This is a genomic window from Streptomyces harbinensis (assembly GCF_900116145.1).
Lineage (GTDB): Bacteria > Actinomycetota > Actinomycetes > Streptomycetales > Streptomycetaceae > Streptomyces > Streptomyces carpaticus.
The window spans coordinates 640,930-755,648 of record NZ_FPAB01000002.1; the positions used below are offsets into that span (position 1 = coordinate 640,930).

Annotated in this window: 101 protein-coding genes, 1 tRNA gene and 3 pseudogenes (2 of these 105 only partly in view); 63 read left to right on the top strand and 42 right to left on the bottom strand. The window is 74.0% G+C overall.

Annotated features, from left to right (window positions below; all coding sequences use genetic code 11):
* The 3 genes from BM385_RS07160 to BM385_RS07170 form a co-directional block, all read right to left on the bottom strand.
* Positions 1-373, bottom strand: the 5' end (the start) of a protein-coding gene (locus tag BM385_RS07160) for a sensor histidine kinase (protein ID WP_093842497.1). Its footprint begins 860 nt before the window's first position; 373 of the gene's 1,233 nt are visible here — the first part of the coding sequence; it begins with the start codon at positions 371-373; its stop codon lies off the left edge, out of view.
* Positions 370-1,089: a DedA family protein gene (locus BM385_RS07165; RefSeq protein WP_093842498.1), complete on the bottom strand. Its 720-nt coding sequence runs from the start codon at positions 1,087-1,089 to the stop codon at positions 370-372. Before BM385_RS07165 ends, BM385_RS07160 begins: the two co-directional genes overlap by 4 nt.
* A gap of 147 nt (positions 1,090-1,236) precedes the next feature.
* Complete coding sequence (locus tag BM385_RS07170; protein ID WP_019435411.1) at positions 1,237-1,902, bottom strand: LuxR C-terminal-related transcriptional regulator; 666 nt, start codon at positions 1,900-1,902, stop codon at positions 1,237-1,239.
* A 624-nt stretch (positions 1,903-2,526) separates the two neighbouring features.
* On the opposite strand from BM385_RS07170, the gene BM385_RS07175 reads away from it, so the two are divergent.
* Positions 2,527-3,207: a response regulator gene (locus BM385_RS07175; RefSeq protein ID WP_019435410.1), complete on the top strand. Its 681-nt coding sequence runs from the start codon at positions 2,527-2,529 to the stop codon at positions 3,205-3,207.
* A gap of 10 nt (positions 3,208-3,217) precedes the next feature.
* On the opposite strand, the gene BM385_RS07180 is transcribed toward BM385_RS07175, so the two are convergent.
* Both BM385_RS07180 and BM385_RS07185 read right to left on the bottom strand, forming a co-directional pair.
* Positions 3,218-3,622, bottom strand: a complete 405-nt coding sequence (locus BM385_RS07180) for a response regulator (protein WP_078576352.1) — start codon at positions 3,620-3,622, stop codon at positions 3,218-3,220.
* Positions 3,623-3,627: 5 nt separating this feature from the next.
* Positions 3,628-4,824: a sensor histidine kinase gene (locus tag BM385_RS07185; RefSeq protein ID WP_019435408.1), complete on the bottom strand. Its 1,197-nt coding sequence runs from the start codon at positions 4,822-4,824 to the stop codon at positions 3,628-3,630.
* Between the two features lie 264 nt (positions 4,825-5,088).
* Between BM385_RS07185 and argG the strand changes: the two genes are divergently transcribed.
* Positions 5,089-6,537 carry an argininosuccinate synthase gene (argG, locus tag BM385_RS07190; protein ID WP_093842499.1) on the top strand — a complete coding sequence of 483 codons (1,449 nt, stop codon included), beginning with the start codon at positions 5,089-5,091 and terminating at the stop codon, positions 6,535-6,537.
* A gap of 67 nt (positions 6,538-6,604) precedes the next feature.
* Here argG and pepE read toward each other — a convergent pair whose 3' ends face one another.
* Positions 6,605-7,336, bottom strand: a complete 732-nt coding sequence (gene pepE, locus BM385_RS07195; RefSeq protein ID WP_019435406.1) for a dipeptidase PepE — start codon at positions 7,334-7,336, stop codon at positions 6,605-6,607.
* Positions 7,337-7,382: 46 nt separating this feature from the next.
* Complete coding sequence (locus tag BM385_RS07200; protein ID WP_254791455.1) at positions 7,383-8,270, bottom strand: IclR family transcriptional regulator; 888 nt, start codon at positions 8,268-8,270, stop codon at positions 7,383-7,385.
* Positions 8,271-8,532: 262 nt separating this feature from the next.
* Here BM385_RS07200 and BM385_RS07205 point away from each other — a divergent pair, with 262 nt between their 5' ends.
* The 6 genes from BM385_RS07205 (at position 8,533) to BM385_RS07230 (ending at position 14,480) form a co-directional block, all read left to right on the top strand.
* A complete protein-coding gene (locus BM385_RS07205) occupies positions 8,533-9,504 on the top strand; it encodes a DUF1177 domain-containing protein (RefSeq protein WP_093842501.1) in 972 nt (323 codons plus the stop codon).
* Between the two features lie 125 nt (positions 9,505-9,629).
* Positions 9,630-11,216 (top strand): OPT family oligopeptide transporter, encoded by a 1,587-nt coding sequence (locus BM385_RS07210; RefSeq protein ID WP_037756466.1) that lies wholly within the window; start codon positions 9,630-9,632, stop codon positions 11,214-11,216.
* Between the two features lie 8 nt (positions 11,217-11,224).
* Positions 11,225-11,935, top strand: coding sequence for an AroM family protein (locus BM385_RS07215; protein WP_019435402.1), 711 nt, complete (start codon positions 11,225-11,227; stop codon positions 11,933-11,935).
* Positions 11,936-11,956: 21 nt separating this feature from the next.
* Positions 11,957-12,589, top strand: coding sequence for an aspartate/glutamate racemase family protein (locus BM385_RS07220; protein ID WP_093842502.1), 633 nt, complete (start codon positions 11,957-11,959; stop codon positions 12,587-12,589).
* A gap of 151 nt (positions 12,590-12,740) precedes the next feature.
* Positions 12,741-13,550: an SAM-dependent methyltransferase gene (locus tag BM385_RS07225; protein ID WP_019435400.1), complete on the top strand. Its 810-nt coding sequence runs from the start codon at positions 12,741-12,743 to the stop codon at positions 13,548-13,550.
* Between the two features lie 45 nt (positions 13,551-13,595).
* Positions 13,596-14,480: an ABC transporter substrate-binding protein gene (locus BM385_RS07230; RefSeq protein WP_093842503.1), complete on the top strand. Its 885-nt coding sequence runs from the start codon at positions 13,596-13,598 to the stop codon at positions 14,478-14,480.
* Positions 14,481-14,518: 38 nt separating this feature from the next.
* On the opposite strand, the gene BM385_RS07235 is transcribed toward BM385_RS07230, so the two are convergent.
* From BM385_RS07235 to BM385_RS07275, 9 genes and pseudogenes are all read right to left on the bottom strand, one after another.
* Entirely contained in the window at positions 14,519-15,322 is an 804-nt protein-coding gene (locus tag BM385_RS07235) for a GNAT family N-acetyltransferase (RefSeq protein WP_019435398.1), read from the bottom strand.
* A gap of 95 nt (positions 15,323-15,417) precedes the next feature.
* Positions 15,418-15,898: pseudogene (locus BM385_RS07240) on the bottom strand (nitroreductase family deazaflavin-dependent oxidoreductase).
* Between the two features lie 65 nt (positions 15,899-15,963).
* The gene (mnhG, locus tag BM385_RS07245) at positions 15,964-16,326 is read right to left on the bottom strand and encodes a monovalent cation/H(+) antiporter subunit G (protein ID WP_019435396.1); all 363 of its coding nucleotides are present in this window, start codon (positions 16,324-16,326) and stop codon (positions 15,964-15,966) included.
* Positions 16,323-16,589, bottom strand: coding sequence for an MrpF/PhaF family protein (locus BM385_RS07250; protein ID WP_019435395.1), 267 nt, complete (start codon positions 16,587-16,589; stop codon positions 16,323-16,325). The genes mnhG and BM385_RS07250 overlap by 4 nt, the downstream gene beginning before the upstream one ends.
* Positions 16,586-17,185 (bottom strand): Na+/H+ antiporter subunit E, encoded by a 600-nt coding sequence (locus BM385_RS07255; RefSeq protein ID WP_093842504.1) that lies wholly within the window; start codon positions 17,183-17,185, stop codon positions 16,586-16,588. Before BM385_RS07255 ends, BM385_RS07250 begins: the two co-directional genes overlap by 4 nt.
* Positions 17,182-18,684 (bottom strand): Na+/H+ antiporter subunit D, encoded by a 1,503-nt coding sequence (locus BM385_RS07260; protein WP_093842505.1) that lies wholly within the window; start codon positions 18,682-18,684, stop codon positions 17,182-17,184. Before BM385_RS07260 ends, BM385_RS07255 begins: the two co-directional genes overlap by 4 nt.
* Positions 18,681-19,106, bottom strand: a complete 426-nt coding sequence (locus BM385_RS07265) for a Na(+)/H(+) antiporter subunit C (RefSeq protein ID WP_093842506.1) — start codon at positions 19,104-19,106, stop codon at positions 18,681-18,683. Before BM385_RS07265 ends, BM385_RS07260 begins: the two co-directional genes overlap by 4 nt.
* On the bottom strand, positions 19,103-21,982 hold the full coding sequence (locus BM385_RS07270) for a Na+/H+ antiporter subunit A (protein WP_175542933.1): 2,880 nt from the start codon (positions 21,980-21,982) through the stop codon (positions 19,103-19,105). The genes BM385_RS07265 and BM385_RS07270 overlap by 4 nt, the downstream gene beginning before the upstream one ends.
* 220 nt (positions 21,983-22,202) lie before the next feature.
* The gene (locus BM385_RS07275) at positions 22,203-23,723 is read right to left on the bottom strand and encodes an SDR family oxidoreductase (protein WP_093842508.1); all 1,521 of its coding nucleotides are present in this window, start codon (positions 23,721-23,723) and stop codon (positions 22,203-22,205) included.
* Between the two features lie 164 nt (positions 23,724-23,887).
* On the opposite strand from BM385_RS07275, the gene BM385_RS07280 reads away from it, so the two are divergent.
* Positions 23,888-24,451: a dihydrofolate reductase family protein gene (locus BM385_RS07280; protein WP_093842509.1), complete on the top strand. Its 564-nt coding sequence runs from the start codon at positions 23,888-23,890 to the stop codon at positions 24,449-24,451.
* Positions 24,452-24,470: 19 nt separating this feature from the next.
* Here BM385_RS07280 and BM385_RS07285 read toward each other — a convergent pair whose 3' ends face one another.
* Positions 24,471-25,343 (bottom strand): alpha/beta fold hydrolase, encoded by an 873-nt coding sequence (locus BM385_RS07285; RefSeq protein WP_175542934.1) that lies wholly within the window; start codon positions 25,341-25,343, stop codon positions 24,471-24,473.
* A gap of 257 nt (positions 25,344-25,600) precedes the next feature.
* On the opposite strand from BM385_RS07285, the gene BM385_RS27050 reads away from it, so the two are divergent.
* The 11 genes from BM385_RS27050 to BM385_RS07330 all read left to right on the top strand — a co-directional run bounded on the left by BM385_RS27050 (position 25,601) and on the right by BM385_RS07330 (position 34,338).
* The gene (locus BM385_RS27050; RefSeq protein ID WP_019435950.1) at positions 25,601-25,804 is read left to right on the top strand and encodes a hypothetical protein; all 204 of its coding nucleotides are present in this window, start codon (positions 25,601-25,603) and stop codon (positions 25,802-25,804) included.
* Complete coding sequence (locus BM385_RS27055) at positions 25,801-25,977, top strand: hypothetical protein (RefSeq protein ID WP_019435951.1); 177 nt, start codon at positions 25,801-25,803, stop codon at positions 25,975-25,977. The genes BM385_RS27050 and BM385_RS27055 overlap by 4 nt, the downstream gene beginning before the upstream one ends.
* A gap of 77 nt (positions 25,978-26,054) precedes the next feature.
* Positions 26,055-26,273 (top strand): hypothetical protein, encoded by a 219-nt coding sequence (locus tag BM385_RS07290; protein WP_019435952.1) that lies wholly within the window; start codon positions 26,055-26,057, stop codon positions 26,271-26,273.
* 105 nt (positions 26,274-26,378) lie between these two features.
* Positions 26,379-28,289 (top strand): alpha/beta fold hydrolase, encoded by a 1,911-nt coding sequence (locus BM385_RS07295; RefSeq protein WP_093842511.1) that lies wholly within the window; start codon positions 26,379-26,381, stop codon positions 28,287-28,289.
* Positions 28,286-28,885, top strand: coding sequence for a hypothetical protein (locus tag BM385_RS07300; RefSeq protein ID WP_093842512.1), 600 nt, complete (start codon positions 28,286-28,288; stop codon positions 28,883-28,885). Before BM385_RS07295 ends, BM385_RS07300 begins: the two co-directional genes overlap by 4 nt.
* Positions 28,882-29,736, top strand: a complete 855-nt coding sequence (locus BM385_RS07305) for a class I SAM-dependent methyltransferase (protein WP_093842513.1) — start codon at positions 28,882-28,884, stop codon at positions 29,734-29,736. Before BM385_RS07300 ends, BM385_RS07305 begins: the two co-directional genes overlap by 4 nt.
* Complete coding sequence (locus BM385_RS07310) at positions 29,714-31,540, top strand: ABC transporter ATP-binding protein (protein ID WP_093842514.1); 1,827 nt, start codon at positions 29,714-29,716, stop codon at positions 31,538-31,540. The genes BM385_RS07305 and BM385_RS07310 overlap by 23 nt, the downstream gene beginning before the upstream one ends.
* Before the next feature lie 139 nt (positions 31,541-31,679).
* Positions 31,680-32,093, top strand: a complete 414-nt coding sequence (locus BM385_RS07315) for a hypothetical protein (protein ID WP_093842515.1) — start codon at positions 31,680-31,682, stop codon at positions 32,091-32,093.
* A gap of 20 nt (positions 32,094-32,113) precedes the next feature.
* The gene (locus BM385_RS07320) at positions 32,114-33,574 is read left to right on the top strand and encodes a phytoene desaturase family protein (RefSeq protein ID WP_026047811.1); all 1,461 of its coding nucleotides are present in this window, start codon (positions 32,114-32,116) and stop codon (positions 33,572-33,574) included.
* Complete coding sequence (locus BM385_RS07325) at positions 33,571-33,843, top strand: hypothetical protein (protein WP_019435958.1); 273 nt, start codon at positions 33,571-33,573, stop codon at positions 33,841-33,843. The genes BM385_RS07320 and BM385_RS07325 overlap by 4 nt, the downstream gene beginning before the upstream one ends.
* Before the next feature lie 42 nt (positions 33,844-33,885).
* Positions 33,886-34,338, top strand: coding sequence for a GNAT family N-acetyltransferase (locus BM385_RS07330; RefSeq protein ID WP_093842516.1), 453 nt, complete (start codon positions 33,886-33,888; stop codon positions 34,336-34,338).
* A gap of 29 nt (positions 34,339-34,367) precedes the next feature.
* Here BM385_RS07330 and BM385_RS07335 read toward each other — a convergent pair whose 3' ends face one another.
* Positions 34,368-35,351: a hypothetical protein gene (locus BM385_RS07335; protein WP_019435959.1), complete on the bottom strand. Its 984-nt coding sequence runs from the start codon at positions 35,349-35,351 to the stop codon at positions 34,368-34,370.
* Positions 35,352-35,561: 210 nt separating this feature from the next.
* Positions 35,562-37,688 (bottom strand): MMPL family transporter, encoded by a 2,127-nt coding sequence (locus BM385_RS07340; RefSeq protein ID WP_093842517.1) that lies wholly within the window; start codon positions 37,686-37,688, stop codon positions 35,562-35,564.
* A gap of 108 nt (positions 37,689-37,796) precedes the next feature.
* On the opposite strand from BM385_RS07340, the gene BM385_RS07345 reads away from it, so the two are divergent.
* Complete coding sequence (locus BM385_RS07345; protein ID WP_019435961.1) at positions 37,797-38,312, top strand: MarR family winged helix-turn-helix transcriptional regulator; 516 nt, start codon at positions 37,797-37,799, stop codon at positions 38,310-38,312.
* Positions 38,313-38,346: 34 nt separating this feature from the next.
* Here BM385_RS07345 and BM385_RS07350 read toward each other — a convergent pair whose 3' ends face one another.
* The 5 genes and pseudogenes from BM385_RS07350 to BM385_RS07365 all read right to left on the bottom strand — a co-directional run bounded on the left by BM385_RS07350 (position 38,347) and on the right by BM385_RS07365 (position 42,461).
* On the bottom strand, positions 38,347-39,099 hold the full coding sequence (locus BM385_RS07350; protein WP_019435962.1) for an exo-rhamnogalacturonan lyase family protein: 753 nt from the start codon (positions 39,097-39,099) through the stop codon (positions 38,347-38,349).
* A 52-nt stretch (positions 39,100-39,151) separates the two neighbouring features.
* A pseudogene (locus BM385_RS27680) lies at positions 39,152-39,445 on the bottom strand (exo-rhamnogalacturonan lyase family protein); the annotation flags it as partial.
* 283 nt (positions 39,446-39,728) lie between these two features.
* Complete coding sequence (locus BM385_RS07355; protein WP_026047813.1) at positions 39,729-40,511, bottom strand: SDR family NAD(P)-dependent oxidoreductase; 783 nt, start codon at positions 40,509-40,511, stop codon at positions 39,729-39,731.
* A gap of 8 nt (positions 40,512-40,519) precedes the next feature.
* Positions 40,520-41,239, bottom strand: coding sequence for a TetR/AcrR family transcriptional regulator (locus BM385_RS07360; protein WP_093842518.1), 720 nt, complete (start codon positions 41,237-41,239; stop codon positions 40,520-40,522).
* A 73-nt stretch (positions 41,240-41,312) separates the two neighbouring features.
* Positions 41,313-42,461: an FtsX-like permease family protein gene (locus BM385_RS07365; protein ID WP_175542936.1), complete on the bottom strand. Its 1,149-nt coding sequence runs from the start codon at positions 42,459-42,461 to the stop codon at positions 41,313-41,315.
* Between the two features lie 91 nt (positions 42,462-42,552).
* Between BM385_RS07365 and BM385_RS07370 the strand changes: the two genes are divergently transcribed.
* Positions 42,553-42,783, top strand: coding sequence for a hypothetical protein (locus BM385_RS07370; protein WP_093842520.1), 231 nt, complete (start codon positions 42,553-42,555; stop codon positions 42,781-42,783).
* A 52-nt stretch (positions 42,784-42,835) separates the two neighbouring features.
* Here the strand turns inward: BM385_RS07370 and BM385_RS07375 are convergent, their stop codons facing one another.
* Positions 42,836-43,543 carry a TetR/AcrR family transcriptional regulator gene (locus tag BM385_RS07375; RefSeq protein WP_093842521.1) on the bottom strand — a complete coding sequence of 236 codons (708 nt, stop codon included), beginning with the start codon at positions 43,541-43,543 and terminating at the stop codon, positions 42,836-42,838.
* Between the two features lie 132 nt (positions 43,544-43,675).
* Positions 43,676-44,554 carry a helix-turn-helix domain-containing protein gene (locus tag BM385_RS07380; RefSeq protein WP_019435969.1) on the bottom strand — a complete coding sequence of 293 codons (879 nt, stop codon included), beginning with the start codon at positions 44,552-44,554 and terminating at the stop codon, positions 43,676-43,678.
* Positions 44,555-44,751: 197 nt separating this feature from the next.
* Between BM385_RS07380 and BM385_RS07385 the strand changes: the two genes are divergently transcribed.
* Positions 44,752-45,612 carry an SDR family oxidoreductase gene (locus BM385_RS07385; protein WP_093842522.1) on the top strand — a complete coding sequence of 287 codons (861 nt, stop codon included), beginning with the start codon at positions 44,752-44,754 and terminating at the stop codon, positions 45,610-45,612.
* A 132-nt stretch (positions 45,613-45,744) separates the two neighbouring features.
* Here BM385_RS07385 and BM385_RS07390 read toward each other — a convergent pair whose 3' ends face one another.
* Positions 45,745-46,443 carry a GNAT family N-acetyltransferase gene (locus BM385_RS07390; RefSeq protein WP_254791457.1) on the bottom strand — a complete coding sequence of 233 codons (699 nt, stop codon included), beginning with the start codon at positions 46,441-46,443 and terminating at the stop codon, positions 45,745-45,747.
* A 374-nt stretch (positions 46,444-46,817) separates the two neighbouring features.
* On the opposite strand from BM385_RS07390, the gene BM385_RS07395 reads away from it, so the two are divergent.
* From BM385_RS07395 to BM385_RS07410, 4 genes are all read left to right on the top strand, one after another.
* Positions 46,818-48,071, top strand: coding sequence for a chloride channel protein (locus BM385_RS07395; RefSeq protein WP_254791458.1), 1,254 nt, complete (start codon positions 46,818-46,820; stop codon positions 48,069-48,071).
* Between the two features lie 216 nt (positions 48,072-48,287).
* Complete coding sequence (locus BM385_RS07400; protein ID WP_019435973.1) at positions 48,288-49,922, top strand: ABC-F family ATP-binding cassette domain-containing protein; 1,635 nt, start codon at positions 48,288-48,290, stop codon at positions 49,920-49,922.
* 77 nt (positions 49,923-49,999) lie between these two features.
* Positions 50,000-51,652, top strand: coding sequence for an ABC-F family ATP-binding cassette domain-containing protein (locus BM385_RS07405; RefSeq protein ID WP_093842524.1), 1,653 nt, complete (start codon positions 50,000-50,002; stop codon positions 51,650-51,652).
* Positions 51,653-51,815: 163 nt separating this feature from the next.
* A complete protein-coding gene (locus BM385_RS07410) occupies positions 51,816-52,490 on the top strand; it encodes a DedA family protein (protein ID WP_093842525.1) in 675 nt (224 codons plus the stop codon).
* 31 nt (positions 52,491-52,521) lie between these two features.
* Here BM385_RS07410 and BM385_RS07415 read toward each other — a convergent pair whose 3' ends face one another.
* Positions 52,522-54,756, bottom strand: coding sequence for a zinc-dependent metalloprotease (locus BM385_RS07415; RefSeq protein WP_093842526.1), 2,235 nt, complete (start codon positions 54,754-54,756; stop codon positions 52,522-52,524).
* The gene (locus tag BM385_RS07420) at positions 54,753-55,529 is read right to left on the bottom strand and encodes a GntR family transcriptional regulator (protein ID WP_019435977.1); all 777 of its coding nucleotides are present in this window, start codon (positions 55,527-55,529) and stop codon (positions 54,753-54,755) included. The genes BM385_RS07415 and BM385_RS07420 overlap by 4 nt, the downstream gene beginning before the upstream one ends.
* Before the next feature lie 530 nt (positions 55,530-56,059).
* Here BM385_RS07420 and BM385_RS07425 point away from each other — a divergent pair.
* The 6 genes from BM385_RS07425 to BM385_RS07450 are packed head-to-tail and all read left to right on the top strand — an operon-like array spanning position 56,060 to position 62,933.
* A complete protein-coding gene (locus BM385_RS07425) occupies positions 56,060-57,142 on the top strand; it encodes an ABC transporter substrate-binding protein (RefSeq protein WP_093842527.1) in 1,083 nt (360 codons plus the stop codon).
* On the top strand, positions 57,135-58,274 hold the full coding sequence (locus BM385_RS07430) for an ABC transporter ATP-binding protein (protein ID WP_093842528.1): 1,140 nt from the start codon (positions 57,135-57,137) through the stop codon (positions 58,272-58,274). The genes BM385_RS07425 and BM385_RS07430 overlap by 8 nt, the downstream gene beginning before the upstream one ends.
* Positions 58,271-59,197 (top strand): ABC transporter permease, encoded by a 927-nt coding sequence (locus BM385_RS07435; protein WP_019435980.1) that lies wholly within the window; start codon positions 58,271-58,273, stop codon positions 59,195-59,197. Before BM385_RS07430 ends, BM385_RS07435 begins: the two co-directional genes overlap by 4 nt.
* Positions 59,194-59,991, top strand: a complete 798-nt coding sequence (locus BM385_RS07440; protein WP_026047815.1) for an ABC transporter permease — start codon at positions 59,194-59,196, stop codon at positions 59,989-59,991. Before BM385_RS07435 ends, BM385_RS07440 begins: the two co-directional genes overlap by 4 nt.
* 39 nt (positions 59,992-60,030) lie before the next feature.
* Positions 60,031-61,071, top strand: coding sequence for a dipeptidase (locus BM385_RS07445; RefSeq protein ID WP_019435982.1), 1,041 nt, complete (start codon positions 60,031-60,033; stop codon positions 61,069-61,071).
* Entirely contained in the window at positions 61,068-62,933 is a 1,866-nt protein-coding gene (locus BM385_RS07450; RefSeq protein WP_093842529.1) for an FAD/NAD(P)-binding protein, read from the top strand. Before BM385_RS07445 ends, BM385_RS07450 begins: the two co-directional genes overlap by 4 nt.
* A 6-nt stretch (positions 62,934-62,939) precedes the next feature.
* Here the strand turns inward: BM385_RS07450 and BM385_RS07455 are convergent, their stop codons facing one another.
* Positions 62,940-63,686: a FadR/GntR family transcriptional regulator gene (locus tag BM385_RS07455; protein ID WP_093842530.1), complete on the bottom strand. Its 747-nt coding sequence runs from the start codon at positions 63,684-63,686 to the stop codon at positions 62,940-62,942.
* Between the two features lie 140 nt (positions 63,687-63,826).
* Between BM385_RS07455 and BM385_RS07460 the strand changes: the two genes are divergently transcribed.
* The 3 genes from BM385_RS07460 to BM385_RS07470 all read left to right on the top strand — a co-directional run bounded on the left by BM385_RS07460 (position 63,827) and on the right by BM385_RS07470 (position 69,031).
* Positions 63,827-66,223, top strand: coding sequence for a beta-galactosidase (locus tag BM385_RS07460; RefSeq protein WP_093842531.1), 2,397 nt, complete (start codon positions 63,827-63,829; stop codon positions 66,221-66,223).
* 51 nt (positions 66,224-66,274) lie between these two features.
* Positions 66,275-67,540 carry a cellulase-like family protein gene (locus BM385_RS07465; RefSeq protein WP_093842532.1) on the top strand — a complete coding sequence of 422 codons (1,266 nt, stop codon included), beginning with the start codon at positions 66,275-66,277 and terminating at the stop codon, positions 67,538-67,540.
* Between the two features lie 270 nt (positions 67,541-67,810).
* Positions 67,811-69,031 (top strand): MFS transporter, encoded by a 1,221-nt coding sequence (locus tag BM385_RS07470; RefSeq protein ID WP_093842533.1) that lies wholly within the window; start codon positions 67,811-67,813, stop codon positions 69,029-69,031.
* Between the two features lie 13 nt (positions 69,032-69,044).
* Here the strand turns inward: BM385_RS07470 and BM385_RS07475 are convergent, their stop codons facing one another.
* Positions 69,045-69,812 (bottom strand): uracil-DNA glycosylase, encoded by a 768-nt coding sequence (locus BM385_RS07475; RefSeq protein WP_093842534.1) that lies wholly within the window; start codon positions 69,810-69,812, stop codon positions 69,045-69,047.
* Between the two features lie 134 nt (positions 69,813-69,946).
* Between BM385_RS07475 and BM385_RS07480 the strand changes: the two genes are divergently transcribed.
* On the top strand, positions 69,947-70,309 hold the full coding sequence (locus tag BM385_RS07480; RefSeq protein ID WP_093842535.1) for a DUF488 domain-containing protein: 363 nt from the start codon (positions 69,947-69,949) through the stop codon (positions 70,307-70,309).
* Between the two features lie 10 nt (positions 70,310-70,319).
* On the opposite strand, the gene BM385_RS07485 is transcribed toward BM385_RS07480, so the two are convergent.
* Positions 70,320-70,985, bottom strand: a complete 666-nt coding sequence (locus tag BM385_RS07485) for a TetR/AcrR family transcriptional regulator (protein WP_019435990.1) — start codon at positions 70,983-70,985, stop codon at positions 70,320-70,322.
* Between the two features lie 154 nt (positions 70,986-71,139).
* On the opposite strand from BM385_RS07485, the gene abc-f reads away from it, so the two are divergent.
* The 3 genes and pseudogenes from abc-f to BM385_RS28455 form a co-directional block, all read left to right on the top strand.
* Entirely contained in the window at positions 71,140-72,765 is a 1,626-nt protein-coding gene (abc-f, locus tag BM385_RS07490; RefSeq protein WP_093842536.1) for a ribosomal protection-like ABC-F family protein, read from the top strand.
* Positions 72,766-72,819: 54 nt separating this feature from the next.
* Positions 72,820-73,485, top strand: coding sequence for a CatB-related O-acetyltransferase (locus BM385_RS07495; protein ID WP_093842537.1), 666 nt, complete (start codon positions 72,820-72,822; stop codon positions 73,483-73,485).
* 62 nt (positions 73,486-73,547) lie between these two features.
* Positions 73,548-73,809, top strand: a pseudogene (locus BM385_RS28455) (erythromycin esterase family protein); the annotation flags it as partial.
* 149 nt (positions 73,810-73,958) lie between these two features.
* Here BM385_RS28455 and BM385_RS07505 read toward each other — a convergent pair.
* The gene (locus BM385_RS07505; RefSeq protein WP_093842538.1) at positions 73,959-74,942 is read right to left on the bottom strand and encodes an IS481 family transposase; all 984 of its coding nucleotides are present in this window, start codon (positions 74,940-74,942) and stop codon (positions 73,959-73,961) included.
* 171 nt (positions 74,943-75,113) lie between these two features.
* Between BM385_RS07505 and BM385_RS07510 the strand changes: the two genes are divergently transcribed.
* Positions 75,114-76,094, top strand: a complete 981-nt coding sequence (locus BM385_RS07510) for an erythromycin esterase family protein (protein WP_254791460.1) — start codon at positions 75,114-75,116, stop codon at positions 76,092-76,094.
* Between the two features lie 111 nt (positions 76,095-76,205).
* Here BM385_RS07510 and BM385_RS07515 read toward each other — a convergent pair whose 3' ends face one another.
* The 4 genes from BM385_RS07515 to BM385_RS07530 all read right to left on the bottom strand — a co-directional run bounded on the left by BM385_RS07515 (position 76,206) and on the right by BM385_RS07530 (position 82,801).
* The gene (locus BM385_RS07515; RefSeq protein WP_093842539.1) at positions 76,206-79,370 is read right to left on the bottom strand and encodes a ThuA domain-containing protein; all 3,165 of its coding nucleotides are present in this window, start codon (positions 79,368-79,370) and stop codon (positions 76,206-76,208) included.
* A 316-nt stretch (positions 79,371-79,686) separates the two neighbouring features.
* Positions 79,687-81,210, bottom strand: a complete 1,524-nt coding sequence (locus BM385_RS07520; protein WP_019435995.1) for a tripartite tricarboxylate transporter permease — start codon at positions 81,208-81,210, stop codon at positions 79,687-79,689.
* Complete coding sequence (locus tag BM385_RS07525) at positions 81,210-81,818, bottom strand: tripartite tricarboxylate transporter TctB family protein (RefSeq protein ID WP_093842540.1); 609 nt, start codon at positions 81,816-81,818, stop codon at positions 81,210-81,212. The genes BM385_RS07520 and BM385_RS07525 overlap by 1 nt, the downstream gene beginning before the upstream one ends.
* Entirely contained in the window at positions 81,815-82,801 is a 987-nt protein-coding gene (locus tag BM385_RS07530; protein ID WP_093842541.1) for a Bug family tripartite tricarboxylate transporter substrate binding protein, read from the bottom strand. Before BM385_RS07530 ends, BM385_RS07525 begins: the two co-directional genes overlap by 4 nt.
* 126 nt (positions 82,802-82,927) lie before the next feature.
* Between BM385_RS07530 and BM385_RS07535 the strand changes: the two genes are divergently transcribed.
* The 4 genes from BM385_RS07535 to BM385_RS07550 all read left to right on the top strand — a co-directional run bounded on the left by BM385_RS07535 (position 82,928) and on the right by BM385_RS07550 (position 86,628).
* The gene (locus BM385_RS07535; RefSeq protein ID WP_019435998.1) at positions 82,928-83,719 is read left to right on the top strand and encodes an IclR family transcriptional regulator; all 792 of its coding nucleotides are present in this window, start codon (positions 82,928-82,930) and stop codon (positions 83,717-83,719) included.
* A gap of 45 nt (positions 83,720-83,764) precedes the next feature.
* Positions 83,765-84,346 (top strand): RraA family protein, encoded by a 582-nt coding sequence (locus BM385_RS07540; protein ID WP_019435999.1) that lies wholly within the window; start codon positions 83,765-83,767, stop codon positions 84,344-84,346.
* Positions 84,339-85,256 (top strand): NAD(P)-dependent oxidoreductase, encoded by a 918-nt coding sequence (locus BM385_RS07545; RefSeq protein WP_254791462.1) that lies wholly within the window; start codon positions 84,339-84,341, stop codon positions 85,254-85,256. Before BM385_RS07540 ends, BM385_RS07545 begins: the two co-directional genes overlap by 8 nt.
* Before the next feature lie 355 nt (positions 85,257-85,611).
* Complete coding sequence (locus tag BM385_RS07550) at positions 85,612-86,628, top strand: Gfo/Idh/MocA family protein (RefSeq protein ID WP_093842543.1); 1,017 nt, start codon at positions 85,612-85,614, stop codon at positions 86,626-86,628.
* A 30-nt stretch (positions 86,629-86,658) separates the two neighbouring features.
* Here BM385_RS07550 and BM385_RS07555 read toward each other — a convergent pair whose 3' ends face one another.
* The gene (locus BM385_RS07555; protein ID WP_019436002.1) at positions 86,659-88,074 is read right to left on the bottom strand and encodes a CLIPPER-2 domain-containing protein; all 1,416 of its coding nucleotides are present in this window, start codon (positions 88,072-88,074) and stop codon (positions 86,659-86,661) included.
* Positions 88,075-88,543: 469 nt separating this feature from the next.
* Here BM385_RS07555 and BM385_RS07560 point away from each other — a divergent pair, with 469 nt between their 5' ends.
* The 10 genes from BM385_RS07560 to BM385_RS07605 all read left to right on the top strand — a co-directional run bounded on the left by BM385_RS07560 (position 88,544) and on the right by BM385_RS07605 (position 103,306).
* Positions 88,544-89,383 carry a helix-turn-helix domain-containing protein gene (locus tag BM385_RS07560; protein WP_093842544.1) on the top strand — a complete coding sequence of 280 codons (840 nt, stop codon included), beginning with the start codon at positions 88,544-88,546 and terminating at the stop codon, positions 89,381-89,383.
* A gap of 174 nt (positions 89,384-89,557) precedes the next feature.
* Complete coding sequence (locus BM385_RS07565) at positions 89,558-90,421, top strand: ABC transporter ATP-binding protein (RefSeq protein WP_093842545.1); 864 nt, start codon at positions 89,558-89,560, stop codon at positions 90,419-90,421.
* A 108-nt stretch (positions 90,422-90,529) separates the two neighbouring features.
* Positions 90,530-91,594, top strand: a complete 1,065-nt coding sequence (locus BM385_RS07570) for an iron-siderophore ABC transporter substrate-binding protein (RefSeq protein WP_019436005.1) — start codon at positions 90,530-90,532, stop codon at positions 91,592-91,594.
* Positions 91,591-93,693, top strand: a complete 2,103-nt coding sequence (locus tag BM385_RS07575; protein WP_019436006.1) for an iron ABC transporter permease — start codon at positions 91,591-91,593, stop codon at positions 93,691-93,693. The genes BM385_RS07570 and BM385_RS07575 overlap by 4 nt, the downstream gene beginning before the upstream one ends.
* Before the next feature lie 53 nt (positions 93,694-93,746).
* Positions 93,747-94,883 carry a peptidase C39 family protein gene (locus tag BM385_RS07580; RefSeq protein WP_093842546.1) on the top strand — a complete coding sequence of 379 codons (1,137 nt, stop codon included), beginning with the start codon at positions 93,747-93,749 and terminating at the stop codon, positions 94,881-94,883.
* A gap of 522 nt (positions 94,884-95,405) precedes the next feature.
* Positions 95,406-99,476 (top strand): amino acid adenylation domain-containing protein, encoded by a 4,071-nt coding sequence (locus tag BM385_RS07585; protein ID WP_093842547.1) that lies wholly within the window; start codon positions 95,406-95,408, stop codon positions 99,474-99,476.
* Between the two features lie 41 nt (positions 99,477-99,517).
* Positions 99,518-100,423, top strand: a complete 906-nt coding sequence (locus BM385_RS07590) for a DMT family transporter (protein WP_093842548.1) — start codon at positions 99,518-99,520, stop codon at positions 100,421-100,423.
* Positions 100,423-101,067, top strand: coding sequence for a serine O-acetyltransferase EpsC (gene epsC / locus BM385_RS07595; protein ID WP_093842549.1), 645 nt, complete (start codon positions 100,423-100,425; stop codon positions 101,065-101,067). Before BM385_RS07590 ends, epsC begins: the two co-directional genes overlap by 1 nt.
* A 38-nt stretch (positions 101,068-101,105) precedes the next feature.
* On the top strand, positions 101,106-102,068 hold the full coding sequence (gene cysK / locus BM385_RS07600; RefSeq protein ID WP_093842550.1) for a cysteine synthase A: 963 nt from the start codon (positions 101,106-101,108) through the stop codon (positions 102,066-102,068).
* Complete coding sequence (locus tag BM385_RS07605; RefSeq protein WP_093842551.1) at positions 102,065-103,306, top strand: questin oxidase family protein; 1,242 nt, start codon at positions 102,065-102,067, stop codon at positions 103,304-103,306. Before cysK ends, BM385_RS07605 begins: the two co-directional genes overlap by 4 nt.
* 115 nt (positions 103,307-103,421) lie before the next feature.
* Here BM385_RS07605 and BM385_RS07610 read toward each other — a convergent pair whose 3' ends face one another.
* A complete protein-coding gene (locus BM385_RS07610; RefSeq protein WP_093842552.1) occupies positions 103,422-104,219 on the bottom strand; it encodes an AraC family transcriptional regulator in 798 nt (265 codons plus the stop codon).
* A 71-nt stretch (positions 104,220-104,290) separates the two neighbouring features.
* On the opposite strand from BM385_RS07610, the gene BM385_RS07615 reads away from it, so the two are divergent.
* From BM385_RS07615 to BM385_RS07630, 4 genes are read left to right on the top strand one after another with little or no spacing between them, the layout of a single operon-like run.
* Positions 104,291-105,115 carry a phytanoyl-CoA dioxygenase family protein gene (locus BM385_RS07615; RefSeq protein WP_093842553.1) on the top strand — a complete coding sequence of 275 codons (825 nt, stop codon included), beginning with the start codon at positions 104,291-104,293 and terminating at the stop codon, positions 105,113-105,115.
* Positions 105,112-105,447: a hypothetical protein gene (locus BM385_RS07620; RefSeq protein WP_019435937.1), complete on the top strand. Its 336-nt coding sequence runs from the start codon at positions 105,112-105,114 to the stop codon at positions 105,445-105,447. The genes BM385_RS07615 and BM385_RS07620 overlap by 4 nt, the downstream gene beginning before the upstream one ends.
* Before the next feature lie 18 nt (positions 105,448-105,465).
* Positions 105,466-106,182 carry a ThuA domain-containing protein gene (locus BM385_RS07625; RefSeq protein WP_093842554.1) on the top strand — a complete coding sequence of 239 codons (717 nt, stop codon included), beginning with the start codon at positions 105,466-105,468 and terminating at the stop codon, positions 106,180-106,182.
* Positions 106,152-107,267: a Gfo/Idh/MocA family protein gene (locus BM385_RS07630; protein ID WP_093842555.1), complete on the top strand. Its 1,116-nt coding sequence runs from the start codon at positions 106,152-106,154 to the stop codon at positions 107,265-107,267. The genes BM385_RS07625 and BM385_RS07630 overlap by 31 nt, the downstream gene beginning before the upstream one ends.
* Positions 107,268-107,457: 190 nt before the next feature.
* On the opposite strand, the gene BM385_RS07635 is transcribed toward BM385_RS07630, so the two are convergent.
* The 3 genes from BM385_RS07635 to BM385_RS07645 form a co-directional block, all read right to left on the bottom strand.
* Positions 107,458-108,882 carry a glycoside hydrolase family 10 protein gene (locus BM385_RS07635; protein WP_093842556.1) on the bottom strand — a complete coding sequence of 475 codons (1,425 nt, stop codon included), beginning with the start codon at positions 108,880-108,882 and terminating at the stop codon, positions 107,458-107,460.
* 110 nt (positions 108,883-108,992) lie between these two features.
* Positions 108,993-110,309, bottom strand: coding sequence for an alpha/beta hydrolase (locus BM385_RS07640; RefSeq protein WP_139275148.1), 1,317 nt, complete (start codon positions 110,307-110,309; stop codon positions 108,993-108,995).
* 950 nt (positions 110,310-111,259) lie between these two features.
* Positions 111,260-111,333: transfer RNA gene (locus tag BM385_RS07645), tRNA-Pro, on the bottom strand.
* A 185-nt stretch (positions 111,334-111,518) separates the two neighbouring features.
* On the opposite strand from BM385_RS07645, the gene BM385_RS07650 reads away from it, so the two are divergent.
* The 4 genes from BM385_RS07650 to BM385_RS07665 form a co-directional block, all read left to right on the top strand.
* A complete protein-coding gene (locus tag BM385_RS07650; protein ID WP_019435932.1) occupies positions 111,519-111,785 on the top strand; it encodes a hypothetical protein in 267 nt (88 codons plus the stop codon).
* A gap of 111 nt (positions 111,786-111,896) precedes the next feature.
* On the top strand, positions 111,897-112,736 hold the full coding sequence (locus tag BM385_RS07655; protein WP_093842557.1) for an aldo/keto reductase: 840 nt from the start codon (positions 111,897-111,899) through the stop codon (positions 112,734-112,736).
* A 105-nt stretch (positions 112,737-112,841) separates the two neighbouring features.
* Positions 112,842-113,858, top strand: coding sequence for a LacI family DNA-binding transcriptional regulator (locus BM385_RS07660; RefSeq protein WP_093842558.1), 1,017 nt, complete (start codon positions 112,842-112,844; stop codon positions 113,856-113,858).
* A 76-nt stretch (positions 113,859-113,934) separates the two neighbouring features.
* Positions 113,935-114,719, top strand: the 5' portion of a protein-coding gene (locus BM385_RS07665) for an alpha-N-arabinofuranosidase (RefSeq protein ID WP_019435929.1). Its footprint extends 760 nt past the window's final position; 785 of the gene's 1,545 nt are visible here — the first part of the coding sequence; the start codon lies at positions 113,935-113,937; the stop codon falls past the right edge of the window.

Genomic DNA, 114,719 nt, shown 5'->3' on the forward strand with positions numbered 1-114,719 from the left:
CGGCCGGCAGACCCACCGTCAGCCGAGTCATCAGCCAGGACGCCGCGCGCCGCTCGGTGTCGGCCAGCACCTCGTGGTACGCCTCGGCGCCCGAGCCCCGGGCGTCCGCGCCCTCGCGGGGCCGCAGTTCGGGACCGGCCGGGTCGGGCACGTCCGCGATCCCGCAGGATTTCAGCCGGGCCCGCTCGGCCCGCCCGGCGCGCAGCAGCACGTCCTGGCGCAGCCGGAAGCCGGCCCGGCGCCACCGCCGGTGCCCGGTCAGCGGCAGCGCGAGCAGCACCATCAGCGCCACCGGGCCCGCCACCACGTTCAGCAGGGCGTGCACCGTACGGGCCAGCGCCGTCGTCGCCGCGGCCCGCCACCGGGCGTTCATCGCGCCCCCCGGGCGAGCGCCGGGCGGCCCCGGAGGGCGACCGGTACCGGAACGGGCACCGGACGCGGCGCGCCGCCGGGCCGGGTGACCGGTGCGGCGGCCGGGACCGCCGGCGGGCCGGGGGAGCGGCGGCGCCGGGCGGCCAGCCACCACAGCGCGCCGGCCGCGCCCGCGACCGCGCCCAGCGCCCACACCGGGACCGGCCCGGAGACGGCGCTGTGCCCGCCGTACCCCAGGGCCACGTACAGCCCCGTCCAGCTCACCTCCGCCACCACGGCGGCCGTCGCGTACCGGGCCACCGGATAACCGCTCAGCCCGGCCGCCGCCGCCCCCGTCGCCCGGCCGCACGGCACGAACCGCAGCGGCACCAGGAACGCGCCGCCGCCGCTGCGCAGCCGGGCCGAGGCGGCGCCGGTCAGCTCCGCCAGCCGCGCCGTGCACGGCCGGCCCGGCAGCGGCCACCTCCGGGTACGGGCGCGGGTCCTGCCGCGCAGCCGTCTGGCCGTGCCGTACAGCCCGAGATCGCCGGTGAGCGTGCCGGCCAGTACCGCCGAGGCCACCAGCAGCAGCGACAGATCGCCGCGCGCGGCCAGCGCCCCCGCGAGCACCACCAGCGTCCCGTTGGGCGCCAGCGGGGCGGCGGTGGCCAGAAACAGCACCGCGTACGCCCACGGCTCGGCGTGGCCGGCCGCTGCCGCCAGGCTGTCCGCGTCCACGTCAGGTGCTCCTTCCCCGGTGCCCGCGGGCGGCGGGCCGATACCGGCTGCCAGTGTGCCAGCGGGCGCATGCCCCGGCCATGGGGACCGGCGGTCAGTTGGCTGCGGCCTCGCGCACCCCCGCGGTGCGGAGGACCGCACACTTCGTCAGTGCGGGGTCAGCCCCTTGCGGTGCGCGAGGATGCCCGCCTGGAGCCGGTCGCGCAGCCCGAGCTTGGAGAGCACATTCGAGACATGGGACTTGACGGTGGCGATGGTCAGACTCAGATCCTGGGCGATCTCGTTGTTCGACATGCCCAGCGCTATCCCCTTGAGCACCTCCACCTCGCGGTCGCTCAGCTCCGAGAAGGCGCTGCCGTGCGGGCCGCCCGCCGGCGGCAGGATCTTGAAGCGGTCCAGCATGAGGGAGACCATCACCGGACACAGGTACGCGTTCCCGCGCGCCACCGCCCGTACCGCCTCGATCAGTTCGTGGCGGGTGGTGGACTTCAGCAGATAGCCGCGGGCGCCGAGCTTCAGGGCGCGGAAGAGACTCTCCTCGGAGTCCCGGCTGGTGATCACCACGATCTTCGCGCGTAAACCCTGCGCCCGGGAGAGGATCTCCAGGGCGTTCTCCTGTCCCACCGTCAGGTCCGTGAGGATGACATCGGGGTCCGTTCTCTCCGCGGTCATCACCGCGTCGCGGGGGGAGTCCGTGACGGTCAGCAACTCCATCCCCTCCTCGTGGGTGAGGACGGCGCTGAAGCTGTCGCGCGCCAGACCTTCGTCGTCGACGAGGGCGATCCGAATGGTGCTGTGGTGTTCGTTACGCATGTGTTCTCCGTGGGAGAGTGGCACGAACGGCTGTGACGCGGCGCGGCATCCGGACGTCGCGGAAGCGGTGTGCGGCAGGGGTCCGCACGGGTGGCACGCAACGCGGATGCGACATCAACTCCTGGTCGGGGCCCCGTGATCGCATGACGCGACACCTGTGCGCCGCAGAGCTGTGAGGCCAGTTCGGATGGGACGGTGTGTGGTCGGGACACCGCTCGGTAGCAGTGATACCGGCAGAACTCAAAGCGCGGCCCCATGACAGCACGGCCGCCCGAACCCCGGCATCGCCGCTAAGGATGCATCCCCGCCCGCCCCGTGCACTCTTGAGAATGACGCCGCTCCGTCCACCGGCGGCGCTCCCTCCGCCGTCGGACGGAGCCGGCCGCGCCGGGCGGCCGACCCCGGCCCCGTCCGGTGGCCGCGGTGCCACTGGTCGGCCCACTGGCGCTCGCGGGTGCGCCCTTGATGCGCCACCGGCGGTGGATGAGGATGAACCGCACCGCACGGATACCGCCCCCGGGAGCAGCGCCGCCCGCCCCAACCCTCCCTGACCAGGGGGGATGGCGGCGTACCGGCTCCCGCACGGCACGGGCGGACGGGGAAAGCGACCTGGGGGAAGGTGACATGGAGCCGGAGAGCCATGTGTCCGTGGTGATCGCCGATGACGAACCGGTGGTCCGCGAAGGACTGCGGCTGATCCTGGAGACCCAGCGGGACCTGCGGGTCGTCGGCAGCGCGGGGGACGGCCGGCAGGCGGTGCGGCGCTGTGCCGAACTGCGGCCGGACGTCCTGCTGCTGGACGTGCGGATGCCGCACGGCGACGGCATGTGGGTGCTCGCCGAACTCGCCCGCCGCAAGCTGCTCGGCCACGGCGGCTGCCGGGTGCTGATGCTCACCACCTTCAGTCTGGACGAGTACGTGGACCAGGCGCTGGCGGGCGGCGCCAGCGGCTTCCTGCTCAAGAGCAGTTCGTACGAGGAGGTACTGGCCGGCGTGCGCGCCACCGCGCAGGGCGACGGATTTCTGAGCCCCACCGTCACCCGGCGCATCATCGACGGCTACGTCAGGGGCCGCTCCGACCGCACGGTGGACGCCACCGACGCCGCGCGCATCGCCGCGCTGACCGCCCGCGAGCGCGATGTGCTGCGACTGCTCGGCGAGGGGCTGAGCAACCTGGAGATCGCCCAGCGGCTCTCGGTCTCCGAGCACACCGTCAAGTCCCACGTCAGCCGGCTGCTCAGCAAGACCGACTGCCGCGACCGGGGGCAGGCCGCCGCCCTGGTACGGCGGGCCGGTCTGTGCTGAACCGGTGCGCTCACCCCCGGTGGCGCGCGCCGTGGGCCGCCCGCACCTGGGCCACCAGTTCCTCCCACGGCAGGCTCTTGAGCAGCACGCCCCGGGCGCCGTGGGCCACCGCGTCCGCCTGGTAGCGCGCGTGATCGAACGTGGTGAGCATGAGCACCTGGACGGCCCCGGGTCCCGGGCCCACCAGCCCGCGCCCGGCCAGCGCGGCCAGCACCCACAGCCCGTCCCGGCCCGGCATCCGCACATCCAGCAGCGCCACGTCCGGCCGCAGTTCGGTGCAGGTCCGCAGCGCCGTCTCGCCGTCCGCCGCCGTGGCCACCACCTCCAGGTCCGGCTGGGCCTCCAGGATCAGCGCCAGGCTCTCGCGCACCGTCCGCTCGTCGTCCGCGATCACCACCGTGATCGGCCCCGGCACCGCCGTCACCAGGTCCGCCCGGCGTCCTGCGCCGGGGGCACCGACGCGGTGACCAGGAACCCGCCGTCCTCGGTGCCGCCCGCGGTGAACTCGCCGCCCAGCGCCGTCACCCGCTCCCGCATCCCCTCCAGGCCGGTGCCGGCCCCGGGGACGGGCACCACGTCGTACGGGGACGGTGCGGAGCGCACCGCCACCCGCACCGCCGACCCGGCCACCGTGGCGCCGATGGTCACCGCGGCGCCCGGGGCGTGCCGGCGGGCGTTGGCCAGGGTCTCCTGCACGATGCGGTAGCACATCAGCTGGACCGGTTTGGGCAAGGTGGCGGGGTCCCCGTGGATGTCCAGCCGCACCGGGTTGCCGGCCTGCCGGGCCGAGCGCACCAGCTCGGGGAGTTCGGCGAAGGAGGGGGCGGGTGACAGTGGGGCCCGCTCCGGCGGTGTGCCGTTGCGCAGCACGCCCAGCAGCTCCCGCATCTCCACCGTCGCCTGCCGCCCGGCGGCGGCCAGCGCGTCCACCTGGCGGCTCGCCCACGGCGGCAGGTCGGCCGAGCGGGCGCGCATCGTCTCGGCGTGCACCACCAGCAGGGTCAGCGAGTGGGCCACCACGTCGTGCATGTCCCGGGCGATCCGCACCCGCTCGGCCGCCGCCGCCCGCTCCGCGAGCAGTGTGTGCTCGCGCTGGGCGTCGGCGGCGCGCGCCCGGACCGCCTCCAGGGTCAGCCGGTGGCTCTGCACCACGATGCCCAGCGCGCAGGCCACCGGCAGCGGGGCCACCGTCGCGAACACGTCCGAGCCGCCGCGCCAGTCGGTGGTCGCGGTGGCGTGGTTGACCATCACCCCCAGGCAGACCAGCACCGTGCCGCCGCACACCCCGGCCAGCGCGCGCGGCAGGGTGCAGTAGGCCCCGACCGCGTACAGCGAGAACGCCAGCGGCAGCACGGCGAGATTCCCCAGCTGGACCTCCTGGGCGGCGCACCAGATCTCCACCACGGCGAGTGTCGTCAGCATGACCGCGAACCCGGTGAGCGGTAACCGCCGCCGGACCAGCAGCCCCCCGGCGGCGACCACCGAGTGGACGGCCAGCGCCGTCCACGCCTGCCGGGAGGTGTCCGTCGTCACCTGGTCAAGCAGCGCCGGTGCGACGGCGGCGAGCGCGATCAGCGGATCGATGAAGTGCGGACGGGGCAGCGGGAACGAGGTCATCGCCCAGACAGTAAGGGCCGCACCGGAACGTGACATCGCTCGTACGAATGAGTCTGCGGCCGGAAAAAGCGCTACGGGCTACCTCTCGCGGACCAGCGCGGCCTCCCGCCCCGGACCGAGCCCCTTCCGACCCCCGTGCGATCCCTTCCGAACCCCCTTCCGAACTCCCCTGCCGGGCCGGCACCGGCCCGTGCCGGACCCCTGCGGAGCGCGGTCCGCCCCCCCGATTTTGCATGATCATGCGTCATTGTGCATACTCTTCCCATGTCCAAGGTCCTCACCTCCCTCCCGGCCGGCGAGCGCGTCGGCATCGCCTTCTCCGGCGGGCTCGACACCTCGGTCGCGGTCGCCTGGATGCGCGACAAGGGCGCCGTCCCGTGCACCTACACCGCCGACATCGGCCAGTACGACGAGCCCGACATCGCCTCGGTGCCCGGCCGCGCCAAGACCTACGGCGCCGAGGTCGCGCGCCTGGTCGACTGCCGCGCCGCGCTGGTCGAGGAAGGGCTCGCCGCGCTGGCCTGCGGCGCGTTCCACATCCGCTCGGGCGGGCGGGCCTACTACAACACCACCCCGCTGGGCCGCGCCGTCACCGGCACCCTGCTGGTGCGGGCCATGCTGGAGGACGACGTCCAGATCTGGGGCGACGGCTCGACCTTCAAGGGCAACGACATCGAGCGCTTCTACCGCTACGGGCTGCTCGCCAACCCGCAGCTGCGCATCTACAAGCCCTGGCTGGACGCCGACTTCGTGACCGAGCTGGGCGGTCGCAAGGAGATGTCCGAGTGGCTCCAGGCGCACGGGCTGCCCTACCGCGACAGCACCGAGAAGGCGTACTCCACCGACGCCAACATCTGGGGCGCCACCCACGAGGCCAAGACCCTGGAGCACCTGGACACCGGTGTGGAGACCGTCGACCCGATCATGGGCGTCCGGTTCTGGGACCCGTCGGTGGAGATCCCCACCGAGGACGTGACGATCGGCTTCGCGCAGGGCCGGCCGGTGACCATCAACGGCAAGGACTTCGCCACCCCCGTCGACCTGGTCATGGAGGCCAACGCCATCGGCGGCCGGCACGGCCTGGGCATGTCCGACCAGATCGAGAACCGGATCATCGAGGCCAAGAGCCGCGGGATCTACGAGGCGCCCGGCATGGCCCTGCTGCACGCGGCCTACGAGCGCCTGGTCAACGCGATCCACAACGAGGACACCCTCGCCCAGTACCACACCGAGGGCCGCCGGCTCGGCCGGCTGATGTATGAGGGCCGCTGGCTGGACCCGCAGGCCCTGATGGTGCGCGAGTCGCTCCAGCGGTGGGTCGGCGCGGCCGTCACCGGCGAGGTGACGCTGCGGCTGCGGCGCGGCGAGGACTACTCCATCCTCGACACCACGGGCCCGGCCTTCAGTTACCACCCGGACAAGCTGTCCATGGAGCGCACCGAGGACGCGGCGTTCGGCCCCGTGGACCGCATCGGCCAGCTCACCATGCGCAACCTGGACATCGCCGACTCCCGGGCCAAGCTGGAGCAGTACGCCGGGATCGGGCTGATCGGCACCGCGGGGCCCGCCACCGGCGCCGCCCAGGCCGCCGCCACCGGGCTGATCGGCGCCATGCCGGAGGGCGGCGCCGAGGCCATCGCCGCCCGGGGCGAGGCCGCGGGCGAGGACGACGCCCTGCTGGACCGCGCCGCGATGGAGTCCGGCACCGACTGACGGACAGCGGCCACGGGGCCGGCCCGGGCGCCACGACGGCGCCCGGCCCGGCCCCGTACGCCGTGGCTCAGCCCTGCGGGCTGTCGAACGCCGGCTCGCCGGCCAGCAGCTCACTCAGCTCGGCACCGGGCCCGTACTCCACCGGCTCCTGCCCGCGCCGGAAGAGCACCGCCCCCGCCGGCACCCCGCCCAGCGTCAGCCGCCCGTCCCCGGCGCGCAGCCAGGTGCCCTCCCGCAGACCCAGCACCGGTACGTCGTTCTCCTCGTGGAACTCCTTGATCCGCTGCGCCCGGGTCTCCCCCATGTGGGTGCTGCCGGGCACCGGGTCCAGGTAGTGCGGATTGATCTGGAACGGCACCAGGCCCAGCGCGCCGAACGACGGCGGCTGGACGATGGGCATGTCATTGGTGGTGCGCAGGGTGGGGCAGGCCATGTTGGTGCCTGCGCTCGACCCCAGGTACAGCGCGCCGGCCGCCACCCTGGCGCGGATGGCGTCGATCAGTCCGTGCCGGTGCAGCGCGGTCAGCAGCCGGAAGCTGTTGCCGCCGCCGACGAACACCGCGTCGGCCGCGTCCAGCAGCGACGCGGGCCGCCCGGCGGTGTGCGCGCCCGTCACCTCCACCCCCAGTGGGGCGAACGCCTCGGCGACCCGCGCGGTGTACCCGTCGTGGTCGGCCTGGGCCCAGGGCACGAACAGCAGCCGGCGGGCGCCGCCGAGCGCGTCGGCGATCTCCGCGCGGGCGTGGTCCAGATAGCCGTGCCCGGGGGCGGTCGAGTTGGAGAGCAGCAGCAGGCGCACGGGGCGCCTCCCTTCGTCGGGGGTGAGGGGTGGATACGGGGGAAGGTCAGCGGGGGTCGGCGGGGGCGCGGCGCGGGCGCAGCGGGGTGAGGAGCCGGCCCAGGTCGGCGGCGGCCCGGGTGAGCGGGCCGACGACGCCGGCCGGGTGCTCGCCGAAGAAGCCGCTCGGTCCGGCGACGGACAGGGTGCCCACCGGGCGCCGCCCCACCAGGACCGGCACCGCCACGGCGGCGGTCTCGTCGTCGTACTCGCCCTCCGAGTGGGCGTAGCCGTGCTGCCGGGCCTGCGCGAACCGCTCCTCCAGGAGCACCGGATCGGTGACGGTGCGCTCGCTGAACCGGGCCATCGGCCGCCCGTACAGCAGCGCCGCCCGGTCCCGGGCCGGCAGCATGGCGAAGTACGCTCGTGAGGTGGCCCCGGCATGGGCGGGGTACAGCTCGCCGGTGAGATCGTGGGCGCGCAGCGGCCCCGAGGCGCCGTCCACCGCCGCGACGCACCGCATGTGCACCCCGTCCGGTACCGCGAACAGCACTCCGAAGCCGACGGTGTCGGCCAGGGAGCGCAGCACGGGCCGCACCAGGTGGGCCATGCCGCCGTCCCGTTCCCAGACCCGCGCCAGATCCCACACGGCCGGGCCGAGCCGGTAGCGGCGGGTGCGCGGGTCGGAGACCACGAAGCCCCGGTGGGCGAGGGCGGCCAGCAGCCGCTGGGCCACCGACTTGTCGAGGCCGAAGGCCGCCGCAACGTCGCTCACCCCCCACTCGGGGTGGTCGCGGTCGAAGGAGAGCAGCAGGCTCAGCACCCGGTCGGCGGTCTGGAGCGGAGGTCTGTCCTCCGTGCCCCGGGTGCGGGGCAGGCCGGTCGGCTGCGCCTGATCGGCCGGGGAGGCCGCGTTCTCCGCCACGTGATCTCCCGGAGAGTGGGATTCCGTCATGCCAGGAGTGTAAACCGTCCCGCATATAGAGAAACTATTGCGCCAAGATGAACGGTGCGCGGATTCTGGACGCGCACCGGCCGCGCGGAGCGCCGACCGGTACGGCGGTCGCCGGCATCCCGGCCGGCCGCCCGCGCAGCCGCCCGCCCACGCCATCCCCTGGGCCGACGACGGCGATCCACGGCCCCACGGCCCTCCACGGCACCCGCGCCGACGCGGTTCCTCCCCCGGTGGAGCGCTCCCCACAGCGAAAGGATCCCCCGTGCTCAAGCACGTCCTCGACATCATCGAACTGCTCGACCGCCCGCAGACCGGCGGCGAGCTGCTGGCGGACCACCTGCGCACGGTGCACGCCACCGCGGCGGCCGAGGCCGGCGACAGCGGCGCACCGGCCGGCGTCCGCGTCGAGGTGACCACGCTCACCGGCGACAAGGGCAGCACCGACTTCGTCTCCGTCACCGTGCCCGGCCGCGGCGGCCGGCTGGCCGGCGGCGACGCCCCCACCCTCGGCGTCCTCGGCCGGCTCGGCGGCGTCGGCGCCCGCCCCGAACGCATCGGCCTGGTCTCCGACGCGGACGGCGCCGTGGCCGCCCTCGCCGCCGCCGCCAAGCTGCTGGACATGCACGCCCGGGGCGACGTCCTGGACGGCGACGTCCTGATCTCCACCCACGTCTGCGGCTGGGCCCCCACCCAGCCGCACGACCCGGTGCCGTTCATGGATTCCCCCGTAGACACCCTGACCTGCAACCACCAGGAGGTCTCGCCCGCGATGGAGGCGATCATCTCCATCGACACCACCAAGGGGAACCGGCTGCTCAACCACCGCGGCATCGCCCTGTCGCCCACCATCCACCAGGGCTGGATCCTGCGGGTGAGCGAGGACCTGCTGTCCGTGCTGGAGAGCGTCACCGGCGAACCCGCCCGGGTCCTGCCCGTCACCACGCAGGACATCACGCCGTACGGCAACGACGTGCACCACATCAACTCCATCCTCCAGCCCGCCGTCGCCACCACCGCCCCCGTGGTCGGCCTGGCCGTGACCGCCGCCACCGCCGTCGCCGGCTGCGCCACCGGCGCCAGCCACGAGACCGACATCGCCGCCGCCGCCCGCTTCGCCGTGGAGACCGCCAAGGAGTTCGGCCGCGGCACCGCCCGCTTCCACGACCCGGAGGAATTCGCCCGCCTCGTGGACCTGTACGGCCCGATGACCCACCTCCAGTCGCTCCCGTCCTGAGAGAGACCGCACCACCAGGAGTCCCCGTGGAACCCAGACTCTCCACCCCGCCGGCCGGCCCGGCGGAGACCGGGCAGCGGCACCCGCGCGCCTTCGAGCCCATCACGCTCGTCATCACGATCCTGATGTCCGTGCTGGGCGCCCTGATCGGCGTCGTGCTGATCACCTCGCTCGGCGTCTCACCGAACACCTCGGTGATCGGCGCCCTGGTCGCCATGCTGGTCGGCCGCATCCCGCTGGGCATCCTGGTGCGGATGCGCTCCCCGCACCGGCAGAACCTGGTGCAGTCGGCCATCTCCGGCGCCACCTTCGCCGCCGCCAACTCGCTGCTCACCCCGATCGCGGTGCCCTTCGCCCTGGGCCGCACCGACCTGGTGTGGCCGATGCTGGGCGGGGCCGCCATCGGCCTGGCCGTCGACAGCTGGGTCCTCTACCGGGTCTTCGACTCCAAGCTGCTGGCCGCCACCAACGCCTGGCCGGCCGGCATCGCCTCCGCCGAGACGATCAAGGCCGGCGACACCGGCGGACGCAAGGCCGCCGTCCTCGGCGTCAGCGCGGTGGCCGGACTGCTCGGCGCGCTGGCCAAGCTGCCCACCGCCGCCGCGGGCGTCGGCTTCCTCGGCAACGTCTGGGCGCTGGCCATGTTCGGCATCGGCCTGCTCATCGCCCAGTACGCGCCCGGGATCTTCGACATCAACCTGTCCCAGGAGTTCATCCCGCACGGCCTGATGGTCGGCGCCGGCCTCGTCGCCCTGGTCCAGGCGGTCCTGCTGATGCGCAACCGCAAGAGCCGCAAGGACCGGACCGCGGAAGCCGCGGCCCCCGCCCCGGCCGTCGCCCCCGCCCCGCAGGTGCGCACCAAGGACGCCGCCCAGCTGCGGCGCGGCCTGATCCAGGGCATGGTGCTCTTCATCGGCGGAGCCGTCTTCGTGGCGATCACCGGCGGCATCGCGAGCGGCATGTCGCTGCCCGCGCTCATCGGCTGGGTCCTGCTGGCCGCCACCGCCGCCCTCGTCCACCAGCTGATCGTCGGCCTCGCCGCCATGCACTCCGGCTGGTTCCCGGCCTTCGCGGTCACCCTCATCGTGCTGATCGTCGGCCTGGTGCTGCACATCGACACCGTGCCGCTCGCCCTGCTCGTCGGCTACACCGCCTCCACCGGCCCCGCCTTCGCGGACATCGGCTACGACTTCAAGGCGGGCTGGCTGCTGCGCAAGGACGCCACCCCCTGGCTGCCGTACGAGATGGACGGCCGCCGCCAGCAGTACCTGGCCCAGCTCGTCGGCTTCGCGGTCGCCCTGGTCGTCGTCGCGATCGCCTGGAAGGGCTTCTTCGAGGAGGGCCGCGTCCCGCCGGTCTCCGAGGTGTACGTGGCCACCATCCTGGCCGGCCTCGACCCCGGCGTCATGGGCACCCTGCTGCTGTGGGCCATCCCCGGCGCCCTCATCCAGGCCATCGGCGGCTCCTCCCGGCAGATGGGTGTGCTGCTCGCCACCGGTCTGCTGGTCGCCACCCCCGCCGCCGGCTGGCTCGTCCTGGGCGCCCTGGTCGTCCGCACCGGCTACACGGTGTGGCGCCGCCGCGGCATCACCGACCCGGCCGCCCGCCGGGCCAGCGACGAACAGTCCGAGGCCGATCTCTCCCTGGTCGGCGCCGGACTCATCGCCGGCAGCTCCGTGCACGACGTGAGCCAGCTCACCAAGACCCTGTGAGGCCCGCCATGAGCGCACCGCTGGGCCTGGTCACCATCGGCCAGGCACCCAGGACCGATCTGCACGAGGACGCCGCGCCGCTGCTGGCCGGCACCCCCTTCACCGAGCACGGCGCCCTCGACGAGGACCGCTTCGAGGGCCCGGGGGAGGCGGCGGCCCGCGCCGCCGTCGCCCCCGCCCCCGGCGAGGCCCCGCTGGTCTCCCGGCTGCGGGACGGCCGCTCCGTCACCCTGGGCCACCACGCGCTGCTGCCCCGCATGGAGCGCGCGGTGGCCCGCGCCGAGGCCGACGGCGCGGCGGCCACCCTCGTGCTGTGCACCGGGAACTTCCCGCAGCTGGCGGCCACCCGCCCGCTGCTGTTCGCCGAGCCCCTGGTCCAGCGCGCCGTCGCCGCCCTCACCGGCGACCGGCCGGTGGGCCTGCTCTGCCCGCACCCCGACCAGGAGAGGGACGTGGCGCGGCGCTGGTCCGCGCTCCTGGACGGGCCGGTCCGGGTCACCGGCGCCGACCCGTACGCCCCCGGCGACGCCCCCCTCGACCAGGTGGCGCGCGCCGCCGCCGGACTCGCCCGGCAGGGCAGCGCCTGGATCGTGCTCGACTGCATCGGCTACACCGAGCGCATGCGGCGTGCCGCCGCCGAGGCATCGGGCCGCCCGGTGCTGCTCGCCCGCTCCCTCGCCATCCGGCTGGCCGCCGAGGCCGTCGCCGCGAGCGCCTGACCCCCGGACAGGAGACCGACCATGACCACCGGCATCATCCGCGTCCTCACCAGCGACGACCCCGGCCAGGTGGACGGGCACGGCCGGCTGCTGGCCGAGCGGCTGGGCCTGCGCACCGTCTCGCGCTGCATCCCCGGCCAGCCCCGGGGCATCCACGACGACGCGAGCGAGCGGAGCGCCGGGCCGAAGATCGTGGAGCTGGCCCGCGCACTGGAACGGGACGGCGCGGACACCCTGATCATCAGCTGCGCCGCCGACCCCGCCCTGGCCGCCACCCGCGCGGCCGTCGCGGTGCCGGTCATCGGCGCCGGCACGGCGGCGGCGGGAGTGGCCCTGGGCCTGGGCACCCGCATCGGCGTGATCGGCATCCGCGACGAGGTGCCGCCGGCCGTCGCCGCGCTCCTCGGCCCGCACTACGCCGGCCACCGGCGCCCCGAAGGGGTGCACAGCACCGTGGACCTCGCCGCCCCGCACGGCCCCGCCGCCGTCCTCGCCGCGGCCGGCGAGCTGGTGGCGGCCGGGGCGGACGCCCTGGTGCTGGCCTGCACCGGGCTGACCACCCTCGGCATCGCGCCCCGGCTGGAGCGCGAACTGGGCGTACCCGCGGTGGACGCCGTCCTGGCCGCCGGACTGCTCGCCCTGCGCCCGCGCTGACCCCGCGGGCCGGGCCGGACGCCGGCCCGGCCCCGCCGCCGCGCAACGCCCCCCGCACCCGGTGGGGCGCGCGGGACAGGGCGTGGACGGGTGACAGATGGCGAGGGGAGGCAGACGATGAGGGAACGGTTCACTTCCCCAGGAGGCAGCCATGAGCCCGGCCGACGACGCCCAGCACTCCGTTCCGCTCAAAATCGACACGACCGTGCCGCACTCGGCGCGCTTCTGGAACTACTGGCTCGGGGGTGAGGACTGGTACCCCGTGGACAAGGAACTCGGCGACGCGCTGCGCGAGCAGTACCCGAGCATCGCCGGCATCGCGGTGGCCTCCCGCGAGTTCCTCGGCCGCGCGGTGCGCCACCTCGCCCGCGACGTCGGCATCCGGCAGTTCCTCGACATCGGCAGCGGACTGCCCACCGCCGAGAACACCCACCAGGTCGCCCAGCGGTACGCCCCCGACTCCCGCATCGTCTACGCCGACACCGACCCCACCGTCCTCATGCACTCCCAGGCACTGCTCACCTCCACCCCGGAGGGCAGGACCGCCTACCTCGACGCCGATGTCCGCGACGTCGACGTCATGCTGGAGCGCGCCGGCACCGAACTCGACCTGGACCGGCCCGTCGCGCTGATGCTGCTCTCCATGCTCGGCCACATCGAACCCGGCCCCGCCGCCGAACTGGTGCAGGAGTACACCCGGCGGCTGCCCTCCGGCAGCTACCTGGTCACCTGCGACAGCATCGACGACCCCGAGGTCATCGCGCTCTGCGAGGACTACGCCGCCGCCGGGGCCGCCCCGTACTACCCGCGCTCCCGGGACCAGCTGGCGGCCACCGCCAAGGGCCTGGAACTGCTGCCGCCCGGCCTCGGCCCGATCGCGCGGTGGCGCCCCGACCACCCGGAGGTCGAACCCCCGCAGGACCAGCTGTTCCAGTGGGGCCTGGTGGCCAGGAAACCCTGAGCCCCGCCGGGCCCGGAACGCCGTCTCCGCGCTTACGGTGGGGGAGTGCGCATCGTTTCCCTCCTTCCCTCCGCGACGGAGATCCTGTTCGCGATCGGCGCCGGTGACGCCGTGGTGGGCGTGACCTTCGAGTGCGACCACCCGCCCCGGGCCCGCACCCGGCGCATCGTGTCCACCAGCGCCCTCCCCGAAGGGCTGCCGCCCGCCGCCATCGACCGGGTGGTGAGCGAACGGATGGCCGCCGGAGAGGACCTGTACCACCTCGACCGCGGCGCACTGGCCGGCCTGGACGCCGACCTGGTGGTCACTCAGGACCTGTGCGCGGTCTGCGCGGTGGACGTCTCCACCGTCCACGACGCGCTCGACCACCTCGCCTGCTCCGCCGATGTGCTCACGATCGATCCGCACACCCTGGACGAGGTGATCACCTCCGTCGTCACGATCGGCGACGCCACCGGAACCGGCGACCGCGCCCGGCGGCTGGCCGGCGCGCTGCGCGACCGGCTGGCCGCCGTACGGGCGAAGGTGGCCGCCGAGGAACCGGCGGCGGCCCTGGTGCTGGAGTGGACCGACCCGCCGTTCGCCCCCGGCCACTGGGTGCCGGACATGATCGGGGCCGCCGGCGGGCGCTGTGTGCTCGGCCGGGCGGGGGAGCGGTCGTACCGCACCGACTGGGCGGCGGTCACCGGCGCCGGGGCCGGGATCGTGGTGTGCGCCCCGTGCGGCTTCGGCCTGGAGGAATCCACCCGGCTGGCCGCCCCGGTGGCCCGCCGGCTGCCTCCGGGGACGCAGCTGTGGGCGGTGGACGCCAACGCCTCCTTCGCCCGGCCGGGCCCCCGGCTGGTCGACGGCGTCGAGGCCCTGGCCGGGATCTTCCACCCGGCCGTCGCGGGCCCGCCCGACCCGGCGCTGGCCCGGCGGCTGGCCTGACCCCTGCCCCGGTACGCCCCCGGTTCGCCCCGCCCGGCTCAGTCCCGCAGGCCGTAGAACCGGATCGGCGAGTTCGGCCGGAACCCGATCCGCGGATACACCGGCGCCCCGGCGGCCGTCGCGTGCAGCGTGGCGCGGGTCAGCCCGGTGGCGCGGGCGCCCTCGTACAGCGCCTTGCGGGTCACCGCCTCCCCGTACCCCCGGCGCTGGTGGCGCGGGTCGGTGGCCACCAGCGCCACGAAGAGCCGGCCGTCCGCCGGGAACGTCCCGGCGCAGGCCACCGGTTCCGTACCACGCAGCGCCAGATACGCGTACGCCTCCCGCTTCCACAGTCGCGAACCCGCCAGCCCGTCGCGGCCGTCCTCCAGCGGGAACCCGTACCCGCGCGCGTTGAGATCGGCGTACGCCCGCAGCTGCTCCTCCGTGGTCACCCGGGCGAACGTCAGCTCGGGGTGGGACGGTTCGGGGAGCGGCAGCAGATCGCCCGCCATACCGGTGCCGGGGAACGCGTACCGCAGCCCGGCCCGCTCGGCCGCCGCGTCCAGCGCGGCGCGTGCCCGCGCGTCGAGCAGGTCCTCGAACAGCCACAGGAACCCCGGGCGTTGTTTGCCCCGCATCACGCCGGCAGCCTCCGCCAGCCGCCGCTCCAGCTCCCCGGCGTTCAGCCCCGCCCCGGTGAGGGTGACACAGTTCCAGAACGGGAACCGGCTGTCGGCCCACCGCACCGCCAGCCCGGGCAGCTCCCGCACATCCGCCCCGGGGTCCCGGTCCAGCACCATCGCCCGCCACACCAGGGCGAGTTGTTCCACCGATTCGACCGACTCCGACAGATCAGTCACCATCACTCCGCGCGGATCGACAAGCACACAGAACGCAACCCACCGATCCTGCCACGCTGCGGCCCCGCCCCGCCGGAGATCGCCGAACCGGCCCCTCCTCAGTGCTCGTGCGCCGCCGGCTCCAGCACGAAGACCGGGATCTCCCGGTCGGTGCGCCGCTGGTAGGCGGCGTAGTCCGGATACGCGGCCACCGCCCGCTCCCACCATGCGGCCTTCTCCTCCCCGGTCACCTCACGGGCCACCATGTCCTGCCGCACCGGGCCGTCCTGGAGCTCCACCCGCGGATCGGCGACCACGTTGTGGTACCAGACCGGGTGCCGGGGCGCCCCGCCCAGCGAGGCCACCACCGCGTACCGGCCCTCGTGCTCCACCCGCATCAGCGGGGGTCTTGCGGATCCGGCCGCTCCGCGCGCCCAGCGTCGTCAGGATCACCACCGGCAGATCCCGCCGCTCGGGGTCGTCCCGCCCGATCAGCTCGGCCAGCGTCGTCCCCTCCCGGCCGCCCGACCCCTCGTACAGCGCCACCTGGTCGCGCACCTCACGGCGGCTGCTCGGTTCGTACTCGCCCCGCAGCGGCATACCCGCTCCTTCCTTCACCTCTCGCGTCCTGCCCGTGCCGCACAACGTACAAGGCCCCGCACCGCTCAGCGAGGTGGCGGCTCCGCCGCGTCCTGCCGGCTCAGCCGATCGCCCAGCTGATCCACCGTCAGCCGCTCCCGCGCCACCGCGTCCGTGCGGTAGGCGATCCGCGCCACCACATGGCCCATCACCGGCGCGGTGACCAGCATGAACACCCCGATCAGCAGCAGCGGCGGAGCACTGGGCCCGCCCTCGTGCACCGCCGCGCCCACCAGCACCAGCAGCAGGCCCAGCGTCTGCGCCTTGGACGCCGCGTGCAGCCGCGAGACGGTGTCCGCGAACCGCAGCATCCCCACCCCCGCCAGCAGCGAGAACAGCGCACCGCCCAGCATCAGGACCACCCCCACGACCTCCCGGACCCCGCTCACCGCATGTCCTCCCGCCGCTCGACCAGCCGGGCCGCCGCGATCGTCCCGATGAAACCGAGCAGGGCCAGCACCACCAGCACATGGCCGCTGATGCCGTCCGAGCGGATCACCGTGCCCACCACCGTCCCGGAGATGATCAGCGTCACCAGGGTGTCCAGCGCCACGATCCGGTCCAGCGCCGCCGGACCGCGCACCAGACGCACCGTCACCAGCAGCGCGGCGCCGCACAGCAGAGCGAGCGCGATGGAGACCATCACCGTCATGCCGGACCCTCCTTCTTCGCCGTCCTGGACATCGCCAGCAGCCGGCGCTCGATACGGGCCACCGCCGCCCGGCGCCCCTCCGCGTCCGCCGCACCCCGCAGGGGCAGCGCGTGCACGTACAGCAGCCGGCGCTCCCGGTCGATCTCCAGCACCAGGGAGCCCGGCGCCACCAGCGTCAGCAGCGCGACCGTCGCGATCTGCGCGTCGCTGCGGGCCCGCAGCTCCACCTCCACGATCCCGGACCGCGTCCGGGGACCGCTGCGCACCGCCTCCCGGGCCACCACCACCGAGGAGACCACCAGGTCCACCAGCAGATAGCCGATCAGGGCCGGCAACTGCACCACCCCCCGCAGCCGGGGCAGCCGGTGCCGCCGCTCCGCACCGCGCGGCGGCAGCCCGAACGCGGCCTGGGTGCCCGCCGCCACCACCGCCCCCGCGATCAGCGTCGGCACCGTGAACGTCCCCCACAGCACCGCCCACAGCAGCGTCAGCCACAGCACCGGCGGCAGATACCGCCACGGCCGCCGCCGCACACTGCCCCGGCTCGCGGGCGTGTCCGGCCTCGGCTCGTGCACATCACCGGGGTCCGCTCTCATCCGTCACCACCTCCCAGTACCGCCTCGCGGTAGCCGTCCGGATCCACCAGATCCCGGGCCGCCGCCTCGCTGATCTCGCCCAGCAGCCCGGCACCCACCGCGATCGCCACCCCGAGACCCACGATGCCCACCGTCGCCGCCAGCATCAGCACATTGCCCGCCTCCCGGCGCGGCGCCGGCCGGTCGGGGCCCGCCGAGAACACCGCCCGCCACACCCGGGTCATCGCGTACAGCGTCAGCAGACTGGTCAGCAGCGCCGCCGCGATCAGCACCGTCACCGGCCAGCCGCTGCGCTCCCCGCCCGCCTGGAGCAGCACGAACTTCGCCACGAACCCGGAGGTCGGCGGGATGCCCGCCAGCGCCAGCGCGGGCAGCATGAACAGCCCCGCCACCACCGGGGGCGGCGGCGCGCGGTGGGTGAGCGAGGCCAGCGACGCCGTCCCCGACAGCCGCACCACGATCCCCGACACCAGGAACAGACCGGCCTGCACCACGATGTGATGCGCCGTGTACAGCACCGTGCCGGTGAGCCCGGCCTCGTCGAAGAGCGCCAGCCCGAACAGCATGAACCCGATGTGACTGACCAGCACGAACGACAGCAGACGGTTCAGATCGTCCTGCGCGATCGCGCCCAGCACCCCGACGAGCAGGGTCAGCACCGCGACGATCGTCAGCAGCAGCCACACATCGTCCCGGGGGAAGATCAGCGTCTGGGTGCGCACCATCGCGTACACCCCGACCTTCGTCAGCAGCGCCGCGAAGATCGCGGTGATCGGCGTCGGCGCGGTCGGATAGCTGTCCGGCAGCCAGAAGTGCAGTGGCACCATGGCCGCCTTGATGCCGAACACCACCAGCAGCAGCACACTCAGCGTGGCCGCCACTCCGTCCGGCGCCTGCGTCATCCGCAGACCGAGATCGGCCATGTTGACCGTCCCGGTGGCCGCGTAGCACAGCGCGATCGCCGTCAGGAACAGCAGCGAGGAGGTGAGGCTGGTGATGGTGTACGTCATCCCCGCCCGGATCCGCCCCGAGCCGACCCCCAGGCTGAGCAGCACGTACGAGGCGGTCAGCATCATCTCGAACGCCACGAACAGGTTGAACAGGTCGCCCGCCAGGAACGCCATCCCCACCCCGGCCGTCAGCAGCAGATAGGCCGGGTGGAACGCCACCGGCGAGGACTCCCCGAAGTCGGCGTTGCCCTGGCCGATCGCGAAGACCAGCACCGCGAGCGCCACCGCCAGCGACACCGTCAGCAGCAGCGCGGACAGCCGGTCCGCGACCAGCGCGATGCCCAGCGGCGCCGGCCAGCCGCCCATCGACGCGGCCTGCGGCCCGTCCCGCTGCGCCAGCACCAACAGCACCACCGCGTCGGTGAGCGTCAGCGTCAGCACACTCACCCCCAGCACCTGCTGGGTGATCCGGCTCCCGGACAGGGCGAAGGACAGCGCCGCCACCAGCACGGGCAGCAGCACCGGCGCCACCAGCAGCCAGGCCGTCATCGGCGCTCCCCCCGGTCGGCGGGCAGATCGGACTCGGCTGCGGCCCGCTCCTCGGCCCGGTCGTGCACCGTGCCGATCCTGCGGTCCTCCACGTCGTCACGCACCTCGTCGTGCCCGTCCAGCTGCCACGCCCGGTGCACCATGGCCAGCAGCAGCGTGGTGATGCCGAACGTGATCACGATGGCGGTCAGCGCCATCGCCTGCGGCAGCGGATCCGCCAGCCGCCCGTCCGGCCCCTCGCTCCCCGTCACCGGCGGCGAGGCCGGCGCGCCGCCGGACAGGATCAGCAGCAGGTTCGCCGCGTGCCCCAGCACGATGACACCCAGCAGAATCCGCATCAGCGAGCGGTCGAGCAGCAGGAAGAACCCCGTCGCGAAGAGCCCACCCACCACGGTGGCCATCGCCAGATCGAGCGTCGTCATGTCACGGCCTTTCTCCTGGCGGGACCCCCGTAGGGCGCCAGGGTGTCGCCGGCGTCACGCACCCGGTCCAGCGCGTAGAGCAGCTTCAGGCACACGCCCAGGACCAGCAGATACACACCGAGATCGAAGAACACATTGGTCGCCAGATGCAGCGAGCCCAGCACCGGCACGTCCCAGTACCACTGGGCGCTGGACAGCGGCGTGCCGCCGGCCGCCAGCGGCACCAGCGCGGTCACCGCCGCCAGCACCAGACCGGCGCCGGCCACCGAGCGCGGGGTGAGCGGCAGCGGGAACGCCGCCTCCGCCGACCGGCCCGCCAGATACCGCAGGACGAACGCCTGACCGGCCACCAGCCCGCCCGCGAAGCCGCCGCCCGGCCGGCTGTGCCCGGCGAACAGCAGATACACCGACAGCACCAGCACGGCCGGGAACAGCATCCGCACCACCAGCTCAAGCAGCAGCGAACGCTCCCGGCGCGGTACGTCCAGCGCCTCCGGCAGCCACATCTCGCGCGGCACGTCCCAGCGCGCCTCACCGAACCGCTCGGCCGCCCGGCTGCGCCCGCCCGGCCGGCGCCGCCGGCCCGCCGGCCGCCCGCGCCCGTCCCCGCGCCGCCCCAGCAGCGCCGCCGCGCCGATCACCGTCACCAGCAGCACGCTGATCTCGCCCAGGGTGTCCAGCGCGCGGAAGTCCACCAGCAGGGCGTTCACCGCGTTGTACGCGCCGGTCTCCGGGGCGCGCTCGATGATCTCGCGCGGCAGCTGAAGCGACTGCCGCACCGCCGTCGCGGTCACCGCCAGCGCGGCCACGCACACCCCGGCGACCGTCGCCAGCGCCACCCGGAACCACAGGGAGCGCGGCTCGGTCCGCAGCGGCGAGAAGTCGGCCGGCAGCCGGCGCAGCACCAATACCACCGCCACCACCGTCAGCGTCTCCACCAGGAACTGGGTGAGCGCCAGATCCGGCGCGCCCTGCACCAGGAAGAGCCCCGCCACCCCGTAGCCGATCGCCCCCACCAGCAGCACCGCCGTCAGCCGGTGGCCGGTGACCACCAGTGCCACCGCGGCGGCCAGGATCACCACGGCGAGCGGCACCTGAACGGCCGAGTGCCAGGCCGTCACATCCGGCAGCGGCGGGCGGTACCACAGCAGCATCGTGCCCGGCACCGCGATCACCGTCAGCAGCAGCACCGCCAGATACACCGGCAGCGAACCCACCTGGGTGTGCCGGGTGAACCACACCGCCAGCCGGCCCAGGCCGTTCACCGTGCCCTCGTAGCCGCGCTGGGTGTCCGGCAGCGACGGCATCCGCCGCTGGGCCCGCTCCACCCACACCCGGCCCGCGTGTAGCAGCAGCCCGGCCACGATCATCGCCGCCGACAGGGTGAGCGGGCCGGTGACCCCGTGCCACAGCGACACCTCGTAGGGGCCCGCCGGGTCCGGCACCAAGTGCTCGGAGCGCGCGTAGGGCACCGTCAGATCGCCGGTGACCCGGTAGAACACCCCCAGCAGCAGCGACGCGGCCGTCAGCACGCACACCGGCCACACCAGCACTGCCGGCACCCGCTCCACCGGCGTGCGCTCCACCCCGGGCTTGACGGCGAAGGCGCCCCACAGGAAGCGGGCACAGTAGGCCACGGTCAGCGCCGAGCCGAGCGCCAGACCCGCCACCGCCCACCAGCGGCCCGCGAAGTCCGCGTGCCACATCGCCTCGTACGCCGCCTCCTTGCCGAGGTAGCCCACCAGCGGCGGCAGCCCCGCCATCGACGCCACCGACAGCACCGCCGCTCCGCACACCACCGGCATCGACCGGCCGACCCCCGACAGCCGGTGCAACTCCCGGGTGCCGGTGGAGCGCTCCAGCACCCCCACGGTGAGGAACAGCGCCGACTTGAAACAGGCGTGCGCCAGCAGCATCTCCTCACCGGCCAGCATCGCCGTCTGGCCGCCCGCGCCCAGCAGCGCGGTGAGCATGCCCAGTTCACTGACCGTCCCGTAGGCCAGCAGCAGCTTCAGATCGGTCTGCCGCATCGCCCGCCAGGCTCCCAGCACCATGGTGAGCAGACCGATCGCCAGCACCGCCGGCTGCCAGGGCTGGACCTCGGCCAGCGCGGGCGTCAGCCGCGCCACCAGGTACACACCGGCCTTGACCATCGCCGCCGCGTGCAGATAGGCGCTGATCGGGGTCGGCGCCACCATGGCCGCCGGCAGCCACGCCGACAGCGGGGCCTGTGCCGACTTCGCGAACGCCCCGCACAGCACCAGCACCACGGCCACCGCCAGCGCCCCGGAGGTGGCCGGCGGGTCGGCCACGATCTGCGAGATCCGGTACGTGCCCGCCTCCCGGCCCAGCAGGATGAAGCCGAACAGCATCGCGAGTCCGCCGCCGGCCGTGGTGAGCAGCGCCTGCTCCGCCGCCTTCCGGTTGGCCACGCCCTGGCCCCGCCCGGCGATGAGCAGGAAGGAGATCACCGAGGTCAGTTCCCAGAAGATGTACAGGGCGATCAGATGGTCGGCGGTCACCAGGCCGAACATCGCCCCGGCGAACCCGACCAGCAGCCCGGCCTCCCGGCCGCCGTCGGCGAAGTACCCCGACCCGTACAGCAGGACCAGCGCCCCGACCCCGCTGATCACGAAGACCATCAGCAGCGACAGGCTGTCCAGGCGGAGCACCAGCTCCAGCTGGAGCACGGAGGCCCACGACAGGGTCTCCTGCGGCACGTGCCCGTCCAGGACCCGGCCGGTCCACAGCCCCGCCCAGACCACCGCCGCCAGCGGCACGAGCACCGCGAGCAGCCAGGCCGCCCGCCGGTAACGGCCCGCCAGCAACGGGAGCAGGAGGGCCACCAGGAGGTGGACACCCAGCAGCGTCAGCACGGTGCTCCTTCCCACGTTCGCGGCCGGGCCCGGCGGGCCCGCGGGCGCCGGTCGCCGCGCACGGCGGCTGACGGCCCGTCATGATCATGGGGTCCCGGGGCCCGCATCCCCCGAAGCACTCGATCGGTCGCGTGTCGCGCCCCGGGGTGATCCTTTCTCCCGGCCGCCCCTACCCGGCCGGGCCGGGGGTATGGCCCCCGATCCGCACTCCGGGCGCAGGTCACCCCCGGCGCGGGGCGCCCTGGCCCTGTCCGGCGGCCCGGGCGATGTTGCGAGCCATGCCGCCGAAGACCACGGAGTGGAACGGGGAGACCGACCACCAGTAGGCGTGGCCGGCCAGCCCGCGCGGGTGGAACAGCGCCCGCTGCCGGTAGCGGGTACGGCCCTCGGCGTCGGTCTCCGCGTACATCTCCAGCCAGGCCAGCCCGGGCAGCCGCATCTCGGCCCGCAGCCGCAGCAACCGCCCCGGCTCGATCTCCTCGACCCGCCAGAAGTCCAGCGAGTCGCCCGCCCGCAGCCGCTGCGCGTCGCGCCGGCCGCGCCGCAGCCCGACCCCGCCGACCAGCCGGTCCAGCCAGCCGCGGGCGGCCCAGGCCAGCGGGAAGGAGTACCAGCCGTTGTCGCCGCCGATCCCCTCGATCACCCGCCACAGCGCCTCGCGGGAGGCGGTCACCGGCATGGACCGCTCGTCGTGGTAGAGGCTGCCGCCCGACCAGTCGGGGTCGGTGGGCAGCGGATCGCTGGGCGCGCCCGGTACGGCGGCGTTCGACCAGCGGGTGGTGACCTTCGCCTCACCGATCCGGCGCAGCGCCAGGGCCAGGGTGTCGTCGAAGGGCAGCGGCCGGCCGGGCGGGTCCGGGACGTACCGGGTGATGTCGTGCTCGTGGCAGACGACCTCGTACCGCAGCGACTCGGTCAGCGGCTTGGCGATGGCGGCGGGCACCGGGGTGACCAGCCCCACCCAGTGGCTGGACAGGGTGGGGGTGAGCACGGGGACCGGCACGATGACGCGCCGCCGCAGTCCGCTGACGGCGGCGTACCGGCGCATCATGTCCCGGTACGTCAGGACGTCCGGGCCGCCGATGTCGAACGCCCGGTTCACCTCGGCCGGCATGCCGGCCGAGCCGACCAGATAGCGCAGCACGTCGCGGACGCCGATGGGCTGGGTCCTGGTGTGCACCCAGCGGGGGGTGATCATCGCCGGCAGCCGCTCGGTGAGGTAGCGCAGCATCTCGAAGGACGCCGAGCCGGAGCCGATGACCACCGCGGCGCGCAGCACGGTGGCGGGCACCGGCCCGGCCAGGAAGATGCGGCCGACCTCGGCCCGCGAGCGCAGATGCGGGGAGAGTTCGCGCTCGGGTACGTCGCGGGGGGTGAGGCCGCCGAGGTACACGATGCGCCGCACCCCTGCGGCACGAGCACCCTCCGCGAAGGTCTCGGCCGCCCGGCGGTCGGTCTCCTCGAAGCCGGAGCCGGTGCCCAGCGCGTGCACCAGGTAGTAGGCGACGTCGATGCCGCGCAGGGCCTCGGCGACCGAGGCGGCGTCCGTCACATCGCCCCGGACCGTCTCGACCTCGCCGGCCCAGGGGTGGTCGCGGAGCTTGGCCGGGGTGCGGGCCAGGCAGCGGACCCGGTGGCCGGCCGCGAGCAGTTCCGGCACCAGCCGGCCGCCGATGTACCCGGAGGCGCCCGTGACCAGGCAGCGCAGCCCGTCCGCCGGCCGCTGTTCTTCCGCACTCATGACGATCCCTTCGCCTGCCAGGTCCGTTGTCCAATCATGGCCGCCCGCGGGGCGGATCGGGCGGGCCGACGCGGCCGGGACCGATGAGTTCCACGGATCCGCCGAGTCATGGTTCCGGAAGGCCGGACGTGAGAGCCGGAACCGTTCGAGGAGAGGACACCTCCATGACGGACATCGCGCCCCGGCGTGCCGAGGGCAAGGTGCTGTGGCACTTCACCATGTCGCTGGACGGCTTCGTGGCCGGACCCGGGCACACGATGGACTGGATGACGGACTTCGCCTTCCGGCCCGGTCAGCTGGAGGAGTACGCGGCCTCCACCGGCGCGATGCTGGGCGGCCGGGACGGCTGGGACGCGTTCCCCGACGTCAGCGGCATCTACGGCGGTGACTGGCAGGGGCCGGTGTTCGTGCTGACGCACCATCCGCAGGACGCCGCGCCGGTGGCCGGGGTGACGTTCCTGGACTGCGACGTCGCCGAGGCGGCGCGGATCGCCCTGGAGGCGGCGGACGGAAAGAACGTGGAGGTGCTGTCCGCCTCGATCGGGCGCCAGTTGCTGGAGCGGGGGCTGATCGACGAGATCGATCTGCACCTCGCTCCGGTGCTGCTCGGGGACGGCATCCGGCTGTTCGACAACCCCGGCGGTGCCCCCGTACGGCTGGATCTGGTGCACGGCGGCGACCGGACGGCGGTGGTGGACGTCCGGTACCGGCCGGCGGCGGGCGGCTGAGCGCAGGTCGGCGGCCGGGTCAGGGCGTGGCGGCGCGGTCGCGCACGGCGTCGGCGAAGTCCGCGACCCGGGCCGTCACCGCGGGGGCGGTGATGACGCGGTGGTGCCCGAGCCCCCGGGTGAGGAACAGCTCCGCCCGCTCCCCGTGGGCGCGTGCCGTCTCCCGGGCCTGCTCCGCCCCGGCCCGGGGGTCGTCCTCGTCGTGGACGAGCAGGATCTGCCCTACCGCGATCCGCTCCGGGGCGTGCGTGGCGCTGAAACGCCGCCAGATGTCCGGCTCGCCGGGGAAGAGCCGGTGCTCCACCCGGGTCCGCAGTTCCGGCTCGGCCCAGCCGGACAGCCGCAGTTCGCGGCAGAATCCGGTCACCAGATGATCGAACCGGCTCACCCCGGCTATCCCTGCCAGTGCCTCGGTCCTCGCCCCCTCCCGTGCGGCGAGGAACGAGGCGAGCGATCCGAAGGAGTAGCCGGCGAGCAGCAGGAACGGCCCGTGGCGCCGCTGGAGTTCGAGGATGATGTCGCGGCACTCCAGCACGGTGGTCGTGGTGCCGCCGGACGCGCCGTGCCCGGGCAGGTCGAAGGTGAGGACGGTGTGGCCGCGGGCGTGCAGCGCGGTGGCCAGGTGGGCGAGCCGGGAGGCGCGCGAACTCCAGCCGTGCACGAGCAGTACGGGCCGCCCTCCGGTGCCCCAGCGGTAGGTGACGACGTTCTTGCCGCCGATGGTGAGGGCGCCCCGCTCGGCGGCGGCGATCGGGGAGCGGTCGGTCTCCCCGATCCGGGCGCGCCGCACGGGCCGCCGGAAGACCGCGAAGGCGGCCCGGCCGGCGAGGGACGGGGCGATCCCGGCGGTGGTGTTGAGGGCCGTGCCCAGTGCTGCGACGGTCGGATGCATGGATGCCCTCTCCGGTGAGTCCCTGGTGCCCGGGGAGAGATAGTAGCACGACCGTTCGCTCAGTTTTCTGCCCCGGCCGGACCCCGCCGAGCCACCGCAGAGCCGCCCGGGCGCCGCCGGAGCGCCGCCCCGCCGTGCACGATGCTGCCGAACGGGTGCAGCCTCGTGCCACCGCCGCGCCTTCCCCGCCCCCGGCCGGTTCGGGAGGGTTCTGTCCGGCGGCGGAGCGACCGCCGCCCGGATGACAGGAGAGATCCATGGCGCGATCCACCCCGTTCGCCCAGCGGGCCGTGTCCGGCCCGCTGCTGGAGGATTCCCCCGGGGACATCGGCACCGCCGCATCGCCCGTCCTGGCCACGCCCGCCGCGGCCGCCGCCTTCGCCGCCGGGGCGACCATCGTCGTGGGGGCCTATGTCGTCGGCCGCATGGTCGGCGGCGAGACCGAACCGGTGATCCAGTGACCACCGCGGACCGGCTCCCCGCCGCCCTGCGCCACCTGCCCGAACTGACCGAGGACGCCCCGGGCCTGGCCAGCGGCACCTCCGAGGCCGTGCTCTGCCTCGTCCACTCGGCGGTCCAGGTCTCCGTCTGCGTCACCTCCGCCGGCGACCAGGACTCCAAGCTGCCGCTCTGAGCACGGACCGGCCGCCCCTCACCCCCCCCGGCGCCCGCCGGGGACCGCACGACCGGATACGGAAAGGACGTCACACCATGTCCAGAACCACCGCCTATCTGAACGGGTGCGCCGCGCTGGCGGACCTCTCGGTGCTCGACAGCGCCGGCCGCCGCTCCCCGGCCCAGCCGGTGCTCGCCACCCCCGTGACCATTGTCGCCTTCGCGGGCGGCGTGGGCGCGGGCGCCGCCATCGTCGCCGCCTTCGAAGCCGGCCGCCAGGCCGCCGGCGGCTCGATGGAACCCATCATCACCTGACCCCAGCCGTGCCACCGGTACCGGCCGGGACACCGGCCCCGTGCGAGCGCCCCGGCCGGTACCGGCCCCACCCCGCTTCCTCGGACCCGCCAAGGGAAGGCGACGATGAGACGATTCCCCACCCCGCCGAAAAAGCTGCTCGCCGCACTGCTGGGCCCGGTGCCCGTCGGCCGGCGGCAGGCGATCGGCCTCTCCGAACGGCTGTCGGCCGCCACCTCGCTGGTGTCCGGCCTGGAGTTCCTGAGCGACCGCAGCCAGATCCGCCCCGGCGGCCTGAACGACTGGTCCATCAACCGCGAGCTGTACGCCGACTGCTCCCGCCCGGTCCGCAAAGCCCTCGACATCCTGGCGCACGAGCGCACCACCACCGCCCTGTACGCCGCCCGCGTCGCGGCGAGCGCCGCGCTGCTGCTGCCCGGCGAAGGCCGCTGGCGCGGAGCCGCCAACCTCTTCCTCGGCCTCTCCGGCGCCGCGCTCTACCCCCACCACCGGCTCGGCTCCGACGGCTCCGACCAGGCGTCCGGCATGGTCCAGACGGCCACCGGACTGGCCCGGCTCTCCACCTCGCCGCAGACCCAGGACGCCCTGCTGTGGTACGTGGCGCTCCAGTCGAACCTGTCCTACCTGGTCTCCGGCTGGGTCAAGCTGCTCGGCCGCGACTGGCGCACCGGCGCCGCCCTCGGCGGGGTGCTGCGCACCCGCACCTACGGCGAACGCCATCTGTGGCAGCTCACCCGGCGCCACCCCCGGGCCGCCCGGGCGCTCGCCCACGGCGTGCTCGCGCTCGAATGCCTTTTCCCCGTCCTCTATCTGCGCGGCGGCAAGCTGGCCAGGCCGGTGCTCGCCACCACCGTCTCCTTCCACCTCGCCAACGGCTTCGTCATGGGCCTGGGACGCTTCGTCACCTCCTTCGCCGCCATGCACCCGATGGTCGCCTACACCAGCACCCCCGCCCACCACCCCGCCGTCGCCGGCCGCGACGACCGGGCGCCGCGCGCCGCGGCACTGGTACTGGCCGGCGGCGTCGCGCTCGCCGGAGCCCTGGCCACCGCCCGCCGGCTGCGGGTGACCGACGGCTGGCCCGGCACCGAGTGGGTGACCACCCGGCACGGCAACCGGCTCGCGTACGACACCACCCTCTCCGCGGACGGCAGCGGCCCGGTGGTGGTCTTCGTACACGGCCTGACCGCCCTGCCCGAACACTTCGGCTGGCTCACCCAGACCCTGCGGATCCGCTCGGCGCACGAACTGCTCACCTACAGCCGGGCCGGCTACGGCCCCAGCCGGTACGCGGGCACCCGCCCGTACACCCTCCAGGAGTCGGTGGACGACCTGGTCGACCTCGTCGCCCAGACCGTCCCCGCGCACCGGCAGGTCGTCCTCGCCGGGCACTCGCTCGGCGGCGAACTCGCCCGCCGCGCCGCCGTCCGGCTCGGCGACCGGGTGCACGCCGTCGTCTACCTGGACAGCTCGCACCCCGCCGAACTGCACCGCTCCGAACAACAGGACGAGTCCGCCCGGCGGCTCACCGGAGCCATCCGCACTTTCACCAACAGCCTGCGCATGGGCATGGGCGTCCTGCTCAACCGGCCCTCGTGGGTGGACAACCTGCCCCGGCCCTTCCGCGCCCGCGCCCTCCAGCAGTACGCGGACGCCCGGATGTGGCAGGCCGGGCAGCGCGAATGGCGGGCCACCGAGCAGGACTTCCGCGGGCACAGCGGCGAACTGCCGCCCGTCGCCGCCCACGCGCTGGTGCTCTCCGCCCAGCACACCGTGGACCGCGACCCGGAACAACTGCTGCTGCACCGCGAACTCGCCGCCGCCCACCGCGGCGCCGGCCGCCTCGTGCAGGAGTCCGTCATCGAGGGCGCCGACCACGACAGCCTGCTCACCCGGGCCGAGTACGCGCTCCAGGCGGGCGAACGGATCCTCGCCTTCCTCGACTCCACCGCGCACCGCCCCGGCACCGCCGGTACCGCCTCCCCGGACCGCACCCCCGCCCGGGAGGTGTCGTGACCACCGCCCCCGCCGTACTGACCGCGCTGCGCGCCACGTTCACCGGCCCCGGCGCCCCGGCCCGCATCACCGCCGGCCTGCTGCTGCTCGGCACCCTCGCCGCCCAGCACCCCAACCTCTCCTTCCACCGGGTGCCCCGCAAGGACCGGCTGAACGCCGCCTTCCCCAACTGGCGCTTCTTCGCCCCGCACCCGGCCCAGCACGACTTCGAGATCTGCTACCGCACCCTGAACGAGGCCGGCGAGACCTCACCCTGGCACCCCGTCGAGGTCATCCAGGGCCGCCGGCCCGGCCAGATCGTGTGGTTCCCCGGACGCCGCCCCGAGAAGGCCGTCTTCGACGTGGGCAGCGAAATCCTCCAGTCGCTCGACAAGGGCTTCGGCGTCGTCACCCGGCAGCCGGCCTACCGGCTGCTGAGCGCCCATCTGGCCCGCCACATCGCGGAGCGGGGCGCCGGGGACGTCAAGGGCTTCCAGTTCACGATGGTCCGGGTGGCCGGCTACGACGAATCCGAGGAGCCGGAGATCGTCTTCGTCTCCCCCTACAACCCGCTGCCCCGGCCCGCCGGGGCCGGCCGCGCCCGGGAGGGCTCATGAGCACCGCCACCGGCACGGCCGGGACCACCGGGACCACCGGCACCGCGCACACCCCGGGCCCGCCGGTCGAGGACAGCGGCTACGGCCGGGTCTTCGCCTCCTTCTACGACCGGATCTTCCCCAAGGACGGGTACGCCGACCGGGCCGCCCGGCAACTCGCCGACTGGCACCCCGGCGGCGGCGCCCTGGAGTTCGGGGCCGGCACCGGCCGCATCGCCGTCCCGCTGGCCCGGCTGGCCGGACCGGTCACCGGCGTCGACTCCTCGCCCGAGATGCTGGCCCTGCTCCGCGAGGCCGTCGCGGAAGCCGGCGTCCCGGTCACCCCCGTGCACGCCGACATCAGGACCTACCGCGACGACCGGCACTACGGGCTCGTCTACTGCGTGTGCGCGACCCTGTCCATCCTGCTGCGCCCCGAGGAACAGCGGGCGGCCGTCGCCCGCGCCGCCGCCCGGCTGGCACCCGGCGGCAGCCTGGTGATCGAGACCCACAACCCCGCCTTCGTCCACGGACTGCACGAAGGACGCCGGCGCACCGCCTACTTCACCCCCTACCCCTGGCCGGGCACCGGGCTCCAGACGTACTCCACCCTCCACCCCGAGACCAACCTGTGGGAGGCGTCGCACATCTGGCACGAGAACGGCGGCAGCCACGTCGGCCGCGAACTGAGCCGGCTGACCGCGGCGGCAGAGGTGGACGCCTACGCCGCCGACGCCGGTCTCGTGCTCGCCGACCGGCTCGCCGACTGGACCGGCGGCCCCTACCGCGAGGACGGCCCCATGCACATCAGCCGCTACGTCCACGCCCAGCCGGAAGGAGCCGCGCACCATGACGACGCCGCCCACCGCTGACCGGCCCGGCACCATCTGGGGCCTCGCCCGTCGGCACCGGCTGCTGCTGGCCGGCGGACTGCTGCTCGGCATCGTCGGCGTGGGCTCCACCCTGGTCCAGCCGGTGATCGTCTCCGACCTCATCGAAGCGGCCGGCGCCGGCGACCCGGTGGCCGGCATCATCGTCCTGCTGGGCGCGCTGCTGCTCGCCGACGCCGTACTCTCCGCCACCCAGGGCTATCTGATCGGCAAGGCCGGCGAGAACATCGTCCGCGACTCCCGGGTCCTCCTCACCGGCCGCGTCCTGCGCGCGGACCTGGCCGCCTTCCAGGCCCGGCGGCAGGGCGACGTGCACACCCGGCTGGTCTCCGACACCTCGCTGGTGAAGATCGCGCTCTCCCAGAGCCTGGCCCAGATCGCCGTCAACGGACTCGTCGTCATCGGCTGCGTGGTGATGATGGCCTGGATCGACGTGTGGCTGCTGCTCCTGGCGCTCGGCTGCATCGGCGTCGCCAGCACCCTCTCCCTGTGGCTGGCCCGCAGGCTGCGCGTGGTCGCCCTCCGGAACCGCGAGGAGACCGGCGAGTTCGGCGCCGACCTGCACCGGGTGCTGTCCGCGCTGACCACCGTCAAGGCGGCCCGCGCCGAGGAGCGCGAGCAGGCCGGCATCGGGCGGCTGGCCGAGCGCGTCCGCCGCTCCGGGGTACGGGTGAGCGCCTACGCCTCGGTGCTCACCCCCGCCATGAACGTCGGGCTCCAGGCGTCCCTGGCCGCCGTGGTCGGCGCCGGCATGGCGCGGGTGGCCACCGGCTCGCTGGGGCTCGCCGACTTCACCGCCTTCGTGATGTACCTCTTCTACCTGGTGTCGCCGCTGGTGCTGGTCTTCATGAGCATCGCCGCCTACCAGCAGGGCCGGGCCGCCATCCAGCGCGTGGACGAACTCGTCGGCATCCCGCAGGAGGACGACCCGCCCGCCGTCGCCATCTCCGCGTCCGGGCCCGCCGCTGCGCCGGAGCCGGTCCCGGCGCCCGGCCCCGCCGGGGTGGGCCCGGCGGTCGAGTTCCGGCAGGTGGCCTTCGGCTACGGCGAGGAGGGCCGCGACGTCCTCGCGGAGGTCTCCTTCACCGTCCCCGCCCGTGGACTGACCGCCCTGGTCGGCCCGTCCGGCGCCGGCAAGACCACCGTGTTCCAGCTGATCGAACGGTTCTACCGCCCCCGCCGCGGCAGCGTCCTGCTCGACGGCCGGGACATCGCCGCCCTCCCGCTCGCCCGGGTGCGCGGCCGGGTCGGCTACGTCCAGCAGGACAGCCCCGTCATGCGCGGCACCCTGCGCGAGAACATCGCGTACGCCGCGCCGGACGCCACCGAGGCCGAGATCCGCGACGCCGTGGAACTGGCCGGGCTCGCCCCGGTGGTCGCCCAGCTGCCGGACGGCCTGGACACCGTACTCGGCGACCAGGGCACCGGGCTGTCCGGCGGCCAGCGCCAGCGGCTGTGCATCGCCCGGGTACTGCTCCAGAAACCGGCCGTGATGCTGCTGGACGAGGCCACCTCGCACCTCGACTCCGACACCGAGGCCGCGCTGCGCGAGGTCCTGGACCGGGTCTCCCGCCGGTGCGCGGTCATCGCCATCGCCCACCGGATCTCCACCGTGGTGGACGCCGACCACATCGTCGTCCTCGACGCGGGCCGGGTGCGCGACCGGGGCACCCACGCCGAACTGTACGAACGCGACGAGCTGTACCGCCGGCTGGCCGCCACCCAGCTCAGTGGCCGGCCCGCGGCGGTGGCCGGACGGCAGGATGCTGCGGCGGGGCTGCAGTGAACTGCCAGCACACCCGCTGTCACCCGGCCGCCGCAGCTGGCAGATTCGGCATGTCGCACCCACGGGGACCCCACCGATCACACGGATCACCCATTCCGACACGGCAGCGGAGGCTGGCCGTGGCTGAGGAGGCCGGCAGATGACGACCCATCCGCTCGACACACACCGGGCACCGCACCCGGCGACGCCCACCCGACCCGGACGGGCCCGGCGCGCCGCCGTCCGGCTGGCCGCCCTCGCCGCCGCCGTCACCCTGCTCGGCGGCACCGCGGGCCAGGCGACGGCGCTCACCGCCGGTGCCTCCCAGGACGCCGTATCCGCCCACCAGGGCGGCGGCGGCAGCAGCGGCGGAGGCGGCGCCTCCGGCGGCTGGGCACCGGCCTCGGCCGGCCTGGTGGGCGGCAAGCCGATCGACGCCCCGCAGGACCCGGCGCCCGGCGGGGGCGGCGACGCGGACCGCCTCCGCCCCGAGCCCGGCCCCACCGCGCCCGGACCGGGCGAGGAGTGCAGCCGCGAGGACTGGACCCGGCCCTGCGCCAACGGCTGGCAGTGAGCCGGGGACGGCGGCGCACGGTGGGCGACGGAAACCGCGAGGCGGCGGTGGTCGGCAGCGGCCCCAACGGGCTGGCCGCCGCCGTCACCCTGGCCAGGGCCGGGCTGCGGGTCACGGTGTACGAGGCCGCCGACACCCTCGGCGGTGGACTGCGCCAGGCCCGGCTGTTCGACTCCGCCATCGGCCACGACGTGTGCGCCGCCGTCCACCCGATGGCGGGCGCCGCCCGGTTCTTCCGCGAGTTCGACCTCGCGGCGCGCGGCGTGGAACTGCTGCGCCCCGAACTGAGCTACGCCCACCCGCTGGACGGCGGCCGGGCCGCGCTCGCCTGGCACGACCTGGACGCCACCTGCGCCGGCCTCGGCCCCGACGGCCCGCGCTGGCGGCGGCTGATGGCACCCCTGCTGGCCCGCAGCCGCGACGTCACCGACCTGCTGCTGTCCGGCATGCGCGGCACCACCGGGCTGCCGGCCGGCCCGCTGCTGGCCGCGCGGGCGCTGCGGCTGGGCACCCCGGGCGCCCACCGGGCGTTTCGCGGCGAGGAGGCGGCGGCGCTGTTCGCCGGGGCCGCCGCGCACGCCATGGGACCGCTGCCGTCCCTGCCGGGCGCCGCCGTGGGGCTGCTGCTGGCCCACCTGGCGCACGGCCAGGCCGGCTGGCCGGTGCCGCGCGGCGGCAGCCACCGGATCGCCCGGGCGCTCGCGGACGACCTGGAGGCGCACGGCGGCCGGATCCTCACCGGCCACCGGGTCACCGACCTGGGCCAACTGGCCCCGGCCCGCACCATCCTGCTCGACATCTCGCCGCGCGCCCTGCTGGAACTGGCCCGTCCCGCGCTGCCGCCCGGCTACGCCCGCGCGCTGTCCCGCTACCGCTACGGCCCGGCCGCCGGCAAGGCCGACTTCCTGGTCTCCGACCCCATCCCGTGGCGCGCCCGCCCGGTCGGCCGCGCCGGGACCGTGCACCTGGGCGGCACCGCCCCGGAGATCTTCGCCCAGGAGAGCGCGAACGCCGCCGGCCGGTCAGGCGAGCGGCCCTTCGTGCTGGTCGTCGACCCCGCCGTGACCGACCCCGGACGCGCCCTGCCGGGCAAGCGGCCCATCTGGGCCTACGCCCATCTGCCGCCCGGCGACCGGCGCGACCCGCTGCCGCTGATCCGGGACGCCATCGAGCGGTACGCGCCCGGCTTCCGCGACACGGTGCTGGCCGGACGCGGCATCCCCGGCACCGCCTACGAGGCGTACAACCCGAACTACGTCGGCGGCGACATCGGCACCGGCGCCATCACCCTGCGCCAGTCGCTGGCCCGCCCGGTGCCGCGCTGGGACCCCTACCGCACCCCGCTGCCCGGCGTCTACCTGTGCTCGGCGGCCACCCCGCCCGGACCCAGCGTGCACGGCATGAGCGGCTGGCTGGCGGCCCGCTCCGCGCTGCGCCGCGAGCACCGGCTGCCGCCACCGGCACTGGGGCCCCTCCGGTGACCGAGCGCCGTCCGGCGGTCGCGCTGGTGCTCACCGCCGCCGGCGAGGACGGTGAGATCGCCCTGGTGCGGCTGCTGAGCCTGCTGCCCGCCCGCTGGACTTACCGCCACGAGGCGACCGCCGCGCGCATCGCGCTGTGGGTCGGCCCGGCCCCGCCCGGGCCGCCCGGCACGGACGAGGCCCGGGCACGGTCCGCGGTACACGAGGCGCTGCGCGACCCGGCCCTCGGCCGCTGGCGCCTCGAACCCCGGGGACCGGACGGCGGCTGAAGGGCCCGGCCGGGGCCGGGCGCACGCTCCTACACTGGACGGATGCCGTCCATCACGATCAGGCGCGCCGTCGCCCGGGATGCGGAGCGCCTCACCGCACTGATCCAGGAGTCCAGCGCCTACCGGGGCGCGTACGCCTCGATCATCTCCGGTTACCGGGTCGGCCCCGAGTACATCGAACGGCACGAGGTGTTCATGGCCGTCGACGCGTCCGGGCACCTGCTGGGCTTCTACGCGCTGGTGGTGGATCCGCCGGAACTGGACCTGGCGTTCGTGGCGGACGAGGCGCAGGGCAGGGGAGTGGGCCGGCTCCTCATCACCCACATGACCGGCCGGGCAGCGGAAGCCGGTCTCACCGAGGTCCGGGTGGTCTCCCACCCGCCGTCCGAGGGGTTCTACCGGAGCCTGGGCGCCCAGCGGGTCGGCACGGTCGCCCCGTCACCGCCGAAGATCACCTGGGAACGCCCGGAGCTGCGGTTCACCATCGGCCGCTGAGGGCCGCCCCGGGGCCGGCATCCCCGCGCTCAGATCCAGCCCCGGTCGCGGGCGAGCAGCGCGGCCTGGGCGCGGTTCTCGGCGTCCAGCAGCTGGAGCAGATCGGCGATGTGCCGGCGGTAGGTCCGCAGGGACACCCCGACCTCCCGGGCGCCGGTCTCGTCCTTGCTGACCGCGCACATCCGGCGCAGCACCCGCAGCTGGATGTCGGAGAGCCCGGGGGCCTGCCGGTCCGGCGCGTCCACCAGGGAACGGAAGTCGCGCGCGCTCTCCCACAGCCGCTCGAAGAGCGTGATGATGTTGCCGACGAGCGCCGTCTCCCGGGCGCACAGCGCCCCGCGCGAGGTGTCGGCCGGGTCGATGGGGACCAGGGCGGTGTGCCGGTCGTAGATCAGCATCAGCTCGGAGAACTCGTCCGCGACCCGGATCTGGGCGCCGTGCGCGGTGAGTTCGCGCAGATAGCCGAGGGTGAGGGTGTCCCGGAGGGCGACGGCCCGCACCAGGTTGCGGATGCGCACCCCGCGGCGCAGGCAGCGCAGGTCCAGCGGCCGGGCGTGCTCGATGTTCTCCTTGGTCAGCGCCTCGTACGGCTCGGCGGACAGCACCTCGAAGTGGGCGAAGAAGGACAGGTCGTCGATGCGGCTGCGCACCAGCCGCAGGTCTTCGAGCCGTTCGATGCCGGGCGCGGGCGCGCCCTGCTCGGCGGGTCCCGGCCGTTCGCGGTGCAGCGAGTCGACGATGGCGCGGGTGTGGGTGAGGTGCCGCATCTCCCGGTGCAGCGTCTCCAGCCGGTCCTCGGCGAGCCGGGGGACGGCGGTGTCCGGCTCGGCTGCCCAGGTGTGTTCGTCGTCCCCCTGGAGCAGCCGCAGTTCGCGCAGCCGCTCCACCGCGCGCCCGGCCTCGGCGGCGTCCGAGCGCAGGACGACGTGGATGTCGCGGGGTGAGGTGCGGGGGTTGCGCAGGAAGTGCCGGTAGACGCTCTCCTCGGCGGCCGAGAGTCCGAGCACCGACATCGCGTGTGCGCCCACGGTGTGCCCTCCCCACGGATGTTGTGCGCATGGTGCGTCAGGTGGTGATGAACACGCCACAGCCTAAGGGGACTTCCGTGCTTTGCGTAGAGCCCGGGTGTTACCAGTGCGGGGTCTTCCTGTGAAGTCCCGGTGGTGGGCCGGTCCCCGCCAGGCGGTAATCCGCCCGCCGGGGACCGGCCGCCGGCCGCGCCGTCAGCCGGCTCGGCCCGCCGGTTCCTTCCGCGGCGCGGCTGCGGCGCCCCGGTGTCCGATGGCGCTGGGCCACCAGGCGCGCGGGCCGATGTCCATGACCAGCGCCGGGACGAGCAGCGAGCGCACCACCAGGGTGTCGAGCAGCACGCCGAAGGCGACGATGAACGCGATCTGCGCCAGGAAGGACAGCGGGATCACGGCCAGGGCGCTGAAGGTGGCCGCCAGCACCACCCCGGCCGAGGTGATGACCCCGCCGGTCGACACGAGCCCGCGCAGCATGCCCGTCCGGACCCCGCCCGTCAGGGTCTCCTCGCGCACCCGGGACATCAGGAAGATGTTGTAGTCGACACCGAGCGCGACGAGGAAGACGAACCCGTACAGCGGTACCGAGGCGTCGGTGCCGGAGAAGCCCAGGATGTTCTGGAAGAGCAGCGCCGAGATGCCCAGGGTGGCCAGGTAGTTCAGCGCGACGGTGCCCACCAGCAGCAGCGGCATCAGCAGCGAGCGGAGCAGGACGGTGAGGATGGCCACGATGATGACCAGGACGATCGGCACGATGATCAGCCGGTCCCGGCTCGCGGTCTCCTGGGTGTCGTACTGCTGGGCGGTGTAGCCGCCGACCAGCGCGTCGGCGCCGTCGATCGCGTGCACGGCCGTCCGCAGCCGCTCGACCGTGCGCTGGGCGGCCTCGCTGTCGGCCGAGTCGGCCAGCGTCGCGTCGATACGGACCGTGCCGTCGACGACCAGCGGCGGGCCGTCGCCGGGGCGTCCCGAGGCGGTGACCGGTGCCGCGGCGGCGACGCCGTCGGTCGCCCCGGCCGCCGCCGTCACCTCGGCGGCGTGCCCGGCGTCGGCCAGGATCACGGCCGGGTTGCCGGAGCCGCCGGGGAAGTGCTCGCCGAGCACCTGCTGGGCGGCGACGGACGGCGCGTCGCCGACGAAGATCTCGTCCAGTGGCGTGCCCCGGGAGTCGAGGGTGGGGGAGAGGGCGGCGAAGCCGGCCAGCACCAGGGCGGTGGTGACCCAGACCCGGCGGGGCCTGCGGTCCACCAGGGAGGCCACCCGCTGCCAGATGCCGCGGCCCTCGGTGCCGCTCGGCACCGGCTTGGGCTTGGCGGGCCAGTAGGCGGCGCGGCCGAGGAGGGCCAGCACGGCGGGCAGGAAGGTGAGGGTGCTGAGCACCGCGCAGGCGATGCCGATGGCACCGACCGGGCCCAGCGCCCGGTTGTTGGTGAGGCCGCTGGCCAGCAGGGCCAGCAGCCCGAGCCCGACGGTGCCGGCGCTGGCGACGATCGCGCCGGCGGAGCGGCGTACCGCGGCCAGGGCGGCGGCGTACGGGTGTCCGGCGCCGGTCACCTCCTCGCGGTAGCGGGCGGCGAGCAGCAGCGCGTAGTCGGTGGCGGCGCCGATGACCAGGATGAACAGGATGCCCTGCACCTGTCCGTCCACCCGCAGCACGTCCCGGTCGGCCAGCGCGTACACCACGGCGCACGCCAGGCAGAGGGCGAGGACGGAGCCGGTGATGATGACCAGGGGCAGCAGCACGCTGCGGTAGACGAGCAGCAGGATGATGAGCACGGTGGTGAGCGCCACGCCCAGCAGCAGTCCGTCGATGCCGGCGAAGGCCTCCGACAGGTCCTCCTGGCTGGCCGCGGGTCCGGCGAGCGCGGCGGTGGTGCCCGGCACGCCGTCGGCCGCCTCCCGCAGGGCGGTCATGGCCTCGGTGCGGGTCTCGTCGTCGGCGCCGGCCGCCAGCGGGACGACGCTCTGCAGGGCCAGGCCGTCCGCGGAGACGATGACGGGGGAGGGCGGGCCCGCGACGCCGGGCTGCCCCTCCAGCGTGGCCATCGCCGCGGTGGCGGCTTGCTGGTGGGCGTCGGCGCGGTCCCCGGCGTCGTCGACGGTCCAGACGACGATGGCCGGGATCGTCTCCGCCCGGTCGAAGGCCCGGCCCGCCTCCAGGACCCGGGTGGACTCCGCGTCCTGCGGCAGGAAGGCGGCCTGGTCGTTGGTGGCGACCTCACCGAGCTTGCCGGCGAACGGGCCGAGCCCGCCCCCGACGCCCAGCCAGATGACGACGGCCAGGGCCGGGAAGAGCCACCTGACCCAGGGCTGCGTGCCCCTCATGTGAACCTCAGCATCATGGAAGGAATATCTCGCTCATAAAGTATCTCGATGATCGAGTCTCTCGATGAGCCAGGGTACCGGTCGGCCCGGGGGCCTATCCTGAGGGGCGTGCCAGTTGCCTCCACCCCCGATCCGCCGCCCCGCGACGGCGCCACCGACCTGCAGACCTTCGCCGTCCTGCTGCGCCGGATGAACGGCGAGTTCAACCGCATCGCCCAGGAGTTCGCCCAGGCCCAGGGGCTCCATCACACCGATGTGCAGGCGCTGATCGCGATCCTGGACGCCGGCCGGGACGGCGGTGACACGCCCATGACCCCCGGCGTCCTGCGCAGCCGGCTGCGGCTCACCTCCGCGGCGATGACCGCCTGCCTGGACCGGCTGGAGCGGGCCGGCCACGTGCGGCGCGAACGCTCCGCGAGCGACCGCCGCGTCGTCCACCTGCACTACGCCGAGCCGGCCAAGGAGATCGCCCGCGCCTACTTCCGGCCGCTGGCGAGCAGCACCGAGGCGGCCCGTTCCCGGTTCAGCGACGACGAACTCCGCGTCGTCCTGCGCTTCCTGGACGCCATGAACGACGAACTCCACCGCCTGCGCCACGGCAGCGACGAGGAGGGCGTCCGATGAAAGGCGCCGTCCCGTCCCCGCCGGACCCTTCCGGTCACCGGTGGGGACGGACCGCCGCTCGGAGGTGATCGCCCACCAGGGCCAGACACTGGATGACGGCCAGCCCGTACTGGGCACTGGCATTGGTGCTCAGCGGGGCCTCGTTCACCGGATTCAGCACGGCCGGCCCCTCGACGCGCACCGAGCGGAACGGGTGGTCCTCGGGATACCCCGCGTGCCCGGTGCGCAGTTCGCGCCAGGCCCGGGCCGCCAGCGCCGGATCCGCCAACTGCACCGCCGCGTACGCCGTGGCCCGGGAGTACGCCTGCCGCAGATTGAGACTGCCCCACGAGGAGCCGGTCTCCGCCCGCTGCTCGTCCGCCGTCGCGTTGTACAGCCGGCAGAACCGCACCCACTGCGCCCGGACCTGCTCGTCGTCGGTCAGCTGGAGGAGTTCGGTCATCAGCTCCATCAGCCCGAAGACGGAGCTGAGACTGCCGATGCTCACACTCGGCTCGGACGGGCCGGTGAACCGCCCGTCGAGCAGGTTGTAGGTCGTCGCCCCGCCCTGCGCCCAGCCGTTGGGCAGCGCCGCGATACTCGCCGCGCCGTTCAGCAGCTTGGTACGGGCGACCGGATCGCCGCCGCGCTCCCACTCGGTCAGCCAGGCCAGGCCCATCGCGCCCCAGTCGGTGCTCTTGCCCATCGGCAGCGCCTGCGGATCCGGATCGAACGGCTCCTCGGCGAGCTTGCGCCCCGGATCCAGCACCAGGAACGTCCGGTCGGCGTCGACCAGATCGTGCAGCACATCGCTCGCGGCGCAGCCCGGTCGGCGGACGCACCGCCTCGGACAGCACGCCCTCGCCCTGGCCGGCGAGCCGGATGTGCCGGTCGTGCGGCGCGCCGCGCATCGGCACGTCGAAGCGGACCCCGAGCCCGTTGACGAAGTCCTCCGACGCGTCCCCGTCGTAGACGAAGGTGTGCACCACCCGCAGCGCCTCCGACCCCGCGTACAGATAGAACCGCACCGTGAACGGCAGCCAGGCGCGCCGTTTCGCGGTGTGCCGGCCCTCCACCTTGACGACGGCCCGCACCGGGCCCTCCTGCTCCACGGCCACCCGGTCGACGGAGCTGGTGAAGACCTGGCCGCGCACGGTGGCGGGCAGGTCCGTGCCGGGGGGAGTCCTGGCGGGAGGCGATCAGCCGGCCTTTCTCGGCGATCACCGTGCCGCCGCCCCGGCCGCACATCACCTACGGGGAGCGGTGAGCAGAGCGCACCGTACGCCCATGAACGGTCGTTGACGATCGTTGACGTCCGACGGTGCTCCGTGCGCGAAGACGCGCGCACAACGGCCCCGCGGCGCCCGGTCGCGTACGGAACGCGCGACCGGGGGTCGCGGGGCGGACGCCGGGCCCGGGGCGGCCCGGCACCCGGGATCAGACGGCCGTGTAGCCGCCGTCCACCAGGTGGTAGCTGCCGTACACGAAGGACGCGCGCGGGGAGAGCAGGAACACGATCAGCTCCGCGACCTCCTCGCTCGTGCCCAGCCGCCCCACCGGGTGCAGCCCGACCAGGCCCTCGTACTGGGCGCGGTCCATCTCCGCGAGCAGCGGGGTCTCGATGAAGCCGGGACCGACCGCGTTGATCCGGATGTTCTTGGTGGCGTACTCGGCGGCGGCGGTCTTCGTCAGACCGACCACACCATGCTTGGCCGCCACATAGGCGGACGAGCCGGGGGAGGCGACGCTGCCCAGGATCGAGGCGACGTTCACGATCGCGCCGCCGCTGCCGGCCGTCTCGATGGCGGGCAGTTCGTAGCGCAGGCAGTGGAAGACACCGTCGAGATTGGTGCGGACGACCCGGTTGTAGGCGTCCAGGTCGTACTCCCCGGTGGGCGCGACCGGACCGCCGATGCCGGCGTTGTTGACGGCCAGGTGCAGCCCGCCGAACGTCTCGACGGCGAAGGCCACCGCGTCCCGCACCGAGGCGGGGTCGGTGACGTCCATGGCCACGGCGGCGGCGGAGAAGCCCTCGGCGCGCAGCGCGGCGGCGGCCTCCTCGGCGCCCTCGGCGCGGTAGTCGGCGACGACGACGTCGGCGCCCCCGGCCGCCAGCCGGCGGGCGGTGGCCAGGCCGATGCCGGAGGCGGCACCGGTGACCAGGACGGTCCGGCCGCTGAACTCGGTGGCGTAGTCGGGTACGGGAGAGGTGGTGCTCATGATGCGGTTCACTTTCTTCGTGCGGATTCGGCCTCATGACCCGCGGCGTGCGCCGCCTCGGCCATGAGGGCGTCGTAGGAGCGCTCCACCAGCGCTGTCAGATCGTCCAGGCCCTCCGGACCGTCCGGACCGTCCGGGCCCTCCGGACCGGCCACGGCGGCCGACCCGGCCCACATCCGCAGGGCGGCGGTCAGCACGGCGGCGGCCGAGTCGACGGCGACCGCGGGCCGGGGATCGCGGGTCGCGTCCACCCCGAGGCGGGCGGCCACGATGGCGACCGACTCCGCCTGCGCGTCCACCCGGATGCGCTGATAGGCGCCGAACAGCGCGGGGTCGCCGTCCAGGAGGGCCAGCAGGGCACGGATCCCGGGCCGGTGGTGGGAGGCGGGGGTGTCCCGGTCGGTGAGCCAGCACGCGACGGCACGCCGGTAGGCGACCAGCGGGGGCTCGGCGGCCGGCCGCTCGCGCAGCAGGGCGTTGATGCGGCTGCCGTCCTCGCGGACGAAGTCCAGCGCCGCCTCCTCCTTGCTGCCGAAGTAGCGGCTGAAGGTACGCCGGGCGACATCGGCCCGGTCGGCGATCGCGGCGACCGTCACCTCGTCCGGTCCGTCCCGGAGCACCAGTTCCAGCGCGGCGGCGGCGAGCGCCTCCCGGGTCCGGCGCGCCTTGCGGCGCCGGCCGTCCTCCCGGGGAGCGGGGATCGGGAGGGAAGAGGTGGTCACGGTCATGCCACCGACGGTACACCCACTTGTGTCCCACTGGGACAAGAGTCCCGGTGGGACATCACCGGGACGCTTCCTCTCAGTGCCGGGCGCCCGCCAGCACCACGTGCACCGGCCGGTGCGTGTCCACCCGTCCCGGAACGGCCGTCACGGCGGCCAGCCCCAGCAGCGTCCCCGCGACCAGCAGCGCGGAGTCCGCGGGACCCGGCCCCGCCGCCGCCATCGGACCCGCGTGCAGCAGGCCGTACAGACCCGCGCCCGCCGGGGCGCCGAGCGCCGCCGCCGGTAGAGCGGGCAGGAGTTGGGACAGCACGAGCGCCCGGTTCGCCTGCCCGGGCGTGGCACCCAGGGTACGGGTGACCGCCAGACTGTGCCGGGCGTCCAGGGCCGCGTTCCACGCGAGGGAGACCTCCCCGGCCACCGCGAGCGCGATCACCAGGGCGACGGAGCCCGCCACGATCCGCTGCACCAGCAGCGCGTCCGGATCCGGCAGCAGGGAGCCCCCCAGATCCCGCGGCCGCACCGGCTGCGCCCGGAAGGTCAGCGCGGCGGCCAGGGCCGCCGTGACGGTGAAGACGGTCACGGCGGTGAGCAGGGCCCGCCGGGGCCGCCGCGCGGCCAGCCGCAGCCCCAGCATGAGCGGGACCGGCAGCCTCCGGGCGACGCGGTCGACGGCGGAGCGCCCGCGCGGCGGCCTGGCCGCGTCCGCCAGGGCCCGCGCCGTACTGCGCTGCGCGGCCCGCCACGCGGGACCGGCCGCCGCGCCGGCCGCGATGGCCAGGGCCAGCACCGCCACCGCGACCACGGTGCCCACCGAGGGCGCCGCCAGACCGACATCGGGCAGCCCGCCGCCCGGATTGCTGAAGACGGCGGCGAACCGGCACCCCAGCAGCAGCCCGGCCGGACCGGCGACGAGCGCCACCGCCAGATACTCCGCCAGCAGCACCGCCGCGACCATCGCCGGAGAGGCACCCACGGCCTTCAGCAGCCCGACCCTGCGGCCCTGTTCGGCCAGCCGGCCCGCCACCAGACTGCTCGCCGCCGCCGAGGCGAGCACCACCAGCAGCCAGCCGGCCGCCGTCAGCGCGTCGTGCACACCCCGCAGATTGCCGGAGGCGTTCGCCGCGAAGAACTCCCACGACCGGACCGTGACCGGGACGGCCAGGACGGCCGGGGACCGGACGAACTCCTCGGCCCGCTCCGGCTCCGCCAGCCGCAGATGCGCCACATAGGACACCGCAGCGCGTCCGAGGCCAACCGCAGCAGATCGTCCCCGGTGCTTGCCGTGATGCTCTCCACGTCAGTGAACGGGGTATGAGGTGCCCATCTTGCTCGGCCTTGCCCTGATCGTGTGCGGGCTCTGGGTGGCTTTCGACATCAACGGCGCGGCTGGTCGCCTTGCGCAGAGCCTCAACGGCGCGAATCCCTGGTCGGAGAACGACCACGACCAGGAGATGTGGCTGGCCGAGGTCTACAACGTGCGCCGACTCGGCGCCTTCTCCAGTTTCGCCGGCCTGTTCTTTCTTGCCGCCTTCATCTTCCTGATCTGAGGCGGTCGGACCGCCCATCTCCTTCCGTCGGGTGGGCCGCCGGTTCCGGTGCTCAGCGGAGCTGGAAGGTGTCGGCCAGGAGCGCCGTCTGGATGTCGAGCAGGGTCGCGGGATCGTGTCCCATCCCGGTGAACTGGCCGGTGATCTCCAGGCTGACCGTGCCGTGCAGCTGCGGCCAGGTCATCACCGCGCCGGTCAGTGCGACGCCCGCGGCGGGATCGTCGGCGGGCCGTTCCGTCCACTGCTCGACCCAGGCCGCCACCTCGGGTTTCTCGCGCAGCCATCCCCGCAACTGCGCCAGGAGCGGGTCCACGGAGACCAGCGGCCGTCCGTGGGCGAAAACGGACAGGAAGGGCCCCAGGACGGAGCGCGCCTTCAGCACGGTCTCGGCCGGGGCGGTGAAGCCCGCCACCGGGGTGCCCTGGATGAGCAGATACAGGTGTGGCTCGGCCACGGCCCACGCGCGGTAGGCGCCGGTCAGGGTGCGGAGCGCGGACCGCCCGTCCGCCGCGGTGTCCACCGCGTGGACCGCCGTGGCCGCGCTGTCGTAGGCGTCGAGCACCAGCTCCGCCAGCAGGTCGTCGCGGCTGGCGAAGTAGCGGTAGAGCGCCGGGCCGGACATCCCGATCTCCTTCGCGATACGCAGCAGCGCCACGCCCTCGATCCCGCCGGTGGCGAGCTGCCGCAGCGCCGCTTCCTTGATCTCCGCGCGGGTCTGCTCCCGGTAGCGCGCACGCGGACTGTTCACCCGCTCCGCCATTCCTGCCTCCTGTCGCCGGTCGCGCCGGACCGGGCGGTCCGGCGCGTGTGCGTCACTGTATCGCTGACGTGACAGGGCGAAGCCCCCTCCCGGGTGTCTGCCGGGAGAGGCGGGACCGGTGTCGGGCCGGAATCAGTCGCGCGGCCGCCGCCGGGCCGGCGCCGCTTCCGCCAGGGTCCACGACGCCAGCAGATCCAGCGCCTGAGCGGACGCCGACCCGGGAGCGGCGGTGTAGAGGAACACGGTGGTCTCGCTGTCACCGGGGAGCGACAACGTCTCGTACTCCACGGTCAGCTCACCGACCAGCGGGTGCAGCAGCCGCTTGGAACCGTGCGTGCGCTGGTGCACGCGGTGCTGTCGCCACCAGCGGTCGAAATCCTCGCTCAGCTCCCTCAGCTCGGTGACGAGCGCTTCGGTGGCCCGCCGGTCCGAGGCGTGGACCGCGTCCAGCCGCAGGTTCTCCACCGCCGCGCGGGCCTGCACCGCCCAGTCGGCGAACAGCGCACGCGCCCCCGGGTCGAGGAACAGCCAGCGGGTGTAGTTGCGCTCGGCGACCGGCATCGCCTCGAAGTCCGCGAACAGGGTCCTGGCCATCCGGTTCGCGCCCAGGACGGCGGACCGGCGTCCCAGGACGAGGGCGGGGACGGCGGGGTCCAGGGAATCCAGCAGCTGGTGCAGCCCGGGGCGCAGCCGCTGGACGCCGGGGGCGCGGGCCGGCGGGCGCGCGGCGGTGACGCCGACCAGATCCCTTAGGTGGGCCAGTCCCGCCGCATCGAGTCCCAGGGCGTGCCCGATGGCTTCGACCACCGCGGGGGAGGGGTTGATGGGGCGGCCCTGTTCGAGGCGCGCGTAGTAGTCGGTGGACACCCCCGCCAGGCGGGCGACTTCCTCGCGCCGGAGTCCGGGTACGCGCCGGACGCGTCCGTCGGGCGGCAGCCCGGTCCGCTCGGGGTCGCCCTGGGCCCGGGAGCGCTTGAGGAAGTCCGCGAGTTCTCGATTGACGGAGGCCATGGATCCAGTGTGTCCCCGTGACGGACGGCGACGGCCTCCCGAGGTGGGTCTGCCGGTCCTCGTCAGCCGCGTCCCGGCACGCGCAGGGCCTCTCACGGCACCCGGGGCCGCCCGGCCGGCCCACCACGATGGAGTCACCGCCGGAACGGCAACCCGCTCCGGCCCCCTCACGACACCGACGGAAGAGGAGGGCACCCATGCCCGCCACCACCACCCCCGCCACCACCTGGTTCGTGACCGGCGCCTCGCGCGGGATCGGTCTTGAACTGGTCCGGCACCTGCTCACCCGGGGCGACAACGTGGCCGCCACCAGCCGCTCCGCCGAGCGCCTGAAGGCCGCGCTGGGCGGTACGGCCGACACCGGCCGGCTCCTCGCGCTGACCGTCGACCTGACGGACGAGGCACAGGTCAAGGCCGCCGTGCAGCGGACCGGCGACACCTTCGGCCGGCTGGACGTCGTCGTCAACAACGCGGGCTACGGCTACCTCGCGGCCGTTGAGGAGACCACCGCCCAGGACGTGCGGAACATGGTCGACCTCCAGATCGCCGGGGTGTGGAACGTGCTGCGCGCCGCGCTGCCGGTGCTGCGGGAGCAGCGCGCGGGCCGCGTCATCAACATCTCCTCGATCCTGGGTCTGACCGCGCTCCCCGGCTGGGCCCTGTACTGCGCGGGCAAGTTCGCGCTCGAAGGGCTGAGCGAGGCGCTCGCCGCCGAGGTCGCGGACTTCGGCATGGAGGTGACCGTCGTGGAACCGGGCTACTTCCGCACCTCCTTCCTCGCCCCGGACTCGCTGGCGCTGCCGGCCGAGACCTCGGAGCACTACCCGGCGGTGCGGGCGATGGTCGCGGACCACCTGGCCCTCCAGGGGAGCCAGCTCGGCGACCCGGCCGAGGCGGCTGCCGCCATCGTCGAGCGGGCCGGCCTCCAAGGCGGCCCGCTGCGCCAGGTGCTGGGTTCCGACGCGCAGGCTTTCGCCACCGCGAAGGTCGAGGCGCTGCGCGCCAACCTCGACGCCACCGCCGCCTCGGCCGCCCGCACCGACTTCCCCGCGGCCTGAGGCGTCGGCGATCGCGCACCCGGCGCCGTCCCGGCCGGGCCGGGTCCCGCGGCGGCCCGGCGCGCGCCGGCCCGGCCGGTCCGCGCCCCTCGCCCGTCCGGCCGCCCGGCACCCGCTCCCGTACGGCGCGACTCAGCCGGCTTCGCCGCGGAAGCGGATGCTCGCCATCGGGATATGGGTGCGCCAGCCCAGGTGTTCGTAGAGCGCGCGGCCCTCCACGGTGGCGACCAGGACGCCGGTGCGGGCGCCGTGGTCCAGCGCCGCGTTGTGCAGGGTGCGCATCACCACCGAGCCGAGCCCCCGGCGGCGGTGGCCGGGGAAGGTCTCGATCTGGTCGGCGACGGCCGTCGGGCCGGTGGGGGCGATCTGGCCCCGGGCGGCGAGCGCGCCCCGCGGGGTCAGGACGGCGGCGCGGATCACCCCGCCGCGGGTCCACGCCCGGAGCCGGTAGTCGTCCGGCACCGGGGCGGGGGAGTGCCGCGGCGCGGTGGTCATGAGGAACCCGGGCAGGTCGAAGGACCACCCCTCGACCAGCCAGGGCGCGACGACCTCCTGGGCGGCGTACGGGGCGTCGTGCGCGGTCGTCACGCCCGGTAGGAACACCTTGAGCCACCGGCCGGGCACCGCGAAGTCCCGGGCGAGCGCGCGGACGGCCGTCTCGTCCCCGTCGGCCACCACATGCCGCCCCGCCTCGGCGTGGGTGCCGACGTCGATGCTCCAGCCCCAGGGCCGGGGCACCGGGTCGGCGGCGCCACGGGAGACCACCCAGCCGTCGACCCAGGAACGCACCGTGCCGGCCGGCACGGTTTCGGTAATAGCTGCTGATGTCATGTGGCTATTACATCAGCGGGTGGCGGCGGGCGGTGACGCGGGTCGGAGGCGTCCGGCGACGGGGTGCGGCGGCACCGGCCGGCGGGCGGTTTGCGACAATCGGTCCCCGTGCCGGGACCCGGACGGCCCCGCACGGCAGCCGGCGGGCGCGGTCGTGGCGACCGCCCACCCGACGGGAGGAGGCCCCCGCACCGGCCGGGAAGGCCGTGGACATCGGGAGCGGGAACGTGCGGGGCGGGTGCATAGGCGGCGGCGGAGACGATCGCGGCCGGGACGGCCCGCCGGATGGCGGCGACCGCGGGCCGGGCGGGCGGCCCGGCCGCGAGGACGCCCGGCCGGCGGCGCCCCTGGAGCAGCCCAACCTCGTCGCACCCGTGGACGTCCCCGCGCTGTCCCCCCGGCTGTGGGTGCTGGTGGCGGCCACCGGTGTACTGGCCGGGCTCGCCGGCAGCGCCCTGATGCTGCTGCTGGAAGCGACCTCCGCGCTGGCGTACGGCCACCGGTCGGGCGATCTCCTGACGGCCGTCGAGGAGGCCGGACCCGGCCGCCGGGTCCTGGTCCTGGCCGCCGCCGGGGTGCTGGCCGGCGCCGGCTGGTGGCTGCTCGCCCGGTGGACCGGGCCCGGCGGGTCTGAGGTGAGCACCGCGCTGTGGCGGGACCGGGGGCGGCTGCCGATGCGGCGCAGCCTGGGCACCGCCTTCCTCTCCACGGTGATCGTCGGCATGGGCGCCTCACTGGGACGGGAGGCCGCGCCCCGGCTGGCCGGCGCGGCGCTCGCCTCCCGGCTGTCCGACCGGGCCGGCATCGACACCGCGCACCGCAGACTCCTCGCCGCCTGCGGCGCCGGCGCCGGCATGGCCTGCGTGTACAACGTGCCGCTCGGCGGGGCGCTGCTGACCCTGGAGGTGATGCTCGGCGTCCTGTCGCTGCGGCTCGCCCTGCCCGCCCTGGCCGCCTGCTGCATCGCCACCGGCGTGTCCTGGATCGTCCTGCCGACCGGCCCCACCTATCAGCTGCCCGAGGTGCCGCTGTCCGGTTCGCTGACCGTGTTCGCCCTGGTCATCGGCCCGCTCGCCGGGCTGGCCGCGGTCGGCTGGGTCCGGATGATCCGCGTCGCGCACCGGCACCGTCCCACCGGCCGCGGCCTGCTGATCGCGCCCGCGCTGGTGTTCACCGGGGTCGGGCTGCTGGCGATCCCCTTCCCGGAACTGCTCGGCAACGGCAAGGACATCGTCGACCTCGCCCTGGGCGCGCAGCTCGCCGTACCCGCCGTCCTCGTGCTGCTGCTCCTCAAGCCGCTCGTCACGGCCGGCAGCCTGGGCAGCGGAGCGAGCGGCGGGCTGTTCACCCCGACCATCGTCATCGGCGCCCTGCTGGGGGCGCTGGCCGGGCGGGGCTGGGCCCAGCTGTGGGACGCGCCGGCCGCCGGCTTCGCGGTCCTCGGCGCCGCCGCCGTCCTCGCCGCCGCCATGCAGGCGCCCCTCGCCGCCGTGGTCCTCATGCTGGAGCTGACCCGCACGACCGACGCCCTGACGGTGCCGCTGATCCTCGCCGTCACCGGGGCCATCCTGGTCTCCCGCGCCCTGGACACCCCCTCCCTCTACTCGGTGCGGCTGCCCGCCCAGTGAGCCCTCCCGGCGGAGGGTGTATCGTCGATCACACGGAGAACCGTATCCAGGGAGATACCGACGTGGTGGGTGAAGACGACATCTCGGGGTGATACCCGGGCTGCCAGGCCGCCGGCCGGTGCGTGTGCGCGCCGGGGTGGCCGCTTTGTCGTCCCCCGAACCGTCTTCCCGGGCATCGCCCCGCCGGGCGCCCGCGTTCTCCTCTGAGGTCTTTCCATGTCCGACGTTTCCGTCACGTGCACCGGTCTGTCCTTTTCCTGGCCCGACGACACCCCCGTCTTCAGCGACCTGACCTTCACCCTCGGCCCCGGCCGCACCGGACTGGTCGCGCCCAATGGGTCCGGCAAGAGCACTCTGCTCAAGCTCATCGCCGGTGAACTGCGCCCCACGGCCGGCACCGTCACCGTCTCCGGGCACCTCGGCCACCTCCCGCAGAACCTGCCGCTGGCGGCCGATCTGACCGTCGCCGAAGTGCTGGGCATCGCCGGGGTGATCCGCGCCCTGGACGCCGTCGAGGCGGGCGACGTGGCCGAGGAACACTTCGCCACCATCGGCGACGACTGGGACATCGAGGAACGCACCCGCGCCCAGCTGGACCGGCTCGGACTCGCCGGCCTCGCCCTGGACCGGGAACTGCGCACCCTCAGCGGCGGCCAGATCGTCCAGCTCGGGCTCGCCGCCCAGCTCCTCAAGCGCCCGGACGTGCTGCTGCTGGACGAGCCGACCAACAACCTCGACCGCGACGCCCGGCACCGGCTCTACGACGTCCTGGCGGACTGGTCCGGCTGCCTGCTGCTCGTCAGCCACGACCGCGCCCTCCTGGACCGCATGGAGCGGATCGCCGAACTCGACCGCGGCGCCCTGCGCTTCTACGGCGGCGACTTCACCGCCTACCAGGAAGCCGTCCGCGCCGAACAGGAGACCGCCGAGAAGAACGTCCGCAACGCCGAGAAGGAACTCAAGCGCGAGAAGCGGGAGATGCAGCAGGCCAGGGAGCGCGCCGAGCGCCGGGCCGGCAACGCCTCCCGCAACCTGAAGAACGCCGGACTGCCCCGCATCTTCGCCGGGAACATGGCACGCGGAGCCCAGGAGTCGGCCGGCCGCGCCGGCCAGATGCACGCCTCCCGGGTGGACGACGCGCGGGCCCGGCTGGACGAGGCCGGGCGCGCCGTCCGCGACGAGCAGCGGCTGACCCTCGACCTGCCCGACACCGGCGTACCGGCCGGCCGCACCCTCTTCCTCGGCCGGGGCCTGCGGGTACGCCACGGGGAGCGCGCCCTGTTCGGCCCGCACGGCGTGGACCTCACCGTCCGGGGCCCCGAACGCATCGCGCTGACCGGCCCCAACGGCGCCGGCAAGACCACGCTGCTGCGGCTGCTGGAGGGCGGTCTGGAGCCGGAGGCCGCCGAGCTGCGGCGGGCCGACGGCCGCGTCGCCTACCTGTCGCAGCGGCTGGACCTGCTGGATGCCGGGCGCACCGTCGTCGAGAACTTCACCGCCTTCGCGCCGCACCGCACCGAGGCGGAGCGGATGAACCTGCTCGCCCGCTTCCTCTTCCGGGGCGCCAAGGCCCACCTCCCGGTCGGGGTGCTCTCCGGCGGTGAACTGCTGCGCGCCACCCTGGCCTGCGTGCTGTGCGCCGAACCGGCGCCGCAGCTGCTGCTGCTGGACGAGCCGACGAACAACCTCGATCTGCTGAGCGCCGGCCAGCTGGAGAGCGCGCTGTCCGCCTACCGGGGCGCGTTCGTCGTGGTCAGCCACGACGAGCCGTTCCTGGCCCGGATCGGCATCGGACGGTGGCTGCGGCTGGCCGAGGGGACGCTGACGGAGTGGGACCCGCCCCAGGGGTGACCCGCCCGGCGCCCGCCCCGCGCGGGCGCCGCCGCCCCCGCGCCCCCGTCCCGCCCCGTACCCCCAGGTGGATCGCCATGTCCCGACCCGCGCTCCAGGCGCACGACCTCGTCCGTATCCACGCGGGCCGCCGGATCCTCGACGGCCTCTCCCTCACCGCCGCCCCCGGCCGCCCTCTCGGCCTGATCGGCGAGAACGGCGCCGGCAAGACCACGCTGCTGCGGCTGCTCGCCGGCGTGGACCGGCCCGACGTCGGCCGGGTCAGCCGCCCCGCCGGCCTCGGCTTCCTGCACCAGGAAGTGCCCTTCGACACCGGTACGACCGTCGCCCAGGTCCTGGACGACGCGCTGCGCGAGGCCCGCGCCGCCCTGGCCGAACTCGACCGGCTCACCGGCCTGCTCGGCCGCACCCCGGACGGCTCACCCGGCCACGCCGCCCTGCTCGACGCCTACGCCGCCGCCCTCGAACGCGCCGAGGAGGCGGAGGTGTGGGACGCCGACCGGCGCGCGGCCCGCACGCTGCACGGGCTCGGCCTGGGAGACCTCTCCCCGGAGCGCACGCTCGGCTCCCTCTCCGGCGGCCGGCGCGGCCGGCTCGCCCTGGCCGCGCTGCTGGTGCGCCGGCCGGCCGCCCTGCTGCTGGACGAGCCGACCAACCACCTCGACGACGAGGCGGCGGCCTTCGTCGAGGAACGGGTGCGCGAACTGCCCGGGGTCGTGGTGGTCGCCAGCCACGACCGGGCGTTCCTGGAGGCTGTGTGCACCGAGCTGATCGACCTCGACCCGGCCCCCGGCGGCCCGGTGCGCTACGGCGGCGGCTACCACGCGTACCTGTCCGTGCGGCAGGCCGAACGACGCCGCTGGGCACAGCGGTTCACCGAGGAACAGCAAGAACTGCGGGATCTGCGCCGCGCGGCGGAGGTGACCGGGCACCGGCTCGCCCCGGACCGGGCGCGGACGGACCACGAGAAGATGGGTTACGGCCACCGCGCCGGCCGGGTGCAGCGGCAGATCTCGCGCCGGGTGCGGGACGCGGCCCGGCGGCTGGCCGAGCTGGAACGGAACGCGATCGCCGCACCGCCGCGCCCGCTCACCTTCCGGCCCGCGCAGCTGGCCACCGGGAGCGGGACGGAGGAGGCGGGGGAGAGCGGGGAGCACGGCGCACGCCTGGTGGTCCTGCGCGACGCCCACGTCCCCGGCCGCCCGCCGCTGCCGCCGCTGGAGATCGGGGAAGGGGACCGGCTCCTGGTCACCGGCGGCAACGGGGCGGGCAAGTCCACCCTGCTGTCGGTCCTGGCCGGCCGGCTCCCCGCGCACGGCACCGTCCACCGGCGGCCCGGCCTCATCACCGCGATGCTCACCCAGGACACCGCGTTCGCGCACCCGGACCGTACCGCCCGCCAGGTCTACGCCCGCGCGCTGGGCGCGGAGCGCGCCGAGGAGGTGCCGCTGGCGGCACTCGGGCTGCTGAGCGAGGCCGACACCCGGCAGCCGGTCGGTCGGCTGTCGGCGGGCCAGCGGCGCCGGCTCGCCCTGGCCCTCCTGGTGGCGCGTCCGCCGCACCTGCTGCTGCTCGACGAGCCCACCAACCACCTCTCGCCCCGGCTGTGCGACGAACTGGAGGAGGCACTCGGCCCGGGACCCGGCGCGATCGTGGTGGCCAGTCACGACCGCTGGCTGCGCCGCCGCTGGGGCGGCCGGGAGCTGCGGCTGCGTACGGAGGGGAGCTGACGCCCGGGCGCGCCGGCTGCGGTGTGCCACCGGCGGGAAGTGCGGAGTCCCGTACGGCTCGGACGGCTGTCCCCGTAGCCGTCCGGGCTCGCGTTCTCCAGCATGGTGACGGACCGTGGAAGGTGTCCGCGGTGACCGGCCCCGGCGACTCGGAGACACGCACATGGACCTCTTGCCCCTGGCCCGGCCCACCGAACCCGCCGGCGGCATCGCGGGCTGGGCGGCCGGTCTGGTGGAGGCGCTGGGCGGGCCTGGGGCCGGGCTCGTCATCGCGCTGGAGAACCTCTTCCCGCCGCTGCCCAGCGAACTCATCCTGCCGCTGACCGGTTTCGCCGCGGGCCAGGGCGTCATCAGCCTGTTCTCCGCCCTGTTCTGGACCACGCTGGGCTCGGTGGCGGGCGCCGTCGTCCTGTACCGGATCGGCGTCCTGGTCGGCCGGGACCGGATGTACGCCCTGTGGGCCAGGCTGCCGCTGGTGCGCACCTCCGACCTGGAGCGGACCGAACGCTGGTTCGCCCGGCACGGCACGAAGGCCGTGTTCTTCGGTCGCATGGTGCCGGTCTTCCGCAGCCTGATCTCCGTGCCGGCCGGACTGGAGCGGATGCCGATGCCGGTCTTCCTGCTCCTGACCACGCTGGGCTCTCTCATCTGGAACAGCGTGCTGGTGCTGGCCGGTTACGCGCTCGGCGACCGGTGGCACCTGGTGGAGAGCTACGTCGGGCTCCTCTCCAAGGCGGTCCTGGTGCTGCTGGTCGTGGCACTCGCGCTCTGCGTCCGGTCCCGGCTGCGCGCTCGCGCCGCCGCGCCGTCCGCCGGGGACGAAGGTGCGAACCGGTGACCCCGGACGCCGCTCCGCCCCCGGCCGGTGCTCACAGCGGGGCGCCCGGCGGGATCCAGGGCGCGGGGACGGGTACGGCCTCCGGTCCCTCCGGCGCGCCGCCCGTGTGCGGGCGCAGAGCGGCGCGCACCGTGTCGTGGGTGTCCTCGTCCGTGAGCAGCGTGTGCAGGGCGCGCCGCAGAACGCCGGTCGCGGTCTCCCGGACGGCCCGGGCGACGCCGTCGCCGCCGCTGTCCGCCGCGAGCGCCGCCAGCAACACCTCGGCCACGTCGCCGGGGCCGGGGACCCGCGGGTCCTGCGCGTGCTGCCAGGCCAGCCGGTTCAGCAGGGAGGGCCTGAGCAGTTCGCCGGTGACCAGCGCGGTGGCCGCGGCCACCGCCGTGAGCGGGTCGAAGACCCGGCCGGCCCGGCCGCGCAGCGCGTCGGGGTGCCGCTCGTAGCGGATGGCCGGGGGCGTCAGCAGCCGCAGCACGGCCGGGGGCGGGACCAGCAGCGAGGGGTGCAGCAGTCCGGCCACCCGGCGCAGGGCGCGCCACTGGTCGGCGGCGGCGACCGGCGTGGTGCCGGGCAGGGTGTAGTCGTACCGGACGCCTCCCACCAGCCGGGCCACGGCGGTGAGCTGGTGACGGTGGTACAGGTGCAGCAGCAGTGCCCGGTCCTCCAGGGCGCCGTTGTGGTGGTCCGGCGGCAGGACGCCGCGGGAGAAGCCGGCGAGCGCGACGCGGCGCACCTCCAGCACCTCCTCCAGCGCGGCGAACGGGTCGGCGACCGGCACCGTCCAGGGCACCGCGTCGGCGTGGGCCGCACCGGGGCCGTTCGCGTCCTCGTCCGACAGATGGAGCAGACCGTCGGCCGCCGCCCGGGCGCGCAGCCGGGCCAGGGAGGCGGCGCTGTGGTCCCCGTAGGCGTGCGCCACCAGGAAGTGGTCCCACGGGCCGAGGCCCTCGCTGTAGGCGTGGGTGGTGTCCAGCCGGCCGTCGGCGGTGACGGTGAGCCGCGGGTGCGGATAGTCCATGACGGACGGGCGCGGGTGGTGGTGGCTGGCGAAGTTGTGCATGAAGCCGAGGGCGTGGCCGATCTCGTGGGCGGCCAGCTGCCGGATGCGGCGCCGGACGAGATCGTCGACGGCGGCCAGCCGCTGCGCCTCGTCGGGCCGGCCGTAGGGCGCCAGCAGCGCCTCGGCGAGCGCGGTGACCTGGGCGACGCGCTGGGAGCCGAGCCGGACCCGGCCGTGCAGGATCTCCCCGGAGCGCGGATCGGTGAGGCTCTGGCCGTGCGACCAGCCGCGGCCGTCGCGGTGCACCCACCAGACGGTGTGGTGCGCGGGGTCGCTCAGATCGAGGCCGGGCGGCGCGGTCTCCACCCGGAAGGCGCCGGGCACTCCGGCCGTCGCGAAGGCGTCCCGCCACCAGTTGCCGCCTTCGAGGACGGCGGTACGCACCGGGTCGGGGATGGCCGGGTCGACCAGGAAGACGACGGGGCGCGGGGTGCCGTCGGGTGCGGTCAGCCGGAAGCGCGGCTGGTGGCGCACGACGGTGCCGGGTACGGGGGCGCCGTGGTCGCGGTGGCCGGTGCCGTAGCCGCCGGACGCCGGGTGGTAGGGGCGGGCGGGCAGCGGCTCGGCGGGCAGCGGCAGCAGTTCCAGCCGCTGGACGAGGCTGAGCGCGTCCGGCAGCGGGGCCAGGGAGCGTACGGCCTCGCCGGTGGCCCGGCCGCGCAGGGTGAGCAGCGCGGGCAGCCGGATGCCGTGCGGGCCGCCGGAGGGGTGGGTGCCCGGGGCCGGGGCACAGCTGGCGGCGGGGTCCACGGCGTAGTCGCCCTGGCCGCGCTCGCGCAGCTGGGCGGCGATGCCGTGCAGATCGGTGAGGGCGAGCGCGGTGATGTCGACGACGGCGGCCGGTCCTTCCTCGCGCAGCACGGGGCCGCTCCACAGCACCGAGCCGGCGAAGTTCTCCTCCCCGGCCCGGGCGGCGTCGGCGTCACCGCCCGCGCGGTGGTGCTTGTTGCGGACGAGGAGCAGCACGCGTCCGGCGACGCGGTGGAAGACGGCGAGCCGGTCGGGTCCGGCGGTGCCCCGGTCCAGGGTGAGGGCGCTGGAGCCCAGGCCCTGCGAGAGGGAGGCGGTGAGCAGGAACGGGGTGTCGAACTCGGCGACGGCCAGCAGGATGGTTCCGTCGTGTCCGTCGGTCAGCAGCTGCCAGCGGGGAGCCGGATCAGGAGCGGAATCGGGGGCGGGGGCGGGAGCGGGGGGTATCGGGGCGGTCATGCGGCGGGGCCCGTTCTGTCGGCGGGGATCTCGTAGGCCAGCCGGAAGCGCTCGCCGGGGACCACCAGGTCGGCGGTTTCCAGGGCCAGCGCGTCGGCGTAGTAGGTGCGTTCGATGGCCGCGACGGCGGCGCCCGGGGTCAGGTCCAGGTCGGCGGCCTCCTCGCGGGTGCACGGCCGGGCGGTGACGGTCTCGGTGGAGTGGGTCACCCGGATGCCGATGTAGGTCATCCGGGCCACCACGCTCTCGCCCGCCATCGGGCCGGCCCCGGGCAGGGTGACGGGGGTGCCGCCGGTGATCTCCAGCGGTTCCCAGCTGACGCAGAGCATCGCGGGCAGGTCGTCGCGGCTGAGCCGGTAGCGGCTTCGCACCACCTGCGCCCCGGGGGCGAGGCCGAGGCGGGCGGCGATCGCGGGCCCGGCGGATTCGGTGGTGGACAGCGGGGTGCTGCGGACGGTCCTGCCCTCCTCCCCGCTCCCGTCCGCGCCCGGATCGGAGACGGCGAGCGTGCCGAGGAGCCTCTCCCGGGTCCAGGAGCGGGCCATGGTGCCGGTGGAGGGTTGTTCGCGCAGATAGACGCCCTGTCCCGGGCGCCCGCGGACGACGCCCTCGGCGGCCAGCAGCCGGACGGCCGCCGCTGCCGTGTTCGATCCGACGCCGTACTGGCGGGACAGCTCCGCGCGGGAGGGCAGCCGCCGGCCGCCGGCGAACTCGCCGTCCGCGATGCGCCGCCGCAGCTGCTCCGCCACCGTGCGATAGGCCGGCACCGGCATGAGCGCGTCTCACTTCCTGGACATCGTCTCATTATCCGAGACACTTCTGAGGTGAATTCCCTGGCTCTCGGAGCGTAGCGGATGCGCACGGCCGCACCACGCCCGGTCGCCTGATGCATCAGGTGGTGCCGAACGCCCCTTTTCCGGCGCCGCGACCCCACCATTTCCACCACCTGATGCAACAGGACGGCCCCGCCCCGCCCGCCCCACCGCCTCGCCCGAACCGCGGGAGAACCATCGTTTGCGCCGGTCACGGCTTTACGCGGTACGACTTGGGCCGCTACTTTGCTCAGGCGGCACGCACCCATCCCGTCGTGTCTCATTACCTCGGTCACCATGCGGACGGATGCTCACGGAAAGGAGGGCGACATGGTCGGCGGCCTGCGCCCTCGGACCGGCTCCTGTAGCCGGACGTCCGGTCACCGCTCCAGCGCGAGGACAGCGGCACCCGCCCGCTGACGGCCGGACGTCGCCCCGGGACGCCCGCCCGGCGTCCGCCCCCCGCTCGTCACCACACCCGGAGCTTCGCCATGCCCACTCGCCCACGCCGACGCCGCCCGCTGGCCCTCACCGCCACCGCCGCCCTCACCGCCGTCCTGGCCGCCTCCTGCGCCTCGCCGGACACCGCGGACGGCAACGGCGACACCACCACGATCACCTTCATGGGCTTCTACGGCACCTTCCAGGACGCCTTCACCGAACAGGTGATCAAGCCCTTCGAGGACGCGAACCCCGGCATCAAGGTCACCTACGTCCCGATCCAGAACTCCAGCGAGGTCCTGGCCAAGCTGCGGGCCAGCACCTCCCGCCCGGCGGCCGACGTCGCGCTCATGGACAGCTCGGTCGCCCCGACCGCGAACGAGGAGGGTCTGTTCGCCCGGCTCGACCCGGAGCTGGTCCCCAACCTCGACCGGCTCGTGGACGAGGCGGCGAGCAAGGACGGCTTCGGCCCCGGCCTCACCCTGGACAGCCTCTCCATCCTCTACAACACCGAGCGGGTGGACACGCCCCCCACCAGCTGGAACGACCTCTGGGACGAGGAGTACCGGGGCAGGCTCGCCATGCCCATCGCCGACACCCGCGGCGTGGCGCTCATCATCGCCCTCTCGCAGATCCTCGGCACCGACTACCAGCAGGACATCGACCCGGCCATCGACCGGCTCAAGGAGCTGGCGCCCGCCGTCGAGACCTGGCAGCCGGCCCCGGACGTCTACACCGCCGTCCAGTCCGGTGAGGCCGACATCGCGGTCGGCTGGAACGCCCGCGGCCAGTACTACCAGGACACCTCCGGCGGCGTCGTCGCACCGGTCCTCCCGGAAGAGGGCACCGTCACCCAGATCAACACCATCAACCTGGTCAACAACTCGCCCCGCGCCGAGGCCGCGCAGAAGTTCATCGACTACGCGATCAGCGCCGAGGCCCAGCAGGCGTTCGACGAGGCCGCCTACTACGCGCCCGTCAACAAGGACACCGAACTCGCACCCGAGGTGCGCGACCGCACCACCGCCTCCGCGGAGCAGCAGGCCCGGCAGATCCCCGTCGACTGGAGCTGGCTCACCACCCGCTACACCGCCTGGGTCGACCGCATCAAGCAGGAGGTCATCGGTGGCTGACCAGCCGGCCGCCCCCGCCCGCGCGGGGTATCTGCGGCTCGCCGGACTCACCAAGGTCTTCCCCGGCGAGGGCGGCCCGCAGGGCGCCGCCGTGGCCGGCATCGACCTGGAGGTGGCGCACGGCGAACTCCTCGCCGTGCTCGGCCCCTCCGGCTGCGGCAAGTCGACCACCCTGCGCATGATCGCCGGGCTGATCGAGCCCAGCGCCGGCACGGTCGAGGTCGGCGGACGCGACATCACCCGGCTGCCGGTGCACCGGCGGGACATGGGCGTGGTCTTCCAGTCCTACGCGCTCTTCCCGCACCTGGACGTCTTCCGCAACGTCGCCTTCGGCCTGGAGATGCGCAAGACCGCCAAGAGCGAGGTACGCACCCGGGTCGCCCGCGCCCTGGACCTGGTACGGCTCGGGCACCTCGGCGACCGCCGCGTCTCCCAGCTCTCCGGCGGCCAGCAGCAGCGCGTCGCACTGGCCCGGGCCCTGGTCATCGAGCCCGCCGTGCTGCTCCTGGACGAACCGCTGTCCAATCTCGACGCCCAGCTGCGTGGCGCGATGCGCGACGAGATCCGCCGCATCCACGACGAGACCGGCATCACCACCGTGTTCGTCACCCACGACCAGCGCGAGGCGCTGTCGATGGCCGACCGGGTCGCCGTCATGAACGCCGGCCGCGTCGAGCAGCTGGGCACCCCGGAGGAGGTGTACGAGCGGCCCTCGGGCCGGTTCACCGCCGAGTTCGTCGGCCGTGCCAACCTGCTGCCCGGCACCGTCACCGCCACCCACGGCGCGGGCGGCGGCGCGGGCGCCGAGGTCGCGATACCCGGGCTCGGCACGGTACGGGCCACCGGCGACGCGGTGACACCGGAGGGCCGGGCCACCGTCATGCTCCGCCCGCACCGGATCACGCTCCGGGCCGCGGGGAAGGCGGACGCCGGCCCGCGCGGCACGGTGCTCTCCGCCGGCTACAGCGGCGAGGTCATCGGCTACCGGGTCCGCGCCGCGCACGACGGCCCGGAACTGGAGGTCGAACATCCGGCCGGCGCGGGTACGGCCTTCGGCCCCGGCGCCGAGGTGCTGATCGGCTGGGACGACGCCGCCCCCCGGCTGGTGGCCGACGACGGGGACCCGGCATGACCACGGCCGTCCCCACCGCCCCCGCCCCCGCCGCCCCGCCCGCCGGCCGGCTCCGGCGGCACCGCCCCGTCCTCCTGCTGCTGGCCCCCGGCGCCCTCGCCCTGCTGCTCACCTACGCCCTGCCCCTGGTGTGGGTGGTACGGATGGCCCTCAACCGGCCGCTGGACGGCGGCGCGATCCTCCAGACCGTCACGCTGTCCACCTTCACCGACGTCCTCGCCAGCTCCCACTACTGGAACGTCATCGGCCAGACCCTGCAACTGGGCGTGCTCACCACTGTCTTCACCCTGCTGCTGTCCTACCCGGTGGCGCTCTTCCTGGCCCGCACCACCAGCCGGTGGCGGAGCCTGCTCTTCGCGCTGGCCGTCGCCCCGCTGCTGATCTCCTCGGTGGCCCGCACCTTCGGCTGGATGGCGATCCTCGGCAACCAGGGCGTCGTCAACAAGACCCTGCTGGCCATCGGCGTCATCGACGACCCGCTGCGGCTGGCCAACAACATGACCGGCGTGGTGATCGCCTCCACCGAGATCTACATGCCGTTCGCGATCCTGGCGATGCTCGCCGGCTTCGGCCGGCTCGACCCCGAACTGGAGCGCGCCGCCGCCTCGCTGGGCGCCGGCCGGTTCGCCGTGCTGCGCCGCGTCGTCCTGCCGCTGACCGCCCCGGGCGTCCTCACCGCCTCCCTGCTGGTCTTCGTGCTCAGCCTCAGCGGCTACGTCACCCCCCGGCTGATCGGCGGCGGGCGCGTCTTCGTGCTGGCCACCGAGATCTACGACGAGGCGATGAACTCCCTGAACTGGCCGGTGGCCGCCGTGCTGTCCGTCCTGCTCCTGCTGCTGTTCGGCCTGGTCGTGGCGGTGCACCTGTGGGCGCAGCGTGTCCTGGAGGCCCGGTTCACCGGGCGGGGGAGGAGCACCTCGTGAGAAGCGGCCCGGTGGCCCGGATCGGCTGGGCGGTCCTGCTGACCGTCCTGTACCTGTTCCTGCTCGCGCCCGTCATCATCGTCTTCATCGAGTCGTTCGACACCAGCACCTATCTGCGGTTCCCGCCGCAGGGGTTCAGCCTCGAACCGTACCGGCAGGTGTTCGCCAACCCGGACTTCCAGGCCGGCCTGAAGGTCAGCGCGGTGACCGCCGCGACCACCACCCTGCTCGCCCTGCTGTGCGGCGTCCCGGCGGCGCTCGCGCTGACCCGGCTGCGGTTCCGCGGCCGGGGCGCGGTGGAGGCGGCGTTCCTGTCTCCGCTGCTGGTGCCGAACATCGTGCTCGGCCTGGCGCTGCTCATCCTGTTCGCCCCGATCCCGCTGACCGACACCTACTGGGGGCTGATCCTGGCCCACCTCGGCGTCACCATCCCGTACGTGGTGCGCACCGTCACGGCCGCGCTGGCCGGTGCCGACCCGCGCGCGGAGGAAGCGGCGGCCACCCTCGGCGCGGGGCCCTTCACGGTCTTCCGCCGGGTGACGCTGCCCGCCATCCGGCCCGGGCTGTTCTCCGGCGGCATCATCGCCTTCCTGCTCTCCTTCGACGAGACCGTCATCTCGCTGTTCGTCTCCGGCCACACCGTCCGGCCGCTGCCGGTCGCCGTGCTCCAGTACGTCGAGTACCGCAGCGACCCCTCGATCGCGGCGCTGTCGGTGTGCCTCGTGCTGCTGTCCGTCGTGGCCGTGGTCCTGGTCGAGCGCGGCCTCGGACTGCGCCGCAGCCTGCGCCCGTAACCCCCTGCCCCACCCGCCCCCGCACCCCCTGGAGTTCCCGTGTCCACCGCGCCCGCCCCGGCCTTCGACCCGGCCGCGCTGCACCGCGACAGCGTCGTCTTCAACGCCCTCGACTGCACCCCGCTGAACTGGGCGGACGAGATCTACCTGGGCAAGCTCGCCGCCTCCGGCGTCACCGCCGTCAACCACGCCGTCTCCATCTCCCAGGACTACGACGCGGCGGCGGCCGGCATCGCCGGCTGGCAGCGGCGCCTGGCGGAGACCGGCGGCCGGGTCTTCCAGGCGTACGGCCTGGCGGACGTGGACCGCGCGCACGCCGAGGGAACGGTCGCCTGGTTCGCCGGGTTCGAGGACAGCAAGCCGGTCGGCGAGGACCTGTGGCGGCTGCATGCCCTCCACCAGATGGGCCTGCGGTTCATGGGCCTGACGTACCAGAACCGCAACTACGCGGCGGACGGCAGCGGAGAGACGGCCAACGGCGGGCTGAGCCGGTTCGGCCGGGCGCTGATCAAGGAGTGCAACGCGCTCGGCATCGCCCTCGACCTCTCGCACACCGGCGAGCGCTCCACGCTGGAGACCATCGCGGCGTCCGAGAAGCCGGTGCTGGTCACCCACGCCGGGCTCACCCGCTTCGTGGACAGCCCGCGCAACAAGAGTGACCAGGTGGTGCGGGAACTCGCCGCGCGCGGCGGCGTCTTCGGCCTGGCCGCCAAGTCCGGCTTCCTGTCGCCCACCGGCCTGACCGAGGGCGCGGACGCCGAGGTGTTCGCCGACAACATCGACCACCTGGTGCAGCTGGTGGGGATCGAGCACGTCATCGTCGGCACCGACGTCGGGGACGAGCGCAAGTACTCCAAGGCCGGCATGGCCCGGGTGCGCCGGCTCTACCCGGAGATCCCGATCGTCGGCGACGACCTCAACCTGGACCTCATCCACCCCGAGGGCATGGGCACCCCCGCCGACCTGCCTCGCATCACCGAGGTGCTGGCCCGGCGCGGCTACAGTGCCGCCGACCTCACGGCGGTGCTCGGCGGCAACCTCCGCCGGGTGCTCGCCGACATCTGGGACACCCCGCAGTGACCGGCGGCCGGCCCGAGGTCCCGGTCGCGGTGATCGGGGCGGGACCGCGCGGCTTGGCCGTCCTCGGACAACTCCTGGCCGCTCTCGGCCCCGGCGGCCGGTGGGAGGGCACGGCCGCCGCCGTCCACCTCGTCGAACCGGAGGAAGCGGGCGCCGGCCGGGTGTGGTCCCCGCACCAGCCGGCCGGACTGCTGATGAACACCCTCGCCGGGCACGCCACCGCCTTCCCGGACGCCTCCGTGCGCACCCCGGGCCCCCGGCTGACCGGCCCCACCCTGCTGGAGTGGTCGCGCGAGCACCACGAGGGAGGGCCCCTCGAACCGTGGGAGCACCCCGGCCGGGCCCTGATGGGCCGTTACCTGCACTGGGCGTACGGGGAGATGCTGCGCCGTGCCCCGGCCGGCGTCCGGGTGGTGCGGCACCGCACCCGGGCCACCGCACTGGCCCGGACCCCGGACGGCGGGCTGCGCGTCACGCTGGAGAACGGGGACGGGCCGCTGGCCGTGGGCGCGGTGGTCCTGGCGACCGGACACACCGACCAGCGGGAAGGGCCCGGCGACCGGGAGCTGACCGGGTTCGCCGCCCGGCACGGCCTGGTGCGGCTGCCGCCCGGGTATCCGCACGAAGCCGCCCTGGACCGTCTCGAACCGGGCGCCGAGGTGCTGGTACGGGGCCTGGCGCTGAACTTCTTCGACCAGCTCACCCTGCTCACCTCCGGACGCGGTGGCCGGTTCACCCAGCACCCGGACGGCACCCCCCGCTATCTGCCCTCCGGCCGCGAACCCCGGATCGTCGCCGGATCGGGGCGCGGCGTGCCCTACCTCGCCCGGGGCCAGGCACCCGGCGCGATGCCGCGCGGCCACCGGCTGCGGCACTTCACCGGGGAGCACCTGGGGCGGCTGCTCGCCCGCGGGCCCGGCGGCGTCGACTTCCGTACCGAGGTGTGGCCGCTGATCGCCCGCGAGGCCGGGGCGGCCTGGTACGCGACGGCGCTGCGGCTGCGCCCCGGGCGGTGCCGGCTGCCGGAGAAGCGGTTCCTGGAGCGGTACGCCGCCGTCCCGCACGGTTCGCCGCAGTGGGCCGCGCTGCTGGCCGAGGCGTTCCCCGATCCGGCCGACCGCTTCGATCCCGCCGAACTGGACCGGCCGCTGGCCGGGGTCACGGTGCCGGACCGGGACGCGCTGGGCGAGTGGATGCGCGGCTTCCTGCGCGCCGACCTGGCCGCCGCCCGGGACCTGGAGCACAGCCCGCTCAAGGCGGCGGCGGCAGCCATCGCGGCGGCCAAGGCCCAGGTGCGGAAACTGGCGGTGGCCGGGGTGCTGAACGCGCGCGGCACCCGGGACCTGCGCTGGTTCCGGGCGTACGGCGCGCACACCGCCAGCGGCCCGCCGGCCTCCAGAATCGCCGAACTCCTGGCCCTGCACGAGGCGGGCGTGGTGGAGTTCGCCGGAGCCGGGCTGACCGTGGGCACGGACGAGGCCGCCGGGAGGTTCACCGGGCGGTCGGCGACGGTCGCCGGCCCTCCGGCCCGTACCCGGGCGCTGCTCGACGCCTGGCTGCCGGGGCCCGATCTGGCCACCACCGGCAGCCCGTTGCTGGCCGCGCTCCTCACCGCCGGTCTGGGCCGCGCCCACCGGCCCGGCGGGGCGCAGCCGAGCGGCGCGCTGGATGTGGACCCGGCCACCGGGCGGGTGTACGACGCGGCCGGGGTGGCGCAGCCGGATCTGTTCGCCTGCGGCATCCCGGTGGAGGGCGTCGAGTGGAACACCGCGATCGGCGCCCGGGCGGGGGCCGGCGCGGCGCTCTTCACCCAGGCGGACACCATCGCCCGCGCGGCCCTCGCGGCGGCCTGCGGCCGGTGACCCGGCTCAGCCGCCGGCCGTCCGCAGCTCCCGGTCGGCGGGTGCGGGGGCCGGAAGGCGCGGGGTGACCCGGTCCACGTCGTGGGCCGCCTCCGCCAGCAGCCGCACCATGGCGGCCTCCGCCCGCGCCGCGTCCCCCGCGCGGACCGCGTCCGCCACGGCGCGGTGACTGGGCACGGGATCGGCCGCCGTCAGATGCGTGTGGACCAGCCGGTCGCGTTCCCGCAGCCCCGGTTCCAGCAGCAGATCGAGGCGGCCGATCATCTCGTTGCCGGTGGCGGCCAGCAGCGCCCGGTGGAAGGACGCGTCGGCCTCGGCCGCCGCCGACCAGTCGTCCCCCGCGCGCGCCATGGCCGCCAGCGCGGCCTCCAGCGCCGCCAGATCGTCCTCGGTGCGCCGCAGCGCCGCCCGGTGCGCGGCGGCGGGTTCCACGATGGAGCGGACCTCGGCGAGGTCGCGCATCAGCTGCTCGCCATCGCCGCCCTCGGTGCGCCAGCGGATCACGTCCGGGTCCAGCAGATTCCAGGCCGACCGGGCGCGGACGAAGGTGCCGCGCTTCTGCCGGGCGTCGATCAGCCCTTTCCCGGCGAGCACCTTGAGCGCTTCGCGCATGGCGGTGAGGCTGACGTCCAGCTCCCGGCCGATCGCCCGGATGTCCAGGATCTCGCCCTCGGCGAGCGACCCGCCGACGATGCGGGCGCCGAGGTGCTGCACGACATGACCGTGCACGCCTCGGCCTGCGTAGGACGCCATGGTGGCTCTTCTCCCTGGGAGACGGGACTGCGGACAACCCACTGTACGGTGAGCATTATTTATGAATACTTATTGACAGTCCAGGGGCTGGCCAGCACGATGAACCGACGTCGTCGAGCCGCTCACCGCTGGAGTCCCGCATGCTGTCCGCGCAGGTCCACGCCGCCCCGCCGCCGCTCACCGGCCACCTCCTCCCGGACCGGCACGGCGAGCGCACGGGCCGCATCACCGTGGACAGCCGCACCCTGTGGCGCGACGGCAGCCCGTGGCTGCCGGTGATGGGCGAGTTCCACTTCAGCCGCTACCCGCGGGCCGACTGGCGCGAGGAACTGCTCAAGATCCGCGCGGGCGGCATCGACACCGTCGCCACCTACCTCTTCTGGAACCAGCACGAGGAGACCCGGGGCACCCACCGCTTCGACGGTGACCTCGACATCCGGCACTTCATCACCCTCTGCCACGACCTCGGCCTCGCCGCCGTCGCCCGCATCGGCCCCTGGGCCCACGGCGAATGCCGCAACGGCGGCTTCCCCGACTGGCTCGACACGGCCGACTGCACGCCCCGCACCGACGACCCGGCCTATCTCGCCCTGGTCCGCCGCCACTACGGGCGCATCGCCCACGAACTGCGCGGCCTGTCCGTCCTCGACGGCGGGCCGATCGTCGCCGTCCAGATCGAGAACGAGCTGTACGACCAGCCCGGACACCTCGCCACCCTGCGCACCCTGGCCGAGGAGGCCGGACTGCGCGTCCCGCTGTGGACCGCCACCGCCTGGGGCGCCGCCGAACTCCCCGCCGACACCGTACTGCCGCTGTACGGCGGCTACCCGGAGGCGTTCTGGGAGGACGCCGACCCGGGCTGGGCCCGCGGCATGCGCCGCCACTACTTCTTCACCCCGATCCGCGACGACCACGCCATCGGCGCCGACCTGCGCGACGCCGCGCCCCGGGGGACGGGCCCGGACAACAGCCGCTACCCGTACGCCACCTGCGAACTCGGCGGCGGCATGGCCATCGCCTACCACCGCCGCCCCCGCGTACCGGCGCCGGACATCACCGCTCTCGCGCTCACCAAACTCGGCTCCGGCTCCGTCTGGCAGGGCTACTACCTCTACCACGGCAGCTCCCAGCGCCTCACCCACGCGCAGCCCAACCAGGAATCCCACGCCACCGGTTACCCCAACGACCTGCCCACCGTCAGCTACGACTTCCAGGCACCGCTGGGCGAGTACGGACAGGCCCGCCCCTCGTACCACGCGCTGCGCGCCCAGCACCTCTTCCTGCGGGACAGCGGCGCCGACCTCGCCCGGATGCCGCTCACCCTGCCCGCGGCCGAACCGGCCGGGCTGGACGACCGCACCACCCTGCGCTGGTCCGTGCGCGCCGACGGCGACAGCGGCTTCCTCTTCGTCAACAACCACCAGCCGCACGAACCGCTGCCCGACCACCACGGCGTCCGGTTCTCCGTCACCGTCGGGAACCGGACGGCGGAACTGCCCGCCGCCGGGGTGACGATCCCCTCCGGCGCCCACTTCGTCTGGCCGCTGGGCTACGAAGTCGGCGCCGGCATCCGCCTGGAGTGGGCCAGCGCCCAGCCCGTCACCCGCCTCACCGTGGACGGGACACCCACCGCCGTGTTCACCGCCACCGCCGGCATCCCCCCGCAGTTCGCCCTCGGACCCGGCACCGAGGCCGTCGTCCCCCCGGAAGCGGCCCGCACCGACCGCTCACCCGAGGGCACCCTGGTCACCGTGACCGCGCCGGGCACCGCCGCCCGGCTCACCCTGCACGGCCCCGGCGGCACCGCCCACCTCCTGGTCCTCACCGAGGAACAGGCCCCGTTCCTGCACCGCGTCCACTGCGCCGGGGCCGAGCGGCTGCTGCTGTGCGCCGACCTCGTCCTGACCGACGGCGATGACCTGCGCGTCCACACCGAGGCCGCCCGCACCGCGCTGTCCTTCCTCCCCGCGCCCGGCGACCTCACCGGCCCCGGCATCCGCCCGGACGGCACCGACGGCGTGTTCACCCGGTGGACGCTGACCCTGCCGCCCACCGCCACCCCGGCCGAGGTGCGCTGTCTGCGCTCCGAGGCCCGCCCCGCCCCGGCCCGCACCGGAGGCCCCTTCCGGCGCGCCTCCGCACCCCGGGACGAGGACTTCGACCACGCAGCCGTGTACCACGTGACCGTCCCGGCGACCGCGCTCGACCACGACGGCGAACTCCTGCTCCGGCTGCGCTACACCGGCGACGCCGCCCGCGCCTACGTCGGCGGCCGGCTCGTCGCCGACCACTTCTGGTACGGGCCCGACTGGGAGATCGGCCTGCGCCGCTGCGCCGCCGAGGCGATCGAACACGGCGTGGAACTGCGCGTCCTGCCGCTCGCGGCCGACAGCACCGTCCACGTCGGCCCGCAGGCCCGCGCCGGTCTCGACGCCGCCAGGACGACGGCCCGGCTGCACACCGCCCACCTCGTCCCCGTCCACCGGGCCACCCTGCGCCCCCACCCGGAAGCGCCCGGCAGCACGGCCCGGAACTGACCCGCCGCCACCTCCCGCCCCGTCAACCCCTCCCGGAAAGGCCGCACCACCGTGCCCGTACCCCTGCCGGCCCAGCTGCCCGACACCCTCACCATCTCCCTGTGGGACTTCACCTGGTACACCAGGACCGGCCCCGGAGAGCCGTTCGCCGACCTCGACACCGCCTTCACCGAGGCCGCCGACCGCGGCTACAACACCATCCGCGTCTGTGCCATGCCCTACCTGCTGTTCGGCTCGGGGCTCGACACCACCCGGCTGCGCCTGGGCCCGCTCGGCGGCGACTACGGGCAGCGGGTGCGCTGGTACGACGTCGGGGCGACCACCGAGATCGACGGCCGCGCCCACCTCCTGGCCCTCTTCCGCGCCGCCCGCCGGCACGGCTTCTTCGTCATCCTCTCCAGCTGGGAGTACCAGCAGAGCCCGTCCTTCGCCGGTGACCGCCGGTGGTACGACGCGCTGATGGCCATCGACCCCGAACACCGGGCCGAGGCCCTGGCCGACGCCCTCGCCGACCTGATCGACTTCCTCGCCGCGCACGACGGCCTCGACGACCGCGTGGCCTTCACCGAACTCCACAACGAGGTCCAGGCCGGCCGGCTGACCGAAGGGCTCACCGGCCAGGACCCGGTCCTCGCGCTCGGCCCCCGGCTGGCCCGCGGCATCGCCCGCTTCAAGCAGCGCCACCCGGACCGGCCCGTCACCGTCAACTACGCCGAGGTCCCGGTCGGCTCGCTGCGCGGCATCCCGCGCGACATCGACGTCGCCGCCTTCCACCCCTACGTCTACGGCGTCCTCGGCGAACTCCTCGACACCTTCGCCCTGCGCGCCCCCGACCGGCCCTTCCCCCAGGAGGCCGCCCGCCGGGACCTGCTGCGCGCCGGGGCGCCCGACCTCGCCGACTGGGCCCCGCCCGCCGCCGACCGGTGGCGTCTTGACACCACCGTCGTCGGCCTGCGCGAGGTCTACGTCCACGACTGGTGCGACCCGCAGAAGTGGGACGCCTGGCTGTACGACCGCTACGCCGTCCACCGGCTCGCCATGGAACAGAAGCTGGTGACCTGGATCGACGCCGCCGCCGACTGGGCGGCCGAGCGCGGGGTGCCGCTCGTCTTCGGCGAGGGCTGGATCGGCTACACCCCGCTGCACGGCACCTTCGAGGAAGGCCCGGTCGGCGCCGCGTTCTGCCGCCGCGCCGTCGCCGAGAGCGCCCGGGTCGGCGTGCGCGGCTCCGTGGTCTGCTCCAACGCCGCCCCGCAGCACCCGATGTGGCAGGACATCACCCTTCAGCGGGAGTGCAACGCCGTCCTGCGCGGCTGACCCGGCCCCGGGGCGTGTCGGCGCGGGGCCGGGGGCCGATGAAGGGATGATCTGATCATGCCCCCGTGCGGAGGCATCGGGTGACGTCCGACCATGTCACCGACCGTCGACGAGGGGACCGGGACCGCCCGCCACCGCCCGCGCCGGCCGCGGCCCGGCCCGTCCCCCATGGCCTGCCGGGTCGGCGGACGCCGGAGACCCCCCCGTGCCCCACCGTGACCCGCGCCACCGGGCCGTGCCGTACGCCCGCCCCGCCGACCCGGCCCGCGCATGACCCCGGAGCGTGCCGGGCCGCGCCCGCTGCGCCCCTGGCACTACGCCGCCGCCGCGTACACCTTCGCGGTCGGCATGGCCGGCACCACCTTGCCCACCCCGCTGTACGGCCTGTACCAGCGGGAGATCGGCTTCTCCTCCTTCACCGTCACGGTGATCTTCGCGACCTACGCGGCCGGGGTCATCGCCGTCCTCGTGCTGGCCGGTGACCTCTCCGACCTGCGCGGCCGGCGCCCCGTCCTGCTCCTCGCGCTGCTGCTGTCCGCGGCGAGCGCCGGCTGCTTCCTCGCCGAGGACGGGCTGCCCTGGCTGCTGGCCGGCCGGCTGCTCTCCGGGTTCTCGGCGGGACTGCTCACCGGAACGGCCACCGTCGCCGTCATGGAACTCGCCCCGCCCGGCGCCGCGCGCCGCGCCGGGTTCGCGGCCACCGCCGCCAACATGGGCGGGCTCGGCTGCGGACCGCTGCTGGCCGGCGTCCTCGCCGAGTACGCCCCCGCGCCGCTGCGCACGCCCTACCTCGCGCACCTCGCGCTGCTCGTCCTGGCCCTCGCCCTCACCCTGACGCTGCCCGAGACGGCCCGCCCGCCCCGGCCGCTGCCCCCGCTGCGGGTGCGCCCGCCCGCCGTACCCCGCCGGGTCCGCGCGGTGTTCGTCCCGGCGGCGCTCGCCGGGTTCGCGGGCTTCTCCATGTTCGGCCTGTTCACCTCGGTCGCCCCGACCTTCATGGCCGACGAACTCGGGGTGCGCGATCTGGCGGTCTCCGGCGCGGTGGTCTTCGCCGCGTTCGCCTCCTCCACGGTCGGGCAGCTGACGGCGGGCCGGCTGCCGGTGGCGCGGGCGCTGCCCGCCGGCTGCTTCCTCCTGGTGGCCGGCATGCTGCTCATCGGCGCCTCCCTGCTCGCCGGCGAACTGGCCCTGCTGGTGGCCGGGGCGGTGGTGGGCGGCAGCGGTCAGGGCCTCGCCTTCCGCGCGGCGGTCGCCGCCGTCACCGCCCGCGCCCCACGGGACCGCAGGGGCGCCACCACCTCGGCCTTCTTCGTGGCCGCCTATCTCGGCATCTCCCTGCCGGTCCTCGGGGTGGGCGCCCTCACCCTGGCCCTGGGGCTGCGGGACGCCGGGCTGGTCTTCACCGGCTGCGTGACCGTGCTCGCGGCGGCCATCGGCCTCCACCTGCTGCGCACCCCGCCCGAGCCCGGATCGTCCGCCCCCGGCGGCTAGTCACCCGTCGTTCTCAGCCGCCGGACGGCAGCCCGGCGAGCCGTGCCCCGCGTGCCAGCACCTGCCGCAGCATGGCCGGGGTGAGGGTGCGGGTGGACATATTGCGCCGGCTGGGGTGGTAGCAGCCGAGAAGCGGAATCCGGTGACCGCCGTCCGGGGCCGCGGCCCACGCCTCGGCGCCGTGCCCGAAGGCCGGGCGCGGCCGGGGGAGCAGCCAGCCGTCACCCGCCAGCACGGGAAGCAGCGCCTGCCAGCCGAAGGCTCCCAGCACCACGATCGCCCGCAGGGTGGGGCGGAGCAGGGCGAGTTCGCGGGCGAGCCAGGGCCGGCAGGTGTCCCGTTCGGTGGTGGTGGGCCGGTTGTCGGGCGGTGCGCAGTGCACGGGGGCGGTGATCCGTACGCCGGACAGTTCCAGGCCGTCCCCGCGGTGGGTGGCCGTCGGCCGGGAGGCGAGCCCCAGGGAGTGCAGGGCGGCGTAGAGCGCGTCGCCGGACGGGTCGCCGGTGAACATGCGCCCGGTGCGGTTGCCGCCGTGCGCGGCCGGGGCCAGGCCGACGATCACCAGGGCCGCGTCCGGTGGCCCGAAGCCGGGCACCGGACGCGCCCAGTAGTCCTGGTCCGCGAAGGCGCGGCGTCTGACGCGGGCGGTCTCCTCCCGCCAGGCCACCAGGCGCGGACAGGCCCGGCAGGTCGTCAGGACGGTGTCCAGTTCCCGCAGCGGGTGCGCCCGGGGCGCGCTGGCCGCGGGGAATCCGGGTGCTCCTGGGGGTACGCCGCGCATGCCGTGCCTTTCTGCCGGGGGCGGGGTGACCGGACGGCCCGGACCCGCCCCGGTCGATAAAATGTCCGGAAGGGCGTGAACTGTCCCGACAAGACGATCTCATCGGCGGGGGATGGGTCTGGAGGTGTCGTTTCATGGCCAAGCGGATCAGGTACCGGCGCGTGTACGAGGAGACGTCCCCGCGCGAGGGAAAACGGGTCCTCGTCGATCGTGTCTGGCCGCGTGGCGTGCGCAAGGAGGACGCGCACCTGGACGAGTGGCTGCGCGATGTGGCCCCCTCGACCGAGCTGCGCAAGTGGTACGGCCACGACCCGGACCGGTTCAGCGAGTTCCGCCGCCGTTACCTGGGCGAACTGCGCGACGCCGGGCACGAGCAGGCGGCCGGCCGGCTCCGTGACCTCGCCTCCCACGACCCGCTGGTGCTGCTGACCGCCACCAAGGACGTGGACCACAGCCAGGCGGCCGTCCTCGCCGACTGGCTGAACCGCAAGCGCTGACCCGTCCGGTTCACTCCCCGTCCGGCGGCGCGGCCCGCGGCGGCGAGGGATGGGTGAAGGCCCCGGCGGACGCGGCGAGCGTGACGGTCCGCGCGGCGTGCGCGGGCAGCTCCGGATCGGCGGGCGTGCCGAGCAGCACCAGCTGGTGGTACAGCGGCGCGGTGGCGGCCACGAGCAGCCGGCGGGCGTCGACGGGCGGGCGCACCTCGCCGCGCCGGACCGCCCGCTCGACGACGACCTCGCAGCGCCGGTACCGGTCCTCCCAGAGCCGCCGCTGGGCGCGGGCGGCCTGCTCGGAGCGGAAGGAAGCGGCGATGAGGGCCGCCATGACCGGTGGCCGGGCCGTCATGGCCGTCTGGATCTCCTGATTCAGCGCGGTCAGGTCCCCCTCCAGCGATCCGGTGTCGGCCGGCTGCCAGGTGTCGTCGTTCGCGGCGTCGAAGACGTCGGCGAGCAGTCCGCCGACGTCTCCCCAGCGCCGGTAGACGGTGGTGCGGTGCACCCCGGCGCGGGCGGCGACGCCGTCCACGGTGAGGCCATCGAAGCCGTGTTCGCCGAGTTCGGCGCGGACGGCGTCGAGGATCTGCGCGCGCACCCGGGCGGTCCGGCCACCGGGGCGGCGGCGGGCGGGGGTGCCTGCGGTCTCCGGGCCGGAGCCGGGGCCGGTTGCGGTCATCGCGGAATTCCGTTTGCTCGGCGGGCGGGGCTGTGGCAGCATCTTAATGCATCAGTTGTCGCACTAATGGAGTTGCCGATGTTCCTCCCCAGCGTTCACCCGACCGCGCGGCCCACCGGCGCCGCACCGTTCCCGAATGCTGAGGAGACCCCGTATGACCGCACAGATCACCGCCCGCGCCGTCACCAAGTCCTTCGACGGCAGGCTCGTCCTTGACTCCGTGACCTGCTCGCTCGCCCCCGGCGAGCGCACCGGCGTCATCGGGGAGAACGGGTCCGGCAAGAGCACCCTGCTGCGCCTGCTCGCCGGGCGCGAACAGCCCGACGAGGGCGAGATCACCGTCCACGCCGCCGGTGGCGTCGGCTACCTCCCGCAGCACGAGGAACTGGAGCCCCGGGCCACCGTCCAGCAGATCGTCGACCGCGCCCTCGGTGAGCTGCGCGCCACCGAGCGACGGCTGCGCGCCCTGGAGGGGGCCATGGCCGACGGCGACGCATCCGGGCTGGCCGAGTACGGCGACCTGCTCACCGTCTTCGAACTGCGCGGCGGCTACGACGCCGACGCCCGCCTGGAGCGCGCCCTGCACGGCCTCGGCCTCGGCCTGGTGGCCCGCGACCGCACCGTGGGCAGCCTCTCCGGCGGCGAACGCGTCCGGCTCCGGCTCGCGGCGCTCCTGGCCGCCGCCCCGGAGGTCCTGCTGCTGGACGAGCCCACCAACCACCTCGACGACGCCGCCCTGACCTGGCTGGAGGACCATCTGCGCACCCGGCGGGGCACCACGGTCGCCGTCTCCCACGACCGGGACTTCCTCGACCGGGTCACCACCGGCCTGCTGGAAGTGGACGCCGACCGCCACTGCCTCACCCGCTGGGGCAACGGCTACCCCGGCTATCTCGCCGGGAAGGCCACCGCCCGCCGGCGCTGGGAGCAGGCGTACGAGGACTGGCGGGCCGACATCGCGCGGCAGCGGGAAGCCGCCGCCACCACCGCCCGGAACGTGGCGCCCGGCCGCCCGATGAAGGACGGTAACAAGATGGCCTACGACCGGGCCGGCGGCCGGGTGCAGCAGTCGCTCGCCGGCCGGGTGCGCAACGCCGAGGAACGGCTGCGCCGCCTCCTGGCCCGCCCCGTCCCCCGGCCGCCGCAGCCGCTGCGCTTCGCCCCCGCGCTGCGGGCCCGCCCGCTCACCGGCACCGTCCTGGAGACCACCGGCGCCGCCGTCACCGGCCGGCTCGGCCCCACCGACCTCACCGTCCCGGCCGGCGCCCGGCTGCTGGTCACCGGGCCCAACGGAGCGGGCAAGAGCACTCTGCTGCGCCTGCTGGCCGGAGAACTGGCCCCGGACACCGGCACCGTGACCCGCCGCGGCCGGATCGGCCACCTCTCCCAGGACCCCCGGCCGGGCGGGCCGGGCGAGACCGTGCTGGCCGCCTTCGCCCGCGGCCTGCCGGGCGACGCCGACGACCACGCCGAACGGCTGCTGGACCTCGGCCTGTTCCGGACCGGACAGCTCACCGTGCCGGTCGGCCGGCTCTCCACCGGGCAGGCCCAGCGGCTCGCGCTGGCCCGGCTCCTCGACCGGCCCCGGGACGTCCTGCTGCTGGACGAGCCCACCAACCACCTCTCACCCGCCCTGGCCGAGGAACTGGAGACGGCGCTGGCCGGCTACCCGGGCACGCTCGTCGTCGTCAGCCACGACCGCCGGCTGCGCCGGCGCTGGCGCGGCACCCACCGGGAACTCGCCCCCGCCCCGCCGGCCGTCCCCGCCGCCGGCGCCTGACCCCGCGCCACCTGCCCGCCCCGCACCCGCCCTTCCGGACAAGGACCACCCCCGATGCCGTACGTTCCCGCCGATCCCACCGCCCTGCACCCGATCCCCGGCGAGCCGCGCGTGGTGCTGCTCAAGCCGCTGATCACCTCGCCGCTGATCGAGGCAGGGGAGTTCTCCTACTACGACGACCCCGACGACCCGACCGCGTTCGAGACCCGCAACGTCCTGTACCACTACGGACCCGAGAAACTGATCATCGGCCGGTTCTGCGCGCTCGGCACCGGCGTGAAGTTCCTGATGAACGGCGCCAACCACCGCATGGACGGCCCCTCCACCTTCCCCTTCCCGATCATGGGCGGCTCCTGGGCCGCGCATGCCGACCTCATCACCGGCCTCCCCGGCCGCGGTGACACGGTGGTCGGCCACGACGTGTGGCTCGGCCACGGGGCCATGGTCATGCCCGGCGTCCGGATCGGCCACGGAGCGATCGTCGCCGCCGGATCGGTCGTCGTCGAGGACGTGCCCGACTACGGCATCGTCGGCGGCAACCCGGCCCGGCTCATCCGCCGCCGGTACAGCGACACCGACATCGCGCGCCTGCTGGCGGTGGCGTGGTGGGACTGGCCGCTGGAGCGGATCACCGCGCAGGTACGCACGATCATGTCCGGCGGCATCGACGCCCTGGAACGCGCCGCACCCGCCGGACCCGGCGAGGCCACCGGCCGCTGAACCACGCCCCCGGCCCCCACCCCGCGTCACCGCCCACCGGCACCGCAGAAACGAGCCACCGCATGCCCGGCCCCGCCCGCCCCGCCCCGTTCACCGACCTGCTCCGGCAGCACGCCATCGAACTCACCGAGCTGGACCCCGAGGCGCCACTGGAGGACCTGGAGCCGCTGCGCGACCTCATCGGCGACGCCCGGGTCGTCGCGCTCGGCGAGAACTCCCACTTCATCGACGAGTTCGCCGCGCTGCGCGAACGCCTGCTGCGCTTCCTCGTCGAACGCTGCGGCTTCACCCTGCTGGCCTTCGAGTACGGCTTCGCCGAAGCCCTCCCGCTCGACGCCTGGGCGCGCGGGGAGGGGAGCGAGGACAGCCTGGCCGGCCACCTCGCCGGCACCATCCCGATCGGCGTCGAGGCGCCGCTGCGCCGCATCCGCCGGTACAACCGCAGCGCCGCCGCGCCCGTCCGCTTCGCCGGCCTAGGTGTATTGACCCGCAGGGTTGTTTACGCGGCTGATGGGTGGCTGGCCTGCGAGTGCGGTGTGGCTGCGGTGGTGGTTGTAGGTGTGGAGGAATTCTGCCAGGGCCTGGGTGCGCTCGTTGTTTGAGGTGTAGGGCCGTTGGTAGGCCCATTCGTCGAGGAGGGTGCGGTTGAAGCGTTCGACTTTGCCGTTGGTCTGGGGCCGGTAGGGGCGGATCTTCTTGTGGGCGATGCCGGCTGTGGCCAGTGTCCGGGTGAAAAGCTTGGACTTGTAGCAGGCGCCGTTGTCGGTCAGGACCCGCTCGACGGTGATGCCGTGGGCGGCGAAGAACGCGTTCGCCCGCTTCCAGAAGCCGGCAGCGGTCTCCTTGCGCTCGTCGGAGAGGATTTCGCTGTAGGCCAGGCGGGAGTGGTCATCCACGGCGGAGTGGATGTAGCTGTAGCCGATCACCGGGCTGCTGCTTCTGCGCTCGGTGGTGGTGGCCTGGCGGTTGCGGTCTCCGGCTGTGCGGCCCACCACGCGCCAGCCTCCGCCGTGGGGAATGTTGCCGAGTTTCTTGATGTCGACGTGGACCAGCTCGCCGGGCCGGTCCCGTTCGTAGCGTCGGATGCGACGGCCGGTGGGCCGGTCCAGGTGGGCCAGGCGGTTCAGGCCGTGGCGGACCAGGATCCGGTGAACCGTCGAGGCCGGCAGGCCCAGGATCGGGCCGATCCTTGCCGGGCCCAGCTTGCGGTCGGAACGCAGCCGGCAGACGCGTTCCTCCACGCGGGCGGGGGTTCGGTGCGGCGTCGTCCGCGGCCGACTGGAACGGTCAACAAGACCCACCTCGCCCTCGGCCCGCCAGCGGCGGACCCACTTGTGGGCCGTGGGCCGCGATATGCCCATCTCAGCTGCCACGTGCGCAACGGGACGACCCGCCCGGACACGTTCGACGAGGATCCGCCTGCCATGAACCGTCAGCCGGGCATTACGGTGAGACATGAAGACCTCCGTGCGGTGCAGTCCTAGACAGCTCCACCACATCGGAGGTCTTCGCCATGATCAAGACCCAACCACTGTGACCAGTGTCAACAACGCTCGTGGTCAATACACCTAGGCCGTGTCTTTCGGATCTTCGCGGGGCCGCGCCGCCAGCTACGGCGCCTCGCTGCGTTGTCGCATCTCGCGAGTACGACCCGGTACGAGCGAGATCCTCCGCCTTGCGATGCACCGCATCTGACAACGCGGCCTGATCCACGAAGATCCGAAAGACACGGCCTAGACGTCCCGGCGGCCGGCGGCTCCCTGCGGCCCGCGCTGGCCCCGGTCATCGATCACCTGCGGCGGGTCGACCCGGAGACCGTACCGGCGGCCGAGCGCGCGCTGCGGCTCGCCGACCGCTTCGCCGGCGGCTCCGCGGCCGTGGCCGCCCCCGCCTGGGCCCGGCTGACCACCGCGGAACAGGACGACCTCACCGCCACCCTGGCCCGGCTGCTGCTCCGGTTCCGGGCCCTGGAACCGCTGTACGCCGAGCGCGGCGGCCGGCCCGGCTACGACCTCGCCCTGCGCCTGCTCGAAGGAGCCTGCCACGCCGATCACGGTTTCCGCGCCATGGCCGGGCTCTTCGCCGGCGAGGGCCTGCCCGGCGACACCTCCGCCCGCGACAGCTACCTGGCCGGCTCCCTGCTGTGGCACCTGAAGCGCTCCGCGCCCGGCACCCGGGTGGTCCTGGCCGCGCACAACGCGCACCTCCAGACCGTGCCGATCTCCTTCGACGGCCGGCTCACCGGCATCCCGATGGGCCGCTGTCTGCGCGACGCGCTCGGCGACGACTACCTCGCCATCGGCCTGACCGCCGTCACCGGCCACACGGCGGACATGCCGCGGGACGAGAGCGCCCCGTTCGGCTTCACCGTCGCGGCCACAGCGCTGGCCGCACCCGAGCCGGGCAGTGTGGAGGCGGCCTTCGCCGGGGCCGGTCTCGGCTCCGGGACCCATCTCGCCGACCTCCGGCCGCTGCGCGGGCGGGCCGCGGACCCTCCGGACCGCATCCGCCTCCAGGGCAGCTATCTGCACACCCCGGTCGTGGCCGCCTACGACGCGATGCTGTGCACCGGCGGCTCCACCGTCACCGGCGGCCTCGGCGGCCTGTAGCGGCGCCGGCCGTACCGGTGCCGCCACCACGCACCGCCCCGACCCGCCCCGCCGCGCACCGCCCCGGCCACGTGCGGGCCGGGGCGGTGCGGTGCGGGCGGTGACGGGGACTCAGCGGCTGCCGCCCCGCCCGGTGGCCGGCTCCGGCTCGGTGATGCCGGGGCCGATGAACTCCACCCAGTTCACATTGAGTTCCCCGGTGGTCTTCACGAAGTACAGCGGGCCGCTCTGTGTGGTGCTCTCCCCGCTCACCCGGCCGGTGAAGTCCCCGTACACCTGCCAGTCACCGGTGGCCTCGACCTGCACGGTGGCCACCGTCGGCCCCTCCGGATCACCGGTGCGCACCTCGACCGTGGCACCGGCCGCCGGGGAGGCCGCCCGCAGGCCGATCTCCTCGATCCCGGTCAGGTTGGCGGGCTCCCAGGCCCACCAGTCACCGTCGTCGATCCAGCCGATGTTCTGGCCGCCGCCGGCCGTGTCGCCCGTCGGCTCCACCTCCACGCCCGGGGTGCCGCCGGACGGCGCGCCCGGCACCCGCCCGGTGCGGTCGAAGTGCTCCGCCTCACGGTGCTTGGGCTGGAGCACCAGCACCTCCTGGGTGGTCAGCGGCGGCGCGTCCCCGTGGCCGAGGTCGGTGTAGGTCACGGTGACGGTGCCGAAGATGTTGGCGCCGGTGTGCCCCTCGTCACCGGGCAGCGGGAAGACGCCCGAACAGCCCCGGTACTGCTCGTACCCGTGCGAGTGCTCGTCGTGCCCGAGCCCCGGCTGCACGATCACCCGGTCGCAGTCGATCGTGCCGTCCTCCGCGTCGCTGACGCTCACCTCGTAGGCGATGCTGTCGCCGAAGGAGAAGTACCCCCCGTTCAGCGGGGCGCTCACCTCGATGACGGGCGCCGAGTTGCCCGCCGTGATGTCGAGGTTGGAGACCGAGCTGCGTCCCTCCTCGTCCGTGACGGTCAGCCGCGCGGTGAACCGGCCTGCCTCGGTGTACGTGTGGGTGGGGGACGTCTCGGTGCTGTCGGTGGTGCCGTCGCCGTCGAAGTCCCAGGCCAGGGTGAACGGGATGCCGTCCGGGTGGTGGGACGGCGAGGCGTCGAAGGTGACCTCCAGCGGCAGCGGCCCCGAGGTGCGGTCCGCGGTCATCCGGGCGACCGGGGCGCGGTGGCCGTGCACGTAGTCCAGCCGGTAGACGCCCGAGTCGGCGTTGTCCCCGCCGAACCCGCTGCCCCACTCGATGACGTAGAGCGCGCCGTCCGGCCCGAAGCGCAGCGCGTGCGGCCGGTTGAAGTCCAGTTCCTCCAGCATCCGGGAGACATCCGCCACCCCGGTGCGTGCCGCGTCGGGCTGGACGGAGAACAGCCGGCCGTTGTTCCAGTCGGCGAAGACGGCCTTGCCGTCGAAGTAGGCGGGCCACTTGCGATCGGAGTCGAGGTCCGGGTCGTAGCGGTAGGCGCCGCTGGTCATCGGTGCGCCGCTGGTGCCGATCTCCGGGACGCCGGTGCTGGAGGCGCCCATCCACAGTTCGGCCGGGATGGCGGGCGGCAGTTCGCGCACGCCGGTGTTGTGCGGCGAGTCGTTGACGGGTGCCGCGCAGTCGAACGCCGCCCCGGGGGTGCCGGTTGCGTAGTCGAACGCGTGGTACGGCGTGTTGTCGCCGACGCAGTAGGGCCAGCCGTAGAAGCCGGGCGCGTCCACGATGTTCCACTCGACGCGGCCGTCCGGACCCCGGTCCGGGTCGGCGCTGGCGGCGTCGGGCCCGTAGTCGGCGACGTACAGCGCGTCCGTGTACGGGTCGACGCCGATCCGGAACGGGTTGCGCAGGCCCATGGCGTAGATCTCGGGACGGGTGGCGTCGGTGCCCGGGGCGAAGAGGTTGCCCTCCGGGACGGTGTAGCCGCCGTCCGGCTGCGGGGTGATCCGCAGGATCTTGCCGTTGAGGACGGCGCTGTTGGCGGAGGTGGCCTGCGCGTCCCAGGCGGCGCGGCCCGGCCGCTCGTCCAGCGGGGCGTAGCCGTCGGTCGGCGAGCCGAAGGGGTTGGTGTTGTCGCCGGTGGCGATGTACAGGTTGCCCGCGCCGTCGAACTCCAGCGCGCCGCCCGCGTGGCAGCACTGTTCGCGCTGGACGTCGATCTCCAGGACGACCTGTTCGCCGCCGAGGTCGAGGGTGTCTCCGTTGACCGTGAAGCGCGACACCCGGTCGACCGGGTCGGGCCCGGCGGGGGAGTAGTAGAGGTAGAGCCAGTTGTTCTCGGCGAAGCCGGGGTCCAGGGCGATGCCCAGCAGCCCGAACTCCTGCCCGGTGTACACCGGGAGGGTGCCGGCGGTCACCACGGTGCCGTCGGGGCGGACGACGCGGACGGCGCCGTTGCGGTCGATGTAGAAGACCCGGCCGTCCTCGGCGACGGCCAGCTCCATCGGGTTGCTGGTGTTGTCGTCGAGCGTCACCTTCTCGAAGCCGCTGGTGAGCGAGGCACCGCAGTCGGCCGGGATGGCGCCGGCGGCCGTCTGGATACCGCCGAGCAGATGGCTGCGGAACTCCGGCTCGGAGAAGGAGGCGGCCTCGTGGCCCATGCCGGTGTACCAGGCGCGCCCGCCCGCGTAGTCGTGGCACCAGGCGATGGGGTGTTCGTGGCCCATGGTGCCGCCCTCGTAGGTGCTCTCGTCGAGCGAGGCGAGGACGTGCACGGTACCGCGCGGGTTGGGGCTGTAGTTGTACCACTCGTCGTGGCGCTCCCACTCCACCGGCAGATGGGCGGTGGAGGGGTGGGCGGGGTCCTCGACCTTGACGGTGGCGGTCTGCGGGGCGGGGTGGCCGGCGAACCAGGAGCCGACGAGCCCGCCGTACCAGGGCCAGTCGTACTCGGTGTCGGCCGCGGCGTGCACGCCCGCGTAGCCGCCGCCGGCGCCGATGTAGCGCTCGAACGCGTCCTGCTGGGCGTCATTGAGGACGTCGCCGGTGGTGGAGAGCCAGATGACCACGTCGTAGCGGGCCAGGTCCTCGTCGTTGAAGAGGCCGGCGTCCTCGGTCGCGGTCACCTCGAAGCCGTGCTCGGCGCCGAGTTCCTCGATGGCGGCGATGCCCGCCGGGATCGAGTCGTGGCGGAAGCCCGCCGTCTTGCTGAAGACCAGGGCGTGGAAGGCGGCGTCGCTCTCGTTCTCGCCGCTGCCCGGCTGCGCGGTGGCGGGCCCGCCCGCCAGCAGCAGCGCGAGGGCGGCCAGGACGGCGACGGCGAGGCGCGCCGGGAATCCGCGGGGGTGTGGGGGTGCGGTTGTCACCACGTGCTCCTCACTGAAGAGGTGAAGAAGTGTCGTGCGCTCCCTGCGCCCGGGGCGGAATTCCCCCGGTCGTCCGGCTCTCGGGTGTGCCGTGGGAGGTGCGGGCCCGCGCGTCGCGCGGGCTGTCGGTACGGCGGGTGCGGGCGTCCCGGCCCAGCACATCGCCGTATTTGTCAGACGGGATGACAAATTAGGAACAGATCGCGTACACGTCAAGACATCGCGCAGCCACCGGCGTTCGGTCCGCACCCGGACGCGGCCCGGGGCCGGCCCGATCGGGCCGGCCCCGGGCCGCATTGAGGTGTGCCGAGGGTCCTCAGGCGGCCGTCTCCAGCGCCGCCCGCTGCGCCCGGGCGGTCCGCGCGCGCTGGATCAGCAGCCCCGCGACACCCAGCGCCAGCACGATGTAGAGGGTGGCCGAGATCGGGCTGGAGACCAGCGCCAGCGGATCGCCCTCGCTGACCGCCATGGTCCGCCGGAACTCGGTCTCGGCGAGCGGCCCGAGGATGACGCCGATCAGCACCGGGGCCACGGGCAGCCCGTAGCGGCGCATCGCGAACCCGAGCAGTCCGATGGCCAGCACCAGCACCAGATCCAGCACCTTGCTGCTGGTGGCGAAGATGCCCAGCATGGCGAAGACGGTGATCCCCGCGTACAGATAGTGCCGGGGCACCTTCAGCAGCTTCGCCCACAGCGGCGCGAACGGCAGATTGAGGATCAGCAGCACCACCATGCCGATGAAGAAGCTCGCCAGCAGCGCCCACACCAGCTCGCTGGCGCGCTCGAACAGCAGCGGCCCGGGCTGCAGACCGTACTGCCGGAAGGCGGCCAGCATCACGGCGGCCGTCGCCGAGGTCGGCAGGCCCAGCGCGAGCAGCGCCCCCATGGCGGTGCCCGCGGTCGCGTTGCCCGCCGCCTCCGGTCCCGCCACACCCTGGATGGCGCCCTTGCCGAACATGGAGCCCGGCTTGCGGGAGGCCAGCCGGCGCTCGGTGCCGTAGGAGAGGAAGGTCGGCACCTCGGAGCCGCCGACCGGGATGATGCCGAACGGCACCCCGATGGCCGTACCGCGCAGCCAGGCGGGCAGGGCGAGCCGGAACTCCCGGCGGGAGAGCCACAGCCGGCCGGTGGAGGTGATCAGCTTGGCCTCCTCGCTGGTGCCGCGCCGCGCCGCGACGGTGATGACCTCGCCGAGGGCCAGCAGCCCGACGGTGATGACGACGATGTTGATGCCGTCGAAGAGTTCGGGCATCCCGGCGGTGAACCGGGAGGCGCCGGACATGCCGTCGATGCCGACCAGGGCGATCGCCAGCCCGATGGCGAGGGAGGTCAGGCCGCGCAGGATCGACTCCCCGACCACGGCCGAGATGGCGACGAAGGCGAACACCGCCAGCGCCAGATACTCCGCCGGCCCGAAGAGGGTGGCGAGCCGGGCCAGCGAGGGTGCGAAGAACACCACCAGCAGCGAGGCCACCGTACCGCCGACGAACGAGGCGATCGCCGAGGCCGCCAGCGCCTGGGCGGCGCGTCCGCTCTGCGCCATCTTGTGGCCCTCGATGGTGCCGGCGATGGCGGTGCTGTTGCCGGGGGTGTTCATCAGGATGCCGGATATGGAGTCGCCGAAGAGCCCGCCGAACAGGACACCGGCGAACATGATGAACGCGCCGATCGGGTCGAGCGAGAACGTCACCGGCAGCAGCAGCGCCACCGCCATGGCCGAACCGAGGCCCGGCAGGACGCCCACGGCGGTGCCCAGCAGCGCGCCGACGAACACCCACAGCATGTTCATGGGGGTGAGGACGGTGAGGAAACCGTCCCCGAGATTGCTCAGGGAGTCCATCAGAAGACCCCTTCCAGGATGCCGGGGGGAAGGTTGAGCCCCAGCCCGGCGGAGAACGCCAGCTGGATGCCGGAGGAGATGGCGATCGCGAGGAAGATGTCGAACACCGTCCGCCGGCTGCCCAGGGTCCGGGCGACCCCCCAGAACAGTCCGGCGCCCGCCAGGATCCAGCCGAGCGGGAGCAGCAGCACGATGAACGCCACCACGGTGCCGACCAGTCCGAGGACCGCCGGCCGGTTGCTCCGGACGCGCAGCGGTTCGGGCGCGGCGGTCGCCGCCGGGTCGTCCGCGGCGTCCGCGGCGTCCGTGCCGTCCGCGGCGGCCGGGGCCGGGTTCTCGGCCGCCGCCGCGCGGGTGGCGACCCGCGCGGGTTCGGGGCGGCGCCAGACGTCGACGGCCAGCAGCACGGCGAAGACGAAGCAGCCGCCCGCGATGAGGGTGGGGAAGAGCTGCGGGCCGGGGGAGGCGACGTTGTCCGGCACCTCCATCGTGACGGTGCCGACGGCGAGCACGATGCCGGTGACGAGCAGCAGCAGGGGCATGATCAGCCCGGTCCTGCGGCGCCAGAAGTCCGGCTGCCGGGGATCGGACGCGGACGGTGTGCTCACAGGCCCAGCTCCTCGATGACGGTGTCGACCCTGGCCTGGTCCTCCTGGATGAAGTCGGCGAACGCGTCCCCCGTCAGCAGGCTGTCCACCCACTTGTTGCGGTCCAGCGCGTCCGCCCACTCGGGGGTGCGGGTCATTTCGGTGACGATGGCGATGAGTTCCTCGCGCTGCGCCTCGGTGATGCCGGGCGGGGCCACGAGACCGCGCCAGTTGGGCAGCGCGACATCGATGCCCTGCTCGATCAGGGTCGGGGTGTCGATGCCGGGCACCGGGGCGTCGGCGGAGATCGCCAGGGCGCGCAGATTGCCCGCCTCGATCTGGTCGCGGAAGTCGTTGTAGCCGCTGACCCCGACCTCCACGGTGTGCGACAGCAGCGCGGTCAGGACCTCACCGCCGCCGGCGAACGCGATGTAGTTGAGATCGGCCGGGTCGATGCCGGCCTCCCGGGCGGTGAGCCCGGCCAGCAGGTGGTCGGTGCCGCCGAGCCCGCCGCCGCCGATCGCGTGCCCGTGCGGGTTCTCCCGCCAGGCCGCCAGGAAGTCCTCCAGGGTGTGGTATGGCGAGTCGGCCGGGACGATGAGCACTTCGTAGTCCTCGGCGAGCCGGGCGATCGGCGTGGTGTCCTCCAGCGCCACCGGCGAGTTGTTGACGGTGATCGCGCCCTCCATGACCGTGCCGGTCATCATCAGCCGGGTCGGGTCGGCGCCCACCTCGACGAACTGGGCGAGCCCGATGGTGCCGCCGGCCCCGGGGACGTTGACGACCTGCACGTTGTTGACGATCGACCCCGCGCGCAGCGCCTGCTGCAACTCCCGGGAGGCGAGGTCCCAGCCGCCGCCCGGCGCCGCGGGCGCCATGACGATGAGCTTGGACCTCGGCGTGGCCCCGGAGGCGGAGCTGCTGGCGTCCACGGCGGCGAACCCCGCCAGGACCAGCGTGATCACGACCCCGAGGGCCGCGAGAGCGGGACGTTTCTTCCGCACGGACACTCCCTTGTGACCTGTTAACGAATGGTTTGCGACACCAGAGTGTCCGCCTAGTAGATATAGATGACCGCCTGGTGGTATACAAGCCTTTGGTTCGAACTGATTGCTGAACAAGGGGGCGTGATGACATCCACGGCGGCCACGGACGGCGGCGAGGGAACCGGCGGCATCCGCGCGGTGAGCCGCGCCTGGCGGGTCCTGCGGGCCTTCACCCCCGACCGCATGTCGCTGAGCCTGGCCGAGATCGTCCGCGAGACCGGGCTCCCCCGGACCACCGTGCTGCGCCTGGTGGACACCCTCGCCGCCGAGGGACTGCTGGAAGCCGGCGCCGACGGCCAGATCCGGGTCGGCACCGCCCTGATCGCCTTCGCCGCCTTCGCCGACGCCGCCTGGACGGTGCCCGAGGCCTCCCTCGCCCGGATGCGGGCGCTGGCCGCCGAAACCGGGGAGACCGTCAGCCTCTACGTCCGCGAAGGCCACCAGCGCGTCGTCGTCGGCCAGGCCCCCAGCCCCAACACCCTGCGGCACGCCGTCCAGCAGGGCGACCAGCTCCCCATGAACGTCGGCTCCGCCGCCTACGTCCTGCTCAGCCTGGAACCCCCGGCCGAACGCGAAGCCCTCGTCACCGGCATCGTCGCCGAGTCCGGCGGCGACCCGCAGGCCCTGCGCGACGGCATTGCCCGCGCCGCCGAAGCGGGCTGGAGCGTCAGCCACGGCCAGCGCGAAGCCGGCAACAGCGGCCTGGCCGTCCCCGTACCGCACACCGGGGACCGCCGGCCCGCCCGCACCGTCGTCCTCGCCCTCGGCGGCCCCACCGTCCGCTTCACCGACGAGAAGATCCCCGAATTCGTCCACGCCGTCCGGCGCTGCGCCGAGGACATCGCCCGCATCGGACTCCCGCCCGCCCTGTACTGACGAGCCGTCACTTCCCGACCCGTCGACCCACCCCCGAGGAGAACCGTGCACGCCTACCCGCCCCCCGGCGCGCTCCCCGTCGCCACCGTCTCCGACGCCATGGACCGCTTCGGAGTCGCCGACGGCATCCGCCCCCTGTGGCCGGGCGCCACCCTGTCGGGCCCCGCCTTCACCGTCTGGACCCGGCCCGGCGACAACAAAGGGCTGCACGCGGCGTTCGAGACCATCCGGCGCGGCGAGATCCTCGTCGTCAACGGCGGCGGCGACACCACCCGCGCCCTGATCGGCGAACTCGTGGTGCAGAAGGCCAGGGCACTGGAGATCGGCGGCATCGTCCTGGACGGCGCCGCCCGCGACCTCGCCGAACTGCCCGGGCTCGGCGTGCCGGTCTTCGCCCGCGCCGTCACCCCCGCCGGCCCCTGGAAGACCGGCCCCTACCGCACCGGCACCACCGTCGCCGTCGGCGGCGTCCCGGTCAGCCCCGGCGACTGGGTCCTCGGCGACCACGACGGCGTCGCCGTCGTCCCGCGCGCCGACATCGGCGAGGTCACCGGCGCCGCCCACCGGCTGATCGCCGGTGAGGCCGAGCGTCGCGCCGCCAACCAGCGGCTGGTGCCCCGTGACTGACCCGCAGCCACCGCTGGTGTGGATCCCGCGCCCCGTCCACCGCGACGCCGTCGAGCGGCTGCGCCGGCACGCCGAGGTACGCCTGGGGTACGGCCCCGACCCCGCGCCGTTCGACGCCGTCTGTCACCGGGTCACCGGCATCCTGCTGCGCACCGAGCGGGTCGACGGCGCCATGATGCGCCGCGCCCCCCGGCTGCGGATCATCGCCCGGCACGGCGTCGGCCTGGACACCGTCGACCTGGACCGGGCCCGCGCCCAGGGCATCACCGTCACCACCACGCCCACCGCCAACACCCAGTCCGTCGCCGAGCACACCATCGCCCTGCTGCTGGCCGTCCGGCGCGGCATCGGCCTCGCGATCCGCGACGAGGGCGACAACCGTGCCGCGATCCGCGGCCGGGAACTGCACGGCGCCACCCTCGGCCTCCTCGGCTTCGGCCGCATCGCCCGCCGGGTCGCCGCGATCGCCGCGCACGGCTTCGGCATGCGGGTGCTGGCCCACGACCCGATGGTCCCGGCCGCCGACATCACCGCCGCCGGGGCCGAACCCGCCGAGTTGCCCGCCCTGCTGGCCGCCACCGACCACCTCAGCCTGCACGTGCCCCTCACCCCCGGCACCCGCGGACTGATCGGGGCGGCGGAACTCGCGGCCCTGCCGGCCGGCGCCGTGGTCGTCAACACCTCGCGCGGCGGCATCCTGGACGAGGAGGCGCTGCTGGCGGCCGTCCGCGGCGGCCATCTGGCGGGCGCGGGACTCGACGTCACCACCGTCGAACCCCTGCCGGCCGACCACCCGCTGCGCGCCGAGCCGTCGGTGGTCATCACCCCGCACACCGGCGCGCAGACCGAGGAGGCCCTGCGCCGGATGGCGTCCGAGGCCGCCGACCACCTCATCCGGCACCTGGGCTGACCCTAGGCCGTGTCTTTCGGATCTTCGCGGGGCCGCGCCGCCAGCTACGGCACCTCGCTGCGTTGTCGCATCTCGCGAGTACGACCCGGTACGAGCGAGTTCCTCCGCCTTGCGATGCACCGCAGCTGACGCCGCGGCCTAATCCACGAAGATCCGAAAGACACGGCCTAGCCCCGGTGCGCGCCGGACGCCGCCGGGCCGGGGGCACCCCGCCCGGCCCGGCGGCGTCTCCCCTACCCGGAGCCCGTCACCGCGCACGACATCCCCGGCCGCACGGGTCGGGACGGCGGCCGGCGGGGAAGACGACTCCCACCGACCGACGTCGGCCCCGATCGTCCGAGCCAGGAGTACCCGCATGACCATCCGCACCGCGATCATCGGCTTCGGCACCGGCGGACGCTTCTTCCACGCGCCGCTGCTCGCCGCCGAACCCCGCTTCACCGTCTCCGCCATCGTGACCGGCGACCCCGCGCGGGCCGCCGCCGCGAGCGGGTACGCGGGGGCCGACATCCTGCCGGACGCCGAGGCGGTTTTCGCCCGGGACGACCTCGATCTCGTCGTGATCACCAGCCCGCACGCGACGCACGCCCCGCTCGCCCGGCGCGCCGTCGCCGCCGGGATCGCGGTGGTGGTCGACAAGCCGCTGGGCATCTCCAGTACCGAGGCGCGCTCCGTGGTCGAGGAGGCCGAGGCGGCCGGGGTCCCGCTCACCGTCTTCCACAACCGCCGCTGGGACGGCGACTTCCTCACCCTGCGGGACACCCTGGCCTCGGGGGAGCTCGGTGAGGTCCGCCAGTTCGAGTCGGCCTTCGAGAAGTGGGCACCGCACCTGGCGGCGCGCTGGAAGGATGTCGCCACCCCCGGACAGGGCGGCGGCATCCTCTTCGATCTCGGCCCGCACCTCATCGACCAGGCGCTGCTGCTGTTCGGCGACGTCGTCGGCGTCCACGCGGAACTGGACCGGCGCCGCGCCGGCGCCGTCGCCGACGACGACGTCTTCCTCTCCCTCACCCACGCGAGCGGAGTGCGCTCCCGGCTCTGGATGAACGCGACCTCGCCCGCCGACCGGCCCCGGTTCCGGGTCGTCGGCTCCCGCGCGGTCTTCACCTCGCACGGCCTCGACCCGCAGGAACCGCACGCGAAGGCCGGTCTGCGCCCCCTGGACCCGGGGTTCGGGGTGCACGACGATGGCCGCACGGCCCTGCTTTCCGCCCCCGGCACCGAGCGCGCCGTCCCGTTGCTGCCCGGCGAGCACCTGGCGTTCTACCGGATGCTCGGCGACGCGCTCACCGAAGGGGGTCCGCTGCCCGTCGACCCCCGGGAGGCCGTCCGGGGGCTGGAGATCATCGAAGCGGCCCGGGGGCGGGGGTAGCCGGGGCCCGTTCCGTCCCCGGGATGCCCCCTACCGCGCGCCGGCGGAGCCCCGACCGTCGGCGCAGGGGTCGCAGCAGGCCGGGGCGGGGGTGACGCAGACGGTGGTGGAGTCGGTGTTGCCCGAGGGGTCGGGGTCCGTCTCGTTGCCGGTGACGGTGGCGGTGTTGCGCACCGGCCCGGGCCGGGTGGCCTTGGCCCGCAGGACGAGGGCGGCGGTGGCGCCGACGGCCAGCTCGCCCACGCTCCAGTGGCCGGTGTCCGGGTCGTAGCTCCCGTCGCCCTCGGCGGACAGGAAGACGAGTCCTTCCGGCAGGGGGTCGGTGACCCGCACCCCGGTGGCCGGGTTCGGGCCGGTGTTGCGCACGGTGATGCGGTAGGTCACCGTCTGGCCGACGGTGACGGTCGTCGCGTCGGCGGCCTTGGTCACGCTCAGGTCGGCGGCCGGCGCGACCTCCGTGACCGCCTCGTTGGAAGTGGCCGTCAGCTCTTCCGGGGTGTCGCCGAGCCGGTTCTCGTAGCCGGCGGTCGCGGTGTTGCTGATCAGCCGCCCGCCGGCGGCCCGGTCGATGACGACCCGGTACTCGGCGGTGGTGCCGCCGGGCAGGGTCTCCGTGTTGGGCAGGCTGCCGCCGTCGGTGGCGGAGGCGCCGGTCCCGAGCCGGAACACGACCCGGTTCGCGGCGGGGTCCCAGGACGCCTGGTCGTCGCCCGGCGCGTCGGTCTTCGGCCCGGTGCCCGGGCCGTCGACGATCCGCAGCGACCCGGGCAGATAGCTCGTCCCGGGCGGGATCGTGTCGGTCACCACCAGCGCCTCGGCCGCGCCGCCGCCCTCGTTGCGGGCGGTGATGCGGTAGGTGAGGACATCGCCCACCTCCAGCGGCCCGGCGGGGATCGCCGCCTTGTCGAGCACCACATGGGGCGCGGTGCCGAAGAAGATGCCGTCCAGGAAGTTGCCGATGCCGCGGTTGCCGCCGGCGGCGGAGATGGACCGGAAGGCGAAGCGGGTGAGGGTCTGCCCGGGCGGCACGACATAGGTGCCCGTGTAGTGGCCCCAGGCGTTGTTCCCGTCGGAGAAGCGCCGCTGCTCCACCGTGGACCCCGGCGCCCCGATGTCCAGGGCCATGGTGTCCTCGCCGAGGCGTCCGCGGTGGTACAGCCGCCAGTACAGCGTCGTGCCCGGGGTGGTCGGCAGGTCCTGGTAGAGCGTGGAGACCTCGTTGGCGTTGAGCTCGGCGAACTGCGTACCCTCGGCCGACGGCACGCCCAGGAAGCCCGAGTGCCACAGCTCGACCATGTGGTCGGAGGCGGTGGTGAGCCAGCCGGGGACGCGCTTGGGTGCCTGGGTCTGCGAGGCGTCCGGCAGGATCTCGTAGTCGATCACGGCCGGCTCCTCGAAGCTGCCGTTGACGAGGGCGACCCGGAGCGGGGCGGGAGGTGTGGACATGCTGCATCCCCTCGGAGTTGACGCTGCAATGCGGCTCGCCGGCCGGCTCCGCACCGGAGCGGGCGGCCTCCGCGATGCTCAGTAGGGCAGCGCAGGAGGGGGCGTCCGTACAGGGGGCCGCCGAGGCGTACGGCCAAAGCGGCGCGGCGGGTTTGGATGCCCGCGCGCCGGGTCGGTCATCCGTCGCACGGCGCCCGCACGGGCGCCGGGGCACCGCCGTGTCCCGCGCGCCTCCGCGGTGTCTCCCGCCACCTCCGTCCTGGCCGGAAACCGTGCCGACCGCCGGATATGCCCTCACCTGTGAGAGTGAACTCTCCTTCGCCGTGTTGACGACCTCGCGCTGTCCGGCGGACCCGGCCGCCCACCAGGACCCTCGGTGCACCGCAGGTCAGGACCCCGGGACCGGCGCGGGGCGCTGGATAGAATCGTCCGTATGGTCCGATCGTCCCGTGGTGCAGCGAGCCCCGGGATGTGGCGCCGCGAGGCGGGCACCGCCGTGCGCCGGGTGGCGCCGCCGCCGGAGCCGGAGCCCGCGTCGTCCGCGATCACCGCCGGGTTCCGGATCCCCCCGGTGCCCACCGAGTGGTCGCCGCACGCGCACGCCCTGCACGAACTGGTCTGGGTCCGCGGCGGCACCCTGACCTCCCGGGTGGCGGACCGCGTCTTCACCGTCTCGGAGGGACACGGGCTGTGGATGCCCGCCGGGACCGTGCACGGCGGGCGGGCCACGGCGGGGGCCGAGTTCCACGACGCGTTCTTCGCGCCGGACCGCACACCGATCGCGTTCCGCGAGCCCACGACGATCGCCATGACGCCGCTGCTCACCTCACTGCTCGCCCACCTCGCCCGCCCGGACCTGGACGCGGCGGCCCGGGCCCGGGCCGAGGCGGTCGTCTTCGACGTGCTGCGGCCGGCCGATCGGCAGTTCGCCCTGCAACTGCCCGGCGACGCCCGGATCGACGCGATCGCCGAGGCCCTGCTGGCGGACCCCGCCGACGACCGCTCACTGGAGGAGTGGGCCCGGCAGCTGGGGATCAGCGACCGCACCGTCACCCGGGCCTTCCGCCGCGCGACCGGACTGTCCTTCGCCCAGTGGCGCCAGATGCTCCGCGCCCACCGGGCGCTGGCCCTGCTCGCCGAGGGGATGGATGTGATGTCGGTCTCCGAGACACTCGGCTACGCCCAGCCCAGCTCCTTCATCGCCGCCTTCCGCCGGGTCATGGGCACCACACCGGGCGCCTTCTTCGATGCGGCCGGTGACATCCCCGGGGATGTCCCGAATTCCGTATCGCGTGTCCAGACCTCCTGATTGTCGACAACGCGAGCGGAATATAACCTTCTCGGAGTTAGGTAACCCTTAGTTGTTGCTCGCCGGGCGGTGTTCACCGTGCCCTGCGCAGTGTCCGGCCCGCACGGTACCCACCGGTACCGGACGGACGGAGGGTGCCGCACCCCCTGCCCCTCCGACCACCCGGACCCAGCGATGTTCACCAGCCCCTTCCGGCGCACCGGCCACGCCCCGGCCGGCCCCGCCGCACCGGCGACCGCCCTCCACGGGCACGACCTGGTCCTGCGGTACGGCGGCGAACCGGTCGTCCACGGCGTCTCGCTGACCCTGGAACCCGGCCGCGCCACCGCCCTGGTGGGGCCGAACGGCAGCGGCAAGTCCACCCTGCTGCGCGCCCTCTCCCGGCTGCACCGCACCGACGCCGGCCGGATCACCCTCGGCGCCGCGGCCGAGCGGCCCGAGCGCGACGCGGCCCTGCTCAGCTCCCGCGAGTTCGCCCGCGAGGTCACCCTGTTCTCCCAGTCCAGGCCCGCACCCCAGGGGCTCACGGTCGCGGAGGTCGTCGCGTTCGGACGCCACCCCTACCGGCGCGGCTTCGCCGGCCCGACCGCCGAGGACCGGGACGCCGTCGAACACGCCATGGGCGTCACCGGGGTACGGGAGATGGCCGAGCGGCCCGTCGGCGAACTCTCCGGCGGCGAGATGCAGCGCGTCTGGCTCGCCGCCTGCCTCGCCCAGCACACCGGCGTCGTCCTCCTCGACGAACCCACCAACCACCTCGACCTGCGCTACCAGATCGAGACGCTCGACCTGGTGCGCGACCTCGTCGAGGAACACGGCATCGCCGTCGGCATCGTGCTGCACGACCTCGACCAGGCCGCCCGCGTCGCGGACACCCTCGTCCTCATGCGCTCCGGCCGGATCCACGCGGCCGGCGCCCCCGCCGACGTCCTCACCGCGCACCACATCGCCGAGGTCTACGACATCCGCGTCGAGGTGAGCACCGACCCCCGCACGGGCCGCCTCCGCATCGACCCCATCGGCCGGCACCCCGCCTGACGCGGGCGGACGGCACCCCCGGCCCGGCCCCGCGCCCCGTACCGCAGCGCACGCGTCGCACCCGACCACGGAAGCGACCGCATCTCATCGCAAGAAAGAGGAACGCCCATGAACCGTGCCCGTCGCCTGGTGGCGGCAGCCTCCACCGGGCTCATCGTGCTCGCCGCCACGGCCTGCGGCACCACCGACACCGACACCGCCGAACCCGAGGGCACCGCCGGCGCGACCCCCGCCTCGCAGAGCTGCGCCGAGGACACCACGACCACCTCGACCGGCCCGGTCTCCTTCACCGACGGCGTCGGCCGGCAGGTGGAACTCGACAAGCCCGCGCAGCGGATCGCCGTCCTCGAATGGCAGCAGGTCGAGGACGCGCTGACCCTGTGCGTCACCCCCATCGCGGTCTCCGACGCCGAGGGCTACCGCACCTGGGTCAGTGCCGAGGAACTGCCCGCCGGCGTGACCGACATCGGCACCCGCGAGGAACCCGACCTCGACACCCTCTACGCCGCCGAACCCGACCTCATCGTCGTGGAGGCCTTCGGCGCCGACGACGAGACCATCGCCCGGCTGGAGAGCCGGGGCGTCCCCGTGATGGCCACCCGGGGCGCGAACCCCGCGGACCCCATCGGGAACATGCGCGAGGTCTTCAGCATGATCGGCGAGGCCACCGGACGCTCCGAGCGGGCCGACCAGGTGCTCCAGGAGTTCGACGAGCACCTCGCCACGGCCAAGCAGCAGGTCATCGACGCCGACCTGCCCACGAAGGACTTCCTGTTCTTCGACGGATGGGTCCAGGGCGGCAACCTCACTGTCCGCCCCTACGGCGACGGCGCCCTGTTCACCGAGATCGGCAAGGAACTCGGCATGAACCCCGTCTGGACCGACGACATCAACGAAGCCCACGGCAACGGCGGCGTCGACCCCTCCTACGGCCTCGCCCAGACCGACGTCGAAGGACTCGTCGCGGTCGGCGACGCCAACCTCTTCTACGCCAACGACGAAGGCGTCGGCGGATACGTCGCCGCCCTGGAGGAGAACCCGCTGTGGGCCACCCTGCCGGCCGTCCAGGAAGGCCGCGCCCACGCCTTCCCGGCCCGGGTGTGGGGCGCCGGCGGCCCGCGCTCCTGCGCGCAGGCCATCGACGCGTACGTCGACGTGCTCGACCAGAAGTGAGCACCACGCGGACACCGGTACTCCGGGGGACCACGCCGCCGCGCACCGAGCGCGGGGGCGGTCCCGCCGGGGCCGCCGTCCTGGCCCTCCTGCTCGCCGTGACCGCCCTGGTCGGCATGTGGCATCTGACCCAGGGCACCTCCGCCGTCGGCGCCGGCGACCTGCTGCGCTACCTCACCGGCGCACGCGAGACCACCGACGGGCCGCCGGTCGCCGAGATCGTCATCGGCTCCCGCCTGCCGCGCCTGCTCGCGGGCGTCGCGGTCGGCTTCGCCCTCGGCGCCGCCGGCGCGCTGCTCCAGTCCGTCACCCACAACGCGCTCGCCTCCCCCGACACCCTCGCGGTCACCGCCGGGGCCTACTTCACCCTCTCGCTCGTCGCCGCCTTCGGCCTCACCGTGCCCTTCTGGGCGTCCGGAGCAGTCGCATTCGCCGGCGGCCTGGCGGCGGCGGCCCTCGTCCTGCTCCTCGCCGGCCGCGCCGCCGGCACCACCGGCACCCGCCTCGTCCTGGCCGGATCGGCGATGGCGATGGCCCTCCAGGCGGCGACCGCCACCCTCCTCATCCTCTTCAAGCAGAACACCACCGGCCTCTTCGCCTGGGGGAGCGGCTCGCTCGCCCAGCTCAACATCGACGCCTCCCTGCGCGCCCTCCCGCTGATCGCGGCGGTCCTGGGCATCGCCCTGGCCCTGTCCCGCCGGCTGGACGTGATGAACCTCGGCGACGACACCGCCGCCACCCTCGGCGTACCGATCCGGGCCACCCGCGTCCTCGCCGTCCTGTGCGCCGTGCTCCTGACCAGCACGGCCGTCACCGTCGCCGGCCCCATCGCGTTCGTCGGCCTGGGCGCCCCCGTCCTGGCCCGCCTGCTCGCCGGACGGGTCCGGGCGCTGCGCCGCCACCTGCTCCTGGTGCCCGCGGCCGGGCTGCTGGGCGCGCTGCTCATCCTGCTCGCCGACGCCACCCTGCGCGCCGTCCAGGGCGCGGACGGCGCCGCCGCCATCCCCACCGGCGTGCCGACCGCGCTGCTCGGCTCCGTCGTGATCGTGGTCCTGGCCCTGCGGCTGCGCGACACCGGCGCGCTGCGCCGGCCACCGCACGCGCGCGTCGCCGCCCGCTCGCGCCGCGCGTTCCTCCTCGTCGTGCTCGGCGCGGCGGCCCTCCTGACCGGCGCGATCGTGGTGGCGCTGCTGGCGGGCAGCCTCTGGCTGCGCACGGGGGACCTGCTGCTGTGGGCCCAGGGCACCGCGCCCGTCCTGGTCGGGCAGGCGCTGGACGACCGGGTGCCGCGGGTCCTCGCCGCGGTCCTCGCCGGCGCGGCGCTCGGCCTGGCCGGCTGCGTCGTGCAGAGCGCGGTGCGCAACCCGCTCGCGGAGCCGGGCGTCCTCGGAATCACCGCGGGCGCCGGACTGGGCGCGGCGGCCGTCGTCACCTCGGGCGTCTCCGGCGGCCGGCCGGTCCTCATCGCGGCGGCCGTCGCCACCGGGCTCGCCACCTTCGCGCTGATCGCCCTGCTGTCCTGGCGCGGCGGTTTCCTGCCCGACCGGTTCGTTCTGATCGGCATCGGCTGCGGGTACGGGCTCAGCTCCGTCACCACCTTCCTGCTGCTGCGGGCCGACCCGTTCAACACCCCCCGGATCTTCACCTGGCTCTCCGGCACGACCTACGGGCGCACGCTGCCCGACGTCGTCCCGGTCGCGGTGGCCCTGGCGGTGGCGCTGCCCGTCCTGCTCGCCCTGCGCGAACGGCTCGACCTGCTCGCCGTCGACGAGGACACCCCGCGCATCGTGGGCGTACGGCCGGTCCGGGTCCGGTTCGCCGCCCTGTCGATCGCCGCGGTGCTCGCGGCGCTCAGCGTCGTCGCCATCGGAGTCGTCGGCTTCGTGGGGCTGGTCGCCCCGCACCTCGCCCGCTCCCTGGTGGGAGCCCGGCACGGCCGGGCCATCCCGGTCGCGATGCTGCTGGGCGCGCTGCTCGTCTGTGTGGCCGACGCCCTCGGCCGCACCGTCGTCGCCCCCGCCCAGGTGCCGGCCGGGCTGATGATCGCCCTGGTCGGCGGCCCGTACTTCCTCTGGGTGCTCCGGAACTCCCGCGCATGACACCGACCACGGCCCGCCCCTCTCCGCCCCCTCCGTCCGCCAGGAGCACCGCCATGACGCCCCACCAGGAAGCAGCCGACCCGGGCACCGTCTCCCCGTTCACGCCCGGGGCGGCGGCACCGCTGCGGCGGCTCGCCGGCGCCGGGGTGTGGGAGCGCTGGCACGCGGTCGACCGCTCCGCCCACGCGCCGCACCTGGTGGTCGTACCGGGGGAGGACGGGGAACCCCCGGTCGCGGGGGCGCTCGTGACCGCCCGCCCGGGTACCGCCTATGTGAAGATCGTCGACACGGTCGGTGATGGGCCGGCGGCTGTCCGGGCCGTCCTCGCCCACGCCCGCCGGCAGGGGCTCGCGCAGGTCAAGTGGGAAGGCTGGACGGCCGGTCCGCGGGAGGCCGCCGCCGCGGGTTTCGCCCCGCTGGGCCCGCCGCTGGCCGGGAAGGGGGAGCCGGCCGGTCCCGGCACCGGGTACGTCCGCTGGCTGTCCGAGGGGGCGGGCACCCCGCCCGTGTACTACGGCCAGAGCACCCACTTCACCTGCGGGGCCGTCACCGCCCTGGTCGCCCGGGAACACGCCGGGCTGCTGCCGAGGGAGGAGCTGGACCGGGACGCGGAACTGACGCTGTGGCGGGATGCCACCAACTTCCCGGCCTGCGAGCCGGTCGGGCTGGGAGTCGCCGTGCGGCGGGCCTGGCCGGCGTCCTCCGTCGTGGTGCAGCTGGATGCCGAAGGGCCCGTCCTGCTCGACCATCTGACCGGGGACGAGCGGGAGTGGCGTGCCCATCTCCAGCGTCTGGCGCGTGCGGACGCCGTCCGGATCGGCGTCCCGATCGACGCGGGCCGCCTCTCGGTCGACGCGATCCGCGGCACGGTCGCCCGGGGGGACCATGTGCTGCTGCTGGTGTCGCTCGCCCGGATGCAGGGCTTCGACGTGCCGCACTGGGTGCTCTGCCACGGCGCCGTACCGGGGGCCGTGGTGATCGAGGACCCGTGGGCGAACGCGGCCACGGGAGACACCTGGGTCGACGCGCATCTGCTGCCCATTCCCGATTCCTCGCTCGACTCGATGGCGGCCGTCGAGCCGCGTCGATTCCGTGGCGCCGTCACGATCGCCCGTATGGTGCCCGCTTTCAGCAAAGAATGCGATCACGACGGTGAGGGGGACGCCGGCCGACATGAATGTGAAGAATAAGAAAACGAGACGCAGGGCCCCCGGGGTAAACATCGAGCAGGACTGAAAGCGCTTGCCCTGGCCAGGTTCCGTCGTTTTCCGTCCTCATTCCGACCTTCCAGGGCCCTTCGGTGCCGCGCCCCGGGCACGTACGGTGTTCCAGCATTCAGAACGGTGGAAAATCAACCCGAAAATGGGTGACATCGGGACATCGAGTGCCGCCCTTGACGGCTGTGTAGTCGCCTCGTTACTGTGTCGGTCGTTTGCGGCGCGGTGCCCCTTGAGGTGCTGCGCATCTGTGATTCCGAATGAGCCGCACAGTCGCAGTACGGGCACCATCACGCTGTTTTCTCCTGTCGTTTCAACGCATTCACCGGGGCAGTGATGAGATTCCACCGGGCCGGACAGTGGATAGGGATGATCGAATGATGACGGCCGGCGCCTCACCGTACGCGAACTGACTCCTCCCTCACCGATCCCCGGGTTTTCCGGACGGTTTCGGTGGCGCAGCATGCCGTTTTTCGCACAAGAAAGTGAGAGACCATGTACAGCACGGCGTTCAACGAATCGACCGACAGAATTTCGGGGCAGAAAACCCTGGGCGACCTGCTCCGCGCACGGGCATCGGCGCACCCGCACCGTACGGCGGTCGTCCAGGACGACACCTCCCTGGCCTACGGTGAGCTGCTGGAGCGAAGTTCGGACCTGGCAGGCTTCCTGCACCACCTCGGGGTGGCGCCCGACGACTGCGTCGGCATCTTCGTCGAACCGTCCATCGACCTGATGGTGGGGGTCTGGGGCACCCTGTTATCCGGCGGGGCGTACTTACCGCTGTCGCCCGAGTACCCCGAAGAGCGGCTGCGCTACATGATCGAGGACTCCGGCACCGGGGTCGTCCTCGCCCAGCGCGGCCTCGCCGCGCGGCTGGCCGGCCTCGCACCGGAGGGCACCAGGATCGTCACCCCGGACGAGGTGACCGCCTTCGCACGGCGCCCGCACCGCCCCGGACCCCGGCGCGAGCCGCCCGAACCCCGGCCGGAGGGGCTGGCCTATGTCATCTACACCTCCGGCAGCACCGGCAAACCGAAGGGGGTGATGATCGAACACCACAGTGTCGTCAGCCAATTGGACTGGCTGAACACCGAACTCGAAGTGAACGGCGACACCGTCGTCCTGCAGAAAACACCGCTGAGCTTCGACGCGGCGCAGTGGGAAATACTGGCCCCCGCCTGCGGCAGCACCGTGGTCATGGGAAGTCCCGGAGTGTACCGGGATGTCGAGGGGCTCGTGGAAACCATCATGCGGCACGGCGTCACCACCCTGCAATGCGTTCCCACCCTGCTGCAAGCACTCGTGGGAAACGAGGAGTTCGCCGCCTGTACATCTCTGCGGCAGATCTTCTGCGGCGGTGAGGCGCTCTCCAGGAGCCTGGCCGCACAATGCATCGCGACCCTGCCCGGCTGCGAACTCATCAATGTGTACGGACCGACGGAATGCACCATCAACACCTCGGCCCACCGCGTCGACCCGAAGACCCTCCAGGACGGCCCCCACGCGATATCGATAGGAGCACCGGCCCACCGGACGGAGTACTACATCCTGGACGGTGAACAGAAACCTCTCGCCGTGGGTGAGATCGGTGAACTCCACATCGGCGGCGCGCAACTGGCACGCGGATATCTGCACCGGCCCGAACTGACCGCGGAACGCTTCGTCGACAACCCCTTCACACCCGGCACCCGCCTGTTCCGCAGCGGTGATCTCGCCCACTGGAACGCCGATGGCACGGTACAGTTCGCCGGCCGCATCGACAACCAGGTGAAGCTCCGCGGATTCCGCGTCGAACTGGACGAGATCAGGCTCTCCATCGAGAACCACGACTGGGTCAGGAACGCGGCGATGGTCGTCCGCGACGACCCGCGCACCGGATTCCAGAACCTCATCGCCTTCGTCGAACTCGACCCCAGGGAAGCGGCCCTGATGGACCAGGGCAACCACGGCGCCCACCATCAGTCCAAGGAGAGCCGGCTCCAGGTGCGCGCCCAGCTCGCGAACGCCGGCTGCCGCGACCCCGAGGAGATCGTGGGCAGGACCGTCATCGACCTGCCCGGCAAGGACGCCACCGAGCGGCAGCGCCGCCAGGCGTTCGCCCGCAGAACCTACCGCTTCTACGAAGGCGGCCAGGTCACCCGGGACGATTTGCTGGCACTCCTCGCCGAGCGGGTCACCGGCGCCGCACCGCGCGAGGTGGGGGCCGTCGGATTCCCCGAATTCGGTGAGATCCTGCGCCACTTCGGCCAGCATCTCAGCGACCAGCGGCTCCTGCCGAAGTACGCCTACGCCTCGCCCGGCTCGCTGTACGCCACCCAGCTGTACTTCGAACTGGACGGGATCGGCGAGCTGGCACCGGGCTTCTACTACTACCACCCGGCGCACCACCAACTCCTCCTCGTAACCGCCAAGGACGAGCCGGCGACCGCACCCCGGATCCGCGTTCACTTCGTGGGCAAACGCCGGGCCATCGAGCCGGTGTACAAGAACAACCTCCAGGAGGTCCTGGAGATCGAGACCGGCCACGCGGTCGGCCTCTTCGAGGAGGTCCTGCCCGGCCACGGCCTGACCATCCTCCAGCGGCCTTACACCCCGGACACCATGGACCGGCTGGACTGCGCGGCCGAGGACCACTACCTCGGCAGCTTCGAGATCGCCCCGCACACCACCGCCATGGACCTCCCGATGGACGTGTACGTGCAGGCGCACCCGGACGGGGTCTCCGGTCTGCCGGCCGGCCAGTACCGCTACCGCGACGGCGAACTGGAGCGCGTTTCCGGCGAACTGATCCGGCGCAAGCACGTCATCGCCATCAACCAGCAGGTCTACCAGCGCTCCCGCTTCGGCATCTCGGTGGTCAGCAGGACCACCGAGGACTGGCGCCGCTACATCGACCTCGGCCGGACCCTGCAACGCCTGTCCATGAACGACCTGAACCTGGGCTTCATGCCCTCGGGCTACAGCTCCAGGACCGGCGCGGACCTGCCGGCCGCGAAACGCCTGGAGCGGATCCTGGCCGACGCCGGCCTGCGCGGCGGCCCGTCCTACTTCTTCGTCGGCGGCCGGGTCAGCGACGCCCAGGTGCGGGCCGAGGACATGAAGGAGGACACGGTCCACATGAAGGGCCCCGCGGAGATGATCCGGGACGACCTGGTCACCTCCCTGCCCGACTACATGATCCCCAACCGGGTGGTGGTCCTGGACAAGCTCCCGGCCACCGTGAACGGCAAGAACGACACCGCCGCGATGGAGCGGCTGGCCGACGCCGCCGTCGCCCGTGACGACCGGCCCTTCATCGCCCCGCGGACCAGCACCGAGCAGCGCGTCGCCGCCCTGTGGAAGCGGAGCATGAAACGCGACGCCGTCTCCGTCCACGACGACTTCTTCGCCTCCGGCGGCAACTCCCTGATCGCGGTCGGCCTCATCAACCGGATCAACCGGGAACTGGGCACCACCCTGCCGCTGCAAGTGCTGTTCGAGGCACCCACCATCGAGGAACTGGCCCGGCGGATCGGCGGAAAGGAAGCGGCCGAGAGCTCCCGGCTGGTCCCGCTGCGCGCCGAGGGCACCGGAGCCCCCGTCTTCTGCTGGCCCGGCCTCGGCGGCTACCCCATGAACCTGCGTCTCCTCGCCGAGACCGTCGATCTCGACCGGCCGTTCTACGGCGTGCAGGCGCACGGCATCAACCCGGGCGAGGAGATCTACCCCACCATCCAGGAGATGGCCGCCCGGGACGTCGCGGAGATCCGCCGCCGCCGGGCGAGCGGGCCGTACACCCTGTGGGGCTACTCCTTCGGCGCCCGGGTCGCCTTCGAAGCCGCCCACCAGCTCGAACAGGCCGGCGAGCAGGTCGATCACCTGTTCCTCATCGCGCCCGGCTCACCCGAGGTCGAGGCCGACAGCGGCGAGATCGCCTACCGCGACCGGGCCTACGTCACCATCCTCTTCTCCGTCTTCGCCGGCCGCATCTCCGGCCCCGAACTGCGGGAGTGCCTGCGGGTCGCCCACGACGACGACAGCTTCGCCGCGTTCATCAGCTCCACCTTCCCGCACCTCGACCACGCGCTGGTCAAGCGCATCGCCGCCGTCGTCCACCGCACCTACACCTTCGAGTACGCGTTCCACGAGCTCACCACCCGGCGCATCACCGCCCCCGTCACGATCTTCAAAGCCACCGGCGACAACTACTCGTTCATCGAGAACAGCGCCGGCTACTCGCTCACCCGGCCGACCGTGATCGACCTGGCCGCCGACCACTACACCCTGCTGCGGGAAGCCGGCATCGACGAACTGGTGGCGGCCATCCGCCACCGCCTGGGAACCACGAAGGAGACCATCGTGCCGCACATCAACATCAAGTACTTCTCGTCCTCGCTCTCCGAGGAACAGCAGTCCCGGCTCGTCACCGCCGTGACCCAGGCCGTCCGCACCTCCGTCGACTGCGACGAGGACGTCATCTCGATCGCCCTGGAACCCATCGAGAAGGAGCTGTGGAACCGCCGGGTCTACGTTCCCGAGATCGTCAACCGGAAAGAACTCCTGCACAAGTCACCGAACTACTGACCCCCGGGAGCGGACACCGTGATCCACGAAGACGAGGTGCGATGACCCACGCGACCCTGACCCGATTTCTCTTACTGGCCCTGCTCTGGGGCAGCAGCTTCATGCTGATCAAGGTCTCGCTGGAAGGGCTCACCCCCGGCCAGCTCGTCCTGACCCGCCTCGTGCTGGGCGCCGCCGTCCTGGCGGTGATCATCGCGGCCCGCAAGGGGACCCTGCCCCGCTCCGGCCGGGTCTGGACCCATGTGGCGGCGGCGGCGCTCTTCGGCAACGTCATCCCGTTCCTGCTGATCTCCTACGGCGAGCAGACCACCGGCGCCGGCCTCGCCGGCGTCCTGATCGGCATCACCCCCCTGCTCACCCTCGCCCTGGTCACCGCCTCCCTGCCCACCGAACGCGCCACCCCCCGCAAGGCGGTCGGCCTGGTCGCCGGCTTCCTCGGCGTCGTCCTGGTCATGGGCCCCTGGTCCGACGCGGCCGGCACCCTCGGCGGCCAACTCGCCTGCCTCGGCGCCGCCATCAGCTACGCCTGCGGATTCGTGTACGTCCGCAAGTTCCTGTCGGACCGGGGCATCGCCCCCTCCACCCTCGCCGCCTCCCAGCTCATCGCGGCAGCGGCGCTCCAGGCCGTCGCCACCCCGTTCCTCGGCTGGCAGACCCCGGAGCTGTCCGGCAGGGTCGTCCTCGCCGTCGTCAGCCTCGGCGTCCTCAGCACCGGCCTGGCCTACGTGCTGTACTTCCGGCTCATCGGCGACGTCGGCGCCACCACCGCGTCCGCCGTCAACTACGTGGTCCCGGTGGTCGCCGTCCTGACCGGCGTCCTGCTGCTGGGCGAACCCGTCACCTGGAACCTGGTGGTGGGCGGCCTGGTCGTCCTGGCCGGCGTCGCCTACGCGGAGAACCGGCTGCGCGGAGCGCGCCGCGAGCCCGTCCTCGTGAGGGGGTCGTGATGGGCGCCCGCCGCCTGTACCGCGCGGCCGTGGCCGACCTGGACACGATCCGCGAGCGCGACCCGTCGATGCGCTCCCGCACCGAGGCACTGCTGCACCCGGCCGTCCCGGCGATCTGGGGCTACCGCGCCGCCCACCGGATGCACCGGCGCGGCCTGCGCCGCACGGCGCGTCTGGTGTCCGCCATCACCCGGGTGCTCTCCGGCGGGATCGAGATCCACCCCGGCGCCCGGATCGGCCGCCGGTTCTTCATCGACCACGGCACCGGCGTGGTGATCGGGGAGACCGTGGTCATCGGCGACGACGTCACCATCTTCCACCAGGTGACGCTCGGTTCGGTCGGCTGGTGGCACGACCAGGAGCGGCCCGAGGGCTCGCGCCGCCACCCCGCCGTCGGCGACCGGGTGGTGATCGGCGCCAACGCCACCGTGCTGGGCGCCGTCACCGTCGGCTCGGACGCGGTGATCGGTGCGCAGGCCCTGGTCATCAAGGACGTCCCCGACGGCGCCCGCGTCCTGGCACCCACCGCGGAACCCCGGCGCCGCCGCACCGAACGCACCGCGCGCCGCCCCCACCCCGCCACCACCCCGGCCGCCCCCGCCCGCCGGGACCACGGGGCCCCCGCCGCCTTCCCCACCTGGTGACCCGACCTTCCAGCGAAAGACCTTCCGAAAGAGGCATTGTGCTGACGTCGACCAAGCGGCCGGTGGCCGCCTCCTTGGAACACCTGATCGGCAACACCCCGATGGTCCGGCTGGACCTCGGTGCCGCCCACCAGGACACCACCGTCCACGCCAAACTGGAGATGGCCAACCCGCTCTCCAGCGTCAAGGACCGCACCGGCCTGTACATGATCGAGGCCGCCGAGGAACGCGGGCTGCTGCGCCCCGGCGAGGGCACCGTGGTGGAAGCCACCTCCGGCAACACCGGCATCTCGCTCGCCGCGCTGTGCGCCGCCCGCGGCTACCGGTGCGTGATCGTGCTGCCGGACAACGCCACCACCGAACGCGTCCAGTTGCTGCGCGCGTTCGGCGCGGAGATCGTGCAGACCCCGCACGAGCAGGGGTACGTGGCCGCGATCGAGAAGGCCGAGCAGATCCACCGCGACCTGCCCGGCTCCTGGTTCGCCTGCCAGCACGAGAACCCCGACAACGTCCAGGCCCACTACGCCACCACCGGGCCGGAGATCTGGCGCGACACCGACGGCCGGGTCGATGTACTGGTCTGCGGGGTCGGCACCGGCGGAACCCTCTCCGGCACCGCCCGCTACCTGAAGGAACAGAACCCGGCCGTCCGGGTGGTGGCCGTCGAGCCCGAGCGCTCCCCGGTACTCAGCGAGGGCTGGGGCGGGCTGCACCGCATCCCCGGCCTCAACGGCGGGTTCGTCGCCCCGACCACCGACCTCGACGTGATCGACGAGGTCCTCACCGTCTCCGACGGCGACGCCTTCGCCGGCGCCCGGCTGCTCGCCCGCACCGCCGGCCTGCTGGTCGGCGTCTCCTCCGGAGCCGCCGCGCACGCCTGCCGGACGCTGGCCGCACGACCCGAGTACGCCGGCACGACGATGGTCACGATCTTCCCCGACACCGGGGAACGCTATCTGTCCTGGCTCCAGGCAGCCGCCGACGAGGAGAGTGCCAAGTGAACCGGACCACCATCACCGACTCGCCGGTCGTCGAGCGGCTGCTGGACGACCGCACCCACTACATCGAGTTCAACAGCGACCCCGGCCTCACCGGCCCGGCCTTCCCCACCGACCGGCTGCTGCCCTCCGCCAAACACCTCAGCAACCACGCCAAACACGCGGTCGTCGCCCTGGCCGGCCTCGGCGCACCGGCGGAGACGATCGAGGCGTACTACCGCGACTACACGACGCTCACCCCCTACGGCTACCCGCTGGAACCGGCCAGGGCCTCCCGCGGGACCATCACCGAGGAGAACTGGCAGCGCTGGATCGGGGCCCGCAGCCACTACGCCGACTACTGCGCGTTCTTCGACCGGCGGGAGCGCGAACTCGGCCTCGACACACTGCTGCGCACCTACCTTCCGGCCCTGCTGCCCGGCTGGGTCGGCGCCTTCACCCACGCCACCATCCACCTGGGCTGGGCCCTGGACGCGGGCAACCGGTGGATGACCATCGAGGGCCTGGCCTACCTCGCCTTCTCCGCCGTCTCCTGCCACCCGGAACGCGCCACCCCGGCCGCTGACCTCCGCGACCAACACCCGGTGGACTCCCTGCTGCGCATCGCGGGGGAGTGGGAGCGCGACCGCGACGGACTGCGCACGTGGGCCGAAACCCTGATCGCCGACACCTCACCCGCGGCGAGCGCCGGCATCCACCCCGAACTCGCCGGACTCCAGTACCGGATCGCCCGCGTCCTCGGCGAGGGACACCCCCTGATCGACCGGACCCCGCCCTGGACCGAGGAGGACCCCGGCGCCGCCTGGGACCGGCTGTACTACGCCGTCACCCTGCTCTACCTGGCGATGCCGGGCGACTTCATCGCCCTCCACCTGATCACCTCGCTCCACGCGATGGAACAGATCGCCGGCCGGCTCCCCGCCGACCGGCAGCGGGAGGCCGTCCGCTCCTACTGGCGGGGCATCCTGTGCGTCCTGTTCTCCCGCGCCGAGTTCCCGGCCCGCACGGAGCTCGCCGCACTGCACGCCCGCTACGCCGGCTCCTTCGACGACGGAACCGACCCGGCCCACGCCGCGGAGTGGGAGCGGACCATCGCCCGCGCGATCGGCCAGATCGAGGAACACAACCCGAAACTGGTGTACGTCCTGCGGCGGGTCTGGCACCGCACCGGCCACCACACGATCTACCGCGCCGCCGCCGGGCACTTCACCCCGACCCCCGAGGCCCTGAAGTCGGCATGAGCTGAGCCACCGCCCCCGCGCCAGGCCGCGGACGGACGGACGGAAGGAAGGCCGCCGGGCCCGGAGCACAGCCTCCGGCCCGGCGGCCTCGCCCGTGCCCCGTGTCCGCCGGGCCTCAGCGCGTCGGGGGCCCGGCGGCCCGGTGCGCCGCGCGGAGCACCCGGGGAGATGCCCCCAGGTCCCGGCGGCACGCCTTGTTGAAGGCCTGGAGGTCGGGGATGCCGACCTGGGCCGCGATCGCGGAGATGGACAGAGTGGACTCGCGCAGCAGATGCCGGGCCCGGGCCAGCCGGCGCTGCCGGATGTAGGCGACGACGGTGCTGCCGGTGGCGGCGCGGAAGACCCGGGTGAGGTGGGTGTGCGAGAGCCCGGCGGCCTTCGCGATCTCCGGGACGGTCAGCGGGGAGGCCAGCCGGGCCTCGATGTGGGCGATGGCCGTGTTCACGGCCGGGTGCGTGGCGTCCTGGCGGCCCCGGGCGGCCGGGGCGAGATGGGCGACGCGCCACAGCGCGGTCCAGATCTCGGCGGCGGCCCGGGCGGGGGTGCTCGGCCACGCGGCGACGGCCTGGTGCATCAGGGTGGACAGCGTGGGCAGTTCCGGTCCGGCGTCCTGCACGACGGGGACGGTACGGGGTTCGCCGGTGGCGGGGAGCCGCAGATGGGCGTACAGATGCTCCGAGCGGCCCCGGTAGTCGTACCGGCAGACCGCGCCGGGCGGGACGATGCTGACCCGGCCCGGCCGGATGGCGTGCGCGGTGCCCGCGACGGTGAGGCCGGCCTCGTAGCGGTACAGATGGAGCTGCCACAGATCGGGGAGGCGGAAGACATCCGTGTGCCCGGCGGGGCCGTGGACGGCGAACCCGACACTGGTGACGACGGGGGGTTCACCGAGGGGTACGGCGGTCTCTCGCACAGCGGGAATGTACCAGTAGAGGGTGGACAGGGCCCACGCGCCGGGGAGCGAGCGCCTCTACCGTGAGGGCCATGACGGAGAAGACCAGAACCGAACATCTTCTCAATTCCGTGCAGATGGCACATTTCGTCTCCCATGGAGCGATCCGGCTGGACGCCGTGGTGCCCGAGGAACTGAACGACGAGGCCATGCGGGTTCTTCCGGCCGGAGTCCCGCCCGTGCCCTACGGCACACCCGTGGTGGGCGCGTACCCGGAGGGCTCCTTCGTCCGGCGGCTCCTCGCCGTGCCCCGGATCGCGGGCGCGGTACGCAGCCTGGTGGGGCCGGGACCGAATATCGACCACCACGCGGTGCACGTGCGCGGCCCCCGCGAGGGCGAGGCGCAGCCGCTGCACGCGGACGCGATCATCGACGTGCGGCCCGACGCGTTCGATGTCCAGCTGATGTACTACCCGCACGCGGTGACGCTGGAGATGGGCGGCACCCTCAGCGTGCCCGGCAGCCATCTGCGGCGGACCAACGAGAGCGACACCGGCCGCTACCAGAACCTGCGCGGCCAGGACCGGCTGGTCTGCCCGGCCGGCACCGTGGTCTTCCTGCACCACGGGCTGTGGCACGGCGGCCGGCGCAACGACAGCGACACCCCGCGCTACATGTTCAAGATCCGCTTCAACCCGACCGTCCGGCAGCGGCTGCTGTGGGACACCTCCGACCTGACGGACCCCCGGGTGGCGGCGGCTCTGGACACCGATTTCCCCTGGTACGAGCAGGCGACCGGCCGGCTGGAGCGGTACCAGCGCGTTCTGATGTGGCGTGCCCTGACCGGCGACGACACCTTCGACCTCGACCACTGGGTCACCCGCGTCTCCAACCGGCCGCAGGAGGCCACCACATGACGCCGAGCACGCCCGCCCCCGCCCCCGCCCCTGCCACGCCGTCCGCCGGCGCCGTCCGCCAGCGCGTCCTGGTGCTGTACCTGTCCACCTCGGCGCTGGACTCCCATGTCCTGGGCTGGTCGCTGTACGACGGGACCGGCCGCACCGCACCGACCACCGGCGACAGCGAGGAACCGCCCTACGCCACCGGGGTGGCCGCACTGCGCGACGGCTGGCGCCTGATCCAGGCGTCCCAGCTCGTCCCGCCGTACCCCGGCCACGAGTACGACGTGTCGTTCCTGAAGCACGAGTTCTTCTTCGAACAGCTCGTGCCCACCGCCGGGGCCCACTGACTGGAGGAATCACACCGTATGCGCACCACGCACCCCACCGCCCTCGTCGTGCGGGGAGGCTGGGAAGGCCACCGGCCCATCGAGACCACGGACGTGTTCATACCCTTCCTGAAGAGCAACGGCTACACCGTCCGCGTCTCGGAGTCGACGGACGTCTACGCCGACCCGGACCTCATGGCGGACACCGACCTGATCGTCCAGTGCGTCACGATGTCCGAGGCCACCGCCGAGCAGGTGAGCGGACTCGCCTCGGCCGTCGCCGCCGGCACGGGCTTCACCGGCTGGCACGGCGGCGCCGCCGACTCCTTCCGCGCCAGCGCGGACTATCTCCACCTGGTGGGCGGCCAGTTCGCGGCCCACCCGGCCAAGGAACCCGCACTGCGCCGCGGTACCGCGGCGGACAGTTTCCTGCCGCACACCGTGCACATCACCCCGCTCGGCCGGGAACACCCGGTGACCGCGGGCATCGAGGACTTCACGCTCGACACCGAACAGTACTGGGTGCTGCACGACGACCTGATCGACGTGCTCGCCACCACCACCCACCCCGTCCGGCCGTGGCACCCGTGGCAGCGCCCGGTCACCTCCCCCGCGGTGTGGGCCCGCCACTGGGGAGCGGGACGGATCCTGATCACCACCCCCGGGCACGACGTGAGCGTCCTGCAGAACCCGAACGTCACGACCATCGTCCGGAGGGGGATGCTGTGGGCGAGCCGCACCGCATCGGCATCGTAGGTCTCGGGGTGATCTCCCGCGTCTACCGGGACACCCTCGCCGCTCACCCCGGTGTCCGGGTGACGGCCGTCGCCGACCTGGACGCCGCCCGGTCGGCGGCTGTCGCCGCGGAACTGCCGGGCGCGCGGGCCGTGGGCGTCGGCGAACTGCTCGCCGCCCCCGACGTGGACACGGTGCTCAACCTCACCGTCCCGGCGGCCCACGCCGACATCGCCCTCGGCGCCATCGCGCACGGCAAGGACGTGTACGGCGAGAAACCCCTGGCCGCCACGTTCCCCGCCGCCCTGGGCGTCATGGAGGCGGCCACGGCCGCGGGCACCACGGTGGGCTGTGCCCCGGACACGGTGCTGGGCACCGGGCTGCAGACCGCGCGGTGGGCCATCGACACGGGCGGCATCGGACGGCCCCAGTTCGCCACCGCCGTGATGATCACCCCCGGCCACGAACGCTGGCACCCGCATCCCGACTTCTACTACACCGCCGGGGGCGGCCCGCTCCTCGACATGGGCCCCTACTACATCACCGCCCTGGTGCACCTGCTGGGTCCCGTCACGGCGGTGATCGGTGCCGCCGGCCGGCTGCGGGACGAACGGGTCATCGGCTCGGGCCCCCGCGCCGGCCGGACCATCCCGGTCGAGGTGGACACCCACGTCTCCGGGGTGCTGGAACACGCCGGCGGAGCACTGACCACGCTCACGACGAGCTTCGACGGTCTGGCCACCGCGGCCACCCCCATCGAGGTCCATGGCGAAACGGGGTCACTGGCGGTCCCGGACCCGAACCGGTTCGACGGCCCCGTGCGGATCTTCACCGACGGCGCGCGGGAGTGGCGCACCCTGCCCGCCGCCGCCGGGTACGCCGACGGCGAGCGGGGCGTCGGCCTGCTGGACTTCGCCACCACGGGTCCCGGCGAGGAACCGCGCGCCGGCGGCCACCTGGCGCTCCATGTGTCGGAGGTGATGAGCGCCCTGCTCACCTCCGCGGCCGAAGGCCGGCGGATCCAACTGACCACGACCACCCGGCGCCCCGCTCCCGTCCCGCTCACCGCCGCCGACCGGTGGCGCGGCCGGCCGGGAACCTCCTGAGCCCCGGACACCGCGCAGCGGCCCCGGCCCCCGGGAGCCGTACGCTCCGCCCGGCAGCACCGGGCGGAGCGTACGGGCCAGGGCCCGGCCGCCGAATTCAGCAGGTGGAGTTGGTCGCCGGTTCACCAGCACCTACGAGGCGTTCGTGTCGATCGTGGAGACCGCGCCCCGCGCCGGTACCGGTCGGGCGTCAGCCCACGCGTGCGAGCTGCCATTGCTGGTTGGTGCCGCCCCAGTCGGCGTACTGGACGATGTTGGCACCGTCCGCGGTGGAGCCGCCCTGGACTTCGAGGGCTTTGCCGCTGTGGCGGTTGATGAGCCGGATGGTGCCGCCCGGGGAGTCGCTGACGCGCCATTGCTGGTTGGCAGCGTTGGTGTCGCTCCACTGGACGACGGCGCCTCCGTCGGCGGTGGACCAGTTGTGGACGTCGAGGACTTTCCCGGAGTGCTGCGAGCGGAGCCGGTAGTAGCCGCCGCCGGAGTCGACGAACTGCCAGCGTTGCTGGGCCTGGTCGTTGCGGGACCACTGGGTGATCCGGGCCCCGTCGCCGGTCGCCAGGTTGTACACGTCGAGCGCCTTGCCGCTGTTCCGGTTCACCAGCACGTACCAGGCGTTCGTGTCGATCCCACCGGGCGGCTGCGTGCCGCCGCCCCCGTTGAGGGTGTCCAGCACGGCCGTGTACGCCGGCTTCTTGTTGCCCGCGCCGTCGAAGAGCAGCGGGTTCTCACCCGTGCGCCAGGAATCGCTGTCCCGGACACCCCACACGGTGATGCCCGTGCACCGGCTCACCGCCAGGCAGGCACGCGTGACGGTGGCGTAGGCGTTCGCCTGGTCCGCTCCGGCGATGTCCAGCTCGGTGATCTGGACCTCGACGCCCAGGTCGGCGAACCGCTGGAGATTCGCCTGGTAGTCGGCCGGCGGCGAGTTCGTCAGATGGGACTGGAACCCCACGCAGTCGATCGGCACGCCGCGGGCGATGAAGTCCCGCACCATGGTGTAGATCGCCGTGCTCTTGTCGTTGATGCCGTCGGTGTTGTAGTCGTTGTAACAGAGCTTGGCGCTGGGATCGGCCGCCCGTGCCGTGCGGAAGGCGACCTCGATCCAGTCGTTCCCGGTGCGCTGGAGATTGGAGTCCCGCCGCTGGCCGGCGGGCCAGTCCGCGAACGCCTCGTTCACCACGTCCCAGGAGTGGATCTGCCCCCGGTAGTGCCCGGCGACCTGATTGATGTGGTTGACCATCGCGGACCGCAGGGTGCTTCCCTCCAGCCCCTGTGCCCAGCCCGGCTGCTGGGCGTGCCACACCAGCGCGTGCCCCCGGACGGACATCCCCTGCTGGCGGGCGTGGTTGACGATCCGGTCGCCGGCCGAGAAGTTGAAGGAGCCGCGGGAGGGTTCCGTGGCGTCCCACTTCATCTCGTTCTCGGCGGTGAGGCTGGTGAACTCCCGGTTCACGATGGTCGTGTAGGCGCCTTCGTTGAGCTTGTGCCCGGCGACCGCCGCGCCGAAGTAGCGACCGCGCTCGGCCGCGGCGCTCCCCAGGGTGGTGGCCGCCTCCGCGGTGCCCGCCGACGCCACGACGGTGCCGCCGGAGACGAGCACGACGGCCAGCAGCATGACGAGGAGTCTGAGGCGGCGCAACCTGCCGCCGTGCGGGACGTGTTGAGCGGTGAGTATCATCCGGTGTCCTTCCGGTGAGAGGGCGGGGGGCGGATGCCGGCCGGCGCTCAGGAGGGGATGAGCTGGAACGACTCCGCGGCTCCGAGCGTCGCGGCGGACGCGATCAGGGGCCCGCTGCCCGCCGTGACGTACCGGTCGTTGGCGTGGGCGCGCAGGCCGACGGAACCGTCGCCGTTCGGCACCCGGGTGAAGGTCTCCCACGGCCCGACCGCCGTGCGGTTGGCGATCAGGGGAGCGGCTCCGGCGTTCTCGGCGCAGACGTACCGGCCATTCGCGTGGGAGCGCAGGGCCACCGCGTCACCGCCGGCGTCGACCAGGTCGAAGCGTTCCCACGGCCCGACCGTGGGCCGGTTGGCGACGAGGGCGTCGGCTCCGGCGTTCTCCGCGCACACGTGCTGGCCGGTGGCCGAGGAGCGCAGCGCCACCACCGGACCGGATCCGCCCGGGGCGAGGACGGACTCCCAGCGGGTACCGCTCCCGGCCGCGCCGGCGGGCAGCCGGTCCCGGGCCGCGGTGTCCCCGTACAGGCTCCAGCGCATCCAGTCCACGTAGGTGTTCACGGTCTGGGTGTGATTGACACCGCTCCAGATGTACTCGTCGTGGCCGGTGTTCAGATGGGTGAGGAACGCCTTCGGGGCCGGCAGCTCGTTGTACGCCTGCCGGGCCGAGGAGTACTGGCAGATGGGGTCCTGGTCGCCGTGGACGAACAGGACGTTCGCCGCCACGCGCCCGGAGGGGTTCCCCATGTGCACGGTGGCGAACGGTACCGCGGCCACGATGCGCTCGTCCGGCCAGGCGGTGAGCAGGCCGTGGGTGGTCATCCCGCCGAGCGAGTGCCCCGCGACACCGACACCGGTGGCGGTGTCCAGGCGTCCGGCGAACGGGGAGCCGGGGGTGGTGTTGAGCGCCAGCGTCCTGGTGAGGACTTCGGAGACGTCCTGGGACTGGTTGCCGTTGTAGACATCCCCGATATTGCCGGGGGTGCCGGTGGAGGTGGTGGGGAAGACCGGGGCCGGGACCACGAAGCCCGCCTCCGCCAGCGGACGGACGAGCGGCGCGTAACTCTCCGGGTTCCCGCCGAGGCCATGGCTGAACTCGACCACCGGGAAGACGCCGTCGGCGAGCGCGGCATTGGGCACCGGGTTGCCGCCCGGGTTTCCGGCGGCGGGGTAGAAGATCCGGGTGACCAGGGGGCGGGAACCGCGGCTCCACGCGAATTCGCGTACCCCGATGGCGAAGCGCTGGGTGGGGGCGTCGAGACGGCCGGCGGCTGTCGCCGTTCCGGCGCCGAGCAGGGAGGCCCCCACGGCTGCCGTGCCCATGCCAAGCATCTGGTGCAGGATCGTGCGGCGTCGTAACGACATCGGTGCAACTCCTCGGATCAAGAGGTGAGCTGATGGAACCGGCCCCCGGTCCGGGAGGGGCGGACATGCGCGGGCCGTGCGGTGCGGCGCGCGGCGCGTCCGGCTTACGGGCCGGGGTCGTCCTCCCCGTCCGTGGGCCCGGATCGGCGGTGCCGGAGCCGGCCCGCGAGCCGCGCCGACGCGGGCGCGGCCGTGCGGAACCGGTGGTGCGCGTGGTGCGGGCTCCGTCGCGATGACGTGCGGATTCCACGGGTCGCGTGACGAGGTGACATCGTTCCGGAGGGTCCGGTCCTCGGGGGCGGAAATCTCTCCGGCCCGGGGGGCGTGCTGGGGTGAGCGGTGCGGCCGTGGCCCGTCGGGGGCGGAAGTCCTCCCCGGGGAAGCCATGTTCGATATGCCGGACGCCGACCGGCCTATCAGACAGCTTGGATGATGGGGCATGGCCCCAGCCGCGTCAATGGCCCGGACCGGATTCGTCGCCGGCCCATGGCGCCCGGCTCCACGGGCAGCCGGAACCCGGTGTGACCGGCCCGCCGTCCGGGCCTTCCCGAGCCCGTTCCGACTCCCGGTGCGTCCGCAGGTTCCGGTCGCCCCACAGGCTTGACGGAGCGCCCCGGCGCTCCTAGCGTTCCGCAGCGACGCATCCGTCGGCGGTCCCGCGCCCGGGGCCCGGCTCCGCCGTATCGGGGCGAAGGTCTTTCACACACCCGAATGGGAGCGCTCCCGCGCCCGTGCAGACGCCGAACACGGGACTGCGGCGCTCCCCGCAGCCGGAAGAGAGGTGGGTACGCAGCCGAGGCCCCCGCTGAGAGCACGTCGATCACCGCCGCCGCGGTACATCAGAAGGTGCGGCGACCGGACCCGGGCCGAGACCCGGTGCAGACCGCCGGCCGTCACGGAAGAGACCGGTGCCCCGGGAAGACCTCCCGGAACACCGGCCCCTCGCACCGTCGGGACGACAGGATTTGAACCTGCGACCCCTTGACCCCCAGTCAAGTGCGCTACCAAGCTGCGCCACGTCCCGGTGTCGACCGCGAGCCAGAAGTCTAACGCAGCCGCAGGTCAGGGCGGTCACGGGGGAGTGGCGCCGCGGCTGCCCGCCGGGCCCGGAGGCGTGCGCCGGCTCCGGCGGTGCGCCGCGCGGGGGTGTGAACGCGCCGGGAGGGAGCAGAAGTACTACCCCGGTCCGCTGACACCCAGGAGGTCGCCATGGATCCCGCCCCCGCTCCCGCCATCACCGCGTTCCACGTGCGGACGCTGCTCGACTCGCCGGCCGAGGAGCCCGTGCTGTACATCGACACCAAGGAGGCGCCCCGTATCGAGGTGTGGACGGCGGACGACATCCGGCGCTCCACGATCGTGGTCACCCGCCGGGAGGTCACCGGCTGGATCGGCGAGGAGCCCGACGACGACGCGATCCACGAGGTGCTGCCCCGGCTGCAGGACATCGCCGACCGGCTGGCCGGCGGCTCCTGACCCGCCGGCACGCCCGCGCGTTCCGCCCTTCGGGCGAGGCCGGGGGCACACGCCGGGCGGCAGGGGCCCGACGTGCCCGCCCCGCGCGGTGCCCGGCTCTACGGTCAAGGTATGACAGCGACGATCGCTCTGAACGACGGCACCTCCATCCCCCAGCTCGGCTTCGGCACCTATCTGGTGCCGCCGCAGGACACCCAGGCGATCGTCGGCACGGCCCTGGAGGTCGGGTACCGGCACATCGACACCGCCCAGATGTACGGGAACGAGGCCGAGGTCGGCCGCGCCGTCGCCGAGAGCGGACTGCCGCGCGGTGAGCTGTACCTCACCAGCAAGCTCGACAACGGCAACCACCGGCCGGACGACGTACGGCGCACCTTCGCCGAGTCGCTGGCCAGGCTGGGCGTGGACCGGCTCGACCTGTTCCTGATCCACTGGCCGCTGCCCACCCTGTACGACGGCGACTACGTGTCCACCTGGCAGGCGGTCGCCGGGCTCATCGAGGAGGGGACGCTGCGCTCGGCGGGCGTCTCCAACTTCGAGCCGGAGCACCTGGACCGGATCATCGGCGAGACCGGGGTCGTCCCCGCCGTCAACCAGATCGAGGTGCACCCCTACTTCCCCAACGAGCGGGCCCGCGCCGCCTCGCTCTCCCACGGCATCGCCGTCGAGGCGTGGGGGCCGCTCGGCCAGGGCGCCGTCCTCGGGGACGAGGTGATCGCGGGCATCGCCGAGCGCACCGGACGGCCGCCGGCCCAGGTCATCCTGCGCTGGCACATCCAGCGCGGGGACATCGTCTTCCCCAAGTCCTCCAGCCGCGCCCGGATGGAGGAGAACTCCCGCATCTTCGACTTCGACCTCTCCCCGCAGGACATGGCGGCGATCGACGGGCTGGACCAGGGGCCGCAGGGCCGCGGCGGCCCGGACCCCAACACGTTCGCCTACCTGCCCTGATCCCCGGCCCCGGGCGGGTCCGGCCGGGTGCGCCACCGGTTACCCTGTGGATCGTCACACACCGGCACAGGGTGCGCTCCGGGCGGGAGGCAGACCATCGTCACCATGCAGGACGTCGCCCGGGCCGCCGGCGTGTCGCCGATGACCGTGTCGAACGTCGTCAACAACCGGCCGCATGTGCGGGAGGCGACGCGCGTCAAGGTGCTGGAGGCGATGGACCGGCTCGGCTACCGGGTCAACATCGCGGCCCGCAATCTGCGGGCCGGCCGGACCCAGACGATCGGTCTCGCGGTCCCCGAGATGGACCGGCCCTACTTCGCGGAGCTGGCCGCCCGCATCGTCCGGCACGCCCGCGCCGCCGGCTACCGGGTGGTCGTCGAGCAGACGGGGGCGCGGCGGGAGGAGGAACTGGACGCGATCGCCTGGTCCCGCAACAGCCTGTACGACGGGCTGATCCTCAGCACGGTCGCGCTGGGGCCGGACGACCGTGACCTGCTGCGGGTCGATTTCCCGGTGGTGATCCTCGGGGAGCGGATCTTCGACGCGCCGGTCGACCACGTCGCCATGCCCAACACCGACGGCGCCCGCACGGCCACCGCGCATCTGATCGGCAGCGGCTGCCGGCGGATCGCGATGGTCACCGGCCCGGATCTGGAGAGCACCAACATGGCCGGCCTGCGGTACGCCGGGTACCGGGAGGCGCTGCGGGCGGCGGGGCTGCCGCACGACGAGCGGCTGGTGGTGCGGCTGCCCCGGCTCGATCCGGCGAGCGGTGCCGAGGCGGCGGCGCGGCTGGCCCGGGCGGAGCCCGGCTGGGACGGGGTCGTCGCCGTCACCGACACGGTCGCCCTGGGGGTGGTGCGCGGGCTCGCCGACGCCGGGCTGCACGTTCCCGGGGACGTGCGGGTGGTGGGCTTCGACAACACCGAGGCGGGCCGCTTCGCCGTTCCGTCGCTGACCACCGTCGATCCGGACAACGACTGGATCGCCGCCCGCGCGGTCGGGCTGCTGGTCGGGCGTATCCGGGGGGACGCGGCGCAGGGCCGGCCGCGGGACGTGGTCAGTCCGTTCGGGCTGATCGAGCGGGAGTCCACCGGCGGCGGGCGGCGGCCGGCCGTCTGACGCCCGCCTCTTGACACCGGTCGTCGGCCCGGGTTTTTGTATCGATACACATCACTCTTCCCGACGGAGGCCGTCCGTGACCACCACCCGGGGCACCGCGATCGTCAACCTGGACATCGAGGGCCCGACCATCAGCCGCCATCTGTACGGTCACTTCGCCGAGCACCTGGGCGCCTGCATCTACGGCGGCTTCTACGTCGGCGAGGACTCCGAGATCCCCCACGAGGGCGGCATCCGGCTGGATGTCGTCGAGGCGCTCCGCGCCCTGGAGATCCCCAACCTGCGCTGGCCCGGCGGCTGTTTCGCCGACGAGTACCACTGGAAGGACGGCATCGGCCCCAAGGAGAGCCGGCCCAGGATGGTGAACACCCACTGGGGCGACGTCGAGGAGAACAACCACTTCGGCACCCACGAGTTCCTGGCCCTGTGCGAACTGCTGGGCGCCGAGCCGTACATCAGCGGCAACGTGGGCAGCGGCACCGTCCAGGAGATGAGCGAGTGGGTCGAATACCTCACCCGGGACGGCGACAGCCCGATGGTGCGGCTGCGCAAGGCGAACGGCCGGGACGAGCCGTGGCGGGTGCGGTTCTGGGGAATCGGCAACGAGACCTGGGGCTGCGGCGGGAACATGCGCGCCGAGTACTACGCGGACCTCGCCCGCCAGTACGCCACCTACTGCCGCGACCACGGTGACAACACGCTCTACCGCATCGCCTCCGGCGCCTCCGACAACGACCTCGCCTGGACCGAGACGCTGATGAAGCAGATCAGCTGCCCCGGCTGCGAGTTCACCCCGAAGAACTTCTTCCAGGCCCTCTCCCTGCACTACTACACGATGGCCGGCACCTGGGAGGCCAAGGG

Coding starts and splice junctions, on each gene's coding strand:
- BM385_RS07170 (WP_019435411.1), bottom strand. CDS start 1,902: ATGCGTAACGAACACCACAGCACCATTCGGATCGCCCTCGTCGACGAC.
- BM385_RS07175 (WP_019435410.1), top strand. CDS start 2,527: ATGGAGCCGGAGAGCCATGTGTCCGTGGTGATCGCCGATGACGAACCG.
- BM385_RS07185 (WP_019435408.1), bottom strand. CDS start 4,824: ATGACCTCGTTCCCGCTGCCCCGTCCGCACTTCATCGATCCGCTGATC.
- argG (WP_093842499.1), top strand. CDS start 5,089: ATGTCCAAGGTCCTCACCTCCCTCCCGGCCGGCGAGCGCGTCGGCATC.
- BM385_RS07200 (WP_254791455.1), bottom strand. CDS start 8,270: ATGACGGAATCCCACTCTCCGGGAGATCACGTGGCGGAGAACGCGGCC.
- BM385_RS07210 (WP_037756466.1), top strand. CDS start 9,630: ATGTCCGTGCTGGGCGCCCTGATCGGCGTCGTGCTGATCACCTCGCTC.
- BM385_RS07215 (WP_019435402.1), top strand. CDS start 11,225: ATGAGCGCACCGCTGGGCCTGGTCACCATCGGCCAGGCACCCAGGACC.
- BM385_RS07220 (WP_093842502.1), top strand. CDS start 11,957: ATGACCACCGGCATCATCCGCGTCCTCACCAGCGACGACCCCGGCCAG.
- BM385_RS07225 (WP_019435400.1), top strand. CDS start 12,741: ATGAGCCCGGCCGACGACGCCCAGCACTCCGTTCCGCTCAAAATCGAC.
- BM385_RS07235 (WP_019435398.1), bottom strand. CDS start 15,322: ATGGTGACTGATCTGTCGGAGTCGGTCGAATCGGTGGAACAACTCGCC.
- BM385_RS07250 (WP_019435395.1), bottom strand. CDS start 16,589: ATGACGGTGATGGTCTCCATCGCGCTCGCTCTGCTGTGCGGCGCCGCG.
- BM385_RS07255 (WP_093842504.1), bottom strand. CDS start 17,185: ATGAGAGCGGACCCCGGTGATGTGCACGAGCCGAGGCCGGACACGCCC.
- BM385_RS07260 (WP_093842505.1), bottom strand. CDS start 18,684: ATGACGGCCTGGCTGCTGGTGGCGCCGGTGCTGCTGCCCGTGCTGGTG.
- BM385_RS07265 (WP_093842506.1), bottom strand. CDS start 19,106: ATGACGACGCTCGATCTGGCGATGGCCACCGTGGTGGGTGGGCTCTTC.
- BM385_RS07275 (WP_093842508.1), bottom strand. CDS start 23,723: ATGAGTGCGGAAGAACAGCGGCCGGCGGACGGGCTGCGCTGCCTGGTC.
- BM385_RS07280 (WP_093842509.1), top strand. CDS start 23,888: ATGACGGACATCGCGCCCCGGCGTGCCGAGGGCAAGGTGCTGTGGCAC.
- BM385_RS07285 (WP_175542934.1), bottom strand. CDS start 25,343: ATGCATCCGACCGTCGCAGCACTGGGCACGGCCCTCAACACCACCGCC.
- BM385_RS27050 (WP_019435950.1), top strand. CDS start 25,601: ATGGCGCGATCCACCCCGTTCGCCCAGCGGGCCGTGTCCGGCCCGCTG.
- BM385_RS07290 (WP_019435952.1), top strand. CDS start 26,055: ATGTCCAGAACCACCGCCTATCTGAACGGGTGCGCCGCGCTGGCGGAC.
- BM385_RS07295 (WP_093842511.1), top strand. CDS start 26,379: ATGAGACGATTCCCCACCCCGCCGAAAAAGCTGCTCGCCGCACTGCTG.
- BM385_RS07305 (WP_093842513.1), top strand. CDS start 28,882: ATGAGCACCGCCACCGGCACGGCCGGGACCACCGGGACCACCGGCACC.
- BM385_RS07310 (WP_093842514.1), top strand. CDS start 29,714: ATGACGACGCCGCCCACCGCTGACCGGCCCGGCACCATCTGGGGCCTC.
- BM385_RS07315 (WP_093842515.1), top strand. CDS start 31,680: ATGACGACCCATCCGCTCGACACACACCGGGCACCGCACCCGGCGACG.
- BM385_RS07330 (WP_093842516.1), top strand. CDS start 33,886: ATGCCGTCCATCACGATCAGGCGCGCCGTCGCCCGGGATGCGGAGCGC.
- BM385_RS07335 (WP_019435959.1), bottom strand. CDS start 35,351: ATGTCGGTGCTCGGACTCTCGGCCGCCGAGGAGAGCGTCTACCGGCAC.
- BM385_RS07340 (WP_093842517.1), bottom strand. CDS start 37,688: ATGAGGGGCACGCAGCCCTGGGTCAGGTGGCTCTTCCCGGCCCTGGCC.
- BM385_RS07355 (WP_026047813.1), bottom strand. CDS start 40,511: ATGAGCACCACCTCTCCCGTACCCGACTACGCCACCGAGTTCAGCGGC.
- BM385_RS07360 (WP_093842518.1), bottom strand. CDS start 41,239: ATGACCGTGACCACCTCTTCCCTCCCGATCCCCGCTCCCCGGGAGGAC.
- BM385_RS07375 (WP_093842521.1), bottom strand. CDS start 43,543: ATGGCGGAGCGGGTGAACAGTCCGCGTGCGCGCTACCGGGAGCAGACC.
- BM385_RS07380 (WP_019435969.1), bottom strand. CDS start 44,554: ATGGCCTCCGTCAATCGAGAACTCGCGGACTTCCTCAAGCGCTCCCGG.
- BM385_RS07385 (WP_093842522.1), top strand. CDS start 44,752: ATGCCCGCCACCACCACCCCCGCCACCACCTGGTTCGTGACCGGCGCC.
- BM385_RS07390 (WP_254791457.1), bottom strand. CDS start 46,443: ATGACATCAGCAGCTATTACCGAAACCGTGCCGGCCGGCACGGTGCGT.
- BM385_RS07400 (WP_019435973.1), top strand. CDS start 48,288: ATGTCCGACGTTTCCGTCACGTGCACCGGTCTGTCCTTTTCCTGGCCC.
- BM385_RS07405 (WP_093842524.1), top strand. CDS start 50,000: ATGTCCCGACCCGCGCTCCAGGCGCACGACCTCGTCCGTATCCACGCG.
- BM385_RS07410 (WP_093842525.1), top strand. CDS start 51,816: ATGGACCTCTTGCCCCTGGCCCGGCCCACCGAACCCGCCGGCGGCATC.
- BM385_RS07415 (WP_093842526.1), bottom strand. CDS start 54,756: ATGACCGCCCCGATACCCCCCGCTCCCGCCCCCGCCCCCGATTCCGCT.
- BM385_RS07420 (WP_019435977.1), bottom strand. CDS start 55,529: ATGCCGGTGCCGGCCTATCGCACGGTGGCGGAGCAGCTGCGGCGGCGC.
- BM385_RS07425 (WP_093842527.1), top strand. CDS start 56,060: ATGCCCACTCGCCCACGCCGACGCCGCCCGCTGGCCCTCACCGCCACC.
- BM385_RS07435 (WP_019435980.1), top strand. CDS start 58,271: ATGACCACGGCCGTCCCCACCGCCCCCGCCCCCGCCGCCCCGCCCGCC.
- BM385_RS07455 (WP_093842530.1), bottom strand. CDS start 63,686: ATGGCGTCCTACGCAGGCCGAGGCGTGCACGGTCATGTCGTGCAGCAC.
- BM385_RS07460 (WP_093842531.1), top strand. CDS start 63,827: ATGCTGTCCGCGCAGGTCCACGCCGCCCCGCCGCCGCTCACCGGCCAC.
- BM385_RS07470 (WP_093842533.1), top strand. CDS start 67,811: ATGACCCCGGAGCGTGCCGGGCCGCGCCCGCTGCGCCCCTGGCACTAC.
- BM385_RS07475 (WP_093842534.1), bottom strand. CDS start 69,812: ATGCGCGGCGTACCCCCAGGAGCACCCGGATTCCCCGCGGCCAGCGCG.
- BM385_RS07480 (WP_093842535.1), top strand. CDS start 69,947: ATGGCCAAGCGGATCAGGTACCGGCGCGTGTACGAGGAGACGTCCCCG.
- BM385_RS07485 (WP_019435990.1), bottom strand. CDS start 70,985: ATGACCGCAACCGGCCCCGGCTCCGGCCCGGAGACCGCAGGCACCCCC.
- abc-f (WP_093842536.1), top strand. CDS start 71,140: ATGACCGCACAGATCACCGCCCGCGCCGTCACCAAGTCCTTCGACGGC.
- BM385_RS07495 (WP_093842537.1), top strand. CDS start 72,820: ATGCCGTACGTTCCCGCCGATCCCACCGCCCTGCACCCGATCCCCGGC.
- BM385_RS07505 (WP_093842538.1), bottom strand. CDS start 74,942: ATGTCTCACCGTAATGCCCGGCTGACGGTTCATGGCAGGCGGATCCTC.
- BM385_RS07520 (WP_019435995.1), bottom strand. CDS start 81,210: ATGGACTCCCTGAGCAATCTCGGGGACGGTTTCCTCACCGTCCTCACC.
- BM385_RS07535 (WP_019435998.1), top strand. CDS start 82,928: ATGACATCCACGGCGGCCACGGACGGCGGCGAGGGAACCGGCGGCATC.
- BM385_RS07550 (WP_093842543.1), top strand. CDS start 85,612: ATGACCATCCGCACCGCGATCATCGGCTTCGGCACCGGCGGACGCTTC.
- BM385_RS07555 (WP_019436002.1), bottom strand. CDS start 88,074: ATGTCCACACCTCCCGCCCCGCTCCGGGTCGCCCTCGTCAACGGCAGC.
- BM385_RS07560 (WP_093842544.1), top strand. CDS start 88,544: ATGTGGCGCCGCGAGGCGGGCACCGCCGTGCGCCGGGTGGCGCCGCCG.
- BM385_RS07565 (WP_093842545.1), top strand. CDS start 89,558: ATGTTCACCAGCCCCTTCCGGCGCACCGGCCACGCCCCGGCCGGCCCC.
- BM385_RS07570 (WP_019436005.1), top strand. CDS start 90,530: ATGAACCGTGCCCGTCGCCTGGTGGCGGCAGCCTCCACCGGGCTCATC.
- BM385_RS07580 (WP_093842546.1), top strand. CDS start 93,747: ATGACGCCCCACCAGGAAGCAGCCGACCCGGGCACCGTCTCCCCGTTC.
- BM385_RS07585 (WP_093842547.1), top strand. CDS start 95,406: ATGTACAGCACGGCGTTCAACGAATCGACCGACAGAATTTCGGGGCAG.
- BM385_RS07590 (WP_093842548.1), top strand. CDS start 99,518: ATGACCCACGCGACCCTGACCCGATTTCTCTTACTGGCCCTGCTCTGG.
- epsC (WP_093842549.1), top strand. CDS start 100,423: ATGGGCGCCCGCCGCCTGTACCGCGCGGCCGTGGCCGACCTGGACACG.
- BM385_RS07615 (WP_093842553.1), top strand. CDS start 104,291: ATGACGGAGAAGACCAGAACCGAACATCTTCTCAATTCCGTGCAGATG.
- BM385_RS07620 (WP_019435937.1), top strand. CDS start 105,112: ATGACGCCGAGCACGCCCGCCCCCGCCCCCGCCCCTGCCACGCCGTCC.
- BM385_RS07625 (WP_093842554.1), top strand. CDS start 105,466: ATGCGCACCACGCACCCCACCGCCCTCGTCGTGCGGGGAGGCTGGGAA.
- BM385_RS07635 (WP_093842556.1), bottom strand. CDS start 108,882: ATGCTGCTGGCCGTCGTGCTCGTCTCCGGCGGCACCGTCGTGGCGTCG.
- BM385_RS07640 (WP_139275148.1), bottom strand. CDS start 110,309: ATGTCGTTACGACGCCGCACGATCCTGCACCAGATGCTTGGCATGGGC.
- BM385_RS07650 (WP_019435932.1), top strand. CDS start 111,519: ATGGATCCCGCCCCCGCTCCCGCCATCACCGCGTTCCACGTGCGGACG.
- BM385_RS07655 (WP_093842557.1), top strand. CDS start 111,897: ATGACAGCGACGATCGCTCTGAACGACGGCACCTCCATCCCCCAGCTC.
- BM385_RS07660 (WP_093842558.1), top strand. CDS start 112,842: ATGCAGGACGTCGCCCGGGCCGCCGGCGTGTCGCCGATGACCGTGTCG.